This is a genomic window from Streptomyces sp. JNUCC 63 (assembly GCF_054366325.1).
In genome coordinates, this window is the sequence record NZ_CM135963.1 from 1,025,976 (window position 1) to 1,138,524 (window position 112,549).

General features: G+C 72.1%; 97 protein-coding genes, 5 pseudogenes and 1 riboswitch (1 of these 103 running past the window's edge). Of the genes and pseudogenes, 48 read left to right on the plus strand and 54 right to left on the minus strand.

Annotated features, from left to right (window positions below):
- The 8 genes from hpnC to ACX25U_RS04775 all read right to left on the minus strand — a co-directional run.
- A protein-coding gene (hpnC, locus tag ACX25U_RS04740; protein WP_454389277.1) for a squalene synthase HpnC crosses the window boundary here: on the minus strand, positions 1–637 show its 5' portion. It extends 260 nt beyond the left edge of the window; 637 of the gene's 897 nt are visible here — the first part of the coding sequence; the start codon lies at positions 635–637; its stop codon lies beyond the left edge, outside the window.
- Between the two features lie 360 nt (positions 638–997).
- Entirely contained in the window at positions 998–1,780 is a 783-nt protein-coding gene (locus tag ACX25U_RS04745; RefSeq protein ID WP_454394087.1) for an ABC transporter ATP-binding protein, read from the minus strand.
- 19 nt (positions 1,781–1,799) lie between these two features.
- Positions 1,800–2,729: an ABC transporter permease gene (locus ACX25U_RS04750; protein WP_454389278.1), complete on the minus strand. Its 930-nt coding sequence runs from the start codon at positions 2,727–2,729 to the stop codon at positions 1,800–1,802.
- A 101-nt stretch (positions 2,730–2,830) separates the two neighbouring features.
- Complete coding sequence (locus ACX25U_RS04755; RefSeq protein ID WP_454389279.1) at positions 2,831–3,715, minus strand: glycosyltransferase family 2 protein; 885 nt, start codon at positions 3,713–3,715, stop codon at positions 2,831–2,833.
- A 5-nt stretch (positions 3,716–3,720) separates the two neighbouring features.
- A complete protein-coding gene (locus tag ACX25U_RS04760; RefSeq protein ID WP_454389280.1) occupies positions 3,721–4,506 on the minus strand; it encodes a CDP-alcohol phosphatidyltransferase family protein in 786 nt (261 codons plus the stop codon).
- Positions 4,484–5,545 carry an iron-containing alcohol dehydrogenase family protein gene (locus tag ACX25U_RS04765; RefSeq protein WP_454389281.1) on the minus strand — a complete coding sequence of 354 codons (1,062 nt, stop codon included), beginning with the start codon at positions 5,543–5,545 and terminating at the stop codon, positions 4,484–4,486. Before ACX25U_RS04765 ends, ACX25U_RS04760 begins: the two co-directional genes overlap by 23 nt.
- The gene (locus tag ACX25U_RS04770) at positions 5,533–6,285 is read right to left on the minus strand and encodes a phosphocholine cytidylyltransferase family protein (RefSeq protein WP_454383118.1); all 753 of its coding nucleotides are present in this window, start codon (positions 6,283–6,285) and stop codon (positions 5,533–5,535) included. The genes ACX25U_RS04765 and ACX25U_RS04770 overlap by 13 nt, the downstream gene beginning before the upstream one ends.
- Positions 6,282–8,132 carry a DUF5941 domain-containing protein gene (locus tag ACX25U_RS04775; RefSeq protein WP_454389282.1) on the minus strand — a complete coding sequence of 617 codons (1,851 nt, stop codon included), beginning with the start codon at positions 8,130–8,132 and terminating at the stop codon, positions 6,282–6,284. Before ACX25U_RS04775 ends, ACX25U_RS04770 begins: the two co-directional genes overlap by 4 nt.
- Positions 8,133–8,408: 276 nt before the next feature.
- Between ACX25U_RS04775 and galE the strand changes: the two genes are divergently transcribed.
- The 3 genes from galE to idi all read left to right on the plus strand — a co-directional run bounded on the left by galE (position 8,409) and on the right by idi (position 11,237).
- Positions 8,409–9,380, plus strand: a complete 972-nt coding sequence (gene galE / locus ACX25U_RS04780; protein ID WP_454389283.1) for a UDP-glucose 4-epimerase GalE — start codon at positions 8,409–8,411, stop codon at positions 9,378–9,380.
- A 141-nt stretch (positions 9,381–9,521) separates the two neighbouring features.
- Positions 9,522–10,460, plus strand: coding sequence for a cation diffusion facilitator family transporter (locus tag ACX25U_RS04785; protein ID WP_454389284.1), 939 nt, complete (start codon positions 9,522–9,524; stop codon positions 10,458–10,460).
- 186 nt (positions 10,461–10,646) lie between these two features.
- The gene (gene idi / locus ACX25U_RS04790) at positions 10,647–11,237 is read left to right on the plus strand and encodes an isopentenyl-diphosphate Delta-isomerase (RefSeq protein WP_454389285.1); all 591 of its coding nucleotides are present in this window, start codon (positions 10,647–10,649) and stop codon (positions 11,235–11,237) included.
- A 215-nt stretch (positions 11,238–11,452) separates the two neighbouring features.
- Here idi and ACX25U_RS04795 read toward each other — a convergent pair whose 3' ends face one another.
- Together ACX25U_RS04795 and ACX25U_RS04800 are read right to left on the minus strand one after the other, a co-directional pair.
- Complete coding sequence (locus tag ACX25U_RS04795) at positions 11,453–11,956, minus strand: ATP-binding protein (RefSeq protein ID WP_454394089.1); 504 nt, start codon at positions 11,954–11,956, stop codon at positions 11,453–11,455.
- A 212-nt stretch (positions 11,957–12,168) separates the two neighbouring features.
- Positions 12,169–12,756, minus strand: a complete 588-nt coding sequence (locus ACX25U_RS04800; RefSeq protein ID WP_454389286.1) for an HdeD family acid-resistance protein — start codon at positions 12,754–12,756, stop codon at positions 12,169–12,171.
- Between the two features lie 94 nt (positions 12,757–12,850).
- On the opposite strand from ACX25U_RS04800, the gene ACX25U_RS04805 reads away from it, so the two are divergent.
- On the plus strand, positions 12,851–13,597 hold the full coding sequence (locus ACX25U_RS04805; RefSeq protein WP_454389287.1) for an enoyl-CoA hydratase/isomerase family protein: 747 nt from the start codon (positions 12,851–12,853) through the stop codon (positions 13,595–13,597).
- Between the two features lie 32 nt (positions 13,598–13,629).
- Here the strand turns inward: ACX25U_RS04805 and ACX25U_RS04810 are convergent, their stop codons facing one another.
- Together ACX25U_RS04810 and ACX25U_RS04815 are read right to left on the minus strand one after the other, a co-directional pair.
- Entirely contained in the window at positions 13,630–14,265 is a 636-nt protein-coding gene (locus ACX25U_RS04810) for a DJ-1/PfpI family protein (protein WP_454394091.1), read from the minus strand.
- Positions 14,266–14,314: 49 nt separating this feature from the next.
- Complete coding sequence (locus ACX25U_RS04815) at positions 14,315–15,274, minus strand: GlxA family transcriptional regulator (protein WP_454389288.1); 960 nt, start codon at positions 15,272–15,274, stop codon at positions 14,315–14,317.
- Positions 15,275–15,731: 457 nt separating this feature from the next.
- On the opposite strand from ACX25U_RS04815, the gene ACX25U_RS04820 reads away from it, so the two are divergent.
- Entirely contained in the window at positions 15,732–18,098 is a 2,367-nt protein-coding gene (locus ACX25U_RS04820) for a Tex family protein (protein ID WP_454389289.1), read from the plus strand.
- A gap of 437 nt (positions 18,099–18,535) precedes the next feature.
- Here the strand turns inward: ACX25U_RS04820 and ACX25U_RS04825 are convergent, their stop codons facing one another.
- Both ACX25U_RS04825 and ACX25U_RS04830 read right to left on the minus strand, forming a co-directional pair.
- Entirely contained in the window at positions 18,536–20,176 is a 1,641-nt protein-coding gene (locus tag ACX25U_RS04825; RefSeq protein ID WP_454389290.1) for an ABC-F family ATP-binding cassette domain-containing protein, read from the minus strand.
- 36 nt (positions 20,177–20,212) lie between these two features.
- A complete protein-coding gene (locus ACX25U_RS04830) occupies positions 20,213–21,244 on the minus strand; it encodes an oxidoreductase (RefSeq protein WP_454389291.1) in 1,032 nt (343 codons plus the stop codon).
- A 67-nt stretch (positions 21,245–21,311) separates the two neighbouring features.
- On the opposite strand from ACX25U_RS04830, the gene ACX25U_RS04835 reads away from it, so the two are divergent.
- Positions 21,312–22,268, plus strand: a complete 957-nt coding sequence (locus tag ACX25U_RS04835) for an FAD-dependent oxidoreductase (protein ID WP_454389292.1) — start codon at positions 21,312–21,314, stop codon at positions 22,266–22,268.
- A gap of 292 nt (positions 22,269–22,560) precedes the next feature.
- Positions 22,561–23,304, plus strand: a complete 744-nt coding sequence (locus tag ACX25U_RS04840) for a MerR family transcriptional regulator (protein ID WP_454389293.1) — start codon at positions 22,561–22,563, stop codon at positions 23,302–23,304.
- Positions 23,305–23,319: 15 nt separating this feature from the next.
- On the opposite strand, the gene ACX25U_RS04845 is transcribed toward ACX25U_RS04840, so the two are convergent.
- The 3 genes from ACX25U_RS04845 to ACX25U_RS04855 are packed head-to-tail and all read right to left on the minus strand — an operon-like array spanning position 23,320 to position 27,919.
- The gene (locus ACX25U_RS04845) at positions 23,320–25,497 is read right to left on the minus strand and encodes a 3-hydroxyacyl-CoA dehydrogenase NAD-binding domain-containing protein (protein WP_454389294.1); all 2,178 of its coding nucleotides are present in this window, start codon (positions 25,495–25,497) and stop codon (positions 23,320–23,322) included.
- Between the two features lie 50 nt (positions 25,498–25,547).
- Positions 25,548–26,762: an acetyl-CoA C-acetyltransferase gene (locus tag ACX25U_RS04850; RefSeq protein WP_454389295.1), complete on the minus strand. Its 1,215-nt coding sequence runs from the start codon at positions 26,760–26,762 to the stop codon at positions 25,548–25,550.
- A complete protein-coding gene (locus tag ACX25U_RS04855; RefSeq protein ID WP_454389296.1) occupies positions 26,759–27,919 on the minus strand; it encodes a CaiB/BaiF CoA transferase family protein in 1,161 nt (386 codons plus the stop codon). The genes ACX25U_RS04850 and ACX25U_RS04855 overlap by 4 nt, the downstream gene beginning before the upstream one ends.
- A 214-nt stretch (positions 27,920–28,133) precedes the next feature.
- Between ACX25U_RS04855 and ACX25U_RS04860 the strand changes: the two genes are divergently transcribed.
- The gene (locus tag ACX25U_RS04860) at positions 28,134–29,312 is read left to right on the plus strand and encodes a saccharopine dehydrogenase family protein (protein ID WP_454389297.1); all 1,179 of its coding nucleotides are present in this window, start codon (positions 28,134–28,136) and stop codon (positions 29,310–29,312) included.
- A gap of 12 nt (positions 29,313–29,324) precedes the next feature.
- Here the strand turns inward: ACX25U_RS04860 and mmpA are convergent, their stop codons facing one another.
- The 3 genes from mmpA to ACX25U_RS04875 form a co-directional block, all read right to left on the minus strand.
- The gene (gene mmpA, locus ACX25U_RS04865; RefSeq protein ID WP_454389298.1) at positions 29,325–29,471 is read right to left on the minus strand and encodes a morphogenic membrane protein MmpA; all 147 of its coding nucleotides are present in this window, start codon (positions 29,469–29,471) and stop codon (positions 29,325–29,327) included.
- Positions 29,472–29,551: 80 nt separating this feature from the next.
- Positions 29,552–30,250 (minus strand): endonuclease V, encoded by a 699-nt coding sequence (locus ACX25U_RS04870; RefSeq protein ID WP_454389299.1) that lies wholly within the window; start codon positions 30,248–30,250, stop codon positions 29,552–29,554.
- 98 nt (positions 30,251–30,348) lie between these two features.
- Positions 30,349–30,675, minus strand: coding sequence for a plasmid stabilization protein (locus ACX25U_RS04875; protein ID WP_454389300.1), 327 nt, complete (start codon positions 30,673–30,675; stop codon positions 30,349–30,351).
- Between the two features lie 277 nt (positions 30,676–30,952).
- On the opposite strand from ACX25U_RS04875, the gene ssgD reads away from it, so the two are divergent.
- Entirely contained in the window at positions 30,953–31,369 is a 417-nt protein-coding gene (gene ssgD, locus ACX25U_RS04880; RefSeq protein WP_454389301.1) for a spore wall synthesis regulator SsgD, read from the plus strand.
- A gap of 61 nt (positions 31,370–31,430) precedes the next feature.
- Here the strand turns inward: ssgD and ACX25U_RS04885 are convergent, their stop codons facing one another.
- Entirely contained in the window at positions 31,431–32,102 is a 672-nt protein-coding gene (locus tag ACX25U_RS04885) for a GOLPH3/VPS74 family protein (RefSeq protein WP_454389302.1), read from the minus strand.
- A gap of 311 nt (positions 32,103–32,413) precedes the next feature.
- Here ACX25U_RS04885 and ACX25U_RS04890 point away from each other — a divergent pair, with 311 nt between their 5' ends.
- The 3 genes from ACX25U_RS04890 to ACX25U_RS04900 all read left to right on the plus strand — a co-directional run bounded on the left by ACX25U_RS04890 (position 32,414) and on the right by ACX25U_RS04900 (position 36,115).
- Entirely contained in the window at positions 32,414–34,039 is a 1,626-nt protein-coding gene (locus ACX25U_RS04890) for an ABC-F family ATP-binding cassette domain-containing protein (protein WP_454389303.1), read from the plus strand.
- A gap of 67 nt (positions 34,040–34,106) precedes the next feature.
- Entirely contained in the window at positions 34,107–34,883 is a 777-nt protein-coding gene (gene ddaH, locus ACX25U_RS04895; RefSeq protein WP_454389304.1) for a dimethylargininase, read from the plus strand.
- A 257-nt stretch (positions 34,884–35,140) separates the two neighbouring features.
- Positions 35,141–36,115 carry an acyl-ACP desaturase gene (locus ACX25U_RS04900; RefSeq protein WP_454389305.1) on the plus strand — a complete coding sequence of 325 codons (975 nt, stop codon included), beginning with the start codon at positions 35,141–35,143 and terminating at the stop codon, positions 36,113–36,115.
- Here the strand turns inward: ACX25U_RS04900 and ACX25U_RS04905 are convergent, their stop codons facing one another.
- The gene (locus ACX25U_RS04905; RefSeq protein ID WP_454389306.1) at positions 36,116–36,361 is read right to left on the minus strand and encodes a WhiB family transcriptional regulator; all 246 of its coding nucleotides are present in this window, start codon (positions 36,359–36,361) and stop codon (positions 36,116–36,118) included. It abuts the gene before it with no gap.
- A gap of 214 nt (positions 36,362–36,575) precedes the next feature.
- Positions 36,576–36,947 (minus strand): hypothetical protein, encoded by a 372-nt coding sequence (locus ACX25U_RS04910; protein ID WP_454394874.1) that lies wholly within the window; start codon positions 36,945–36,947, stop codon positions 36,576–36,578.
- Here ACX25U_RS04910 and ACX25U_RS04915 point away from each other — a divergent pair.
- A pseudogene (locus tag ACX25U_RS04915) lies at positions 36,904–37,107 on the plus strand (response regulator transcription factor); the annotation flags it as partial. The gene ACX25U_RS04910 and the pseudogene ACX25U_RS04915 sit on opposite strands and share 44 nt — an antisense overlap.
- A 118-nt stretch (positions 37,108–37,225) precedes the next feature.
- Positions 37,226–38,017 carry a VOC family protein gene (locus tag ACX25U_RS04920; protein ID WP_454389307.1) on the plus strand — a complete coding sequence of 264 codons (792 nt, stop codon included), beginning with the start codon at positions 37,226–37,228 and terminating at the stop codon, positions 38,015–38,017.
- On the opposite strand, the gene ACX25U_RS04925 is transcribed toward ACX25U_RS04920, so the two are convergent.
- The gene (locus ACX25U_RS04925; RefSeq protein WP_454389308.1) at positions 37,992–39,266 is read right to left on the minus strand and encodes a PucR family transcriptional regulator; all 1,275 of its coding nucleotides are present in this window, start codon (positions 39,264–39,266) and stop codon (positions 37,992–37,994) included. The two genes, ACX25U_RS04920 and ACX25U_RS04925, sit on opposite strands and share 26 nt — an antisense overlap.
- Before the next feature lie 123 nt (positions 39,267–39,389).
- On the opposite strand from ACX25U_RS04925, the gene ACX25U_RS04930 reads away from it, so the two are divergent.
- Genes ACX25U_RS04930 through ACX25U_RS04945 form a run of 4 tightly spaced genes read left to right on the plus strand, consistent with a single transcriptional unit; the run spans position 39,390 to position 44,725 of the window.
- The gene (locus tag ACX25U_RS04930) at positions 39,390–39,968 is read left to right on the plus strand and encodes an urease subunit beta (RefSeq protein ID WP_454389309.1); all 579 of its coding nucleotides are present in this window, start codon (positions 39,390–39,392) and stop codon (positions 39,966–39,968) included.
- Complete coding sequence (locus ACX25U_RS04935; RefSeq protein WP_454389310.1) at positions 39,965–41,653, plus strand: urease subunit alpha; 1,689 nt, start codon at positions 39,965–39,967, stop codon at positions 41,651–41,653. Before ACX25U_RS04930 ends, ACX25U_RS04935 begins: the two co-directional genes overlap by 4 nt.
- Positions 41,654–41,696: 43 nt before the next feature.
- Positions 41,697–43,397, plus strand: a complete 1,701-nt coding sequence (locus ACX25U_RS04940) for an amidohydrolase (RefSeq protein WP_454389311.1) — start codon at positions 41,697–41,699, stop codon at positions 43,395–43,397.
- Positions 43,394–44,725 carry an MFS transporter gene (locus tag ACX25U_RS04945; RefSeq protein WP_454389312.1) on the plus strand — a complete coding sequence of 444 codons (1,332 nt, stop codon included), beginning with the start codon at positions 43,394–43,396 and terminating at the stop codon, positions 44,723–44,725. Before ACX25U_RS04940 ends, ACX25U_RS04945 begins: the two co-directional genes overlap by 4 nt.
- A 277-nt stretch (positions 44,726–45,002) precedes the next feature.
- Here the strand turns inward: ACX25U_RS04945 and ACX25U_RS04950 are convergent, their stop codons facing one another.
- Together ACX25U_RS04950 and ACX25U_RS04955 are read right to left on the minus strand one after the other, a co-directional pair.
- Positions 45,003–46,040: a LacI family DNA-binding transcriptional regulator gene (locus tag ACX25U_RS04950; RefSeq protein WP_454389313.1), complete on the minus strand. Its 1,038-nt coding sequence runs from the start codon at positions 46,038–46,040 to the stop codon at positions 45,003–45,005.
- A 68-nt stretch (positions 46,041–46,108) separates the two neighbouring features.
- Entirely contained in the window at positions 46,109–47,134 is a 1,026-nt protein-coding gene (locus tag ACX25U_RS04955) for a multicopper oxidase domain-containing protein (RefSeq protein WP_454389314.1), read from the minus strand.
- A gap of 187 nt (positions 47,135–47,321) precedes the next feature.
- Between ACX25U_RS04955 and ACX25U_RS04960 the strand changes: the two genes are divergently transcribed.
- Positions 47,322–49,838, plus strand: a complete 2,517-nt coding sequence (locus tag ACX25U_RS04960) for a ThuA domain-containing protein (RefSeq protein WP_454389315.1) — start codon at positions 47,322–47,324, stop codon at positions 49,836–49,838.
- A 23-nt stretch (positions 49,839–49,861) separates the two neighbouring features.
- Positions 49,862–52,048: an OmpL47-type beta-barrel domain-containing protein gene (locus ACX25U_RS04965; RefSeq protein WP_454394093.1), complete on the plus strand. Its 2,187-nt coding sequence runs from the start codon at positions 49,862–49,864 to the stop codon at positions 52,046–52,048.
- Between the two features lie 63 nt (positions 52,049–52,111).
- Here ACX25U_RS04965 and ligD read toward each other — a convergent pair whose 3' ends face one another.
- Positions 52,112–53,137 (minus strand): non-homologous end-joining DNA ligase, encoded by a 1,026-nt coding sequence (gene ligD, locus ACX25U_RS04970; protein ID WP_454389316.1) that lies wholly within the window; start codon positions 53,135–53,137, stop codon positions 52,112–52,114.
- Between the two features lie 83 nt (positions 53,138–53,220).
- On the opposite strand from ligD, the pseudogene ACX25U_RS04975 reads away from it, so the two are divergent.
- Positions 53,221–53,504, plus strand: a pseudogene (locus tag ACX25U_RS04975) (ATP-dependent DNA ligase); the annotation flags it as partial.
- 112 nt (positions 53,505–53,616) lie between these two features.
- Here ACX25U_RS04975 and ACX25U_RS04980 read toward each other — a convergent pair.
- Complete coding sequence (locus ACX25U_RS04980; RefSeq protein ID WP_454389317.1) at positions 53,617–54,807, minus strand: zinc-dependent alcohol dehydrogenase; 1,191 nt, start codon at positions 54,805–54,807, stop codon at positions 53,617–53,619.
- A gap of 198 nt (positions 54,808–55,005) precedes the next feature.
- Here ACX25U_RS04980 and ACX25U_RS04985 point away from each other — a divergent pair, with 198 nt between their 5' ends.
- Positions 55,006–55,992, plus strand: a complete 987-nt coding sequence (locus ACX25U_RS04985) for a DUF3048 domain-containing protein (RefSeq protein ID WP_454389318.1) — start codon at positions 55,006–55,008, stop codon at positions 55,990–55,992.
- 10 nt (positions 55,993–56,002) lie between these two features.
- Here the strand turns inward: ACX25U_RS04985 and ACX25U_RS04990 are convergent, their stop codons facing one another.
- On the minus strand, positions 56,003–56,467 hold the full coding sequence (locus tag ACX25U_RS04990) for a MarR family winged helix-turn-helix transcriptional regulator (protein WP_454389319.1): 465 nt from the start codon (positions 56,465–56,467) through the stop codon (positions 56,003–56,005).
- Between the two features lie 234 nt (positions 56,468–56,701).
- Between ACX25U_RS04990 and ACX25U_RS04995 the strand changes: the two genes are divergently transcribed.
- The 7 genes from ACX25U_RS04995 to pcaDC are packed head-to-tail and all read left to right on the plus strand — an operon-like array spanning position 56,702 to position 63,165.
- Positions 56,702–57,457, plus strand: coding sequence for a CoA transferase subunit A (locus ACX25U_RS04995; protein ID WP_454394095.1), 756 nt, complete (start codon positions 56,702–56,704; stop codon positions 57,455–57,457).
- Positions 57,457–58,101 (plus strand): CoA transferase subunit B, encoded by a 645-nt coding sequence (locus ACX25U_RS05000; protein WP_454389320.1) that lies wholly within the window; start codon positions 57,457–57,459, stop codon positions 58,099–58,101. The genes ACX25U_RS04995 and ACX25U_RS05000 overlap by 1 nt, the downstream gene beginning before the upstream one ends.
- Positions 58,098–59,300 (plus strand): thiolase family protein, encoded by a 1,203-nt coding sequence (locus tag ACX25U_RS05005; RefSeq protein ID WP_454389321.1) that lies wholly within the window; start codon positions 58,098–58,100, stop codon positions 59,298–59,300. Before ACX25U_RS05000 ends, ACX25U_RS05005 begins: the two co-directional genes overlap by 4 nt.
- An 18-nt stretch (positions 59,301–59,318) precedes the next feature.
- Positions 59,319–60,092, plus strand: coding sequence for a protocatechuate 3,4-dioxygenase subunit beta (pcaH, locus tag ACX25U_RS05010; RefSeq protein ID WP_454389322.1), 774 nt, complete (start codon positions 59,319–59,321; stop codon positions 60,090–60,092).
- A gap of 6 nt (positions 60,093–60,098) precedes the next feature.
- The gene (pcaG, locus tag ACX25U_RS05015; protein WP_454389323.1) at positions 60,099–60,704 is read left to right on the plus strand and encodes a protocatechuate 3,4-dioxygenase subunit alpha; all 606 of its coding nucleotides are present in this window, start codon (positions 60,099–60,101) and stop codon (positions 60,702–60,704) included.
- Complete coding sequence (pcaB, locus tag ACX25U_RS05020; protein WP_454389324.1) at positions 60,701–62,053, plus strand: 3-carboxy-cis,cis-muconate cycloisomerase; 1,353 nt, start codon at positions 60,701–60,703, stop codon at positions 62,051–62,053. The genes pcaG and pcaB overlap by 4 nt, the downstream gene beginning before the upstream one ends.
- Positions 62,050–63,165, plus strand: coding sequence for a bifunctional 3-oxoadipate enol-lactonase/4-carboxymuconolactone decarboxylase PcaDC (pcaDC, locus tag ACX25U_RS05025; RefSeq protein WP_454389325.1), 1,116 nt, complete (start codon positions 62,050–62,052; stop codon positions 63,163–63,165). The genes pcaB and pcaDC overlap by 4 nt, the downstream gene beginning before the upstream one ends.
- Before the next feature lie 361 nt (positions 63,166–63,526).
- Here the strand turns inward: pcaDC and ACX25U_RS05030 are convergent, their stop codons facing one another.
- Entirely contained in the window at positions 63,527–66,205 is a 2,679-nt protein-coding gene (locus ACX25U_RS05030) for an ATP-binding protein (RefSeq protein ID WP_454389326.1), read from the minus strand.
- A gap of 259 nt (positions 66,206–66,464) precedes the next feature.
- Between ACX25U_RS05030 and ACX25U_RS05035 the strand changes: the two genes are divergently transcribed.
- Entirely contained in the window at positions 66,465–67,520 is a 1,056-nt protein-coding gene (locus ACX25U_RS05035; RefSeq protein WP_454389327.1) for a DUF2510 domain-containing protein, read from the plus strand.
- Positions 67,521–67,643: 123 nt separating this feature from the next.
- On the opposite strand, the gene ACX25U_RS05040 is transcribed toward ACX25U_RS05035, so the two are convergent.
- On the minus strand, positions 67,644–68,285 hold the full coding sequence (locus ACX25U_RS05040) for a TetR/AcrR family transcriptional regulator C-terminal ligand-binding domain-containing protein (RefSeq protein WP_454389328.1): 642 nt from the start codon (positions 68,283–68,285) through the stop codon (positions 67,644–67,646).
- Positions 68,286–68,517: 232 nt separating this feature from the next.
- On the opposite strand from ACX25U_RS05040, the gene ACX25U_RS05045 reads away from it, so the two are divergent.
- Positions 68,518–69,609, plus strand: a complete 1,092-nt coding sequence (locus tag ACX25U_RS05045) for an LAETG motif-containing sortase-dependent surface protein (protein ID WP_454389329.1) — start codon at positions 68,518–68,520, stop codon at positions 69,607–69,609.
- A gap of 81 nt (positions 69,610–69,690) precedes the next feature.
- On the opposite strand, the gene ACX25U_RS05050 is transcribed toward ACX25U_RS05045, so the two are convergent.
- Both ACX25U_RS05050 and ACX25U_RS05055 read right to left on the minus strand, forming a co-directional pair.
- Positions 69,691–71,232 (minus strand): LCP family protein, encoded by a 1,542-nt coding sequence (locus tag ACX25U_RS05050; RefSeq protein ID WP_454389330.1) that lies wholly within the window; start codon positions 71,230–71,232, stop codon positions 69,691–69,693.
- A 165-nt stretch (positions 71,233–71,397) separates the two neighbouring features.
- Positions 71,398–71,631, minus strand: a complete 234-nt coding sequence (locus tag ACX25U_RS05055; RefSeq protein WP_454389331.1) for a hypothetical protein — start codon at positions 71,629–71,631, stop codon at positions 71,398–71,400.
- 473 nt (positions 71,632–72,104) lie between these two features.
- Here ACX25U_RS05055 and ACX25U_RS05060 point away from each other — a divergent pair, with 473 nt between their 5' ends.
- Together ACX25U_RS05060 and ftsW are read left to right on the plus strand one after the other, a co-directional pair.
- On the plus strand, positions 72,105–72,479 hold the full coding sequence (locus tag ACX25U_RS05060) for a hypothetical protein (protein ID WP_454389332.1): 375 nt from the start codon (positions 72,105–72,107) through the stop codon (positions 72,477–72,479).
- Between the two features lie 4 nt (positions 72,480–72,483).
- The gene (gene ftsW, locus ACX25U_RS05065) at positions 72,484–73,929 is read left to right on the plus strand and encodes a putative lipid II flippase FtsW (protein WP_454389333.1); all 1,446 of its coding nucleotides are present in this window, start codon (positions 72,484–72,486) and stop codon (positions 73,927–73,929) included.
- A 27-nt stretch (positions 73,930–73,956) separates the two neighbouring features.
- On the opposite strand, the gene rodA is transcribed toward ftsW, so the two are convergent.
- Positions 73,957–75,150: a rod shape-determining protein RodA gene (gene rodA / locus ACX25U_RS05070; RefSeq protein WP_454389334.1), complete on the minus strand. Its 1,194-nt coding sequence runs from the start codon at positions 75,148–75,150 to the stop codon at positions 73,957–73,959.
- Positions 75,151–75,322: 172 nt separating this feature from the next.
- Between rodA and ACX25U_RS05075 the strand changes: the two genes are divergently transcribed.
- Together ACX25U_RS05075 and ACX25U_RS05080 are read left to right on the plus strand one after the other, a co-directional pair.
- Positions 75,323–77,155: a phosphatidylglycerol lysyltransferase domain-containing protein gene (locus ACX25U_RS05075; RefSeq protein WP_454389335.1), complete on the plus strand. Its 1,833-nt coding sequence runs from the start codon at positions 75,323–75,325 to the stop codon at positions 77,153–77,155.
- Positions 77,156–77,251: 96 nt separating this feature from the next.
- Positions 77,252–77,427, plus strand: a riboswitch (M-box (ykoK) riboswitch).
- Positions 77,428–77,739: 312 nt separating this feature from the next.
- Positions 77,740–79,380: an NRAMP family divalent metal transporter gene (locus ACX25U_RS05080; RefSeq protein ID WP_454389336.1), complete on the plus strand. Its 1,641-nt coding sequence runs from the start codon at positions 77,740–77,742 to the stop codon at positions 79,378–79,380.
- Positions 79,381–79,556: 176 nt separating this feature from the next.
- Here the strand turns inward: ACX25U_RS05080 and ACX25U_RS05085 are convergent, their stop codons facing one another.
- The 4 genes from ACX25U_RS05085 to ACX25U_RS05100 form a co-directional block, all read right to left on the minus strand.
- Entirely contained in the window at positions 79,557–80,129 is a 573-nt protein-coding gene (locus ACX25U_RS05085; RefSeq protein ID WP_454389337.1) for a hypothetical protein, read from the minus strand.
- The gene (locus tag ACX25U_RS05090) at positions 80,126–80,554 is read right to left on the minus strand and encodes an ATP-binding protein (protein ID WP_454389338.1); all 429 of its coding nucleotides are present in this window, start codon (positions 80,552–80,554) and stop codon (positions 80,126–80,128) included. The genes ACX25U_RS05085 and ACX25U_RS05090 overlap by 4 nt, the downstream gene beginning before the upstream one ends.
- Positions 80,555–80,946: 392 nt before the next feature.
- The gene (locus tag ACX25U_RS05095; RefSeq protein ID WP_454389339.1) at positions 80,947–81,735 is read right to left on the minus strand and encodes an anti-sigma factor family protein; all 789 of its coding nucleotides are present in this window, start codon (positions 81,733–81,735) and stop codon (positions 80,947–80,949) included.
- Positions 81,736–81,760: 25 nt separating this feature from the next.
- A complete protein-coding gene (locus ACX25U_RS05100; RefSeq protein WP_454389340.1) occupies positions 81,761–82,363 on the minus strand; it encodes a sigma-70 family RNA polymerase sigma factor in 603 nt (200 codons plus the stop codon).
- Positions 82,364–82,985: 622 nt separating this feature from the next.
- Here ACX25U_RS05100 and ACX25U_RS05105 point away from each other — a divergent pair.
- Genes ACX25U_RS05105 through ACX25U_RS05115 form a run of 3 tightly spaced genes read left to right on the plus strand, consistent with a single transcriptional unit; the run spans position 82,986 to position 85,065 of the window.
- Positions 82,986–83,282, plus strand: a complete 297-nt coding sequence (locus ACX25U_RS05105; protein ID WP_454389341.1) for a plastocyanin/azurin family copper-binding protein — start codon at positions 82,986–82,988, stop codon at positions 83,280–83,282.
- Positions 83,279–84,277, plus strand: coding sequence for a metallophosphoesterase family protein (locus tag ACX25U_RS05110; RefSeq protein ID WP_454389342.1), 999 nt, complete (start codon positions 83,279–83,281; stop codon positions 84,275–84,277). Before ACX25U_RS05105 ends, ACX25U_RS05110 begins: the two co-directional genes overlap by 4 nt.
- Complete coding sequence (locus tag ACX25U_RS05115) at positions 84,274–85,065, plus strand: hypothetical protein (protein ID WP_454389343.1); 792 nt, start codon at positions 84,274–84,276, stop codon at positions 85,063–85,065. The genes ACX25U_RS05110 and ACX25U_RS05115 overlap by 4 nt, the downstream gene beginning before the upstream one ends.
- Positions 85,066–85,263: 198 nt before the next feature.
- Here ACX25U_RS05115 and ACX25U_RS05120 read toward each other — a convergent pair.
- A pseudogene (locus ACX25U_RS05120) lies at positions 85,264–85,692 on the minus strand (ATP-binding protein).
- 198 nt (positions 85,693–85,890) lie between these two features.
- On the opposite strand from ACX25U_RS05120, the pseudogene ACX25U_RS05125 reads away from it, so the two are divergent.
- The 3 genes and pseudogenes from ACX25U_RS05125 to ACX25U_RS05135 all read left to right on the plus strand — a co-directional run.
- Positions 85,891–86,513, plus strand: a pseudogene (locus ACX25U_RS05125) (helix-turn-helix domain-containing protein); the annotation flags it as partial.
- A gap of 256 nt (positions 86,514–86,769) precedes the next feature.
- Positions 86,770–87,300, plus strand: coding sequence for a transglycosylase SLT domain-containing protein (locus ACX25U_RS05130; protein WP_454389344.1), 531 nt, complete (start codon positions 86,770–86,772; stop codon positions 87,298–87,300).
- A 63-nt stretch (positions 87,301–87,363) separates the two neighbouring features.
- A pseudogene (locus tag ACX25U_RS05135) lies at positions 87,364–87,606 on the plus strand (ABC transporter ATP-binding protein); the annotation flags it as partial.
- Here ACX25U_RS05135 and ACX25U_RS05140 read toward each other — a convergent pair.
- The 10 genes from ACX25U_RS05140 to ACX25U_RS05185 all read right to left on the minus strand — a co-directional run bounded on the left by ACX25U_RS05140 (position 87,575) and on the right by ACX25U_RS05185 (position 99,879).
- On the minus strand, positions 87,575–89,758 hold the full coding sequence (locus ACX25U_RS05140; RefSeq protein ID WP_454389345.1) for a discoidin domain-containing protein: 2,184 nt from the start codon (positions 89,756–89,758) through the stop codon (positions 87,575–87,577). The pseudogene ACX25U_RS05135 and the gene ACX25U_RS05140 overlap by 32 nt on opposite strands.
- 67 nt (positions 89,759–89,825) lie before the next feature.
- A complete protein-coding gene (locus ACX25U_RS05145) occupies positions 89,826–91,424 on the minus strand; it encodes a glycoside hydrolase family 13 protein (protein WP_454389346.1) in 1,599 nt (532 codons plus the stop codon).
- 45 nt (positions 91,425–91,469) lie between these two features.
- Entirely contained in the window at positions 91,470–92,348 is an 879-nt protein-coding gene (locus tag ACX25U_RS05150; protein ID WP_454389347.1) for a carbohydrate ABC transporter permease, read from the minus strand.
- Positions 92,345–93,307, minus strand: coding sequence for a carbohydrate ABC transporter permease (locus tag ACX25U_RS05155; RefSeq protein ID WP_454389348.1), 963 nt, complete (start codon positions 93,305–93,307; stop codon positions 92,345–92,347). The genes ACX25U_RS05150 and ACX25U_RS05155 overlap by 4 nt, the downstream gene beginning before the upstream one ends.
- A gap of 6 nt (positions 93,308–93,313) precedes the next feature.
- The gene (locus ACX25U_RS05160; protein WP_454389349.1) at positions 93,314–94,663 is read right to left on the minus strand and encodes an ABC transporter substrate-binding protein; all 1,350 of its coding nucleotides are present in this window, start codon (positions 94,661–94,663) and stop codon (positions 93,314–93,316) included.
- Positions 94,664–94,790: 127 nt separating this feature from the next.
- Complete coding sequence (locus ACX25U_RS05165; protein WP_454389350.1) at positions 94,791–95,789, minus strand: LacI family DNA-binding transcriptional regulator; 999 nt, start codon at positions 95,787–95,789, stop codon at positions 94,791–94,793.
- Positions 95,790–95,852: 63 nt separating this feature from the next.
- Positions 95,853–96,668, minus strand: a complete 816-nt coding sequence (locus ACX25U_RS05170; RefSeq protein WP_454389351.1) for an ABC transporter permease — start codon at positions 96,666–96,668, stop codon at positions 95,853–95,855.
- Positions 96,669–96,706: 38 nt separating this feature from the next.
- Complete coding sequence (locus ACX25U_RS05175; protein ID WP_454389352.1) at positions 96,707–97,606, minus strand: ABC transporter permease; 900 nt, start codon at positions 97,604–97,606, stop codon at positions 96,707–96,709.
- 3 nt (positions 97,607–97,609) lie between these two features.
- The gene (locus ACX25U_RS05180; protein WP_454389353.1) at positions 97,610–98,809 is read right to left on the minus strand and encodes an ABC transporter substrate-binding protein; all 1,200 of its coding nucleotides are present in this window, start codon (positions 98,807–98,809) and stop codon (positions 97,610–97,612) included.
- 32 nt (positions 98,810–98,841) lie between these two features.
- The gene (locus ACX25U_RS05185; RefSeq protein WP_454389354.1) at positions 98,842–99,879 is read right to left on the minus strand and encodes an ABC transporter ATP-binding protein; all 1,038 of its coding nucleotides are present in this window, start codon (positions 99,877–99,879) and stop codon (positions 98,842–98,844) included.
- Between the two features lie 204 nt (positions 99,880–100,083).
- Here ACX25U_RS05185 and ACX25U_RS05190 point away from each other — a divergent pair, with 204 nt between their 5' ends.
- Complete coding sequence (locus tag ACX25U_RS05190) at positions 100,084–100,773, plus strand: FadR/GntR family transcriptional regulator (protein WP_454394097.1); 690 nt, start codon at positions 100,084–100,086, stop codon at positions 100,771–100,773.
- A 101-nt stretch (positions 100,774–100,874) separates the two neighbouring features.
- Entirely contained in the window at positions 100,875–101,651 is a 777-nt protein-coding gene (locus ACX25U_RS05195; RefSeq protein ID WP_454389355.1) for a cache domain-containing protein, read from the plus strand.
- 83 nt (positions 101,652–101,734) lie between these two features.
- On the opposite strand, the gene ACX25U_RS05200 is transcribed toward ACX25U_RS05195, so the two are convergent.
- Positions 101,735–102,406 carry an MmyB family transcriptional regulator gene (locus ACX25U_RS05200; protein ID WP_454389356.1) on the minus strand — a complete coding sequence of 224 codons (672 nt, stop codon included), beginning with the start codon at positions 102,404–102,406 and terminating at the stop codon, positions 101,735–101,737.
- Between the two features lie 236 nt (positions 102,407–102,642).
- Between ACX25U_RS05200 and ACX25U_RS05205 the strand changes: the two genes are divergently transcribed.
- The 3 genes from ACX25U_RS05205 (at position 102,643) to ACX25U_RS05215 (ending at position 104,583) form a co-directional block, all read left to right on the plus strand.
- Entirely contained in the window at positions 102,643–103,299 is a 657-nt protein-coding gene (locus tag ACX25U_RS05205; RefSeq protein ID WP_454389357.1) for a helix-turn-helix domain-containing protein, read from the plus strand.
- Between the two features lie 32 nt (positions 103,300–103,331).
- Positions 103,332–103,892, plus strand: coding sequence for a toxin-antitoxin system, toxin component (locus tag ACX25U_RS05210; RefSeq protein WP_454394099.1), 561 nt, complete (start codon positions 103,332–103,334; stop codon positions 103,890–103,892).
- Positions 103,893–104,355: 463 nt separating this feature from the next.
- Entirely contained in the window at positions 104,356–104,583 is a 228-nt protein-coding gene (locus ACX25U_RS05215; protein WP_454389358.1) for a hypothetical protein, read from the plus strand.
- Between the two features lie 5 nt (positions 104,584–104,588).
- Here the strand turns inward: ACX25U_RS05215 and ACX25U_RS05220 are convergent, their stop codons facing one another.
- Positions 104,589–105,269 (minus strand): 4'-phosphopantetheinyl transferase family protein, encoded by a 681-nt coding sequence (locus ACX25U_RS05220; protein ID WP_454389359.1) that lies wholly within the window; start codon positions 105,267–105,269, stop codon positions 104,589–104,591.
- Positions 105,266–106,126, minus strand: a complete 861-nt coding sequence (locus ACX25U_RS05225; protein WP_454389360.1) for a metallophosphoesterase family protein — start codon at positions 106,124–106,126, stop codon at positions 105,266–105,268. The genes ACX25U_RS05220 and ACX25U_RS05225 overlap by 4 nt, the downstream gene beginning before the upstream one ends.
- Positions 106,127–106,415: 289 nt before the next feature.
- Here ACX25U_RS05225 and ACX25U_RS05230 point away from each other — a divergent pair, with 289 nt between their 5' ends.
- On the plus strand, positions 106,416–107,501 hold the full coding sequence (locus ACX25U_RS05230; protein WP_454389361.1) for an ATP-grasp domain-containing protein: 1,086 nt from the start codon (positions 106,416–106,418) through the stop codon (positions 107,499–107,501).
- A gap of 246 nt (positions 107,502–107,747) precedes the next feature.
- Here ACX25U_RS05230 and ACX25U_RS05235 read toward each other — a convergent pair whose 3' ends face one another.
- Together ACX25U_RS05235 and ACX25U_RS05240 are read right to left on the minus strand one after the other, a co-directional pair.
- Positions 107,748–109,085 carry a 6-phospho-beta-glucosidase gene (locus ACX25U_RS05235; protein WP_454389362.1) on the minus strand — a complete coding sequence of 446 codons (1,338 nt, stop codon included), beginning with the start codon at positions 109,083–109,085 and terminating at the stop codon, positions 107,748–107,750.
- A gap of 163 nt (positions 109,086–109,248) precedes the next feature.
- Entirely contained in the window at positions 109,249–110,544 is a 1,296-nt protein-coding gene (locus tag ACX25U_RS05240) for a lipase family protein (RefSeq protein ID WP_454389363.1), read from the minus strand.
- Between the two features lie 361 nt (positions 110,545–110,905).
- Between ACX25U_RS05240 and ACX25U_RS05245 the strand changes: the two genes are divergently transcribed.
- Positions 110,906–112,321 carry a glycoside hydrolase family 16 protein gene (locus tag ACX25U_RS05245; RefSeq protein WP_454389364.1) on the plus strand — a complete coding sequence of 472 codons (1,416 nt, stop codon included), beginning with the start codon at positions 110,906–110,908 and terminating at the stop codon, positions 112,319–112,321.
- Positions 112,322–112,549 lie beyond the last annotated feature (228 nt).

The following is a 112,549-nucleotide window of genomic DNA, read 5'->3' on the forward strand; positions in this document are numbered from 1 at the left end:
TGGCGAGATCCGCCTCCTGGACGTGAAAGCGTTTCATGTCCGTGGCGGGCAGATAGATGCGGTCGCGGCCGAGGTCCTCCCTGACGTCCTGGAGGTGCTCGACGATCTGCAGGGCGGTGCAGACGGCGTCGGAACGGCGGATCCGCTCGGGGGTCGAGGTGCCGGTGACGGCGAGGACGAGGCGGCCGACGGGGTTGGCGGACAGTTCGCAGTAGGCGAGGAGGTCGTCGTAGGTCTCGTACCGCGTGACGAGCTGGTCCTGACGGTTGGCGGCGATCAGGCCGAGGAACGGCTCGGGGGTCAGCGAGCGGCGGCGGACGGTGGGCTGCAGCCGGCGCAGCAGCGGGTGGCGCGGGGTGTCGTCGAAGACCCGGCGCAGATCGGCCTCGAAGGCGTCGAGGAGGGCGAGGCGGTCCTCCGCCCGGTCGGCCGACACGCCGAGCAGCCGGGCGTCGGCGCCGCCGGGGGCCAGGTCGCCGTCGCCGATGTCGTCGACGAGGCGGGCGAAGCCGTAGACGGCCATGAGGTCGGTGCGCCAGGCTCTGGGCAGGAAGAACGGTGCCACGGGGAAGTTCTCGCCCGCGGCCTTGTCGAGGGTGGCGCGCTCGGGGTCGCGCGCCGTCGGTGTCGGGGTCATCGTCCGCTGCCTGGAACGGGGACGGCGCATGCTGCGTTGAGCTGGGGAGTTTCCGTAGCCATTGCCGTCACATCTCCCGTTCTACACTGCTGACACGACACACACTATTTCGGACACGCCGCCCGGCCCTCCGTGGGGCGGCCATGACGGAGGGTGTCGCGCATTATCTCCCCACTTGCCGCTTTCCGGGACCGGTACAGCTTACGTTGTACAACGCACCGTGTTCCGTGGGGGTGTCCTGCACATCACAACAACACACCGATTGGTGTCAAGATTCCGGGGCCGGGCGGGAGTTGACGCATCCTTTGCAGACGCCGGGCCCCGCCGAAACGGTTCCGGCGGGGCCCCGAGCAGGTACGGCTACTTGCCCGTGAACTTCTCGTACTCCTTGAGCACCTCTTCGGTGGGGCCGTCCATGCGGAGTTCCCCGCGCTCCAGCCACAGCACGCGCTCGCAGGTGTCGCGGATCGACTTGTTGTTGTGGCTGACCAGGAAGACCGTGCCGGCCTCCTTGCGCAGCTCCCGGATGCGCTCCTCGGAGCGCTTCTGGAACTTGCGGTCACCGGTGGCCAGCGCCTCGTCGATCATGAGGACGTCGTGGTCCTTGGCGGCGGCGATGGAGAAGCGCAGCCGGGCCGCCATGCCGGAGGAGTAGGTGCGCATCGGCAGCGTGATGAAGTCGCCCTTCTCGTTGATGCCGGAGAAGTCGACGATCTCCTGGTAGCGCGACTTGATCTCCTCGCGGGACATGCCCATGGCCAGGCCGCCCAGGATGACGTTGCGCTCGCCGGTCAGGTCGTTCATCAGCGCCGCGTTCACGCCGAGGAGGGAGGGCTGGCCGTCGGTGTAGACCCTGCCCTTCTCGGCGGGCAGCAGGCCGGCGATGGCGCGCAGCAGGGTGGACTTGCCGGAGCCGTTGGAGCCGATCAGGCCGATCGCCTCGCCGCGGTAGGCGATGAAGGAGACGCCCTTGACGGCGTGCACCTTGCGCACGCCCCGCGCCGCGTCGTCGGAACCGCGCCTGAGGATGCGGCTGAGCGCCGCGGTGGCGCTGCCCTTGCCGCTCTTCGCGCCGCTGACGCGGTAGACGATGTGCAGCTCGTCCGCGATGACGGTGGGCACCCGCTGCCCGCCGTCGCGCATGTCGTGGTCACGGTCCCGCTCAGCCACGGCCGTACCTCTCCTCCGCCTTCCAGAAGTACACGAAGCCACCGGCGAAGAAGACCACGGCCCAGCCCAGGGCGGCGGCCCAGACGTGCGGCGGCAGGTGCGAGGTGCCGTAGCCGTCGATCAGCGCGAAGCGCATCAGGTCCATGTAGACGGCGGCGGGGTTGTACTGCATCAGCCGGATGAACCACTCCGGCCGGCCGGCGAGCATGCCGTTGAGGGAGAACATCACGCCCGACGCGTACATCCAGGTCCGCGTGACGAACGGCATCAGCTGAGCGAGGTCGGGGGTCTTGGCGCCCATCCGGGCCATGACCAGCGCGAGACCGGTGTTGAAGAGGAACTGCAGCGCCAGCGCCGGCACGATCAGCAGCCAGGACAGGCCCGGATAGCTGCCGAAGGCGACGACCACGATGAAGAGCACGATCATCGAGTACAGCAGCTGCTGGAGCTGCTGCAGCGCGAAGGAGATCGGCAGGGAGGCGCGCGGGAAGTGCAGCGCGCGCACCAGCCCGAGGTTGCCGGAGATGGCGCGCACGCCGGCCATGACCGAGGTCTGGGTGAACGTGAACACGAACACGCCCGTCACCAGGAACGGGATGTACGTCTCCCGGTCCAGGCCCCGGGTGGCCTTGATGATGACGCCGAAGATGAAGTAGTACACGGCGGCGTTCAGCAGCGGGGTCGCCACCTGCCAGAGCTGGCCCAGCTTGGCCTGGCTGTACTGGGCGGTCAGCTTCGCCCGGGAGAAGGCCAGGATGAAGTGGCGCCGCCCCCAGAGCTGACGGACGTACGCCGGCAGCGGCGGCCGGGCCCCACTGACGGACAGCCCGTACTTGTCGGCGAGCCGGCCCGCCGTGAGGCCCTCGTCGGGTGACGGAGCCGTACCGAGGGCGACGCCGCCGTCATGCGTTGTCTCACTCACAAGTGGAAACTTTCGTCTTCGAGATGCGCACCCAGTGCGGATGTACGGGCGTGGCACGAGCACCGGCCGGGCGGGCCGGACGCTCCCAGGGAACGAGATTGTCAGATGACCGGTGGCCGGCCCAGTCGGGTGAGTCGCCACACCGTACGCCACCTCATGGGCCGGCGCGGCCCGCACGGTGTGGTCCAGCCCTCCTTGAAGCCTCCGAACCAGGCCTTCAGGGCCGGGCGCGAGGGGCGGCGGGCGAGGGTGAGCAGCAGCCACACCCCCAGGTAGACCGGGACGAGAAGGGCCGGGAGGTTGCGGCGGGCGAGCCAGACGCGGTTGCGGGCGACCATGCGGTGGTAGACCGCGTGCCGCGAAGGCGCGGTCGTCGGGTGGTACAGCACCAGGTCGGACCGGTAGTCGATCATCCAGCCCGCGTCGAGGGCCCGCCATGCCAGGTCGGTTTCCTCATGGGCGTAGAAGAATTCGTCCGGCAGCCCGCCGACTTCCGCGAAGACCCGCGTACGTACGGCGTTGGCGCCGCCGAGGAAGGTGGTCACCCGGGAGGAGCGCATCGGGTCCGAGGCGCGCAGCCGCGGCACGTGGCGGCGCTGGGTGACCCCGGTGTCCGGGTCGGCGATGCGGAAGCTGACGATGCCGAGCCTGTCGTCGGCCGTGAAGGCCCGGCGGCACAGCTCGGCGGTGTCGGTGCGGGCGAGCAGGCCGTCGTCGTCGAGGAACAGCAGGATGTCGACGTCGCCGCCGCCCGGCCCGAAGGCCTCGATGCCGACGTTGCGGCCGCCGGGGATGCCGAGGTTCTCGGGCAGCTCCACCGTCCGTACGCCCTCGGGGACGTCCGGGACGGGCGAGCCGTTGCCGACGACCACCACCTCGATCCGGTCGCCGTCCTGCTTGGCGACCGAGTCGAGCAGGGCCCGCAGTTCCTCGGGGCGGTTGCCCATGGTGATGACCACGGCGCCCACCTTGAGCGAAGAGGTCATGCCGCTCACCTCAACCTGCTGGAAACGAGGATGGACACCAGGTGCAGCAGAGTCTGCAGGATCGCGATGCCGGCCAGGACCGCGATGCCGAGCCGGGTCCAGAACAGACCGCCGCCGGCGATCAGGTCGAGCACCGCGGCCAGCAGGATGAACAGACTGGCCTCGACACCGCCGACCAGGCGGTGGAACTTCAGCGCGGCGGCCGCCTTCCGGGCCAGGGCCAGGCCGGAGGAGCGGGGCACGGCCGCCTCGTCCTTGACCGCGGGCAGTCCGCCGCGGGCGCGGGCCACGTCGACCAGGTCGGTCTCGGCCTTGATCAGGACGGCGCCGAGCGCGGCCAGGGTGCCGAGGAACGCCCACAGCCACTCGGGGCTCCCGCCGCCGCCCCACAGGTCGGCGCCGCGCAGTCCGAAGCCGACCAGCAGGGCCGCCTCGGACAGGTAGTGGCCGATGCGGTCCAGGTAGACGCCGGTGATGGAGGTCTGCCGGCGCCAGCGGGCGATCTCGCCGTCGACGCAGTCCAGCAGCAGGTAGACCTGGATCAGGACGGCGCCGAGCAGGGCGCCGGCCAGACCCGGCACGAGGAGTGCCGCGCCCGCCAGGACGCCCGCGACGACCATCAGGTACGTGAGCTGGTTGGGCGTGATCCTGGTGCCCACCAGGTAGCGGTCGACCCGCAGGGACACCTCCCGCATGTAGAGGCGGCCCGCCCAGTGCTCACCGCTGCGCCGGTCCTTCACCCCTTCGGGATGCACGACCGGCCGTAGTTCAGCTACCGATGGTCTTGACATAGTCGAGGTAGAGGCCCTTGATCTGGTCGGACTTGAGGTCGAGGTGTTCGAGGATCGTGTAGCGGCCGGGCCGGGTCTCCGGGGCGAACTCCACGACCCGGACGAACTCGTCCACCGTGAAGCCGATGTCCTCCGGCAGTACCGGCAGCCCGTGCCGGCGCAGTACCTCGGCCATGGCGGCCGACTCCTCGTGGGCCCCGCGCAGGTACATCGCGAAGGCCGCGCCCAGCCCGCACTGCTCGCCGTGGCTGGCGGCCCGCTTGGGGAACAGCAGGTCGAAGCCGTGGTTGATCTCGTGGCAGGCGCCGGAGGCGGGCCGCGAGTCGCCCGAGATCGACATGGCGATACCGGTGAGCACCAGGGCCTCGGCGAGCACCTGCAGGAAGTCGCTGTCGCCGATGCCGCCCGGGTGGCGCAGCACCGCCTCGCCCGCCTGCCGCGCCATCGCGGCGGCCAGGCCGTCGATCTTCTCACCGTTGACGCGGTGGGACAGCTCCCAGTCCGCGACCGCGGAGATGTTCGAGACGGCGTCGCCGATGCCCGAGCGCACGAAGCGCGCCGGAGCGTCCCGGATCACGTCCAGGTCGATGAGGACCGCGATCGGGTTCGGCACGCCGTACGAGCCGCGGCCCGCGTCGTTGTCCAGGGTGGCGACCGGGGAGCACAGGCCGTCGTGCGAGAGGTTCGTGGGCACCGCGACCAGGGGCAGGCCGATGCGTGCCGCGGCGAACTTGGCGCAGTCGATGATCTTGCCGCCGCCCAGGCCCACGACCGCGTCGTAGTGGCCGGCCTTCATCTCGCCGGCCAGCCGGATCGCGTCGTCGAGGGTGCCGCCGCCCACCTCGTACCAGGTGGCGCCGGGCAGCGAGGGGGCGATCCGCTCGCGCAGCCGGGCGCCGGAGCCGCCGCTGACGGCGACGGCGAGCCGCCCGGAGTGCGAGATGCGCTCGTCGGCGAGCACACTCGCCAGGTCGTCGAGGGCGCCAGGACGGATGTCCACCACGACCGGCGACGGGATGAGCCGGGTCAGTACTGGCACGCGATCTCACGTCCCCTGGCGAGATCGTCGTGGTTGTCGATCTCGACCCACTTGACGTCGCCGATCGGCGCCACGTCGATCCTGAAGCCGCGGTCGACGAGCTCCTGGTAGCCGTCCTCGTAGTACAGCTGCGGGTCCCGCTCGAAGGTGGCCCGCAGCGCGTCCGCCAGCTCCGGGGCGGCGTCGCCCTCGATCAGGGTGACCCCGATGTACTCGCCGGTGGCCTCGGCCGGGTCCATCAGCTTGGTGATCCTCCGAACCCCCCTGTCGGGATCGGCGACGACCTTCATCTCCTCGTCGGCCAGCGACTTCACCGTGTCCAGGGCGAGGATGATCCTCCTGCCCTCGCCGCGGGCGGCGAGCAGGGTCTTCTCGACGGAGACCGGGTGGACGGTGTCGCCGTTGGCGAGGATCACGCCGTCCTTGAGGGCGTCCCGGCCGCACCACAGGGAGTAGGCGTTGTTCCACTCCTCGGCCTTGTCGTTGTCGATCAGGGTGAGCCTCAGGCCGTACGTCCGCTCCAGGGCCTCCTTGCGCTCGTACACGGCCTCCTTGCGGTAGCCGACGATGATCCCCGCCTCGGTCAGGCCGATCTCGGCGAAGTTGCCGAGGGTGAGGTCCAGGACCGTGGGACCCTCGTCCGTACCCGCGGGCCCCACCGGCACCAGCGCCTTGGGCAGGGTGTCGGTGTAGGGGCGCAGACGCCGTCCGGCGCCGGCCGCCAGCACGAGGCCGATCATGCGGGTTCTCCTTCGTCGTGTACGGCGGGCGCGCCCCTCAAGTGAGAGGCCACCCAGAAGCGGATGCTCTCGGCGAGCACCACCAGGGCCACGGCCACGGCGAGCACCGTGAGCGCGACCGTGAACTGCGCGGGGGTGAGCAGAGCGGCCAGCACGGTGACGAGCAGCGTCCGCCCCTCCTGTCCCCCGAGGGCGCGCACCAGCCAGGCCGGCGGCGCTCCGGCGTTGCCGCGGATGCGGTACACCGTGTCGTAGTGATGGTAGGCGACGGCCGCCACCAGCCCGAAAGCCGCGGGAAGCGCTCCGGGCACATCGGCCCTGGCCGCCAGTACCAGGACGGTGCCGTACTCGGCGGCGCGGAAGAGCGGGGGGATCAGCCAGTCGAGGGGGCCCTTGAGGGGCTGGGAGAGGGCCAGGCCCGAGAAGAAGGCGTAGAAGACGGCGGCGACGGCGACGTACCAGAGCTCGCCCAGGTACAGGGCCCAGGACAGGAACGTCACGCCGACCAGGGCGCGCAGCAGCGGGAAGCCGGTGTACCAGCGCGCGTTGGGATCGCGCAGTCCGGCGGAGACGGACGCGAGCGGCCCGTTGTCCGCGAGGTCCGCCAGCGCCTGGGCCGCCCGGTCGGTGCGCCGTGCCTTGCGGGTCACCGACCGCAGGACCCGGCCCGCCGTGGTGTACGTCGCCGCGAAGGCGCAGCCGATGAGCAGCGCGTAGAAGGTGATCCTCGGGGTGGTGGCCGCGGTGAGGACGGCGATCATGGCCCAGCGTTCGCCGATGGGCAGGACGATCATCCGGCGTACCCAGACCGTCCAGCCGACGCTGTCCAGCTTGTCGGAGAGGGCGGCGGTGGGGCTGGTGTTGGCGGTGGCGGCCGTGTCTCCGGCGTTCGCCTCGTTGAAGGAGAAGTCGACCACGTGCCGGCAGGTCTGCAGGACCATGGCGCCCAGGGCCAGGGCCCACACGTCGTCGCCGCCGCGGGCGGCGCCGAGGGCGAGGCCGGCGTAGTAGGCGTACTCCTTGGCCCGGTCGAAGGTGGCGTCCAGCCAGGCGCCGAGGGTGGAGTACTGCAGCGAGTAGCGGGCCAGCTGGCCGTCGGTGCAGTCCAGGACGAACGAGGCCATGAGCAGCACGCCGGCGGCGATGAACCCGCCGCGGGTGCCGGTGGCGGCGCAGCCGGCCGCTATGAGCGCGGTGAGCAGGGACGCGGTGGTGACCTGGTTGGGGGTCAGGCCGCGGCGGGCGCACCAGCGGGCGATGTAGCGGGAGTACGGGCTGATGAAGAAGGTGGTGAAGAAGCCGTCGCGGGCCTTCACCGCCGACTTCAGGCGGACGGCCTCGTCGTCGACGGCGGCGACGGCCTGCCGTGCCTCGTTGCGGGCCTGCGGGTCGTCGGGTACGGCGGCGACGAGGCTGCCGAGCTCGGGGCGGTGCACGTCGGCGCCGTCGGCCTCCAGGGCGTCGGCGATCCGGTCGGCGAGGCTGTCGACCTCCCCCACGCTCGGCTTCGCTCGCGCGAGGAGACTCCCCTCCGTGGTGCCGCCGGCGGAGTTCTCGCGGACCATCGCGCGGGTCAGCTCCTGGCGGCCGGCCGGACGGGCGGTCACCGCGCCGGGGACGGCGGCGAGCGGGAAGCGGGGGTCGGTCAGACCCAGGCGCAGCGCGTGCGGATGGCCGACGAACCGGGCGTCGACGACGGCGACCCGCTGGTCGGCGGGCACCTGGGCGAGCAGGGTCTCGGCGGCGGAGCCGTCAGTGGCGACCCGCACGTCGAAGCCGAGGGACCGCAGATCGCTCTCGAGCGACGATCCGGGGACCGGCTGACCGGCGAGGATGGCGGTCGACAACCGAACTCACTCCCTGGGTGCCGACGCGTCCGCGCCGGTCATGTACATGATGGGGCGCCGCTTGCCTGTGGCACCCGGGCGGCATCGGCAGAGGCTATCGGATGCCGGGAAGCCCGCGTTCACCGCCCGTTAACGGGCCGCTCGCGTGGTCTGCCGCAGCCTTCGCCGCGCTCATCATCGGTGATCCGGGGGCCGGGTCACAAACTCCGCACCAGATCAGGCATTCCACGCATACGCACGCCACGAGCCCGTTGTCCCGTCATAAGCTGGACGACCGTGACATGGCTGATCACCGGCGGGGCCGGGTACATCGGGGCACATGTGGCGCGGGTCATGGCGGGGGCCGGGGAGCGGGTGGTCGCGCTCGACGACCTGTCGGTCGGCAACGCCGCGCGGCTGCCGGACGAGGTGCCGCTGGTCCGTGGATCCTCGCTGGACGGGGAGCTGCTCAAGCGGGTGCTCGCCGAGCACGCGGTGACCGGGGTGCTGCACCTGGCCGCGCGCAAGCAGGTCGCCGAGTCCGTCGCGCAGCCGGCCCGCTACTACCAGGAGAACGTGGGCGGTCTGGCGACCCTGCTGGACGCGGTGGCCGAGGCCGGGATCGGGCGGTTCGTCTTCTCCTCCTCGGCGGCCGTCTACGGCAACCCCGGTGTGGACCTCATCACGGAGGACACCCCGTGCGCCCCGGTGAACCCGTACGGCGAGACCAAGCTCGCCGGGGAGTGGCTGGTGCGGGCGGCGGGGCGGGCCCACGGGATCGCGACCGTCTGCCTGCGCTACTTCAACGTGGCCGGCGCGGCCGCCCCGGAACTCGCCGACACCGGCGTGTCCAACATCGTGCCCATGGTCTTCGACCGCCTCACCCGCGGCGAGGCACCGCGCGTCTTCGGCGACGACCACCCGACGCCGGACGGCACCTGCGTCCGCGACTACATCCACGTCGCCGACCTGGCGGAGGCCCACCTCGCCGCCGCCCGGCGCCTGACCGGCCCGGAGGCCGGCGGCGATCTGACCGTGAACATCAGCCGCGGCGAGGGCGTGTCGGTGCGTGAGCTGCTCACGGTCATCGGCGAGGTCACCGGCGACCGGCGGCCGCCCGTCGTCGAGGCGCGCCGTCCCGGGGACGCGCCCCGCGCCGTCGGCTCGGCGGAGCGGGCCGCGGCGGAACTGGGCTGGCGGGCCCGGCGCGGGGTACCCGAGATGGTCTCCTCGGCATGGCGGGGCTGGCTGCCGCACCACGGCGTCTGAACCGTGCGGTGCCCTGACCTGCGTATGTCTTTACGCAGGTCAGGGCACATGACAACGGTGTTCAGTGCCGCTTTGCCCCATACCCCCCACCCGTAGTTCACTGTGATCCCGGGCGGAACGACGGAAAGGGCGGTCAGTCACATGGGTGCCGGTCACCACCACGGACACGCGCACGGCGCCGGAGCCGCCGGCACGGCGGCTGCCGCACACCGCGGCACCCTGCGCATCGCGCTGTCGATCACGCTCACCGTGATGGTCGTGGAGATCGTCGGCGGCCTGCTCGCGGACTCCCTCGCGCTGGTCGCGGACGCCGCCCACATGGCCACCGACGCTCTCGGCCTCGGCATGGCGCTGCTGGCCATCCACTTCGCCAACCGTCCGCCGAGCCGGAACCGCACCTTCGGCTACGCCCGCGCGGAGATCCTCGCCGCGCTCGCCAACTGTCTGCTGCTGCTCGGCGTCGGCGGCTATGTGCTCTACGAGGCGGTGCAGCGGTTCCTCGCCCCGGCCGACACCCACGGCGGGCTGATGATCGTGTTCGGCGCGATCGGCCTGGTCGCGAACTCGGTCTCCCTGATGCTGCTGATGCGCGGCCAGAAGGAGAGCCTGAATGTGCGCGGCGCCTTCCTGGAGGTGGCCGCGGACGCGCTCGGCTCACTGGCGGTCATGGTCTCGGCGGCGGTGATCCTGCTCACCGGCTGGCAGGCCGCCGACCCGATCGCCTCGCTCGCCATCGGTCTGCTGATCGTGCCGCGCACCTTGAAGCTGCTGCGCGAGACCCTCGACGTGCTGCTGGAGGCGGCGCCGAAGAACGTCGACATGGACGAGGTACGGGCGCACATCCTGGCCCTGGACGGCGTGGAGGACGTGCACGACCTGCACGTCTGGACGATCACCTCGGGTCTGCCGGTGCTGTCCGCGCACGTGGTCGTCGGCTCCGACGCGCTCAGCGCCAACGGCCACGAGAAGCTGCTGCACGAGTTGCAGGGCTGCCTCGGCGACCACTTCGACGTGGAGCACTGCACCTTCCAGCTGGAGCCGAGCGGGCACGCGGAGCACGAGGCCCGGCTGTGCCACTGACGGCCTCCGCGGGCCGTCCCCGGCCCGCGGGGTGCCCGGACGGTTCCGGGTGGGTCCGGGCGGGCACGATCACCTACTGGACCCCACTCGCGGCGCCGCGCGGGACATGCGGGGGTGCCGGGAAGCGCCAGGAGTGCCGGTTTCGTACGGCAGACTTGAGTTCGAGGACCGAGGCGAAGGATGGGTATGCCGATCACACCTGCCACCGCGAAGCACAGCTCGTCGAACGGCACCGCGGACGCGATCATGCTGGAACTGGTCGACGAGGACGGCGTGACGATCGGCACCGCGGAGAAGCTCGCCGCCCATCAGCCACCGGGGCAGCTGCACCGCGCCTTCTCGGTGTTCCTCTTCGACGACCGCGGCCGGCTGCTGCTGCAGCAGCGGGCGCTGGGCAAGTACCACTCCCCCGGCGTGTGGTCCAACAGCTGCTGCGGCCACCCGTACCCCGGTGAGGCGCCCATGGCGGCGGCGGCCCGGCGGACGTACGAGGAGCTGGGGATCTCCCCGTCGCTGCTCGCCGAGGCGGGCACGGTGCGCTACAACCACCCGGACCCGGAGTCGGGGCTGGTGGAGCAGGAGTACAACCACCTCTTCGTCGGCCTGGTGCAGTCGCCGCTGCGGCCCGACCCGGAGGAGATCGGGGCCACGGCGTTCGTGACGCCCGCCGAGCTGGCGGAGCGGCAGGCCGGGGACACCTTCTCCGTCTGGTTCCCGACGGTGCTGGACGCGGCCCGGCCCGCGATCAGGGAGCTGACGGGTCCCGCCGGCTGGTAGTCCCGGCCGGCGGGGACCGGTGGGTCGACGGTGGTCGACGCGGGCTGAGCAGCCTTGGTGAAGTCCGGGGCGACACCGCGCCCCGTAAGGGGCGCGGGGCCGTATTGATGTGCGACTCCTCCCCCAAGCTCTTGACGAGCAGGGGGACCCCCATCGTGGGCGCGGCCCGGCCCCCACCGGCCCGCGGGTTCATCACCGTGCTTCCGGCGGAGCGCTCAGCGCGCGGGCTTGAGCGGCAGGGCGGCCCAGATCACCTTGCCGCCGCTCGCCGTGTGCTCGACGTCGTAGACCCCGCCGGCCTCCCGGGCGATCTCGGTGACCAGGAGCAGCCCGCGGCCGCCGGTCTGCGCGTGGTCGGCCTCCAGGGCGGTCGGGCGGTAGGGGTGGTTGTCCTCCACGGACACCCTCACCCACTCGGCGCCGACGGCGACCTCCACGGCGAGCATCGGCGACAGCAGCGCCGCGTGCCGTACGGCGTTCGTGACCAGCTCGGACACGATCAGCAGCAGCCCGTGGACCAGGTCGTCCGAGGCCGGGACGCCCTGGCGCAGCAGCAGGTCCCGGACCGCGTGCCGGGCCTGCGGGACCGAGGCGTCGACGGCGGGCGCGGTGAACCGCCAGACTCCCTCGTAGGGCAGTGGACCCAGCGGCCCGTTGTCCAGAGGTGCCCCCGCGCCGCCTTCTGGGCGTGGGCCGTACCCGCGCCCGTGGTTGTCCATCGTCCGGTCGCCACCCTCGCGCTCGATTGTCACCACACGTCGAGTGTTGGTAACGCACCGCTCCCCGCCCAAGGACTGAACACAAGTCAGCATGTTTCGAGCGCTTTCTGACCGTTGGCGTATGACTCGGTCACGTGTGGGACCGCTCCTGCCCCGTCCGCACCGACTTCGCGAACTATTCGGGTTGTACGGTCCGTGGTCCGCGCGTTGCCCTACGGCATCCGGTCGGAGACCATGCCGACGATGCGGCGGCCGCCGAAGCCGGTGGCGATCAGGCCGAGGCCGTCGAAGAGGAGGGCGAGGGAGATGAACGCGCCGATGACGTACTGGCTGCTGCTCGGCCAGTTGGCCAGAACCAGGATGCCCAGCAGCAGGTAGAAGACGCCCAGCAGGAGTGTCCAGCCGAACTGGGGGCCGCGCACGACGGCGCTGCCGACCACCCGGAACAGGCCGCCGGTGAGGAACAGCAGGGCGGCGAACATGGTGAGCGCGGCGGCGGCCGCGTGCGGGTGGCTGATGACCACGACCCCGGCGGCGATGTTCAGGGCGGCGACGATGGCGCCGAGCCAGAAGAAGCTGGAGCCGCGGGCCTGGATCGCGTGCATCAGTCCGACGAGCCCGCCGATCAGCAGCAGCCAGCCGAACAGGAGCATGGAGGTCAGGGTGACGGCAGCCGTGTAGACGAGTCCGACGAGTCCGGCGACCACCAGGAGCACCCCGAGTCCGGCGAGCCAGCCGAAACCGCGGCGCATCTTCGCCGTTTCGCTGCGGGGCTTGCGGGGCTTGGTGAACCTGGCCATCGGCGCCTCCTCACTGCCGCACCACACCCCCCGATCCCCTGGTCCCCCTCCCCTCCTTGATCAAACGCTCGGCGGGGCCGCTACGATCCGGCGCATGGAGCCGCAGCTGCTGCACGACGTCACCGACGGGGTCGCCACCGTCGTCGTCCACCATCCGGCCAAGCGCAACGCGATGACTGCCGCGATGTGGCGGTCGCTGCCGCCGCTCCTGGAGGGCCTGGCGGCGGATCCGGGCGTACGGGCCCTGGTGCTGACGGGCGCGGACGGGACGTTCTGCGCGGGCGCCGACATCTCCACCCTGCGCGGCTCCCCCGAGGAGGCGCAACGCCTGGCGGTGCTGGCCGAGGAGGCCCTCGCCGCGTTCCCCAAACCGACGCTGGCGGCGGTACGCGGGCACTGCGTGGGCGGCGGCGCCCAACTCGCCGCGGCCTGCGACCTGCGGTTCGCGGAGTCGGGCGCGCTGTTCGGCGTGACACCGGCCAAGCTGGGAATCGTCTACCCCGCGTCCTCGACCCGCCGTCTGGTCTCCCTGGTGGGCCCGGCCACCGCCAAGTACCTGCTGTTCTCCGGCGAGTTGATCGACACCGAGCGCGCGCTGCGCACCGGCCTGGTCGACGAGGTCCTGCCCGAGGGCCGACTCACCAAGCGTGTCACGGAGTTCACCCGCGTCCTCACCTCCCGCTCCCAGCTGACCCAGGCCGCGGCGAAGGAGTTCGCCGACGGCCGCACGGACCGTGACGCCCACTGGACGGAGCAGGCACGCGGCAGCGGCGAGACGGCGGAGGGGGTCACCGCCTTCCTGGAGCGCCGTGCGCCCCGGTTCTCCTGGAGCGTGCGGTAGACCGGGCCTCGCGTCACGCCCCGCCCCGGGCCCTACGTCAGGATGAAGCGGCTCTTGGCACGGAACTCCTCGACGAGGTGCGCGGGGGCCTTGTCCGGGGATCCGGCGTCGTAGGGCGGCTGAGGGTCGTACTCGGTCAGCAGTTGGACGGCCTGGGCGTGCTCGTCGCCCGCGATCCTGCCGAGCAGGGTCAGGCCCATGTCGATGCCGGAGGAGACGCCGGCGGCCGTGACGTACTTGCCGTCGACGACCACCCGCTCCCCCGTGGGCTCGGCGCCGAAGCGCTCGAGCCGGTCCAGCGCCAGCCAGTGCGAGGTCGCGCGGCGGCCGTCCAGGAGTCCGGCGGCGGCCAGCAGCAGCGAGCCGGTGCACACGGAGGTCGTCCAGGTGCTGGTGGCGTCGGCGGCGCGCAGCCAGTCCAGCAGGGCCCGGTTCTCCATCTGCGCCGCCTGGCCGGGGCCGCCCGGGACGACCACGATGTCGGGGCTCGGGACCTCGGCGAGGGCCTCGTCGGCCGTGAGCGCGAGGTGCCCGGTGTCGGTGCGGACGGGACCGGTCCGCTCGGCGACGAAGACGGTCTCGGCGCCGGGGAGGCGGCCCAGGGTCTCGTACGGGCCCACGGCGTCCAGGGCGGTGAAGCGGTCGAAGAGGACGATGGCGATCTGCACGGGATTCCCTTCGGTGGTGTCGGGTTCGGTGGGTGTCATTCGGTGGGTGTCAGGTGACGGGTGCGGGGCGGAACCGGCGCCGGTACTCGGCCGGGGCGGCCCCGAGCGCCTTGACGAACGCGCGCCGCATGGCCTCGGGCGTGCCGTAGCCGCTGGCGCGGGAGATCTCCTCGACGCCGTCGGCGGTGTCCTCCAGCAGCCGGCGGGCGTGTTCGAGGCGGACCCGGTCGACGTAGCGGCCGGGGGTGGTGCCGGTCTCGGCCCGGAAGGCGCGGGCGAAGTGGCGCGGCGAGAGCCGGGCGCGTGCGGCCAGTGCCTCGACCGACAGGTCGGCGGCCGGATGCTCGGTGATCCACTGCTGTACGTCCCGCAGCGGCGCGCGCGTCGCTGTCTGGACGGCGAGTTGGGCGCTGAACTGGGCCTGGTTCCCGGGCCGCCGCAGGAAGACCACCAGGTGGCGGGCGATGGTGAGCGCGGTGTCGCGGCCCAGGTCCTCCTCGACGAGCGCGAGGGCGAGGTCGATGCCGGAGGTCACGCCGGCCGAGGTGGCCACGTGGCCGTCGCGCACGTAGATCGGGTCGGCGTCGACCCTGACGGCGGGGTGGTCGCGGGCGAGCTTGTCGCAGTACGCCCAGTGGGTCGTGGCCCGCCGGCCGTCCAGCAGACCCGCCTCGGCCAGCAGGATCGCCCCGGTGCACACCGAGACCAGCCGAGCCGCCCGCGGCCCGTGCCCACGCACCCACTCGACCAGCCGCGCGTCCGGCCGGCGGGTGCCCTCGCCGCCGGGGACCAGCAGAGTGTGCGGCACGGGCGCCTCGGCGAGCGAGCCGTCTGGTACCAGCCCCAGCCCGCTGGAGGCGCGTACGGGTCCACCGTCCAGCGAGGCGGTACGGATGCGGTACGTCCCCGGTACGGCCTTCTCCGCACCGGCGAACACCTCCAAGGGGCCGGTCACATCAAGACTCTGCACGCCGTCGAAGAGAACGACGAGAACGGTTCGCTGCGCCATGCGCCCGATTCTTGACGCCCGGCGGAACGACCGCAACGACGGATTCCCCACCTTTCCTGCCATGCGCTCACCGTCCGCCACGGCAGGCTCGGACGCAGCAGTGCCCCGACCGGCGCGGGGCGGTGGGCCCCGTCGGCCCACCAAGACCGATCACCCGCCACTGCGCGGGACGTACGCGCCGCAAGGTCCCGCACCACCCGGGCCCGTCCGGCCGCCCCGGGCGACTCCGCCGTCCCGGTAAGGGGCACGGGCGCCGAACCGCCGGGCGCCGCTCGGACACGGCCGTGGCTCCGGCGTCCCGTACCCTGGCCCGGCTCTGCCGGAGGCTCGGCCAGTGCGGGTCGGCGGCACGGCGAGGCGGGGATTCGGTGCGACGCGGTGGTGCCCTGAGCGCCGGTTGTCGGTGGGGCCTGTCAGAATTGCGGCGCACAGTGGAGCGAGAAGGCGGTACGGGATCGTGACGACACCCCTCACAGGGTCCATCGAAGGCAGGATCGCCGAGGAGCTCGGCGTACGGGAGCGGCAGGTCAGGGCCGCCGTGGAGCTGCTGGACGGCGGCTCGACGGTGCCCTTCATCGCCCGCTACCGCAAGGAAGCGACCGAGATGCTCGACGACGCGCAGCTGCGCACGATCGAGGAGCGGCTGCGCTATCTGCGGGAGCTGGAGGAGCGGCGCACCGCGATCCTGGAGTCGGTGCGCGAGCAGGGCAAGCTCACCGAGGAACTGGAGGCGCGCATCCGCGGCGCCGAGACCAAGGCGCGGCTGGAGGACATCTACCTGCCGTACAAGCCGAAGCGGCGGACCAAGGCGCAGATCGCCCGGGAGGCGGGCCTGGAGCCGCTGGCCGAGGGGCTGCTCGGTGATCCGGGCGTCGAGCCGATGGCCGCGGCAGCGGCGTTCGTGGACCCGGAGAAGGGCGTGGCCGATCCCCAGGCCGCGCTCGACGGGGCCCGCGCCATCCTCACCGAGCGGTTCTCCGAGGACGCCGATCTGATCGGTGAGCTGCGCGAGCGCATGTGGGTGCGCGGGCGGCTGGCCGCGAAGGTGCGTGAGGGCAAGGAGGAGGCGGGCGCCAAGTTCGCCGACTACTTCGACTTCGCCGAGCCGTTCACCGAACTGCCCTCGCACCGGATCCTGGCCATGCTGCGCGGCGAGAAGGAGGAGGTCCTCGACCTCGTTCTGGAGCCGGAGGAGCCGACGGACGGCCCGTCGTCGTACGAGGGGATCGTCGCCCACCGCTTCGGCATCGCCGACCACGGGCGGCCCGCCGACAAGTGGCTGCGGGACACGGTCCGCTGGGCCTGGCGCACCCGCGTCCTCGTCCACCTCGGCATCGACCTGCGGCTTCGGCTGCGTACCGCCGCCGAGGACGAGGCCGTGAACGTGTTCGCGGCCAACCTGCGCGACCTGCTGCTGGCCGCCCCGGCCGGCACCCGCGCGACGCTCGGGCTCGACCCCGGGTTCCGTACGGGCGTGAAGGTGGCCGTGGTCGACGCGACCGGCAAGGTCGTCGCCACCGACGTCGTCCACCCGCACGTTCCGGCCAACCGCTGGGACGAGGCGATCGCCAGGCTGGCCCGGCTGGCCGAGGAGCACGCGGTCGAGCTGATCGCGATCGGCAACGGCACGGCCTCCCGCGAGACCGACAAGCTCGCCGGTGAACTCATCGCCAAGCACCCGGAGTTGAAGCTCACCAAGGTGATGGTCTCGGAGGCGGGCGCGTCGGTGTACTCGGCCTCCTCCTACGCCTCCCGGGAACTGCCCGACATGGACGTGTCGTTGCGCGGCGCGGTCTCCATCGCCCGCCGGCTGCAGGACCCGCTGGCCGAACTGGTCAAGATCGACCCCAAGTCGATCGGCGTCGGTCAGTACCAGCACGACCTGTCCGAGGTGAAGCTGTCCCGCTCGCTGGACGCGGTGGTCGAGGACTGTGTGAACGGCGTCGGCGTGGACGTCAACACCGCGTCCGTGCCCCTGCTCGCGCGCGTCTCCGGCATCACCTCGTCGCTCGCCGAGAACATCGTGGCGCACCGGGACACCAACGGGCCGTTCACGTCGCGGGCCCAGCTGAAGAACGTCTCGCGGCTCGGCCCGAAGGCGTACGAGCAGTGCGCGGGCTTCCTGCGGATCCGCGGCGACGATCCGCTGGACGCCTCCAGCGTGCACCCGGAGTCGTATCCGGTCGTCCGCCGGATGGTGAAGACCACGGGTCAGGAGGTGGCCTCCCTCATCGGCAACACGGGCGTGCTGCGCTCGCTGAGGCCGGCCGACTTCGTGGACGACACCTTCGGCCTGCCGACCGTCACCGACATCCTCAAGGAACTGGAGAAGCCGGGACGCGACCCGCGGCCGGCCTTCAAGACGGCGACCTTCAAGGAGGGCGTCGAGAAGATCTCCGACCTGTCGTCCGGGATGATCCTGGAGGGCGTGGTGACGAACGTGGCCGCGTTCGGCGCGTTCGTGGACGTCGGCGTCCACCAGGACGGTCTGGTGCACGTCTCGGCGATGTCCAGGACGTTCGTCAAGGACCCGCGGGACGTCGTCAAGCCCGGTGACATCGTCAAGGTGAAGGTGCTGGACGTCGACATCCCGCGCAAGCGGATCTCGCTGACCCTGCGCCTGGACGACGAGGCCGCACCGCAGGAGCGGCAGGGCGGCGGCGGTGAGCGGAGCCGGCGCGGCGGGCGCCCGCCGCAGCAGCGCCAGGGTCGCGGCGGTGGCGGTGGCGGTGGCTCGCGCCAGGCGCCCGCGCCCGCGAACAGCGCGATGGCCGACGCGCTGCGCCGCGCGGGCCTGCTCGATCCGAAGAACGGCCGGCGCTGACACGTACGGGCCCGGACTCGCCGCGCTGCCGTCGGCGGGTCCGGGCCCGTCAGGTCCGCGGCCGGTCTTCGGCCGGTTCCGCGGCCGGTCTTCGGCCGGTTCCGCGACCGGTCCGTACCGGCGGGCCGTCAGCGCGGTGGGTACTGTCCGGGTGGCAGCGCCGAGTGAGGCCCTGGGACCGCGCCCGGGGGTGGCGGGCCGGGCTCGAAGGCGGCCGACGGCCGCCCCGTGCGCATCACGTCCTCCAGCCGCCTGTGTATGTCCGTGGCCGCGTCGCGGACGCGTGCGGGTACGTCACCGCGCTCGGCGACGAGTTGGTGATAGATGGGGGCGTCTTGGAACATGGGCGACCATCCCTTCCGGTCTGCGGTTTCGCTCCGCTGGGCAACGGTGACCGAGTGTAGGCCCCGCGCCGGCGCCCCTCGCGGGCGGTATGCCTAGCGTTCCGTCACCTTGCCGGCCGCGACCTCCAGTCGGCGGGTCACGCGCACCGCGTCCAGCATGCGGCGGTCGTGGGTGACCAGAAGCAGAGTGCCCTGGTAGGAGTCCAGCGCCGACTCCAACTGCTCGATGGCCGGCAGGTCGAGGTGGTTGGTGGGCTCGTCCAGCACCAGGAGGTTGACGCCCCTGCCCTGGAGGAGGGCGAGGGCGGCCCTGGTGCGCTCGCCCGGGGAGAGCGTCGCGGCGGGGCGCAGGACGTGATCCGCCTTCAGGCCGAACTTGGCGAGCAGCGTGCGGACTTCGACGGGTTCGGTGTCCGGGACCGCCGTGCGGAAGGCGTCCAGCAGGGTTTCGGGGCCGTGGAACAGGCGGCGGGCCTGGTCGACCTCGCCGACCAGGACGCCCGATCCCAGGGCCGCGTGACCGGCGTCCAGGCCCACCCGGCCCAGCAGGGCGCCCAGCAGCGTCGACTTGCCGGCACCGTTCGCGCCGGTGACCGCCACCCGGTCCGCCCAGTCGATCTGCAGGGACACCGGGCCGAGCACGAAGTCCCCGCGCCGTACCTCCGCGTCCCGCAGCGTGGCGACGACCGCGCCCGAGCGCGGGGCCGCCGCGATCTCCATGCGCAGTTCCCACTCCTTGCGGGGCTCCTCGACGACCTCCAGCCGCTCGATCATGCGCTGGGTCTGGCGGGCCTTCGCGGCCTGCTTCTCACTGGCCTCGCTACGGAACTTGCGGCCGATCTTGTCGTTGTCGTTGCCCGCCTTGCGCCGGGCGTTCTTCACGCCCTTGTCCATCCAGGCACGCTGCATCTGCGCGCGGTCCTGGAGGGCGGCCCGCTTGTCGGCGTACTCCTCGTAGTCCTCGCGGGCGTGCCGGCGGGCCACCTCCCGCTCCTCCAGGTAGGCCGCGTATCCGCCGCCGTGGAGGTTGATCTGCCGCTGGGCGAGGTCGAGTTCGAGGACCTTGGTGACGGTGCGGGTGAGGAACTCGCGGTCGTGGCTGACGACGACCGTCCCGGCGCGCAGCCCGGTCACGAACCGCTCCAGCCGCTCCAGGCCGTCCAGGTCCAGGTCGTTGGTCGGCTCGTCGAGCAGGAAGACGTCGTAGCGGGACAGCAGCAGCGAGGCGAGGCCGGCGCGGGCCGCCTGGCCGCCGGAGAGGGACGTCATGGGCTGGTCGAGGCCGACGGCGAGGCCCAGGGAGTCGGCGACTTCCTCGGCGCGTCCGTCGAGGTCGGCGCCGCCGAGGCCGAGCCACCGCTCCAGGCTCGTCGCGTACGCGTCGTCCGCGCCCGGTGCGCCCTCGACCAGCGCCTGTGTGGCCTCGTCCATCGCCCGCTGGGCCGCGGCCACCCCGGTGCGGCGGGCCAGGAACTCCCGTACGGTCTCGCCCGGCCTCCGTTCCGGTTCCTGGGGCAGGTGCCCGACGGTCGCCGTCGGCGGGGAGAGGGCGAGCTCGCCCTGTTCGGGCGCGTCCAGCCCGGCGAGCATCCTGAGCAGCGTGGACTTGCCCGCGCCGTTGGCACCGACCAGCCCGATCACGTCCCCGGGCGCGACGACGAGGTCGAGTCCGGCGAACAGCGCGCGGTCGCCGTGCCCGGCGGCGAGATTCTTGGCGACGAGGGTGGCAGTCATCAGACGGCCGATCCTAACGGCCGCGCCCGGCCGTGCTCAGCGCGCCATGGCCGCGACCAGCACGCTCCCGGATGTGCGCGCCACCACGAAGGACTCCCCCTTCACCGCCCTGGCGTCCAGCGGAATACGGTGCCGGCCCGGCTCCAGGAGGCCGTCGAAGACCTCCTGGGTGTGGGTGCGGTAGAGCCGGTCGAGGCGGTACGCGGTGAGCCGGACGCGGCAGGAGGAGGTGACCTCGACCTCCGCCGCACCCTCCGAGGCGGTCAGCCGGGTCAGACGGCGCCGCTCCACGGGGCCTCGGTCCAGGGCGTGCTCGATCTGGGCGACCAGGAGCGGGATGACCGGGGCGAGGCCGCCGACGTAGGCCGCGTCGGCGCCCGCGCGCTCGAACGCGGCTCGTACGGCGGCGCGTTCCTCCGGGCCGATCGCCCGGCCGAAGGCGACGGCGCCGTACTGGCGCAGTTCGCCGGCGTGGACGTCGTGCACGTCGCGGGTGATGTCGGCGCCGATGCCGATGGTGCGCAGGGCGGCGGCGAGCCTGGCGAGCACGGCGACCCGGGCGTCGATGAGCAGCACCCGGCGGCGGGGCGCGGGGCCGCCGCCGTCCAGCAGCGCACCGAGCGCCGCGCGGTACTCGGCGCCGTCGAAGCGGAACGGGCCCATGCCGTGGTAGCCGTTGAGTTCCAGGTCGGCGTGCTGGTCCGTCTGCCAGGCGAAGTCCCGCCAGAGGTAGTCCGTACCGTCCTCGCCGGCCCGCTCGATGACGGCGGTGACCGCGCCGCAGGCCAGGTCCTCGCACTCGGGGCAGCCGTAGATGACGTACCGGCCGCCCGGCAGCGGCGCCTCGCTCTCCAGCAGCAGGCCGCGCACCTGGGCGGTGAAGATCGCGGGCGGGACGTCGGAGGCGAGCGGGGAGACCGCGTCCAGGTCGGAGAGCCGGAACAGCAGCGGCCGTCCGTCCACGAGGAAGTCCACGAAGTCCCGGTGGACCTGGTGGCCGCCGTCGGTGAGGATCTCCCCGGCACGCGTTGCCGGGGCCAGGCCGAAGGTCGCGTACTCGGCAGACATGCGGTGAGTATTCCCGGCGTGCGGGCGATGTGAGCACGGCGTGCCGCATTCCGTTACTGTGCGCCGTATGCGCAGTGGGCCGCGAACCGAGGTCGTGGTGGTCGGCGGCGGCGTCATCGGGCTGACGACGGCCGTCGTGCTGGCCGAGCGCGGCCGTCGGGTGCGGGTGTGGACGCGCGAGCCGGCCGAGCGGACGACCTCGGCGGTCGCGGGCGGGCTGTGGTGGCCGTACCGGATCGAGCCGGAGTCGCTGGTCGGCGACTGGGCGCTGGAATCCCTGGCGGTGTACGGGGAGTTGGCCGCGCGTCCGGGCGGGACGGGCGTACGCGTGGTGGAGGGCGTGCACGGCGAGACCCGGCTGGACGCGCTCGGGCCGTGGGCGGCGCGGGTGCCCGGGCTGCGTACGGCGCGCGCCGGGGAGTACGCGGGCACGGCACTGTGGGCGCGGCTGCCACTGATCGACATGTCGACTCATCTCCCCTGGCTGAGGGAGCGGCTGCTGAAGGCCGGCGGGGCGGTCGAGGAGCGGACGGTGACGGATCTGGCCGCCGTGGACGCCCCTGTCGTGGTGAACTGCACGGGCCTCGGCGCCCGCGAGCTCGTGCCGGACCCCGCGGTCCATCCTGTGCGCGGTCAGCTCGTCGTCGTGGAGAACCCGGGCATCACGACCTGGCTGACCTCCGTCGACCACGCCGCGGACACCTCCACCTACTTCTTTCCGCAGCCGGGCGGGCTCGTCCTCGGCGGTACGGCCGAGGAGGGCGCGTGGTCCCTGACGCCCGACCCGGCGGAGGCCGAGCGGATCGTCGCGCGGTGCGCGGCCTTCCGGCCGGAGATCGCCGGGGCGCGAGTGCTGGAGCACCGGGTGGGCCTGCGTCCGGCCCGGCACGCGGTGCGGCTGGAGCGCGAGGCGCTGCCGGGTGGCCGGGTGCTGGTGCACAACTACGGGCACGGCGGGGCCGGGGTCACCGTGGCCTGGGGGTGCGCGCGTGAGGCGGCGGGGTTGGCGTGTCCGGCCGCCTGAGATGGTGCGTGCCGGTCAGCAACCGGGGCCGCGGTGGGCGGTGTCCGGTGCGTCTGCGCTGCGTGCCCGGAAAGATCCTCCGGGCGTGTTTCACCCATGACGGCCGAATGGCGGTCGTGCGGCAGGGACGGTCGTGGACATGCCTTGAGGCGCAGACGCTGGGCGGACTTGCGGCGGCCGTCGGCGGCCCCTGCCACTGACAACGGGCCCTGAGCCCGCTGCTTCATGAGTTCGGAGGCGCACCGCAGGTCAGGGCTTTCACAGCGCCGGTGGGACAGTGATACTGCTGCACATGACGACCGACGCCGACGAGCCGACCCTCACGATCGACGAACTGGCCGCGCGGGCCGGGGTCACGGTGCGCACGGTCCGCTTCTACAGCGGCCGGGGCCTGCTGCCGCCCCCGGTGATCGGTCCGCGCCGGGTGGGGCACTACGGCCCGGAGCACCTGGCGCGCCTGGCGCTGATCGAGGAGATGCAGCTGCAGGGCATGACGCTGGCCGCGATCGAGCGCCATCTGCGGCAGCTGCCGCCGGACCTCAGCCCGCACGACCTGGCCGTCCACCGGGCGGTGGTCTCCTCCTGGGCCCCCGAGACGGTGGAGACGCTCACCCGGCCCGAGCTGGAGCGGCGGGCCGGGCGGGCGCTGAACGACGAGGACGTGGAGCGGCTGGCGGCGATGAACGTGGTCGCGGCCGACGGGGACTCCTTCCGTGTCGACTCCGGGCTGCTGCGGCTCGGCGTGCGGCTGCTGGACGTGCCGCTGTCCCAGGAGACGATCCTCGCGGCCCGCACGGCGCTGATCGAGCACGCGCGGGCGGCCGCCCACGAGCTGTCGGGACTGCTGCGCGACGCCGTGGCCGAACGTGACACGCAGGACGTGAAGTCGTTGTCCGCGTACATGCACCCGCTGGTGGTGCAGGCCCTCCTCACGACCTTCCAGCGGTCACTCAGGGAGGAGCTGCGCGAGTGGGTCGACGCCACCCGGCCGGAGGGGCCCCGGGGAGGAGACCCCCGGGACACGCCCTCCGCCTGAGGTCCGAGCCGCGCCTCAGCCCGCGTCGGTGAACGTCTCCCCCTTCTCCGCCTTCCCCACCAGCAGGGCCGGCGGGTTGAACCGCTCGCCGTAGCACTCGGCGAGTTCACGCGCGCGTGCCACGAAGCCGGGCAGCCCGCCCTCATAGCCGTTGATGTACTGCAGCACGCCGCCGGTCCAGCCCGGGAAGCCGATGCCGAGGATCGAGCCGATGTTGGCGTCGGCGACGGAGGTCAGCACGCCTTCCTCCAGGAGCCTGACCGTGTCCAGCGCCTCGGAGAAGAGCATGCGCTCCTGCATGTCCTTGAACGGGATCCGGTGACCCGGCTTCGTGAAGTGCTCACGCAGCCCCGGCCACAGTCCGGCCCGCTTGCCGTCCTCGCCGTACTCGTAGAAGCCGGCGCCGCCGCTGCGCCCCGTACGGCCGAACTCGTCGACCATGCGGTCGACGACCGCCTCCGCGGGGTGCGCGGACCAGGTGCCGCCCGCCTCCTCGACGGCCCGCTTCGACTCGTTGCGGATCCTGCGGGGCAGAGTGAGCGTCAGTTCGTCCATCAGGGACAGCACCTTGGCCGGGTAGCCGGCCTGGGCCGCCGCCTGCTCGACGGAGGCCGGCTCGATGCCCTCGCCGACCATCGCCACGCCCTCGTTGATGAAGTGGCCGATCACCCTGGAGGTGAAGAACCCTCGCGAGTCGTTGACGACGATCGGGGTCTTGTTGATCTGCCGGACCAGGTCGAAGGCGCGGGCCAGCGCCTCGTCGCCGGTGCGCTCGCCCTTGATGATCTCGACCAGCGGCATCTTGTCGACGGGCGAGAAGAAGTGCAGCCCGACGAAGTCGGCCTGGCGCTGAACGCCCTCGGCGAGCGCGGTGATGGGCAGGGTGGAGGTGTTGGAGCACAGCAGCGCGTCCGGGGCGACGATCTGCTCGATCTCCTGGAACACCTTGTGCTTCAGGGCCGGGTCCTCGAAGACGGCCTCGATCACCGCGTCGCAGCCGGCGAGGTCGGCGGCCTCGGCGGTGGGGGTGATCCGGGCGAGCAGCGCGTCCGCCTTCTCCTGGCTGGTACGGCCCTTGGCGACGGCCTTGGCGCACAGCTTCTCGGAGTAGCCCCTGCCCTTGACGGCGGCCTCCAGGGACACGTCCTTCAGGACGACCTCCAGCCCCGCGCGGGCGCACGAGTAGGCGATGCCCGCGCCCATCATGCCGGCGCCGAGGACGGCCACCTTGCGGACCCGGCGGGGCTCGATGCCCTGGGGGCGGTTGGCGCCGGAGTTGACGGCCTGGAGGTCGAAGAAGAACGCCTGGATCATGTTCTTCGAGGTCTGCCCGGCGGCCAGCTCCACGAAGTGGCGGGCCTCGATGACCTGGGCGGTCTCGAAGTCGACCTGGGCTCCCTCGACGGCGGCGGCGAGGATGCCCCGCGGAGCCGGGTAGGGGACGCCGTTCGTCTGCTTGCGCAGGTTGGCGGGGAAGGCGGGCAGGTTGGCGGCGAACTTGGGGTCGGCCGGGGTGCCGCCCGGGATGCGGTGGCCGGGCCTGTCCCAGGGCTGCTGGGACTCGGGGTTGGCGTCGATGAAGGCGCGGGCCTTGGCCAGCAGTTCGTCCTGGCTGGTGGCCACCTCGTGGACGAGGCCGTTCTCCTGGGCGCGGCGCGCGTTGTACTGCGTGCCCTGCAGCAGCACCTTCAGCAGGGCGTCGGTAACGCCCAGCAGCCGTACGGTACGGACGACCCCACCGCCTCCGGGGAGCAGGCCGAGGGTCACCTCCGGGCAGCCGATCTTGGTGCCGGGCGTGTCGAGCGCGATGCGGTGGTGGCAGGCCAGGGCGAGTTCGTAACCGCCGCCCAGGGCCGCGCCGTTGATCGCGGCGACGACCGGCTTGCCCAGGGTCTCCATGCGGCGCATGTTCCGCTTGATCGCGAGGCCGCCGTCGAAGAGGTCCTGGGCGGTCTCGGGGGTGACCCGGATCAGGTCGCGCAGGTCGCCGCCGGCGAAGAAGGTCTTCTTGGCGGAGGTGAGGATGACGCCGCGGACGGTGTCCTTCTCGGCCTCCAGCCGGTCGACGACGGCGGCGAAGGAGTCGCGGAACGCCTGGTTCATGGTGTTCGCGGACTGGTCGGGGTCGTCGAGGACGAGGGTGACGACGCCGGTGTCGTCCTGTTCCCAGCGGATGGTGGTGCTCTCGGTCATGTCGGGGGTCTCCGTTGAGGTCTGAGGTCTGGGGGTGTCGCTGGGACGAGTCAGACGCGCTCGACGACGGTGGCGATGCCCATGCCGCCGCCCACGCACAGCGTGGCGAGGCCGTAGCGCTTGTCCTGGCGCTCCAGTTCGTCGACGAGGGTGCCGAGGATCATCGCGCCGGTGGCGCCGAGCGGGTGGCCCAGCGCGATGGCGCCGCCGTTGACGTTGACCTTGTCCAGGGACAGGCCCATGTCCTTCACGAAGCGCAGCACGACCGCCGCGAAGGCCTCGTTGATCTCGACGAGGTCGATGTCGTCGATGGTCAGTCCGGCCTTGGCGAGCGCCTTGCGGGTGGCGGGCGCGGGACCGGTGAGCATGATGGTGGGCTCGGAGCCGGAGACGGCGGCGGAGACGATCCGCGCGCGCGGGGTGAGGCCGTAGCGCTCGCCGACCTCCTTGGAGCCGATGGCGACGAGCGAGGCGCCGTCCACGATGCCGGAGGAGTTGCCCGCGTGGTGGACGTGGTCGATCTTCTCCACCCAGTGGTACTTCTGCAGGGCCACGGCGTCGAAGCCGCCGAGTTCGCCGATGTCCGCGAAGGACGGCTTGAGCCCGGCGAGGGAGTCGGCGGTGGTGCCGGGGCGCAGGTGCTCGTCGCGGTCGAGGACGACCAGCCCGTTGCGGTCCTTCACCGGGACGACGGAGCGGTCGAAGCGGCCCTCCTTCCAGGCGGCGGTCGCGCGCTCCTGGGACAGGGCCGCGTACTCGTCGACGTCCCGCCGGGTGAAGCCCTCGATGGTGGCGATCAGGTCGGCGCCGATGCCCTGGGGCACGAAGTCGACGGCGAGGTTGGTCATCGGGTCGTTGAACCAGGCGCCGCCGTCGGAGGCCATCGGCACCCGGGACATCGACTCGACGCCGCCCGCGAGGAGCAGGTCCTCCCATCCGGAACGCACCTTGGCGGCGGCCAGGTTGACGGCCTCCAGACCCGAGGCACAGAAGCGGTTCTCCTGCACACCCGCCACCGTGTCGGGCAGTCCGGCGGCGATCGCGGCGATGCGGGCGATGTCGGAGCCCTGGTCGCCGACCGGTCCGACGACGCCGAGCACGATGTCGTCGACCGCGGCCGGGTCGAGGCCGGGGAAGCGGTCGCGGATCTCGTGGATGAGGCCGACGACCAGGTCGATGGGCTTCGTGCCGTGCAGGGCGCCGGTGGCCTTGCCGCGCCCGCGCGGGGTGCGGATCGCGTCGTACACGTACGCTTCGGTGCTCACTGGCAAGCCTTTCGATGAGGGTTTTCGTCCTGAAGGAGTGCGGGCAGGTCCCAGTCGCGGGCCACGGCGGCCGTGTCGGCGCCGGGCCGGGCGGGGCCGGTGCGGACGGCGGTGGGGGTGACGGAGAAGCGGGGCGCGGGGGCCGGCTGGGTGAGGCCGGCGTGGTCGGTGAAGGTGCCGCGGGCGGCCAGGTGCGGGTGGTGCGGGGCCTCGCGCAGCGACAGCACGGGGGCCACGCACGCGTCGGAGCTCTCGAAGACGGCCGTCCACTCGTCCCGGGTGCGGGACTTGAAGCGGGCGGCGACCGCCTCGCGCAGTTCACCCCACCGGGTGCGGTCCGTGCGGGCGTCGGCACGGTCCTCGAGGCCGAGCAGGGTCAGGAACTCGTCGTAGAACTGCGGCTCGAGCGCGCCGACCGCCATGTACCGGCCGTCGGCGGTCTCGTAGGTGCCGTAGTACGGGCAGCCGCCGTCCAGGAGGTTGGATCCGCGGCGGTCCTGCCAGCCGCCGGCGGCGAGCATGCCGTGGATCATCGCGGACAGGTGGGCGGTGCCGTCGACGATGGCGGCGTCGACGACCTGTCCGGTGCCGGTCGCGCGCGCGTGGTGCAGGGCGGCGAGGACGCCGGTGACGAGGTAGAGGGAGCCGCCGGCGTAGTCGCCGAGGAGGTTGGCGGGGACGGCCGGGGGCCCGTCCGGGTCGCCGATCATGCCGAGGGTGCCGGTGACGGCGATGTAGGCGATGTCGTGTCCCGCGCGCGGGGCGAGCGGGCCGTCCTGGCCCCAGCCGGTCATCCGGCCGTAGACGAGGCGGGGGTTGCGGGCGTGGCACGCCTCAGGGCCGACGCCGAGGCGCTCGGCGACGCCGGGCCGGTAGCCCTCGATGAGGATGTCGGCGCGCTCGGCGAGGCCGAGGACGCGGGCGGGGCCGTCCGGGGACTTCAGGTCGACGACCACGGAGCGCTTGTTGCGGTTGGTGAGGTCGCAGGCGGGGTCGATGCCGAGTGCGGCGCCGCCGGGGCGGTCCACCCGGACGACGTCGGCGCCCAGGTCGGCCAGCAGCATGGCGGCGAACGGGCCGGGGCCGATGCCGGCCAGCTCGACCACGCGCACGCCGGTGAGCGGTCCGTGCCGACCCGCCGCCCGAGTCGTTGCCATCCAGCCCCCTTGCTGTGACACAACCGATGTAACACCGATGATGCTAAGAACGCGTTCCAGCGGAGACAAGCCCTGGGCGAGCAAGCGCTTAGCCAAGTCCTGCCGAGTCCGTACCCGGTGGCCGCGCGCCGGTACCCCTCACCGTCGGGCTCCGCACTCCTCACGCTAGCCTCGGCCACCGACAGCGGCGCGGGCTGCGGGAGCGAGGGGTGTCATGAGCAGGCTGAAAAAGACGGAGCGTCCGTACGACATCGTGCTCTTCGGAGCCACCGGCTTCGTGGGGGAGCTCACCGCCGGATACCTTGCCGCGCACGCCCCCGAGGGACTGCGCTGGGCGATCGCCGGCCGCAGCGAGGAGCGGCTGCGGAAGCTGCGCGAGCGGCTGCCCGGCGGTGCGTCCGTCGGAGTGCTGCGCGCGGACGTGACCGACCCGGCCTCCCTGCGCGAACTCGCCCGGCACACGCGCGTGCTGGCCACCACCGTGGGCCCCTATGTGACGTACGGCGAGGAGCTGGTCGCCGCCTGCGCGGACAGCGGCACGGACTATCTGGACCTGACCGGCGAGCCCGAGTTCGTCGACCTGGTGTACGTCCGGCACGACGCACGCGCGCGTGAGACGGGCGCACGGCTGGTGCACGCCTGCGGCTTCGACTCGGTCCCGCACGACCTGGGCGTGTACTTCACCGTCCAGCGGCTGCCGGAGGGCGTGCCGCTGACCGTGGACGGGTTCGTCCGGGCGGACGGCGCCTTCTCGGGCGGGACGTTCGCGTCGGCCCTCAACCAGTTCGCACGCCCGTTGCGGATGCGGGCCGCCGCGCGGGACCGGGCGCGGCACGAGCCGCGGCTGCTGGGCAGGCGGGCGTCCGCGCCGACGCCCGCGCCGCGGTTCGCCGGGGAGATCGGCGCCTGGGTGCTGCCGCTGCCGACCATCGACCCGCAGATCGTGCGGCGCTCCGCGCGGGCGCTGGAACGTTACGGCCCCGACTTCCGCTACCGCCACTACGCGGCCGTCCGGCACCTGCCCGTCGCCGTGGGCGGCGTCGCGGCCGTCGGCGCGGTCATGGCCGCCGCCCAACTGCCGCCCGCCCGGCGCTGGTTGTCCGGCCGGCTGCAGCCCGGTCAGGGGCCGAGCACCGAGAAGCGGGCCAGGAGCTGGTTCTCCGTGCGGTTCGTGGGCGAGGGCGGCGGACGGCGGGTGCTGACCGAGGTCGCGGGCGGCGACCCCGGGTACGACGAGACGGCGAAGATGTTCGCCGAGTCCGCCCTGTCCCTCGCCTTCGACGACCTCCCGCCGACGGCCGGCCAGGTCACCACAGCCGTGGCCATGGGCGACGCCCTCATCGCCCGCCTGCGCCGGGCGGGGCTCACCTTCCGGACAGCTGCGAGTGCTTAGGACCTGTCCGGGCTACAGCGACCAGCCGGCCACCGTGTAGATCATTCCGCCTATCCAGCCGAGCCCCGCCAGCACGGCGAGGACCAGGGTGGCGTTCACGGCGCGCTCGACGGGCCGGTTCGGGTCGGCGAGGGGCTTGGGGGAACGGTACGTCGTCATGCGACACAGCCTGCCGAGGAGCCCCGGGGGCCACATCCGTACAAGTACTCAGACGGCGTACTCGGAAGGGAACGGGCGCCCTAGATGTCCGCCGTCGCCTCGCGCAGTGCGCGGCGGCACAGGGCGTCCGCCCTGCGGGTCGTCTCCGGGAGGCGGTGGGCCGGGGTGAGGGCGAGGGTGTGGGCGCAGGCGTTGTCCAGGGTCGTCCGGTGGCCGACGGAGACGAAGACCGGCTTGACGCCGTCCCGGGTGCGCAGGGCGCGGCCGACCTCGTCCGGGCCGGCCAGGAGCGGGGAGGAACTGCCGCGTGGGGCGTCCGGGTCGTCGTAGGTGAAGGTGAACGGGTTCTTGGCGACGCCGATCGTCGGCAGTCCGGTCAGCACGCCCAGGTGACTCGCCAGGCCGAACCGGCGCGGGTGGGCCAGGCCGTAGCCGTCGCAGACCACCGTGCCGGGTGGGCAGGGCAGGGCGCCCAGCGCGGCCAGCACGGTGGGGATCTCACGGAAGGCCAGCAGCCCCGGCACGTACGGGAAGGAGATCCGCCCGACGGCGGTGGCCTCGGCGACGACGCGCAGGGTGGCCGCGTCCAGGACGACGGCCGCTGCCGCCACGACGTCCCGATCGTCGTCGTAGGCGACATCGACACCCGTGACGTGTCCCGTCCCGGGCGGTGGTCCCGGCTCGTCCAGCACCACCTTCTCGCGCAACTCGTCCTGAACGGCGCGGGCCTGCTCCTCGGTGGCGGGCCAGCCGGCGGGAACGCCTACGGTCGTCGTCATGGTGAGGACGAGCGTACGGCCCGAGGTGCCGAGGGTGGCACGGCGGGACGGGTCGGCGGGCGCGGAAGGACGCGGGCCCGCCCCGCTCGGTGCCGGGGTCAGCCCTTGTCCAGCGCCTGCCGCAGCTGCTGCTTGTTCATGTCCGAGCGGCCGTGGATGTTGCGCCGCCTGGCCTCCTCGTAGAGCTGGTCGTAGGTGGGTCCCCCGGAGCCCCGGCCCGAGCGCTGTCCGCCCCGCTTGCCCGAGGACATGTCCTGGGTCGAGGAACGACTGGCGGTCTTCGACTCGCCGGAGCGGGCGCGCTCCTTGTTCACCGTGCGCGCGGCGATCTCCTTGGCGCGTTCGGTGCTCTCCCCCCGGTCCTGCGCGCTCTCCTTGATGTGCTCGTACTGACGCTCGCGCTTGGAACTGGAACCGCGTGGCATGCCGTTCACTTCCTCTCTGTGCAAGGAACGGATACCCGCATTCTGGGTCTGTTCGCCGTAACGGGCGATATCCGATCCGCCAGTCGAGCGACCCGATCGGCCACGTCACTTGTGCGAATGAACCGCGAATGAACGCGGTGACAGAGGTCACCCGCCTCACGTGTGCACGGATTGGCCGATTCCGTCGTCTCCTTCAGTGCCCGGCCATCCGCCCGGACGGTCCTTCGGCCGTCACAGTCCAGCCGTCACAATCCAGCCGTCACAAGGGAGCAAGGCGTTGTCCACCGTCATCGAGCAGACCGTACAGGCGCGCCTGGTCGCCGCCGCGCCGCGGATGCCCACCATCCCCGCCACGCTGCACTACGACCGGCGCGACCCGTTCGCCGTCCGCATGACCTTCCCGGCCCCCGCCACCCTCGAAGGGGTGGAGGTCTGCTGGACCTTCGCCCGTGACCTGCTCGCGGCCGGTCTGCGGGAGCGCGAGGGCCACGGCGACGTGCGCGTGCGGCCGTACGGCTACGACCGCACCGTCCTGGAGTTCCACGCTCCGGAGGGCACCGCCGTGGTGCACGTCCGCAGCGGCGAGATACAGCGCTTCCTCGAGGCCACGAGCGAACTGGTGCCCGTCGGTCTGGAGCACCTGCAGATCGACCTGGACCACGATCTGGCGGAGTTGATGCGCGACGCCCGCTGACGCGTTCCCATCCGTCTCCGGGTCGACGGCCCCGGGGACGCGGTGCGGCCGAAGGGGCGGTTCAGCCGCCCGCCGTCACGGAGGCCGCCGTGACCGCCACGACGACCGCCGTGCGCACTTCGCGCACGACCCGGCGCAGGGCGGGGGCAGCGGCGCCGCTGCGTTCGGTCAGCTCCTCGATGCGCTGCCGGTGGCGCCGACGGTCCGTGGCGGACACCAGGGTGCGCAGTCCGGCGGCGGCCGCGAGGGCGACGACGGCCGCGTCGCGTTCGGAAATCCGCGCGGCCGGCAGCGAGCCCTCCAGCACCCGGCGCGCCTCCTCGCGCAGCGCGTCCACGACGGCGACGCGCTCCAGGACGTGGTCCACCGACGGGAACACGCCGAGCACGCGCCGCCGCTCGGCGCGCAGATACCCCTCGGCGGCCAGCTGTTCGCGCACGGCCACGAGGGTGAGCCGGGCCCGCAGCGTCACCCAGGTCTTCCAGCGGCGGGGCCGGGACTCGCGGACGAGGTCGAGCAGTCCGTCGAGGACGGGGTCCCCCGTGCGCGCGTCCAGGTCGACGGGTGTGGTGATGCCGTCGTCGTCGACGAGCAGCCCGCGCTGGGCCAGCTCGGTGAGGGCGCCGGCCCGGACCAGGTGGTGCAGCTCGCCGGCGCCGGTGAGCTTCAGCCGCCCGGTGTCCCAGGCCAGCAGGTACAGCCGGGCCGGCAGCGAGAGCGCGCCGTCGGGCACGGGGCCTCCTTCGCTCGGTGGGCTCGGGGCCCACGCCAAAATCCGTTGACGGTGCGCCCCGGCCCTTCCTACGGTGTACAGCGGTCCTGTTGCCGTCGATAGGAGAGGGACGTTGCTCGTCTGAGGTCCTGAGACACCGCGTCACACCGGTCAGGTGTGTGCGTCGCGTGCGACCTCGGCGTCCGAGCCGTCCCGGGAATCCGGCCCAGGGCTTTTCCCATACCCCGCGGACTCCTGCCTCCGACACGGTCGCCCAGCGGTGTCTCCACATGCGTCTGCCCCTGACCGCACTCCGCATTCGCGAGGCGCCCATGTCTTCATCCATCACCTGTACCTCCCTCTCCTTCGCCTGGCCCGACGGCAGCCCCGTCTTCTCCGGCCTGGACGTCGCCTTCGGCCCCGGCCGGACCGGGCTCGTCGGGGTCAACGGCTCGGGGAAGTCCACCCTGTTGAAGCTGATCACGGGCGAGCTCACCCCGTCCGAGGGCGCGGTCCGCGTCGCCGGCGAGGTCGGGTGTCTCCCGCAGAACGTCACGCTCGACACCGCCCTGCGGGTCGACGAGGCGCTCGGCATCGCCGCCCGGCGGGCCGCGCTGCGCGCCATCGAGGCCGGCGAGGTGTCCGAGGAGCACTTCGAGACCCTCGGCGACGACTGGGACGTGGAGGAGCGCGCCCTGGCCACCCTCGGCGAACTCGGGCTCGGCCACATCGGCCTGGACCGCACCGTCGGCGAGGTCTCCGGCGGCGAGTCGGTGCTGCTGCGCCTGGCCGCGCTGCTGCTGCGCCGGCCGGACGTGCTGCTGCTGGACGAGCCGACCAACAACCTCGACCTGTACGCCCGCCGCCGCCTCTACGCGGCCGTCTCCGCCTGGCCGGGCGTGCTGGTCGTGGTCAGCCACGACCGCGAACTGCTGGACCTGGTCGACCGGATCGCCGACCTGCGCTCCGGTGGGATCACCTGGTACGGCGGCAACTTCTCGGCGTACGAGGAGGCCCTCGCCGTCGAGCAGGAGGCCGCCGAGCGGATGGTGCGCGTCGCCGGGGCCGACCTGCGCAAGCAGCAGCGCGAGCTGGCCGACGCCCAGGTCAAGCTGGCCCGCCGCAAGCGGTACGGCCAGAAGATGTGGGACAGCAAACGCGAACCGAAGATCGTCATGGGCGCCCGCAAACGCGCGGCGCAGGAGTCCGCGGGCAAGCACCGCATCATGCACGAGGAGAAGCTCGCCGAGGCCAGGGAACGGCTCGACGAGGCCGTGCAGGCGGTACGGGACGACGACGAGATCCGCGTCGACCTGTCGTCCACGGCCGTGCCGCCGGGCCGGGACGTGCTCACCCTGCGGGACCTCCGGTTGGCGTGCGGCGCGCGCGTGGAGGGCTCCTTCCACCTGCGCGGCCCGGAGCGCGTCGCGCTGATCGGGCGCAACGGCGCCGGCAAGACGACGCTGCTGCGCACGATCGCCGGGGAACTGCCGCCGGTGTCGGGCGAGGCGGTGGCGCACGTCCCGCTGCGGTTCCTGCCGCAGCGCCTCGACGTCCTCGACGGCGAGCTGACCGTCGCCGAGAACGCGGCCCGCCTCGCCCCGGGGGCCACGAACAACCGGATCCGGGCCGGGCTGGCCCGCTTCCTGTTCCGCGGCGCCCGCGCCGACCAGCGGGCGGCGACGCTGTCCGGCGGCGAACGCTTCCGGGCGGCGCTGGCCGCCCTGCTGCTGGCCGAGCCCGCGCCGCAGCTGCTGATGCTCGACGAGCCCACGAACAACCTGGACCTGGCGAGCGTGCGCCGGCTGACGACCGCCCTGGAGTCCTACGAGGGCGCGCTGATCGTGGCCGGCCACGACCTGCCGTTCCTCGAGTCCATCGGCATCACGCGCCGACTGCTGCTGGAGGAGGGAGAGCTACGGGAGACGACCGGGGGTTTTGTCCCGGCCGACGATTGACGCATGATGGCGGACCGGAGCGAGCACACCCGAGACCACGAGCCACCCGCGATCCGAAAGGCCCCTCGTGCCCAGCAAGAAGGCCCTCGTCCGCCGCCCCGGTCCGCGCCTCGCCGAGGGGCTGGTGACGCACATCGAGCGGGAGAAGGTGGACGTCGAGCTCGCGCTGCGGCAGTGGGAGGCGTACGTGGAGGCGCTGCGCACCCACGGCTGGGAGACGGTCGAGGTCGAGCCGGCCGACGACTGCCCCGACGCGGTGTTCGTCGAGGACACGGTCGTGATGTACAGGAACGTCGCTCTGATCACCCGGCCCGGCGCCGAGTCCCGGCGGGACGAGACCGTCGGGGTCGAGGAGGCCGTGGCGCGTCTGGGCTGCTCGGTGAACTGGGTCTGGGAGCCGGGCACGCTGGACGGCGGAGACGTGCTGAAGGTCGGCGACACGGTCTACGTCGGCCGCGGCGGGCGTACCGACGCGGCCGGTGTGCGGCAGCTGCGGGCCGTGTTCGAGCCGCTCGGGGCACGGATCGTGGCCGTACCGGTGAGCAAGGTGCTGCACCTGAAGTCGGCGGTGACGGCGCTGCCCGACGGCACGGTCATCGGGCACATCCCGAAGGTGGACACGCCGTCGCTGTATCCGCGCTTCCTGCCGGTGCCCGAGGAGTCCGGCGGGCATGTGGTGCTGCTCGGCGGCGAGAAGCTGCTGATGGCGGCGAGCGCGCCGAAGACGGCGGAGCTGCTGGCCGACCTCGGCTTCGAGCCGGTGGTGGTGGACATCAGCGAGTTCGAGAAGCTCGAAGGATGCGTGACGTGCCTCTCGGTGCGGCTGCGGGAGTTGTACGCCTGAGGGCGTGACCAGGCGTCTGTTCGGCCCCGGGACCCGCGGGTCCCGGGGCTGTTCTGTGCGCCCGTCAACTCCCGGGCCAGGACGGCCTGATCAGCGACCTTTACATCGAATTTAACCTACGGTTTCGTAACCTACGGATTCGTAGCCTACGATCCCGTAGCCTACGATCCCGTAGGTTCCTGGTTCCGGCACCGCTCGCCGGACCGTTCCGCCGCTGTGCCTGTTTTCCGCTTTCCCGCGCGCCCCCTGGAGTTCCCGTGACGATCACCTCCCCCCACCTCGGCAGCCCGTCCGTGTGGACCGACGCGCGGCTGTTGTACGCGCTGGAGGAAGTGGTCGAGAAGGAACTCAACCGGCATCTGAAGGTCGCCAAGGACTGGATGCCGCACGAGTACGTGCCCTGGAGCGACGGCCGCAACTTCCCGGGCCTGTTCGAGGACGGCGAGGCCTGGGACAAAGAGCAGTCCAAGGTCACGGAGATCGGCCGGATCGCCCTGATCGTCAATCTGCTGACCGAGGACAACCTGCCCAGCTACCACCACGAGATCGCCACCCTGTTCGGGCGCGACGGCGCCTGGGGCACCTGGGTGCACCGCTGGACGGCCGAGGAGGGCCGGCACGGCATCGTGATGCGCGACTACCTGCTCACCTCGCGCGCGGTCGACCCGGACAAGCTGGAGCAGTTCCGGATGGCGCACATGAGCGAGGGTTTCGAGTCCGACAACCGGCACTCGATGCTGCACTCGGTCGCCTACGTCGCCTTCCAGGAGCTCGCCACCCGCATCTCGCACCGCAACACCGGCCTGCAGTCCGGCGATCCGGTCTGCGACCGCATGCTGGCGCGCATCGCAAGCGACGAGAACCTGCACATGGTCTTCTACCGCAACCTGCTCAAGGCGGCCTTCGAGATCGCGCCCGACCTCACCATGCAGGCGGTGCGGGACGTGGTGGTGAACTTCCGCATGCCGGGCCACGGCATCCCGGGCTTCGAGCGGGCGGCGGCGCAGATGGCCATCGGCGAGGTCTACAACCTGCGCATCCACCACGACGACGTGCTCCAGCCGGTGCTGCGCTTCCTGAAGGTCATGCAGATCGACGGGCTCGGCCCCGAGGGCCGTCAGGCGCAGGAGGAGCTGGGCCTGTTCATGGGCGGCCTGGACGCGGAGGCGGCGAAGTTCGACGAGAAGCTGGCGGCGCGCAAGGCGCGGATGGCGGCGCGGACCGGAGCCTGATCAGCCGTTGGCACGCCTCAGGGCCTGACGCTCCTTCTCGGACAGGCCGCCCCAGACGCCGAAGCGTTCGTCGTTCTCCAGGGCGTACTCCAGGCAGGCCGAGCGCATCTCGCACATACCGCAGATGCGCTTGGCCTCCCGCACCGAGCTGCCCGGCTCGGGGAAGAAGAAGTCGGCCCCGGTCTGCGTGCACAGGGCCCGGTCCTGCCAGGCGCTGCCGGCCGGGCTGGTCGTCTCGAGGTGCATGCCCAGGATCGTGCCGGGCGGCGCGAAACGTTCGATCAACGCGGGATCAACGCGCGCCGCCCACGGGCCGCCGTCCGACCCGACGCTGCCCCCACGCCGGACACGAACACACGACGGCGCGCGGGCAGGCACGGAGACCCGGATGGGTGTCGGGCCCCGCGTCGGTGTACCGCTCGTCAGCCGGCCGGCAGCGCGGCTGCCGTCCACAGCGCCGTCACCGCGAGACCCGTCCAAGGGCCGATACCTCCCGCCGGGTCCTGGTGCAGGACTTGTTGTCCGGAGGGCCCGGCAGATGGACGGCGGCGTCCTCGGCCACTTGCGCTTCCTCGCCGTCAGCGACCGCATCCCGGCCCGCCGCGTGGACGAGGCCCTCCAGGACACCGGTTTCGCCACCGTCGCACACCGCCGCATCAGAACCTTTTCCCCCGGCATGCGCCAGAGCCTGGGCATCGTCACCGCATTCCTCGGGGACCTGCCCGTCCTCGTGCCGGGCAAGCCCGCCAACGGCCTCGACCCGGAAGGGGTGGTCCGGATCCGGCAGGCGTGCCGCGCTGACCGAGCGGGAGGGGGAGGTGCTGCGGCTCATGGCGCGCGGCCTGTCGAACGCGGAGATCGCCGCGCGCCTGGTGGTGGGTACCGAGACCGTCAAGTCCCATGTGAGTTCCGTACTGGCGAAGCTCGGCGCGCGGGACCGCACGCAGGCGGTCATCGCGGCGTACGAGTCCGGCTTCGTCTCCCCGGGCTGAGGATTCCGGGTGCGACGGTCGTCGCCGTCCGGCGCCCGGCGTTCCGGCGGCGGTTGTCAGTGGGCGGTGCCAGACTCTGCAGTGCGGACAACCGGGCTCCTTCGAAGGAGGGCAGGGGATGCTCACCACCCGCTTCGTCAACGGCGCTCCGAACTGGATCGACGTCGGCGCGCCCGACATCGACGGCGCCCGCTCCTTCTACGGCGGTCTGTTCGGCTGGCAGTTCCGGTCGGCGGGTCCCGAGGCCGGCGGCTACGGCTTCTTCCAGCTCGACGGCAGGACGGTGGCCGGCGGGACGCGGACCTCGCCGGAGCAGGGGCCGCCCTCCTGGACCGTGTACTTCCGGAGCGCCGACGCGGAGGCGACCGCCAAGGCCGCCGAACAGGCGCACGGCAGTGTGCTGGTCCAGCCCATGGACGTGATGGGCCAGGGCCGCATGGCGGTCCTCGCCGACAGGGCGGGCGCGGCGTTCGGCATCTGGCAGCCGGGGCGGACCAAGGGCGTGGACGTGACCGGCGACCCGGGCTCGCTGTGCTGGGCCGAGCTGTACACACCGGACATCCCCGCGGCGGCCGCGTTCTACCACAAGGTGCTGGGGCTGGAGACCTCCGCGGCGTCCTTCCCCGGCGGCACGTACACGTGCGTGAACCCCGCCCAGGGCGGTGAGGACGCCATGTTCGGCGGCATCGTGGCGCTCGCCGACGACCCGGCCGAGAGGAAGACGGGCGCGTACTGGCTGCCGTACTTCGAAGTCACGGACACGGACGCGACGGTGACCAGGGCGCAGGAGCTCGGCGGCACGGTCCGGGTGCCCGCCACCGACGTCACGGGAGTCGGCCGTATCGCCCGGCTCGCCGACCCCTACGGCGCCCGCTTCGCGGTGATCAGGAGCGCCCCGCCGCAGACGTGAGGCCCTGGGACCGGCCTGACCCGCCGGACAGGCCCTGGTCGGCCCGGCTTCGGGCGCAGCGCAGGGCGAACAGGACGGTGGCCGCCTCCGCCGGGCTGGTCGCCCGGTAGCCGGTGAGCTCCGTGAACCGGTTCAGCCGGTTGAGCACGGTGTTGCGGTGGCAGTACAGCACGCGGGCGGTCTCCGCGATCGACCCGGTTTCGCAGTACGCGGCCACGGCCGTCAGCAGCCGCTCCCGCTCGTGCGGGGGCAGTGGGTCCAGGCCGGAGAGCACCGAGTCGGCCAGCGCCTGAGCCATCGTGCCCAGGCGCGCCACGGCCACGGGCATCCACGCCTCGCTCAGGGTGACGGGACCCGTCACCTCGCCGTCCAGTGTCGCGGCGATCGCCTCGGTCATCCGGACCACGTCGGGAACGCGGGCCAGTCCGCGCGCCACCGGGCCGACCGCGCACGGTACACCGTCCAGCCAGGCGGGCGCCGGGGTGTGTGCCGCACGGGGCGACCGGGCCACGAGCACCAGCATGCCGTTGTGATGCTGCAGGTGGGTGATCCGGTCGGGCGGCAGGGCCGAGACGGCTCTGCGCAGCCCCTGCTGGAACTCCGGAGGCGCGACCGCCACGGTGAAGTCCGACCGCGCGCTCACCTGGAGCAGGGTCGCCACCTGGGTGACAAGCCGCTGATCACGGCCGTCCGACGACAGCAGCCTGCCCATGAGGGCGGTCCGCTCCCGCTCCCGCTCACGGGCCAGCACGGCGATCTGGTCCAGGTAGGCGGCGTGCACCTGAACGGTGTGGAACTCCACGGCTTCCCACACCCGCACCGCGCCGCGCGTCAGCTCCGGCAGGTCGGCCGGCTCGGTGCGCTCCATCATCGCGGTCCACAGCACCCGGAAGTCCATGCGCACCGCCCGCAGGAGCTGCTCCAGCGGCACACCCTGGTCGGCGCGGCGGTGACCCAGCCGTCCCGGGACCCCGCGCAGCTCCTCGGACACCGGGAGACCGCCGATCAGGCGCAGGAGCAGTTCGAAGCAGGCACGGGCCGTGTCGCGCAGGTCGTCGGGGGCGACCGTCGACTCGTACCCCTCGAAGGCGGAGACCTCCGCGACATAGCGCCCGACCAGGCTGTCCAGGTCGTCCAGACAGTCACGGACGAGGGTGCGCAGCTCTGCGGGGACCGGCGTGGCGGTGTCCGGTCCCGGCGGGGCCGGGGAAGCGGGCACGAGGGAGTCCGGGGTGGGCGGATTGTGCATATGCACATTATGGGCCCTCCACTCCGGGGGCCTTTCGCCATTGTTCGCACCTCGTTTCCCCGGCATTGTGCTGTACATCCCCCCGCGCCCCCGGGCGGCGCTTGATCTCCAGGGAAGTGACCTGTGCATCTGACCCCGCGTGAGCAGGAGAGGCTGACGCTGTTCTCGGCAGCCGAACTCGCACGTCGGCGGCTGGCGCGCGGAGCGCTGCTCGGTGCCACGGAAGCCATCGCTTTGGTGTGCGACGAAATCCTGGAGATGGCCTGGGACGGCACGCCGCTCGAGACCGTCGTGGAACGCGCCGGCGGCATCGTCCCGCGCGACCGGCTGCTGCCGGGCGTCGCGGAGGCCGTTCCCAGCATCCAGGTCGAGGCCCTCTTCCCGCACGGCTCCAGTCTGGTGCACGTTCCCGAGCCGTTCGGACCGGCCGGGGCCACCGGCCCCGGCGCGGTGCTGGTCGCCGGCGGCGAGGCCGAGCTCGCCCCCGGTCGCCCGCGCACCACTCTGGACATCACCAACCGGGGGCCCCGGGAGATCTGGGTCTCGTCCCACTTCCCGCTGGAGGAGACGAACGCCGCCCTGGACTTCGACCGGGAGGCCGCCCGCGGCCACCGGCTGGACATCCCGGCCGGAACGTCCGTCCGGTTCGAGCCCGGACGGACCCTGACCGTCACCGTGGTGGCACGAGGAGGAGACCGATGAGCCGGATGCCCCGGCACGCGTACGCGTCCTTGTACGGCCCGACCACCGGCGACCGGATCCGGCTGGCCGACACCGACCTGTGGGTCCAGGTCGAGGGCGACGACACCGAGCCCGGTGAGGAGCTGCTCGGGGGCTGCGGCAAGACGGCGCGCGACGGTCTGCTCGTGGCCGACCGGGCCCCGCGCGACAGCGCACTGGACATGGTGATCCTCGGTGTGGTCGTCATGGACCCGCTGATCGGCGTGCGCAAGACGAACATCGGCATCAAGGACGGCCGCGTCGTCGGCTTGGGACGGGCGGGAAACCCGGAGACCACCGACGGTGTGGAGCTCGTCGTCGACTCCCACACCGCGATGATCACGGGCGAGGGGCTCATCGCGACCCCCGGTGTGGTGGACTCCCACGTCCATCTCTCCAGCCCCGAAGTGGTCCCCGCGGCGCTCGCCGCAGGCGTCACCTCCCTGGTGGGCATGGGCATCGGCGGGGTGTGGGACGTGGGGGCCAACCCCGCCTACAACCTGCACAGCCTCATCGAGGGCTGGCGCGACGCGCCCGTCAACGTGGCGTTCCTGGCCCGGGGCTCCTCGTCCTCGCAGGAGCTGCTGGAGCGCGCCGTCCTCGCCGGAGCCGGCGGGTTCAAGATCCATGAGGACTGGGGGGCGACCCCCCGGATCGTCGACACCTGCCTGGGCGTCGCCGAGCAGGCCGACCTGCCGGTCGCCCTGCACACGGACACCCTCAACGAGTCCGGCTACCTGGCCGACACGCTGTCGGCCACCCGCGGGCGCACCGTGCACGCCTACCACGTCGAGGGGGGCGGCGGTCACCCCGACCTGCTGGAGATCGTCTCCCAGCCGCACGTGCTCACCTCCTCGACCACGCCGACCCTGCCGCTGACCCCGGCGACCGTCGCCGAGCTGCTGCCCATGACGATGACGGTGCACCGCGGCCACCACGGGGTCGACAGCGACCTGTCCATCGCGGCGAGCCGGGTGCGCGAGCACGCCATCGCCGCCGAGAACGCCCTGCACGACCTCGGCGCGATCAGCATCGTCAACTCCGACTCCATGGGCATGGGCCGCATCGCCGAGACCGCGCGCCGCACCTGGCAGCTCGCCCACGTCCAGGCCCACCTGGCAGGTGAGACGGGTCCGGAGACCGTCAACAACGAACGGGTGCTGCGGTACCTGGCCAAGATCACGCTGAATCCCGCGATCGCCCACGGCATGGCCGCCGACGTCGGCTCGCTGCGGCCCGGCCGCATCGCCGACATCGTGCTGTGGCGCCCGGTGACCTTCGGCGCACAGCCGGAACTGGTGCTCAAGTCCGGGTTCGTGGCCTGGGGGCTGTCGGGATCGGGCTCCGGCTCCACCCGGCTGACCCAGCCGCGGGTGATGAAACCCTACTTCGGCGGTCTGGGCGGGGCTCCGCGCCGGCTGTCGACGGTCTTCGTCTCCCGGGCGTGCCTGGACGACCGCGCCGCGTTCGAGGCGCTGCCGAAGGGGGTCCGGTACACGGCTCTGCGCGACAGCCGGGGTCTGACCCGGGGCGACATGGTCGCCAACACCGCCGTGCCCGACGTCAAGGTGCCCACGACTCCCGACGCGGTCCTGGTCGACGGACGCGCGATCGACGTCCACCACGCCGCCGACCTGCCGCTGACCCGGCTGCAGAACCTGGCCTGACCCGGACCGCCCGGTCCCCTCCCGTCCCTTCGAAAGCCCCTTCATGCTCGATCTCAAACTGCTCAACGCCCGCATCCGCACGGTGGACGACCGGAACCCCCGCGCCCACACCCTCGGTGTCCTCTCCGGACGCATCGTGGGCCTCGACGACGCGGTGCTGCACCTGCCCGCCCGCACCACACTCGACTGCCGCGGCGCGGTCGTCGTCCCCGGGTTCGGAGACGCCCACAACCACATGGCCTGGTTCGGCCAGTCCCTGGGCGAACTCGACCTGAGCGAGGCGACCACGACGGCCCAGGTCCACGACGCCGTCGCCCGCCATGCGGCAACCCTCCCGGCCGACGCCTGGATCGTGGGAGCCGGATACGACGACACCGTCATGGGCGCGCATCCGCACCGCACCGAGCTGGACCGGGCGGGCGGCGGGCGGCCGGTGTGGCTCAAGCACCGCTCCGGGCACATGTGCGTGGTCAGCAGCGAGGTGCTGCGGCGGGCCGGTGTCCTCGGCGGCACCGCGGACGCGCCCGACGGCGGGGTCGTCGTGCGCGACGGCGAGGGAACGCCGACCGGACTGCTCCAGGAGAGGGCCCAGACCCTGGTGACCGACCTGGTGATGCCGTATCCGGTGGCCGAGCTGGCCGACGCCCTCGGTAAGGCGAGCGCCGTCTACGCCGCCGAAGGGCTCACCCACGTGGTGGAGGCCGGGATCGGGCTCGGCCTCATCGGCCGCAGCCCCGTCGAGGCCGCCGCCTACCAGCTGGCCCGTGAGCGCGGCACGCTGCGCACCCGGGTCGAGCTGATGGTGGCCTCCGACAACCTGCACGCCCTGAGCGCGCACGCCGACGACGGCATCACCACCGGGATCGATCTGGGGCTGCGTTCCGGCTTCGGCGACGACCGGCTGCGGCTGGGCCCCATGAAGATCTGGCTGGACGGATCGCTGATCGGCCGGACGGCCGCAGTCTCGGAGCCGTTCTGCGGGCACGACCACTCCTCGAGCGTCTTCCAGGGCGGACCGGAGCAGATGCGCCGGCTCGTCGTCGACGCGCACCGGGCCGGCTGGCGGGTGGCCGCCCACGCCATCGGCGACAGCGCCGTCGACCTGGCCCTGGACGCCTTCGCCGAAGCGCAGCACGTCCTGCCCCGCCCCGACGCGCGGCACCGCATCGAGCACTCGGGGGTGGTCCGCCCCGACCAGCTGGACCGCTATGCCGAACTGGGCGTGGTCCCGGTGCCGCAGGCCCACTTCCTGTACGCCGTGGGGGACACCATGGCCGAGGCGCTCGGCCCCGCGCGCACCCCGTGGATGTACCGCCACCGCTCGTTCCTGGACCGGGGGATCCGGGTGCCCGGAAGCTCCGACCGACCGGTCGCGCCGGGCGCCCCCCTGCTCGGCATGCAGTCCATGGTGGAGCGGCTGAGCCGGGCGGGCGTCGTACTCGGCCCCGACGAGCGGGTGACCGCGGAGCAGGCCCTGCGGGCCTACACCCTCGACGCCGCGTGGGCCTCCCACGACGAGGACCGGCGCGGCAGCCTCACCCCCGGCAAATACGCAGACTTTGTCATACTTTCCGACGACCCTGTCGGTGTCGACAGTGATCGGATCGGCGCCATCGACGTCCTGGCCACCTTCGTGGCCGGCGAGTGCGTCCACGGCGCCGACACGCTCGAGGACCTCACAGCAGTGAACGGCCCTCTTCCCACGGCCGTATCCCCACGGCCGCATGCAAGGAGCAAGAAATGAGCAAGACGGAGCAGCACGCCCCAGGGGCACCTCCGGGCACGTCGGCCGTCGTCACCGGCCAGGACGCCGGCCGGGTCGCCTTCGCGGCCTTCGTCGGCACGGCGCTGGAGTGGTACGACTACTTCCTCTTCGGCACCGCCGCCGCCCTCGTCTTCAACCGGCTGTACTTCACCACGCTCAACCCCACCGCGGCCACCCTGGCGGCCTTCGCGACCTTCGGTGTCGGATTCGCGGCCCGGCCGATCGGCGCCCTCATCTTCGGATGGCTGGGCGACCGCATGGGACGAAAGCCGGCCCTGCTGATCACCGTGGTGATGATCGGTACGGCGACCGGCCTGATCGGTCTGCTGCCGAGTTACGCCGCCATCGGTGTCGCGGCGCCGCTGCTGCTCGTGTTCCTGCGGCTGCTGCAGGGAATAGCCGTCGGCGGGGAGTGGGGCGGCGCCGTCACGCTGGCCGTGGAACACGCGCCGCCGGACAAGCGCGGCCGCTATGCCGCGCTGCCGCAGGTCGGTTCGCCGGTGGGCACGCTGCTCTCCTCCGGAGCCTTCTCCCTGGTGCTCCTCCTCCCGGCCGGCTCCTTCGACTCCTGGGGCTGGCGCCTGCCGTTCCTGTTCGCCTTCCCGCTGCTGGGTGTCGCCGTCTACATCCGCCGCAAGGTGGAGGAGTCGCCGCTGTTCGACGAGATGATGAAGCAGGACGAGCGGGCCAAGGTGCCGGCGTTCGACGTCTTCCGCCAGGCGTGGGGACGACTGCTGGTGGCGATGGCCTCGGCGACCCTGGGCGTCGGCGGGTTCTACCTGCTGACCACATTCATGATCAGTTACGGTGCCGACACCCTGGGGATGTCCCGTTCCCTCATGGTCAGCGGAACGCTGGTGGCGGCGGTCGTCCAGATCGTGGTGATCCTCGTCATGGGGCGGGTGGCCGAGCGCATCGGCCCCGGCCGGGTCACGTTGTGGGGCGGTCTGCTCACCGCGCTGGTCGCCTTCCCCGTCTTCTGGATGGTCGAGACCAAGAACCCCCTGGTGGTCGTGGTGGCCATGGCGGGCGGCATCGGCGTGCTCTCCATCGCCTACGCGGTGTCCGGGGCGCTGCTCGCCGAGCTGTTCCCGGCGCGCCTGCGCTACAGCGGCGTGGCCCTGGCCTACAACCTCGCCGGCGCCCTCACCGGTTTCCTGCCGTTCCTGGCGGCCGCGATGCTGGGGGGCGTCGACGGGGCTTCCTGGCCGGTGGTCCTGCTGCTGATCGGGCTGTCCCTGCTCACCGCCCTGGGCGGGTTCCTGGGAGAGCGGATGCGCGTGACGGACAACGTGGTCGGCAACTGACGCCCCCGTCGGCCCGCGGGCCTGCCGTCCGCCCGTGAACCCCGCCTCTGTGTGTCCTGCCGCTCCTGAGCGGCAGGACACACGCCTTTTGCGGTCACCGCGCCAGGGCCTGTCCGGCGGATCAAGCCGCAGGAAACCGGCGGTCGGCCATCGGCCCAGGTGAACGGGGGCGATGGGGGTCCCCCTATTCATCAAGAGCTCGGGGTGGGGGTCCCCTGCTCGAAGAGCTCGGGGCGCGTGCCAGGCCCCGCCTCTGCGGCATGATCCGCCGGAGAGGCTAGGCGGAGGCGCGCCGCACCAAGGTCGTCGGCAGGACGATGCTGCGGGGGGTGCCGTCCGCGTCCTCCTCGGGGCCGTTGCGGTCCAGGCCGCGCAGCAGCAGGCGGGCCATCAAGCGGCCCATCTCCTCTATGTTCTGGCGGACGGTCGTCAGCGGCGGATCGGTCTGCTCGGCCACCGGCAGCATGTCGTCGAAGCCGACCACGGCGACGTCCTCCGGCACCCGCAGCCCGCGCTCGCGCAGCACGCGCAGGGCGCCGGAGGCGGTGAGGTCGTTGGCGGCGAACACGGCGTCGAGGCCGGGGCAGCGGTCGAGGAGTTCGCGCATGGCGCGCTCGCCGCCCGCGGGGGTGAAGTCGCTCTCCACGATCAGCCGGGGGTCGGCGTCGCCCATGACGTCCCGGTAGCCGTCGAGCCGGTCCGCCGCCGAGGTCTGGTCGAGGGCGCCGGTGATGTGCCCGATCCGGGTCCGGCCGAGGCCGACGAGGTGCCGTACGGCCTCCCGGGCGCCGCCCCGGTTGTCGCTGTCGACGTAGAGGATCCCGTGCGTGCCGTCGCTCCAGCCGGGGCGCCCGCCGAACACGGTCGGCACCCCGGCGCGCCGGATCAGCCCGGGCAGCGGGTCGTCGAGGTGCAGCGAGAAGACGAGCGCGCCGTCGACGTGGCCGCCGGCCAGGTAGCGCCCGACCCGGGCGTGGTCGTCGCGCCCCTCCGTCAGCAGCAGCACGAGCTGGGTGTCGTGAGCCGTCAGCTCCTTGCTGATGCCGCGCAGCTGCAGCCCGAAGAAGGGGTCGGCGAAGACCCGGGTCTCCGGTTCGGCGATGACCACGGCGACGGCGTCGTGCCGCTTGGTCACCAGGCTGCGGGCCGCCTGGTTCGGCACGTACCCGAGTTCCTCCACGGCCCGCCGCACCCGATCGACGAGCGTCTGTCTCACCCCGTCCCCGCCGTTGACCACCCGGGACACGGTGGCCCGCGACACCCCCGCCCGCGCGGCCACGGCCTCCAAGGTGGGGCGCGGCGCTGTCTCGGTCACTTCTGGGCTCCTCACCGGCGGTTGCGGATCAGGATAGCCCCGGACCGAAACCGGCTGTGAGAGCGCTCTCAGTGCTCGTGCGACTCGTGCGACTCGTGCGACTCGTGCGGCTCGTGCGGCTCATGGGGGTCGTACCCCGGGATCGTCCCGTCCGGCTTCCTCACCAGGAACAGGCCCACCATGCCCATGTCGGAGTGGCTCTGCACATGGCAGTGGTACATCCACGCGCCCGCTCCGACGCCCTCCCCCGCGAGTACCTGGAAGCCGAAGGAGTCCGCCGGACCGACGATCTTGTTGTCGATCACCCGGCTGGGGTCGTCGGGGCCGGTGAGCAGACCGGTGCGGTTGTCGGCCCAGCGGTGACCGTGCATGTGGAAGGTGTGGTAGTACTCGCCGTGCGTGATCATCACGAACTCGACGCGGTCGCCCACCGTGGCCTCGAAGTCCGGGCCGGTGTGCGGCGGGCGGTTGTTGATGGTCATGTCGTTGAAGACGATCGTGTGCGTGCGGTCCGGCAGGATGTCGCCCTTGCGGCGGACGATCACCGGCCCGTACAGGCCCCTGCGGATGCCGCCGGTGCCGTGTTCGGTGCCGACGACGTGGTCGTGGTAGTGCCAGTAGCCCGCACTGCCCGCCCGCCAGGTGCCGTCCTTGCGGCGGCCCGGGGCGTGGGTGCGCCAGGTGTAGGTGCGGGTGCCGCCGGGTTCCACGTCGCTCTTGTTCAGCTTGGTGCCGTCGCTGGAGATCTCGTAGTCCAGGCCGTGGACATGCAGGCTCGCGGCCACGTCCGTGGTGTTCTCGAACTCGATGTGCAGCGTGTCGCCCTCGTTGAGTTCGATGAGCGGACCGGGGACCGTCGCCCTGCCCTTCTCGAAGCCGTAGCCCATCTGCCCGTCGGGGAGCTTCTCGGCGTACAGCCTGATGTGTTTCACCTCGCCCCCGGCCGGCGCGGTGCGCGGCGGTGTGACGGTGCCGACGGCCGTGCCGACGGCCGTGCCGACGGCCGCGACCTCGGCCTCGGAAGCCAGGGACAACGATGTCGCTACGGCCGCGCCGCCCAGCAGCACCCGCCGGTTGAAGCCGCGTCTGTCCATGGCGGACCATCAACTCCCCACTACGGTACGGAAGTTATTCGGACCCCGCGAAAGGTACCGCCCCCTCGGCCGTTTATCCACAGTCAGGACAAAGTTCGTCGAACTACGGCCGTACCTATTGGCGGGTCATGCAAAGAGGTCTAGCTTCCTTGGCGTTCGCTGTGACCGAGGAGGAATGGGTGACCACATGCGGTCCACATCGCATCAACGGCCCACGCAGGTAAGAGCGTCGAGCAGGAAGTTACGGCCGGGACGGGGCTGGGCGGCCGCCGTCGCCGCGGGCGCCGTGGCGGCCGGGCTGCTCTCGGCCCCCGCCGCGAGCGCGCGCCCGGATCCGGGGACGCCTCTGACAACGATGTCGATCAAGTCGCCACCGGGCAGCTCGGACGCGAGGGTGCTGATCTTCTACGGTTCCGCCGCGGCCGGGGACGAGTCGCCGGTGGTGAACGCCGGGATCGAGGCGATCGAGAGGATCGGCCTGTCCGGACCGGCGCAGGAGCGTTTCAAGGTCGAGGCCACCGACGACGCCTCGGTCTTCACCAACGCCACCAGGCTCGGCCGCTACAACGCGATCGTGTTCCTGACCGGCGGCGGCGATGTCCTCGACCCCGGCCAGGAGGCCGGGCTGGAGGCCTACATGGAGGCCGGCGGCGGCTTCGTCGGCATCCATGACGCGGCTCGCGCCGAACCGTACTCCGACTGGTTCACCGGACTCATCGGCGCCCGCCCGGCCGCCTCCGGTCCGACGGCCGTCCAGCGGGCCACCGTCGAGGTCGGCGACCGGCAGAACCCCGCGACCAAGGACCTGCCACTGGAGTGGAAGCGCGCCGACCGGTGGCTCGACTGGGCCAAGAACCCGTCCGGCACGGTGCACACCGTGGCGCGGGTGCGCGAGTCGACGTACCGGCCGGGAGCTGGCGCGGGCGGCTGGGACCATCCGATCAGCTGGTGCCGCGACTACGACGGCGGCCGTTCCTTCTACACCGGCATGGGCGGCACCGTGTCGTCGTACGACGAGACGGACTTCCGCGATCATCTGCGCGGCGCCCTGCTGTGGACCACCCGGCTGGCGCAGGCCGACTGCAAGGCGACCATCACCGCGAACTACCGGGCCGAGCGCCTCACCCGGCCCAACCAACCCGGGCAGAACGACCAGATCGGCGAGCCGCACGGTCTGGTCACCGCCCCCGACGGCCGCGTCCTCTACATCGGCCGCGGCGGCGCCGACTCCTCCCGCCCGGTGATCACCAATTGGAACGACCCGGATGTCGGCAAGGGCAAGGGGCAGATCCACGTCTACGACCCGAGGACCGGGAAGGTCACCCTGGCGGGCGAGTTGACGGTCTTCGGCAACAAGGGCGGCGGCGACGAGCTCACCAAGGTCGAGGAGGGCCTCCTCGGGATCGAGCTCGACCCGCGCTTCGAGCAGAACGGCTGGGTCTACCTGCACTACACACCCCACTCGCGGATCGACCGCGACACGCGGATCGCCGAGCGGCGCGTCTCCCGCTTCACGCTCGATCCCGCCACCGACAAGCTGGACCTGGGCAGCGAGAAGGTGCTGCTCGAGTGGCCGGTGCAGGTGCACAGCTGCTGTCACGCGGGCGGCGGGATGACCTGGGACTCCCGGGGCAACCTGTACATCGCCACGGGCGACAACAACTCCAGCGGCTTCAGCGGCGGTTACTCCGGCAACAACCCGCAGCCCCACTACAAGGGCGTGTCCTTCGCCGACGCCCGCCGCACCGCCGGCAACACCAACAACCTCAACGGCAAGATCCTGCGCATCCACCCGGAGCCCGACGGCACCTACACGATCCCCGACGGCAACCTCTTCACCGGCAAGGAGACCGACGAGGGCGGCGGCAAGACGCGCGGCGAGATCTATGTGATGGGAGTCAGGAACCCCGCGCGCATCTTCGTCGACAAGAAGACCGACGTCCTGTACGCGGGCTGGGTCGGTCCGGACGCGGGCGAGCCGTCGCCGACCTGGGGTCCGGCCAAGTACGACACGTTCGCCGCCATCACCCGGGCGGGCAACCGCGGCTGGCCGTACTGCATGGGCGACAAGCAGCCCTACCGCGACCGCAACCTGCCCGACCCGTCGAAGCCGCTGGGCTGGTACGACTGCGACCACCCGAAGAACGAGTCCCCGAACAACGACGGCCTGGTCAACCTCCCGCCGGTCACCGGAAACAACATCTGGTACTCGCCCCAGGGCGGCGGCCCGGACTACCCGCGCGACGCGAACGGGGTCCCGTCGTACCGGCAGGAGGAGGCCACCTACCGGCTGCCGTGGCTCAAGGGCGGTGGGCAGGCCGCGATGAACGGCCCGGTCTACCGGTACGACGGGTCGAACGCGAGTGACGTCAAGTGGTCCTCTTACTGGGACGGAAAGTGGTTCGTCGGCGACTTCTACGACGCCGACCAGCCGCGCAACGCCGTCCTGATGGACCCGAAGACGCTGGGCGACGGCGGACTGCCGGTGCACTCGGAGTCGCTGAAGAAGATCGTGCCGGTCGGCAACGACGGCATCAAGAACCTCATGGACTGGAAGTTCGGTCCGGACGGCGCGCTGTACGTCCTCGACTACGGCCGCGGCTTCTTCACCTCGGACGCCAAGTCGGCGCTGTGGCGCGTCACCTACACGGGCGGCGGACCGACGCCGGCCGTCGACCAGCTGGCGAGGGGGACGGCACAGTGACACGTCGACCGCGTCAACGAAGAATGTGGACGGCCCTGTTGGCCGCCCTGCTGATGGTGCTGGGCCTGCAGACGACGTCCGCCGTCGGACGGACCGGCGCTCCGGCCCGGACGGCCGCCGCCCAGGTGCTCACCTGGACCGCCGGCGACGACATCACCCGGTACACCTCGGCGCCGGCGACGGCGGTGGCGGGACCGGCGACGATCGTCTTCGAGAACAGCGCGGCGACCGGCAACACCACGGGGATGCCGCACACCCTGACCTTCGGCACCTCCGACCCCGAGTACAACAACGACGTCCAGCTCAACATCCTCGCCAACCCGAACGACGACCGGGGCGGCCGCCACACCGCCGAGGTCGTCCTCACCCCGGGCCGCTACTTCTACCACTGCACCATTCCCGGCCACGGGCAGATGCAGGGCGTCCTGGTGGTGACCGGGGGCGGCGGCCCGGACACGACGGCGCCGGAGACGTCGGCGACCGTGCAGGGGACCCGGAACGCGCGGGGCGAGTACGTCGGCTCGGCGAGCGTGACCATCGACGCGACCGATGAGGGGACGGGAGTCGACCGCGTCCAGTACGCCTTCGGCACGGCGCCGGACGACTGGCTGCCGTACACCTCCCCCGTCGTCGTGGACCAGGTGGGCACCCACACGATCCACTACCGGGCCACGGACAGGGCCGGCAACGTCTCCGCGGACAAGAGCGTGGAGTTCACGGTCGTCGCCCCGCCGTCGGACGACACGACACCGCCGGAGACCTCGGCGACGGTCAGCGGCGAGCGGAACGCCGACGGCGCCTACGTCGGCATGGCGACGGTGACCGTCTCGGCCTCCGACACCGGTTCCGGGGTCAACACGATCGAGTACGCGGTCGGCTCCGGCGCCTGGCAGCCGTACACCGCCCCGGTGATGGTGCACCAACCGGGCACGCACACCGTGCGCTACCGGGCCACCGACAAGGCGGGCAACGTGTCGACGGAGAAGAGCGTGCGGTTCACCGTCGTCGCCCCGCCCGCGCGGGACACCACCCCGCCGGTGACCGGTGTGACCGTCGACGGCACACGGAATTCCGACGGGGCGTACGTCGGTTACGCCAAGGTGACCGTGAGCGCGGCCGACGAGGGCGGCTCCGGGGTCGCGGGCATCGAGTACTCGCTCGACGGCGGACCGTACGTCGCCTACACCGCGCCGGTGTTCGTCGACCGCGCAGGCCGCCACACCGTGGCGTACCGGGCGAGCGACAAGGCCGGCAACACGTCCCAGCCGCGGAGCGTGAGCTTCACGGTCGTGGCGGGCGGCGGGGTTCCCGCGCCCAACTGCCCCGAGTACGACGAGCGGTTGACGGTGATCGTCGGCACGGTCGACTCGGGAGTGCCGAACCGGATCACCAACAGCCGGTGCCGGATCGGCGAGTTGATCGAGGACGAGAAGGAGTGGACGTCCCAGGCGCTGTTCCTCAAGCACGTGAAGGCGGTCCTGGACCGGCTCCTCAAGGAAGGAGTCGTCGACCAGCGGGAGTACAAGGCCGTTCAGCGGGCCGCCCGCCAGTCCGGCATCGGCGAGCCCGGCCGGACCACCGGGTACCGCACGATCCTCGACGGCAGCGCGGCCTCCTTCGCCCAGTGGGAGCAGGTCGGCGGCGGTTCGTTCGTGCTGAACCCCGACGGCTCGATCACCAGCGGCACCACCAGGGACGGCCTGGGCATGCTGTGGTTCCCGCAGCGCAAGTACGGCGACTTCTCGCTCCGTCTCCAGTGGCGTGACGACGCTCCGGGCGACGGCAACGCCAACTCCGGTGTCCTCGTACGGTTCCCGCGGGTCCACGACCACCCGGAGGAGTCGCGGCCGGAGTGGGCCGCCATCAAGTACGGGCACGAGGTGCAGGTGCTCGACCGGCCCGACGGGGACATGTACAAGACCGGTTCGATCTACGGCTTCGACCGGGTGGGGCTCGCCGGGGCCGGCGTCACCCAGAAGGGCACGTGGAACGACTACGAGATCCGCGTGATCGGCCAGCACTACTCGGTCCACCGCAACGGCGTGCTGATCAACGAGTTCGACAACATCGGCGGCCAGGACTTCTCCCCGCCCCGCTCGGACGACCCGGGCACGGACGGGCGGCGGTTCGCCTCCGGCTACATCGGGCTCCAGGTGCACGGCACGACGGACGTGGTCTCCTACCGGGACGTACGGATCAAGGAGCTGTAGGAGCCGGGGAAGACCGAAAAGGACGGAGACCGGGAAAGACCGGGGGACCGGCCGCCAGGAGGCTCAGGAGGCGGCCGGTCCCTCCCTGCCCGCCCGGCTCGGCCGCACCCGCTTCGGCTCGCCCCGCACCTTCGGATACTCGGGCGGGTAGGGCAGGTCGCCGAGGCCGTGGTCGCGTTCGTCCCGGTCGGCCAGGTCCAGCAGGGCCTGCAGGGAGAAGGCGTGGTCGTCCATGTCGGCGTGCACGTCGCCGGCTTCGGCGAAGCGGGCGGGCATGGTCGCGAGGTCGAAGTCCCGGGGGTGGGCGACGCCCACCTCGTCCCAGCGCAAGGGTGCCGAGACGGGGGCGTGGGGGCGGGGGCGCACGGAGTAGGCGGAGGCGATGGTGCGGTCGCGGGCGGCCTGGTCGTAGTCCAGGAAGACGCGAGCACCGCGCTCCTCCGTCCACCAGTTGGTCGTCACCTGCTCCGGCATCCGGCGTTCCATCTCCCGGCCCACCGCGATGGCGGCGCGCCGTACCTGGGTGAAGGTCCAGCGGGGTTCGATGGGCACGAAGACGTGCAGGCCGCGCCCGCCCGAGGTCTTGGGCCAGCCGCGCAGGCCCCCGAACTCGTCCAGTACGGCGCGCAGTTCGTGGGCGGCGCGGACGGCGTCCGCGTAGTCGCTGCCGGGCTGCGGGTCCAGGTCGATGCGCAGCTCGTCGGGATGGTCGACGTCGTCGCGCCGTACCGGCCAGGGGTGGAAGGTGAGGGTGCCGTACTGGGCGGCCCACACCGCGGCGGCCTCCTCGGTCGGGCACATCTCGTCGGCGCTGCGGCCACTGGGGAAGGTGATGTGGACGGTGGGGATCCAGGAGGGCATGCCCTTGGGCGCCCGCTTCTGGAAGAACCACTCGCCGGTGATGCCGTCCGGGTAGCGCTCCAGGGTGGTGGGGCGGTCGCGCAGGGCGCGCAGGACGCCGGGGGCGACGGCCTGGTAGTAGCGGGCGACGTCCAGCTTGGTGAACCCGCGCTCGGGGAAGAAGACCTTGTCCGGGCTGGACAGCCGTACGGTCCGGCCGCCCACCTCCAGTTCCACCGCATCGCCCATGCGAGCCACGGTAGGCGCAGCGCGCACGCCTCGCACAACAGACATACCGGGCGGATACGGGTCTGCACGCGCGGAATCGGGTCATGGATCTGCCCGTGATGCCGCCCGTGAAGCCGAGGCCCGCCACACCGGTGGCGAGGACCCCGCCGGACATGCGGTACGAGGCGGAGTGGGACGGGTTCCGGTCGATCGTGTTCCGCGACGGCGCCGAGGTCGAGCTCGGCAGCCGTACGGGCAAGCCGCTGACCAGGTGCTTCCCCGAGCTGGTCGAGGCTCTGAAGGAGCGGGTGCCCGAGCGGTGCGTGCTGGACGGGGGATCGTGATCGCACGGGAGGGCCTGCCGGACTTCGACGCGCCGGCCGAACGGGCCGTGTTCAAGGCCAGGCACGAGCGCACAGTGGACGTGGTCGTCGCCTGCTGCGGCCCGGCGGAGATCCGCGGCTCTCCGCCCTGAGGGCCGAGCGCCTCGGGCTCGGCCCTCAGGGCTTCATCAGCACCTTGATGGCGCCCTCCTGCTTGCGCTGGAACATGTCGTACGCGTGCGGCGCGTCCGTCAGCGGCACGCGGTGCGTGGCGAAGTCGTCGACGCCGAGCGGGTCCTCCTCCGTCAGATAGGGCATGATCTCGTCGCTCCAGCGGCGGACGTTGGCCTGGCCCATCCGCATCTGGATCTGCTTGTCGAAGAGCGTGAGCATCGGCATCGGGTCGGCCGAGCCGCCGTACACGCCGGAGAGGGAGATCGTGCCGCCGCGGCGCACCAGTTCGATGGCGGTGTGGAGGGCGGCGAGCCGGTCCACGCTGAAGCGTTCGGCGAGCGGTCCGCTCAGGGCGCGCGGCATCGCCGCGGCGGTCTGCTGGACGAGCTTGGCGACCGCGCTGCCGTGCGCCTCGGTGCCGACCGCGTCGATCACGGCGTCGGGGCCGCGCCCCTCCGTCTCGTCGTGGATCGCGGCGACCAGGTCCTTCTCGTGGTGGAAGCCGCGCAGGTCGTACGTCTCCACGCCCCGCCGGCGCGCCCGGGCGAGCCGCTCCGGGACCAGATCCACGCCGAACACCCTTTCGGCGCCGCGTGCCTTGGCGATCCGGCACGCCATGTCGCCGATGGGTCCGAGGCCGAGCACGGCCACGGTGCCGCCGCGCGGCACGGCGGCGTACTCGACCGCCTGCCAGGCGGTGGGCAGCACGTCGGAGAGGTAGACGAACCGGTCGTCGGGCGCGCCCTCGGGGACCTTCATCGGGCCGTAGTGCGCCTGCGGCACGCGCAGGTACTCGGCCTGGGCGCCCGGGACCGCGCCGTACAGGCGGGTGTAGCCGAACAGGGCGGCACCCATGCCCTCGCTGGTGACCTGGGTGGTCTCGCATTGGGTCTGCAGGCCCGCGGAGCACATGAAGCAGTGACCGCAGGAGATCTGGAACGGTACGACCACCCGGTCGCCGGGCTTCAGGTTCGGCACCTCCGAGCCCACCTCCTCCACGATGCCCATGGGCTCGTGGCCGAGGATGTCGCCGGGTGTCATGAACGGGGTGAGCACCTCGTACAGGTGCAGGTCGGAGCCGCACAGACCGCTCGAGGTGACCCGGATGACGGCGTCCGTCGGCTCCTGGATCTTCGGGTCGGGGACCTCTTCCACTCGAACGTCGCGCTTGCCCTGCCAGACCACTGCCTTCATCGTGCCGCGTCCCTTCCCTGCCGCGCTTGTATCGCGCTCCTGTGCGTCTGCGCGCGTCCGGGTACCCGGGCCCGAACCGGCGAACCGCGAAGGGCCGAACGGCCCAGTCCGACGCGCGCGATCAAAAGCGATCGGGTATGGCCACTCTTGAACGGACAAGTACACAATCGGAGACAAAGAGAGAAGGACGGGGGCCATATGACGGGCTTGGGACGAAGATCGCGGGCGCGGCGCGCCATGACGGCGGTGCTGCTGCTGTCCGCCCTGGCGGCGGGGTGCACGGCGCGGAGCGGCAGCGCCTCCGAGGACGGGCGGGGCGCGGGGGAACGCACGAAGAGCCCGTCGTCGGCGCCGACGCGGAGCCCGGAGCACGTCGGCCCGGTGCTCGCCGTCAAGATCGACAACGTGGTGCCGGCCCGCCCCCAGACCGGCCTCGACGCCGCCGACATCGTGTACGCCGAGCAGGTCGAGGGCGGGCTGAGCCGGCTGATGGCCGTCTACGCCACGAAGCTGCCCCCGGTCGTCGGGCCGGTGCGCAGCGCGCGCGAGGCCGATCTGGAGCTGCTGCGCCAGTTCGACCGCCCCACGCTCGCCTTCTCCGGCGCGCAGCACAAACTGCTGCCGCTGATCGACGCGGCCCCGCTGTCCGCCGAGACGCCCGAGAAGACTCCGGACGCCTACTTCCGGGGCGCCGGCCGGGCGGCCCCGCACAACCTCTACCTGCGCCCGGACCGGCTCCTGGCCTCCGCACCGGGCGCGGACGCGCTGACCACCGGCTTCCGCTACGGCCCGGCCCCGGCCGGCGGCCGTACCGAGACCTCGCGCACGGTCCGCTACCCGGCGGCCCGGTTCACCTTCACCTGGTCCGCGCGGCGGCACGGCTGGCAGGTGGCGATGGACGGCAGGACGGCCGTCACCGCCGGCGGCAAGCCTGTGACGCCCGCGACGGTGGTGGTGCAGCACGTGAAAGTACGCAGGTCGAGCCTGCACGACGCGCTCGGCAACCACACCCCGTACACCGAGACCGTGGGGTCCGGGACGGCGGAGGTGCTGCGCGAAGGGCGGGTCCACGACGTCACCTGGAAGCGGGCGCGGGCGGCGGACGGCACCGAGTTCACGGCCGCCGACGGCACGCCCGTGAACTTCGCCCGGGGCCAGGTCTGGGTGGTCCTCACCGGCCGGTGAGGCGTGTGCGTCAGGGCTGTGCGGCGAGAGGTTCCGCCGGGTTGCGCAGCCCCTCGGCCGCGTCCGCGACACGCAGGATGAGGTCGCAGAAGAGGGCCTGCTCCTCGGCGTCGAGCGGTCCCAGGAAGACCTGGTTCATCCGGGCGATCCGCACGGTGAGCTTCCGGTGGGTGCGCTCCCCCTCCTGAGTCAGCCGCAACAGGAAGCGGCGGCCGTCCTGCGGGTCACGCACCTTGTCGAGCAGCCCGCGGCGGCCGAGCCGGCTGATCACCTCGGCGATGGTGGACCGGTCGAGGCCCACCCGCTCCCCCACCGTGCGCTGGTCGAGCCCCGGCTCGGCGACGAGCGTGTTCAGGACCGCGAACTGCGGCGAGGTGATCTCCTCGGAGACCATCGTGTTCCACAACAGGTAGTGCGCCTGCTGCAGCCGCCGGGCCAGGTGCCCGGGGTGGGTCGAGAGGTCCACCGCGGCCATGTGCGCTCCTCGCGTCGGTCCGTCGTTTCGTCCGTGGCATTTACGTAGGTGCACTGAACGATACCGCTCGCGAGCCGTCAGCCACCCCGATACCCATGAGTCACTGACCGGCGGTTTTGCTCGGGTCTTGACTGCTCACGCCGCGAATGGCAGCGTGAGGGAAACCTCGGCGAAATACTCAGTGCCCTGACTATCCGGGGTGCTGGACGCTCGGTAGAGATGAGGCTTCTTTCGATGGACAAGGTGGTCGCCACAGCCCTGGAGGCGGTGGCCGATGTGCCGGAGGGCGCGTCGCTGGCGGTGGGCGGTTTCGGGCTCAGCGGTGTGCCGAACGTGCTGATCGGTGCGCTGTACGAGCGCGGGATCGGCGGGCTGTCGGTGGTCTCCAACAACTGCGGTGCGATGGAGTCCGGCCTGGCGGTGCTGCTCGCGGCCGGACGGATCGCGCGGGTGACCGGCTCCTACATCGGCGCGAACAAGGAGTTCGCCCGGCAGTACCTGTCCGGCGAGCTGGAGGTGGAGATGATCCCCCAGGGCACGCTGGCCGAGCGGCTGCGCGCCGGCGGCGCCGGGATCCCCGCCTTCTACACCCCGGCCGGCGTGGGCACACAGGTCGCCGAGGGCGGCCTGCCCTGGCGCTACGACGGCTCCGGCGGCGTGGCGCTGGCCTCGCCGCCCAAGGAGGTCCGCGAGTTCGACGGCACCGAGTACGTGCTCGAGCACGGCATCCGCACCGACTTCGCCCTGGTGCGGGCGGTGAAGGGCGACCGGCACGGGAACCTGGTGTTCAACAAGTCCTCCCGGAACTTCAACCCGCTGGCCGCGATGGCGGGCAAGGTCACCGTCGCCGAGGTGGAGGAGCTGGTCGAGCCGGGCGAGATCGACCCGGACGCGGTGCACCTGCCGGGCATCTTCGTCCAGCGGGTCGTGGCCCTCACCCCCGAGCAGGCCGCGGACAAGAAGATCGAGAAGCGGACGGTGAGCAACTGATGGCCTGGACGCGCGAAGAGATGGCCGCCCGCGCCGCGCGGGAACTCGAGGACGGTCAGTACGTCAACCTCGGCATCGGCCTGCCCACCCTGATCCCCAACCACCTGCCCGACGACGTCGAGGTCGTCCTGGAGTCCGAGAACGGCATCCTGGGCACCGGCCCCTACCCCACCGAGGACGCCGTCGACCCGGACCTGATCAACGCCGGCAAGGAGACCGTCACCGTCCTGCCCGGCGCCTCCTTCTTCGACTCGGCACTGTCCTTCTCGATGATCCGCGGCGGCCACATCGACGTCGCCGTCCTGGGCGCCATGCAGGTCTCCGCGAAGGGAGACCTGGCGAACTGGGCCATCCCCGGCAAGATGATCACCGGCATCGGCGGGGCCATGGACCTCGTCCACGGCGCCCGCACGGTCATCGTCGTGATGACCCACACCGCCAAGGACGGCTCCCCGAAGATCCTCGAGGAGTGCGCGCTGCCGCTGACCGGCAAGGCGTGCGTGAACCGGATCATCACCGACCTCGGCGTCCTCGACGTCACCGAGGACGGACTCCTGCTCGTCGAGACCGCGCCCGGCGTCACCGTGGACGAGATCACCGCCAAGACCGACGCCAAGCTGACCGTAGCGGAGGGCCTGAAGTGAAGGACGTCTACCTCGTCGACGCCGTACGCACCCCGATCGGCCGCTACAACGGCTCCCTGGCATCGGTGCGCCCGGACGACCTCGCCGCCCACGCACTGCGCGAACTCCTCGCCCGCTCCCCCGAGCTGGACCCGGCCCGGATCGAGGACGTCTACTTCGGCAACGCCAACGGCGCCGGCGAGGAGAACCGCAACGTCGCCCGTATGGCCGCGCTGCTGGCCGGCCTGCCCACCACGGTGCCGGGCGTGACCGTCAACCGGCTGTGCGCCTCCGGTCTGGAGGCGGTGATCCAGGCCGCCCGCGCCATCGCCGTGGGCGACGCCTCCATCGCCGTGGCGGGCGGCGTGGAGTCCATGACCCGCGCCCCCTACGTCCTGCCCAAGTCGGACAGGCCGTTCCCGGCCGGGCACGCCGAGCTGTACTCCACCACCCTCGGCTGGCGCATGGTCAACCCGAGGATGGACCCGCAGTGGACCATCCCGCTGGGCGAGTCCGCCGAGCTCATCGCCGACAAGCACAAGATCAGCCGTGAGCAGCAGGACGAGTTCGCCCTCGCCTCCCACCAGAAGGCGGCCAAGGCGCAGGCCGAGGACCTGTTCGACGCCGAACTGGCTGCGGTGACGATCCCGCAGCGCAAGGGCGAGGCGGTCGTCTTCGCCGCCGACGAGTGCGTACGGCCCGACGCCTCCCTGGCCGCGATGGCCAGGCTCAAGCCGTCCTTCCGCACCGAGGGCGGCACGGTGACGGCGGGCAACGCCTCGCCGCTGAACGACGGAGCCGCCGCCCTGCTCCTGGTGGACGAGGAGGGTCTGAAGGCCACCGGCCGCGAACCCCTCGCCCGGATCTCGGCCACCGGCGTGTCCGCCACCGATCCGCACTACTTCGGGCTCGCCCCCGTCGAAGCGGTCAACCGCGCCCTCGCCAAGGCCGGCAGGACCTTCGCCGACCTCGACGTCCTCGAGCTCAACGAGGCCTTCGCCGCCCAGGTGCTGGGCTGCCTGGCCGAGTGGCCCGAGTTCGACCCCGCGATCCTCAACCCCCAGGGTGGCGCCATCGCCCTCGGCCACCCGCTCGGCGCCTCCGGCGCCCGCCTCGCCGGCACCGTCGCCCACCAGCTCGCCCGCAAGGGCACCGGCATCGGTGTCGCCACCCTCTGCATCGGCGTCGGTCAGGGCCTCGCCCTCGTCCTCGAACGCTAGGAAGTGTTGGGAAACCCCATGACTCTCACTCAGCAGGACATCGACCAGGAGATCGCGGCCGAACACGCGGCGTACGAGAAGCGCCTCGCCGACGGCGCCCCCGTGGAGCACCACCCGCGCCGCGACTACGCGCCGTACCGCTCCTCGGTGCTGCGCCACCCCCAGCAGCCGCTGGTCGCCATCGACGTGTCCAAGGACCCGGAGCTGGTCGAGCTGTCCTCGCCCGCGTTCGGCGAGCGGGACATCACCGGGATCGACAACGACCTCACCCGGCAGCACACCGGGGAGCCCGTCGGCGAGCGGATCACCGTCTCCGGCCGGCTGCTGGACCGCGACGGGCGGCCGGTGCGCGGCCAGCTCGTCGAGATCTGGCAGGCCAACTCCGCCGGCCGCTACGCCCACCAGCGCGAGCAGCACGACGCCCCGCTGGACCCCAACTTCACCGGTGTGGGCCGTACGCTGACGGACGCGGACGGCTTCTACCAGTTCACCACGATCCAGCCGGGCCCGTACCCGTGGCGCAACCACCTCAACGCCTGGCGTCCGGCGCACATCCACTTCTCGCTGTTCGGCTCGGCGTTCACGCAGCGGCTCGTGACGCAGATGTACTTCCCGAACGACCCGCTGTTCCCGTACGACCCGATCCTGCAGTCGGTGACGGACGACGCCGCCCGGCAGCGGCTGGTCGCCACCTACGACCACAGCCTGTCGGTGCCGGAGTTCTCGCTCGGCTACCACTGGGACATCGTGCTGGACGGCCCGAACGCCACCTGGATCGAAGAAGGACGCTGACCTGCCATGACGAAGATCGACACGAGCAGCCCCGAGAGCGTGCTGCCCACGCCGTCGCACACGGTGGGCCCCTTCTACGGCTATGCGCTCCCCTTCCGCGGCGGCGAGGACGTCGCGCCCCTGGGGCACCCGGACACGGTCACCGTGCACGGGTACGTGTACGACGGCGAGGGCCGGCCGCTGCCGGACGCCCTGGTGGAGGTGTGGGGGCCGGACCCGGACGGCAACCTGCCGGCCGTCGACGGCTCGATGCGGCGCGACCCGGCCTCCGGTGACTTCCTCGGCCGCAACGGCGTGGAGTTCACCGGCTTCGGCCGCATCCAGACCGACACCGACGGCCACTGGTACGTGCGGACGCTGCGGCCCGGCGCGCGCGGGCAGAACGCCCCCTACCTCAGTGTGTGCGTGTTCGCCCGCGGGCTGCTCGTGCACCTGTTCACCCGGATCTACCTGCCCGGCGACGAGGCCGCGCTGGCCGCCGACCCGCTGCTCGCCCGGCTGGACGAGGAGCGACGCCGCACGCTGGTCCCGGTGCGGGAGGCCAGTGGGGCATACCGTTTCGACATCCGCCTTCAGGGCGAGGGCGAGACGGTCTTCCTGGAGTTCCAGTGACACCACCCGCTGCTGATCCGGCGTCGGCCGGCCTGGACGTGGGCCTGCTCGGTCCCGGCTGGGCCGGCTCCCCCGCCGCGTCCGCGACCAGCGACTCCGCCTACCTGGCGGCGCTGCTGGACGCGGAGGCCGCCCTCACCCGGGCCCAGGCCGCGCTCGGCCTCGCCCCGGCGGGGGCGGCCGAGGCGGTGACCCGGGCGGCGGATCCGGCCCGCTTCGACGTGGGCGGGCTCGCACAGCGCGCCCGCGGCGGCGGGAACCCCGTCATCCCCCTGGTCGCGGACCTCACCAAGGCGGTGGGCGAGGAGTACGGCCCCTACGTCCACCGGGGCGCGACCAGCCAGGACATCATGGACACGGCGACGATGCTGGTCGCCGTGCGCACCCTGGACCTGGTCCTCGCCGACCTGGTCCGCACCGGGGAGACGCTGGCCCGGCTCGCCGCCGAGCACCGCGACACCGCGATGCCGGGGCGGACGCTGACCCAGCACGCGGTGCCGACGACGTTCGGCCTGAAGGCGGCCGGATGGCGGTCGCTGGTGCTGGACGCCCGGGACCGGCTCGCCCGGGTACGGGACACGCTGCCCGTCCAACTCGGCGGCGCGGCGGGCACGTTGGCTGCCTTCTCGGCGTACGGCGCCGATGACCCGACCGCGCTGGTCGCGGCGTACGCCCGTGAACTGGGCCTGTGCGAGCCGCCGTTGCCCTGGCACACGCTGCGCACACCGGTCGCCGACCTCGCCGGATGCCTGGCCTTCGCCGCCGGGGCGCTGGGCAAGGCCGCGGTGGACGTGCTGGTGCTGTCCCGCACGGAGATCGCCGAACTCGCCGAGGGCAGTGGCGGCGGTTCGTCGGCCATGCCGCACAAGGCGAACCCCGTACGGTCCACCCTGATCGCCGCCGCGGCCCGGCGCGCGCCGCAGCTCGCGGCGACGCTGTACGCCTCGCTGGCAGCGGAGGACGAGCGGCCGCCCGGTGCCTGGCACGCCGAGTGGGAGCCGCTGCGGGAGCTGCTGCGGCTGGTCGGCGGCGCGGCCCGGGACGCCGCGGAGCTGACCGAGGGGCTGCGGGTGAACGCGGACGCGATGCGCGCACACCTCCACCTCACCCACGGGCTGATCGTCTCCGAGCGGCTGTCGGCGGAGCTGGCACCCGTGCTCGGCCGCGCCCGCGCGAAGGAGCTGCTCACCGAGCTCGCCCGGCGCTCCTACACCGAGGACCGCAGTCTCGGCGAACTCCTCGCCGAGCAGTCCGAGTTGAAGGACATCGAGCTGGACGAGCTCACCGACCCCGCCCGCTACACGGGCGCCGCCGCAACCCTCACCGACCGTGCTCTGGAGCGACGTTGACTCTGAACCACCTTGCCGAAGGCCCCGCTTCCGCCGCTCCGCTGCTGCTCGGGCCGTCGCTGGGCACCTCGTACGCGCTGTGGGACAAGGTCGCCCCCGAGCTGTCGATCTCCCACCGGGTGGTCCGCTGGGACCTGCCCGGGCACGGCGGTTCGCCGGCCGGGCTGATCGGGCCCGGTGCGACCGTCGGTGACCTCGCCGATCTGGTGCTGGCGCTCGCCGACTACCTCGGCATCCAGCGGTTCGCGTACGCCGGGGTGTCGCTGGGCGGTGCGGTGGGTCTGCACCTGGCCGTGCACCACCCCGAGCGCGTCGACTCGCTCGCCGTGATCTGTTCCTCGGCCCACTTCAACGGCGCCAAGGCGTGGCAGGAGCGGGCCGAGCGGGTCCGGCGGGAGGGACTGGACCGGCTGGCCGAGAGCGCGAACGCGCGCTGGTTCGCCGGTGACTTCACCGTGCCGGAGCTGGTCCGCGACCACCGGGAGGCCGACCCGGAGGCGTACGCCGCCTGCTGCGACGCGCTGGCCGCCTTCGACCTGACCGACCGGCTGCCGGAGATCGGCGCGCGCACGCTGCTCGTCGCGGGCCGTGAGGACCCGGCGACCCCGCCCGCGCATCTGCGGCAGATCGCGGACGCGGTGCCGGGCTCGGCGCTGGTCGAACTCCCGGGTGCCTCGCACCTGGCGCCCGCACAGTGCCCGGAGGCCGTCCTGGCGGCGCTGCGCACCCACCTCGACGGTGCTCCCCGGCGGGGTATGGAGGTGCGGCGCGAGGTGCTCGGCGACGCGCACGTGGACCGGGCGCAGGCCCGGCAGACCCCGTTCACGGCCCGCTTCCAGGACTTCATCTCCCGCTATGCCTGGGGCGAGATCTGGACCGACCCGACGCTGACCCGACGCGAGCGCAGCATGGTCACCATGACGGCGCTCGTCGCCCACGGCCACTACGACGAACTGGCCATGCACGTAAGGGCGGCCCGCCGCAACGGGCTCACCCCGGAGGAGATCGGCGCGGTGCTGCTGCAGAGCGCCGTGTACTGCGGGGTCCCGGCGGCCAACTCGGCGTTCGCGGTGGCCCAGCGGGTGCTGGCGGAGGAATCCGGCGAAGGCTGACCCCGGCAGCCCGGCGAGGGCTGGCGGAGGAATCCGGCGAAGGCTGACCCCGGCAGCCCGGCGAGGGCTGCGCGATGGGCGGTGCGGCTCCCGGCTCCGGGGCGGAGCCGCCGGGCACGAACCGCGGCCGCGGTCGGCGGCCTCCTGCCGACACGCCCGCCCGCGCCCGCGGGGTCGACTCGGCCGCGGCCGCCCGGCTTCGCCGGTCCGCGGCCGGTGCCCCGAGGCGCGTGGCCGGAGCCGACGGGCCCGAACCCCGGCTCGCGGTCGGCGGCCTGGCGCCGACGCGCCGACCCGAGCCGCGACCGGTGCTCCGAGAACCGCGGCGCGGCGGGCGGTGGCCGGTTGCTCGGTGTGCGGGCTACCGCAGACCGCGCTCCGAGTCCAGAACGTGCCGGGCCTGCGCCACCAGGCCGTCCGCGCCGCAGGAGCGGGCCAGTGCCAGGCCCCGCCGGAGTTCGGCGGCCGAGCGGGCGGCGATGCCGAACTCGACGCGGGCGGCGGCGTGTTCGTACTGGCAGGGGGAGGCTTCCAGGTAGGTGACGGCCTGGGCGGCCAGGCGGACCGCGCGCCGGCCGGTCTCCAGGGCGGCGGCGCAGCGCAGGGCCTCTCCTACGGCGGTGTCGGTGCCGAACCGCTCGGCCTGGCGACGGAGGTCGGCGGCGAGCCGGCCTGCCCGGGCGGGGTCGTCGGTGGCGAGCGCGCGGGCCAGGTCGGCCGCCCATGGCACCGTCACCGGGTTGTGGTGGCCGCGGGCGGCCGCCGCCTTCTCGGCCGCCTCCAGTTCGTTGACGCCCTCCTTGGTGCGGCCGAGGGCGAGCAGCAGTCTGCCGCGTACGCTGCGCGGGTCGGGGATGATGATGGTGGACGGGTAGGGCGGGGCGAACCCGTACCGCTCGGCGGCCTCCCATGCCTCCTCGACGTGGCCGCGGGCGAGCAGTGTGTCGACCAGGTTGCAGGTCGCGGTCCAGTACAGGGGCAGTCCGCGGCCGACCCGTTCGGCGAGCCGCACCGACTCGCGCAGTGCCGTCTCGGCCTCCCGCAGCCGGCCGCGCCTGCGGTGGCAGAGGCCGACGTAGGCGTGCGCGAGGGCGAGGTGGCCGCCGCTCCAGCCCGCGGTCTCGTAGGCGCGCACGGCCTCGGTGCAGAGGGCCTCGGCCCGGTCGAGGCGGTCGCTGAAGACGTAGGCGGCGGCGAGCATCAGCAGCAGCTCGATACCCCATTCGGCGTCGGTCCAGCCGAGCCCGGGTGCGAGGCGGCCGTTGACGAGGGCGCGGTCGCACAGTTCGACGGCCTCCTCGGCGCTCTCGCCGCGGGTCATGACGTCGAAGCCGCGCAGGATCAGCAGGGCGCGCTCGGCGTTGTCGCGTCCGGTGCGGCCCGCGGCGAGTTCGGCGAGCCGCTCGGAACGGTCCGGCGAGCCCGTCTCCCCGGCGTGCAGGCCCTCCCACATGTACTGCACGGCCTGCAGCCGCAGCCGGGTGGGCCCGGGTTCGTGACGGGCGGCCTCCGCCTCCACCGTGCGGACGGCCTCCTCCAGCTGGTTGTTGTGGAGCAGGGCCTGGGACAGCCGCCATACGGCGTCCACACGGGTGCCGCTGTCCAGGCCGGGCATGCTCAGCGCCCGCTGGAGGTGCTCGATGGTGGTGGCGGGCGCGGTCAGCAGCGTGGCGCAGCCCAGCTCGTAGAGCACGCGCGCGTGCACCTCGGGGGCCGGCGGTTCCAGCAGGGCTCGCTCCAGGCAGCGGCGGGCCGCGTCGGACGCGCCGACGGCGAGGTGTTCGCGGGCCGCCTGGCGCAGCTGCTCGACGAGTTCCTCGTCGTCGTCCGGGTGGACCTGGACGAGGTGCCGGGAGGCCGCGGCGGCGCCGAGTCCGGAGTCGGTGACGACCTGGGCGGCGATGCCGTGCATGGCGGTGCGCAGGGCGTCCGGTATGGAGTTGTAGACGGCGGTGGCGATCAGCGGGTGCACGAACTCCAGCTCGCCGTCGCCGCCTCGCGCGGTCGCCGGGTCGGGTTCGGTGAGGATGCGGGCGTCGCGCAGCAGTTGGGCGCAGCGTGCGGCGTCGTCGTGGCCCATGGTGGCGAGCCGGGCGACCAGGTCCACGGAGATGTCGGTGCCCAGGATGGCGGCGGCCCAGGCGAACCGGGTGGCGTCGATGCCGAGTTCCTCGAGGCGGGCGACGAGGCCGCCGCCGCGGGCGGAGCGGTTCAGGGCGCGCAGTTCGCCGGCCCGTGCCTCGACCGGTTCGAGTTCGCTGTCGCGCACCTTGGCGAGGAGTTCGACGGTCTCGTAGGGGTTGCCGCCGGTGACGGCCCACACCTCGCGGCAGAACGGGGCCTCGGCGTGCGGGCCGAGGGCGGTGCGGGTGAGTCCGGTGGTGGCCTCCGGGGTGAGGGCGCTCAGATCGCTGACGCCCGCGGCGGCGACGGCCGCGTCCAGGCTCCGGGCGCCGTCCCCGCCCGCCTCCGAGGGCCGGCGGGTGATGACGACCAGTACGGAGAGGTCGTCGAGGCGTTCGGTGAACGCGGCGAGCCAGCGCAGGGTCTCCTCGTCGGCCCAGTGGGCGTCGTCGATCAGCAGCACCAGCGGCCACTCGCGCTTGGCCAGCCGCCGGACCGCGGCGACCAGGCCGTCGCACACGCCCTGCGGGTCGGCCTGCCGCTCTCCGGGCTCCGCGATGCCGAGGGCGGGACCGGCGATGTCGTACCAGTCGCCGAGGTACTCGCGGGCCTCCCCGGGCATCAGCGCCATGAGCGCCGGCTGCAACAACTGCCGTACCACGTTGAAGGGGACGGACCGGAGGGTCTCGCCGCCGCGCGCCGACCACACGGTGCAGCCGCGCTGCTCGGCGATGCGCCGGGTCTCGGCCAGCAGGGCGGTCTTGCCCAGTCCGGCCTCGCCCTGGAAGACCAGCAGCCCTCCCGAGGACGAACGGTCGGCGCACAGGACGTCGACCGCGCGCTGGACGGTGGTGACTTCCTCGTCCCGCTCCCACAGGGAAGCCGAGGCGGCCGCGCCCGGCCGTACCTCCGTCATCCCGCTACCTCCCAAGTCGCCCGGTGGCGTGCAGACTTCGAGCGTAGCCGCCCAGTGGCCGCGGTGAAGAGGGTCTTCGTACCTGTTGCCATGACGGGTGACCTGCGATACAGGAGGGCGACGGGGCGGGCCTGTGACCAGTGCGGGCGGGCGCGGGAAGTCAACGGGCGTATGGCGTGGACGGGCGGCGGGGGGCGGGAGCGGGACCGGATCCGGGTCCTCTCATCGGGCTTTCACCGACGCCTCATACGGTGGGGGTATGACGCAGGTGACTCCTCCCGGGTGGTACCCCGACCCGGGGCAGACAAGTGACGGCCCCGCCACCGAGCGCTGGTGGGACGGTAAGGCGTGGACGGACCGGACCCGCCCGGCAGGGCCGGCCGCCGTATGGGGTCCCCCGGCGCAGCCGTCGGCCGCCGGACCGTCCCCGGCGTATCCGGGACACCCGGGGTACCCGGGGTATCCCGGCTTTCCGGGCCGGCCGCCGGCCTCCTCGCGCCGCGGTCTGCGCACCGGCGTCGCGGTCACCCTGGCCGCGGCGGTGCTGGCGAGCATCGGCGTCGGCGTGTACGCGCTGGGCAAGGACGGCGGCAGCGGCAGCCGGGCCGGGTCGCAGCAGGGGCCGGGCGGCCGGGGCGGCGGTCCGGGCGAGAAGGGCGACCCCTTCGGCGGATCGGGCGGGTCGGGTGACTCGGGCGGGTCGGGTGACTCGGGCGGGTCGGGTGACTCGGGTGGCTCGGGCGGGTCCGGCGGGTCCGGTGGCGGTCGGTCGGAGGCGCCGAAGATCAGGAGCGGTTCGGTGACCGACGCGCTCAGCGGTATCAGCCTGCCCATACCCGACGGCTGGTACGGCCGGCAGTTCGCGGTGGGCGCCCAGGTCACCTCCAGCGACTCCTACAAGTGCCCCGGCGATGCCGGCAAGAGCTGCACCAAGGGCGGCGCCTACTCCGCGCCCGCGATCGCGCTGGGCATCCGGGGCAGTACGGCGGAGGAGGTCGCCAAGGCCGACATCGCGGCGAACGCCGAGGGGTCCTACGGCGGCACGGCCTACGGCGGGATCACCTCGCACCAGGTCCTGGCCTCCGAGGCGGTGACGGTGGCCGGGCAGAAGGGCTACCTGGTCCGCTGGAAGGCCGTCACCCACGAGGGTGCCGACGGTTATGTGGAGTCGCTGGCCTTCCCCTCGCCGGCGAACGCGCGGCAGCTGGTCGTCGTCCGCTTCGGCGTGGACGCGGGTCAGGAGCAGTCCGTGATCGACGAGATCACCCGGGGCATCAAGGCGAGTCCGGGCGGCGGCAACGGCCGGAACGTCTGAGCCACCCCGGACAGACCCCGCGTCGGCCGGGTGGGGCGCCCCTCCGCTCCAGAGGTACCCCACCCGGCCGGGGTGCGCGCCGCCCCCGTCCCCACGGTGCGGCGCGAGCAGGTCACCGTCCGGTCATCCCGTGGACGGCGGCCTGAGCCGTGAACCGAGGCCGAGCGCGGGCAGCACCGCGGCCTCCATGAACCGGACCAGATAGTCCGGGTCGGCGTACTCCCCCTCCAGCACGGGCCGGATGCGCAGGGCGCCGAACATCTGCGCGGGCACGAACTCCAGCGCCGGGTTGTCGGCGTCGACCTCGCCGCGCTCCACCCCGCGCCGCAGGATCTCCCGCAGCGCGGCGACCTCCGGCTCCACGAGCGTCTCGCGCAGTGCCCGCTTCAGCTCGGAGTCCGCCGTGATCGCGTGCCCGAGCGCCTGGAGGAGGCGGGTGTCCTCGCCCGACCACTCCCCCGCGGCCCGCGCGACCCGCCGCAGGTCCTCGGCGAGCGAGCCGGTGTCGATGCCGGCGAAGCGCGAGCGGCCGGTGGAGCGCAGGGCGGCCGCCACGAACCGCGGCTTGGTCCGCCACTGCCGGTAGAGCGTGGACTTGCTGCACCGGGTGGTGGCGGCGATGCCCTCCATGGTGACGGCGTCGTAGCCGCACTCGCGGATCTGCTCGAGCACGGCGTCGAAGAACTCCTGCTCACGCTCGGGCGTGAGCTTGGAGCGGCGCGAGGCGACAACCGTCTCCGGTCGGTCCACGGCCTGCGACGTCATCGCTCTGCTCCTCACTCGTGTCCAGAGGGCTTGGTGCCCGCTTTCCTGCGGCGTACACCCATCGATGCGCGAGTGTACCGGTACGGGAACGTATCGGTACGCCACCGTATCGATGCCCGACGGAAGAAGGTGGCGCACATCACACATTGAAGCGCGGGATTGTGGGCAACCCTTCGCGATCGTCGGCGATCTTCATTGCGAAAACACTGACCACTCTCGTTCTGAGGTTCGCATGAAGATTCGCCGTTCCCTGGCACTCGCCGCAGCCACGGCAGCCATCGCACCTGCCGTTCTTCTTGCGGCCCCGGCCGCCTACGCGCACGAAAAGCCGTCCTCCCCGACCACCGAGTCGACCGCCACCGAGGACAAGCCGAACACCACCGAGGACGGGTCGAAGACCACCGAGGACGAGCCGAACTCGTCCGAAAGCGCGTCCTCCCCGGCGTCCGAGGACACGAAGACCGACGAGGGCGAAAAGACCGACGAGGGCGAAAAGGCCGGCGAAGGCAACAAGGCCGGCGAGGGCGAGAGCGGTTCCTCGGACGCCTCCGCGCCGACGACCCCGAGCCCCTCTGCCCCGGTCTCGCCCTCCGCCTCGCCGTCGACGGGCCCGCAGGAGTGCAAGGAGGCCGAGGAGCCCGAGGACTCGAAGCTCGACAAGAACCTGCGCACCAGCCTGTCCGGCCTGCCTTCGAAGATCGTCGCGGGCAGCGGCTTCCACAACTTCAAGCTGAACGTGAAGAACTCCGGCAGCAACGCCTACCAGCGTGTCGACATGGGCGTGTTCGCCTTCCAGATCGACGAGCAGGACTTCTCCTTCAGCACCAACTACCTCACCCTGCAGTTCAAGGACCCGTCCACGGGCAAGTGGGAGAACATCTCCCTGGACGAGGACAACGAGGCCGCCGGCTACCTCGGTTACACCGATGTCAGGGCCAAGGAGTCCTTCTCCATCGACCTGCGGCTGAGCGTGGACAAGAAGGCCCCGGCCGGCCTCGGGGTCGCCATCAGCATCGGCATGTACGCCGACGACCAGGGCAACTGCGTCTACGCCAACGACGACGACTTCTACGAGTTCGACATCCTCAAGGCCGGCTCCAACGCGAGCACCCCGGGCGACGCCAAGCCGCAGGGCGGCAAGAAGCCGCTGCCGGCGAAGCCCGCCGGCAACACCAAGATCGTGCCGCAGGGCCGCCTCGCCGAGACCGGCTCCAGCTCGGCGCTGCCGACGATCGCGATGGCGGGCGGCGCGGCGGTCGCCGTCGGCGTGGGCGCCATGTTCGTGGTGCGCCGCCGCAAGGCGGGCAACGGCGCGACGGCCTGACCGCGCCCCTGACGCACTGATCCACGAGGGCCGCACCCGCACACGGGCGGGTGCGGCCCTTCGCCGTGCCGGAGCGTCCCCCTATCCGTAGGACAGGTCGGAGCACGGGTCGTCGTCGGCCGAGCGGGCGTCCGCCGCCACCGACGTGGGGACGGAGGTCGGCGTGGGAGAGGCTTCGTTCGCCGCGCTCGTGAAGTCCTCCCCCAGGATCACGTTGATGCCCGCGCCGGTCAGGGGCTGGAGTTCGGCGCCGGGGAAGAGCCGGGCGACCGTCTCTGCCTGGGCCTGCCGGCCGGGACCGTACTGGATCAGCGTGGTGGCGTGGTTCTGGCTGCCCGCGTTCCCGGTGCCGGTGATGGTGAAGCCGTGGCCGGTGAGGGTGGCGGTGCCGCGGAGGGCGAGGCCGGGGGTGGTGGTGCCGTTGTAGACGGCCACGTCGATGCCCTTGCCGGACGCACTCGGACCGGCGCCCGGGGGCGGGGAGGCATTCGCCTTGGCCTTCTTGCCGCCGGCGTCCGCGCCGTCGATGGTGCGGTCGGCCTTGAGCGCGGCCCACAGTTCGGAGGCGTCCGGCTCCACGATCGCGACCCGTGCGCCCTGGTAGCGCCAGGGCACGGTGACGAACTTGGTGTTGTGCAGGTCGATGTCCTTCAGGGACATCGCGAACGACAGCAGCTTCTCGGCCGACCCCAGCCCCGGGTCGACGGTGAGCGACTTGGTGGCGGCGTCGGCCAGCGGAAACAGCTTGGTGGGGGTGAACCCGTCGGCTTTGACCTTCTTGATGAGGCTTGCCACGAACGCCTGCTGGCGTTTGATGCGGCCTATGTCGGAGCCGTCGCCGATGCCGTGCCGGATCCGGACGTAGTCCAGCGCCCGCTGCCCGGAGACGGTCTGCTCGCCCTTGCCGAACAGCAGCGAGCCGCGGGTGGCCCGGTTGGGGTTGAGGTCTTTCTGGTACACGTCCTGCGGCACGCACACCGGCACCCCGCCCACCACGTCGGTGAGCGACGCGAACCCCTTGAAGTCGACGACGACGGTGTGGTCCACGCGCAGTCCGGTGAGCTGCTCGACCGTGTTCTGGGTGCAGGCCGGGTTGCCCTTGGGAGTGTTGCCGACGGAGTAGGCAGCGTTGAACATCGTGCTCGGCTGCGGTTCGGTCCAGCTGCCGTCGGGGAGCTTGCACGGCGGGATGGTGACCAGGGTGTCCCGGGGGATGGACACGGCCAGGGCGTGCCGGTGGTCGGCGTAGACGTGCAGCAGGAAGGCGGTGTCGGAGCGGCCTATGTCGTCCTTGCTGCCGCCGCCGAGGGCGGCGTTGCCCTCGGTGCGCGCGTCGGAGCCGATGACCAGGACGTTCTCGCCCTTGGACGAGCCGGTCCCGGGTCGGTTCCTGGACAGGCCGTCGGCGCCGAAGGTGTCGATGTTGCCGTTCAGCTTCAGATAGAACCAGCCCAGCCCCGCCGTGCCGAGCACCAGCAGGGACAGGGTCATGGCCAGGGCGATCCGGACGGGGGTGCGCTTGCGGCGGTCGCCGGTCGCGCGGCGGCGGGATCCGCCCCGGCGCGGGGGCGGCACGCCCTTGCTGCGTCGGCGTGGAGGAGCGGTCCTGTGGCTGGTCGTCATGCGCGCACCCTCATCCGTCGTACTCATGCAGAGGGGACGCCTGGCCCCACCCAACAGTTCCAGAGTTGCGCAATCTAGCAACAGTTGATGAGAGTGCGCCGTGACGGAGTGCACAATCGGCGCGCACCACCGCTCGGCGCCGCGGCACCCCGGCCGGCGACCCGGTCAGGGGCTGGCCACGTCGAAGCCGTACCGCAGGGGCTCGCTCTTCACGCGGACGTCGCGGCGGTAGACGTACACCGCGTCCACACGCACATCGGCCGACGGCGCCTCCACCTGGCAGAGGATGGACACCTGAAGCACCCAGGGCCGGCCGGCGACCTCGATCCGCATCCCGTCCGCGGGCCCGCCCTCGAGCACCGCCGCCTCCCGTACCGTCGCGCCAACAGCAGCATCCATGGTGAACAGTTTAGAGCTTGCGCAATTGTTTACCCGACGTACGGAGGATCCCGCCAGGGCGGGCCCTTGGCAGTTCCACGCCGCCGGACAGCGAGACGGCGGCCGGGAAGAAGGTCTCGATCCGGGGGGCCGCCGGGGACGTCCATGCACTCGGTACCCCTCGGCGGGGCGAGTACGGCCCGACAGGCGGGCCGGGTGCTCGGCAGCACGCCGGGCCGGCCGAGCACCGGGCCCCGGGTGCGCCGGCTCAGGCGCGGCCGACACACCACTGCGTCCACGGCGAACGTCACCGCCGCACGGCGGTGGGCATGCCGGCAGCCCGGCACCGCGACCGGGTCCGCCGGCCGTACGGTGGACCGGCGGTGAAGGCGCTGCTCCATCGGACGGGACACCCTGTCCGACTCGCGATCATCTCCGGTCACCGAGCTTGCCCGGTTGGCGAGTTGGGGTCATCACCAGGGAGGATGGGCGACGTGAGTCATACTGCCGACACCGTCATGGTCTTCGACCGGGACGGGGAACTCGTGGTCCTCCCCTCGCTCCGCGCCGCGGAGGAGCAGCTGGAGGCGATGGACGTGGCGGACGGGGAGTACGCCGCCTTCACCACCGAGGGGCGCGTCGTCGAACTGCGCGCGCCGGAGGGCGCGGAAGGTCCTGTCCTGGCCGCGCGCACCGGGGAGGACGGCCGGGAAGACCTGGAGCGCCACCTCGCCCGCTTTTGGCACCGCCGCCCCGGCCACGCCCCGCCGGGCCCCGAGGACACCGCCCGCCTCCTGCCGGACGGCGGGCCACGGCCCATGCGCCGGCTGAAGAACCCCTTCCGGCGCCGGCGCGGACCGCGCCGCTGACGGGATGGGGATTTCACCGGCGCCGGAGCGCCGTGCGCCCGATGACCGGGCGCGCCGGTCTACGGTTGCGCATGTGCGCAATTCACAGAGTGTCCGGGCGGGGAAGCGAGCGCCGGGTGCGGGGCGTGCCACGGCGACGCGTGGACGCGGGCGGGCCGAACGGGCCAGGCGTGTCGAGGCAACGGCGATCCGGCCGCGCGCCGGACTTCCCGGCCGGGTGGCCGTGCCCGCGAGGGGTCGCCCGCACCGTACCGTGGCGCGGCTGCGGCGGGCCTGGGACCGGCCACTGACCGCCTACTACCTGGTGACGGGCAGCGCGGTGCTGATCGCGGGCCTGGGGCTGGTGATGGTGTTCTCCTCCTCGCAGATCCAGGCCCTGCGCCAGGGGCTGCCGCCGACGTTCTACCTGCGCCGGCAGGTCATGGCCGCGGCGGCCGGCGCCGCGCTGGCGCTGCCGGCCGCCCGGATGCCGGTGAAGTGCCACCGGTGGCTGGCCTATCCACTGCTGGGCGGGTCCATACTGCTGCTGGCGCTGGTACAGGTGCCGGGGCTGGGGCGGACCGTCAACGGCAACACCAACTGGCTCGTCCTGGGCGGCCCGTTCGTGCTGCAGCCCAGTGAGTTCGCGAAGGTCGCGTTCATCGTGTGGGGCGCGGACCTGCTGGCCCGCAAGCAGCAGCACGGGCTGCTGGGCCAGTGGAAGCATCTGCTCGTACCGCTGGTGCCCGGCGCGCTGCTGCTGTTGGGGCTGATGATGCTCGGCGGGGACATGGGGACCGCGGTCATCCTGTGCGCGGTGCTGTTCGGTCTGCTGTGGCTGGCCGGTGCGCCTCTGCGACTGTTCGCGGCCGCCCTGACGGGGGCGGGGCTGCTCGCCACCGTACTGATCACGACCGCCCCGCACCGCGTGTCCCGGTTCGCCTGCCTCGGCGCGAGCGACCCCGGTCCGGACGACCAGTGCTGGCAGGTGGTGCACGGCCTGTACGCGCTGTCCACGGGCGGCCCGTTCGGCAACGGAATCGGCGCCGGCATCGAGAAGTGGGGCCAACTGCCCGAGCCGCACACCGACTTCATCTTCGCCGTCACCGGAGAGGAACTGGGCCTGGTCGGCACCCTCTCCGTGCTGGGCCTGTTCGCGGCGCTGTTCGCGGGCGGTCTGCGGATCGCCGCCCGCAGTACCGACCCGTTCGTCCGCCTGGCGGCCGGCGGCATCGTCACCTGGCTCGCGGTCCAGTCCTTCATCAACCTCGGCGGGGTCCTCGGGCTGGTGCCGGTCGCGGGCGTGCCCCTGCCGCTGTTCTCCTACGGCGGCAGCGCGCTGATCGCCGCCCTGTACGCCGTAGGACTCCTGCTCGCCGCGGCCCGCGGCGAACCCGCGGTCCGTACGGCGCTGGCCGGCCGCCGTCGGCGGGTGCGCTCGGCCCTGTCGCGCCGCCGGGGGCGCCGCTGAGGCCGGCCGGGCGGCGCGCCGCCGGGATCAGGCGGACAGCGGGCGTTGCAGCCGGATGCCCTGCAGGATGCCCACGGCGATCCAGGCGGCGAACATCGACGAGCCGCCGTAGCTGACGAACGGCAGCGGCAGCCCGGTGACCGGCATGATGCCGAGGTTCATGCCGATGTTCTCGAACGCCTGGAAGGCCAGCCAGGACGCGATCCCGGCCGCGACCACCGTCCCGTACAGGTCGGGGCAGTCGCGGGCGATGCGCAGCGTGCGCCACAGCACCACGCCGAGCAGGGCGATCAGTGCCCCGGCGCCCACGAAGCCCAGCTCCTCCCCCGCCACGCTGAAGACGAAGTCGGTCTGCTGCTCGGGCACGAACTGCCCGGTGGTCTGCGCGCCGTGGAACAGCCCCTGTCCGGTGAGGCCGCCGGCCCCGATCGCGATCCGGGCCTGGCCGGTGTTGTAGCCCACCCCGGCGGGGTCCAGGGCCGGGTCGGCGAACGCGGCGAACCGGTTGATCTGGTACTGGTCCAGCAGACGCAGCTGCCACACGGCCACGGCCCCGAGGGCGCCGGCCGTCAGCAGTCCGGTGACCCAGCGGGCGGAGGCGCCGGAGGCGAGCAGCACCCCGAGTACGATCACACCGATGCCCATGAACTGGCCGAGGTCCGGGGTGAGCAGGACGAGCAGGGCGGGGACGCCTGCCACCGCCAGGGACTCCAGGACGCTGCGGCTGTCCGGGCGCGGCCGGTCGCCGGCGTCCACTTCGGTGGCCAGCAGCAGGGCCATGGCCAGCACGATGGTGACCTTGACGAACTCCGCGGGCTGGATGGACATTCCGGCGATCACGAGCCAGCGCCGTGCCCCGTTGATCGTGGCGCCCACCGGGGTCAGCACCAGCAGGACCAGCGACAGGGTGACGCCGTAGAGGACGGGGACGAGGTCGCGCAGCCGGCGCGGGCCCAGCCGTACGACGCCGACGGCCAGGGCGATCCCGATCACGGTGTTGATCACTTGGCGGGTCAGGAAGGCGTACGGGTCGCCGTCCGTCAGCTGGGTGCGCCCCCGGGTCGCGGAGTACACCAGCAGCGCGCCGAGGACCGACAGCGCGAGCGCGGCGCCCAGCAGCGGCCAGTCCAGCCGCCGCAGGACCGAGCCGGGAGGCGGCCAGAGGCGCCGGCCCTCCGTCCGGGCTCCCCAGGTTCCCGTGAGCCCGCTCCCGACGTCCATCGCCGCCTCCTTCCCTCCGGGTGTGCCCGGCGGGCCGCACCGAGTCCCGTACGACGCGGAACCTATCATCAACCAGTTGCGCAACTTCTTAAGCGAAACATGTCGCCGTGTGGCGCGTTCACGGCACCCCGCCCGTGGTCAGGCCGCTCACCAGGCCGTACGCTGACCCCTCGTGAAGGATTCCGTGGCCACGGGTGAACGCTCCTCGCGGACCCGTCTTCGCTCTGTTTCGTACAACCGGGTGCCGGCCGTGGCCGGCTACCTGTGCCTGCTCGTGGGTGTACTGGACGTACTGGGGGCGATCTTCCCCCGTATGCGCCATGGGCGGGTGCACACCCTCGCGGTGGCCCTGCCCGGGGCGGTGTCCACCCTGGCGACCGCCGCCTCGCTGATCGTGGGCGTGTCGATGGTGATGCTCGCGCACGCCCTGCGCCGCCGTAAGCGGCGTGCCTGGCGGGCGGTGATGCTGCTGCTGCCCGCGGGCGCGGTACTGCAACTGCTGCGCTGGCACCAGCACGTGCCGGGCGTGGTGACCGTGCTGCTGTTCGTCCTGCTGCTGGTCGCGCGCCGGGAGTTCTACGCGCTGTCCGATCCGCGCACCCGGTGGCGGGCCCTGTGGAACTTCCTCGTCCTGGGCGCCTTCAGCTTCGGCGCGGGCCTGCTGATCGTCAGCGCGCACCCCAAGGCCGAGACCGGCGCGCCCGACCTGACCGACCGGCTCCAGCACGTCGCCTACGGCCTGACAGGCATCGAGGGGCCGGTCCACTACGCCGTCGATCGCACCGGCGACCTCGTGTACTACTCGCTCGCCGGGCTGGGCCTGCTGACCGCGGCGACCACCATCTACCTCGCGCTGCGCCCCTCCACGCCCGTGCCCTTCCTCGGCGAGGAGGAGGAACGGCGGCTGCGCGCGCTGCTCGACCGGCACGGGGAGCGGGACTCGCTCGGCTACTTCGCGCTGCGCCGCGACAAGAACGTCCTGTTCTCCCCCTCCGGCAAGGCGGCGATCGCCTACCGGGTGGTGTCCGGGGTGATGCTCGCGGGCGGTGACCCGATCGGCGACGTGGAGGCCTGGCCCGGCGCCATCAAGGAGTTCATGGACACCGCCGCCCGGCACGCCTGGGTGCCCGCGGTGATGGGATGCAGCGAGACCGGCGGCGAGGTCTGGACCCGCGAGGCCGGGCTGAACGCGCTGGAGATCGGCGACGAGGCCGTCGTCGACACCGGCGCCTTCACCCTGTCCGGGCGACCGATGCGCAATGTCCGGCAGATGGTCAACCGCATCGAACGCGGCGGCTACACCTGCCGTATCCGCCGTGTGCGGGACCTGTCCGGGCAGGAGAAGGAGCAGATCCGCGCGGCGGCCGCCGCCTGGCGCGGCACCGAGGTGGAGCGCGGCTTCTCCATGGCGCTGGGCCGCTTCGGCGAGCGGGACGACGGAGACTGCGTGGTCGTCACCGCGCACAAGGAACCGGAGGACGGCGCCCCCGCGCCGGGCGGGGACATCCGCGCGGTCCTGCACTTCGTGCCCTGGGGCAGGGACGGGATCTCCCTGGAGCTGATGCGCCGCGACCGCACCGCCGACCCCGGCCTGAACGAACTCCTCATCGTCAAGGCCCTCCAGCAGGCGCCCGGCCTCGGCGTCCGCCGGGTCTCGCTGAACTTCGCCATGTTCCGCGCCGCCCTCGCCCGCGGCGAGCGCCTGGGCGCCGGGCCGGCCCTGCGCGCCTGGCGCGGCCTGCTGCTGTTCCTCTCCCGCTGGTTCCAGATCGAGTCGCTGTACAAGTTCAACGCCAAGTTCCAGCCCGCCTGGGAGCCGCGCTTCCTGGTCTATCCCACGGCCCGCGACCTGCTCCGCATCAGCCTGGCCGCGCTCCAGGCCGAGGCGTTCCTCAACCTGTCGTGGCCCGTGCCGTGGCGGCGGAAGCCCGAACAGGTCCCCGCGGAGGTGCGGGCCGCCGCCGAGCGTCCCGGAGGACCACCGGCACCCCGGTCACCTGGATGATCGACCGGCCGTCCTCCACGTCAAAGCCTCGTCAAGACTGGGCAACGGAGCGCCGCCGCGCCCCGGCCGGACGTACACTTGCACAGGTTCTTGAATGAGGCACCTCGTTCGGTGAGGCGTCTTCACGGACACAGGCCACTGACCCCACGACGTCGAGAGACGCCCAGGGTCAGGACACCTCTCCCCGGCCTAAGGGGTGAGGCCAAGTGGCTTCCCGCGGGTGGCGGGAGTACGCCGTGGAGTGCCAAAGCTCTGACGAGTTGGGGTGGGCCGGGCCGCGTCGTGGCGGACGGCTGCTCCTTGCCGTGTCGTTGACGACGCTCCCGTGTGCGGGCGTTGCCGGCCGGGAGGAGGCGAGAGACATGGACTGCAGTAGTCCGGGCCGAAGTCGGCCCCTGACCAGCCTGTCCTCGCATTCCTCCGGCATGCGGTGACCACCTCCCCCGCCCGGACGCCGCGCGCTCCCACCGCTCGAGCGGCGAGCGGCTCTGCGCTGCTCTCGCGTGCCTCGCGGCGCACAGGAGGGATGGCTGCCGTGTGCTCCCCGACCCTCCCCGGCACCCGGGGGGACTGGGAGGCAACACATGGCCACCGAGACCACGCCTGTCACCGCCGCGGCGCCCCGCCCGGCGGTACTGGACGAGGCGCACCTCGGCGACATCCACGGCGCCCTGGGCACCATCCGGCTGGACGACCACGGCGCACGCCGGGGTCTGTCCGCCAAGGTCAAGACGCTGCTGGCCATCGTCGGACCGGGCCTGATCGTGATGGTCGGCGACAACGACGCCGGCGCGTTCGCCACCTACGGCCAGGCCGGGCAGAACTACGGCACCCACCTGCTGTGGACCCTGCTCCTGCTGGTGCCGGTCCTCTACGTCAACCAGGAGATGGTGCTGCGGCTCGGCGCCGTCACCGGAGTGGGACACGCCCGGCTGATCCTGGAGCGGTTCGGGAGGTTCTGGGGCGCCTTCAGCGTGATCGACCTGTTCCTGCTGAACGCGCTCACGCTGGTGACCGAGTTCATCGGCATCACCCTCGCGGCCGGCTACCTGGGGCTGCCCAGGGCCGCCGCCGTGATCCTGGCGGCCGCCGTCATCGTCGCGTCGGCGTTCACCGGGTCCTTCCGCCGCTTCGAACGGGTGGCGATGACCTTGTGCGCGGCCTCGCTGCTGCTGGTCCCGGTCTACTTCATGATCCACCCGCGCACCTCGCAGATGGCCCGGGACTTCCTCGTGCCGAACCTGCCGGGCGGCAGCGGGCAGCTGTCCACCGTGATGCTGCTGGTCATCGCCGTCGTCGGCACCACCGTGGCCCCCTGGCAGCTGTTCTTCCAGCAGTCCTACGTCATCGACAAGCGGATCACGCCCCGCTTCATGCGCTACGAGAAGGCCGACCTGTGGATCGGCATCGTGATCGTGGTGATCGGGGCCGCCGCGATGATGGGCTTCACCGCCGCGGCGTTCGCCGGCACCGACGGCTTCGGCCGCTTCACCGACACCGCGGGCATCGCCGGCGGACTGGAGCACCAGGCCGGCCGGGTGGCGGGCGTCCTGTTCGCGATCGCCCTGCTGGACGCCTCGGTCATCGGCGCCTTCGCGGTCTCCCTGTCCACGGCGTACGCCATCGGCGACGTCCTCGGACTGAAGCACTCCCTGCACCGGAGGGTCGGCGGCGCCAAGGGCTTCTACGCCGTCTACGCCGGGCTGGTGGCCGCCGCCGCGGCAATCGTCCTGATCCCCGGCTCCCCGCTGGGCCTGCTCACCGAGGGCGTGCAGACCCTCGCCGGGGTGCTGCTGCCCTCCGCCTCGGTCTTCCTGCTCCTGCTGTGCAACGACCGCCAGGTGCTCGGCCCGTGGGTGAACGGCCCGAAGACCAACGCCTTCACGGCCGTGGTGGTCGGCGTCCTGGTGGTCCTGTCGGTGATCCTCACCGCGGCGGTCCTGTTCCCGGACCTCTCCTCGGCCGCGATCCTGTGGACCCTGGCCGCCTGCGCGGTGACGGGCCTCGCCGTCGCCGGCTACTCCTTCGCCAGGCGCCGCACCACCCCGACGCCGCCGCTCGACCGCACCGACGCCCGGTCCTGGCGGATGCCCCCGCTACGCACTCTCCCCAGGCCGGCCATGTCCACCAGCCGCAAGATCGGCATGACCGCCCTGCGCGGCTATCTCCTGATCGCCACGGTCCTGGTCGTCATGAAGATCGCCGAGGTGGCACTCGGCCACTGACCGCGCCAACGGCTCCCGTGCGGGGGCGACTTCGCGGGGCGCTTCCGTGTGAGGCGAAAGCCGTACCGCGGCTCTCCACGGCCCGTCCCGACGTCGCCACCACGAGGGACAGGGGCCGACCCCTGTGCCTCACCTGACCGCCCGGTGCCCTTGTCCCTGGCGGGTCGGGGGTCGGTTCAGGTGCCGTGCCGCCCTGCGGACGCCCAGGCGGCGTATTCCTGGCGGACGTAGAGGCGGTGGCTGGAGCCGAGCGTGATCGCGTCGGGTCGGTGCGGCCCGGCCACCATCTCGGGATGGCGGCGGTCGTACAGCAGGAGTTGTTCGGCGGTCTGCGCGGCGGCGCCGACCGGGCCGGGGGCGGGGTTTTCCAGGGCCATACGGTCCATGAGGGCGGCCCGACGCAGCAGCCAGGCGCGTTCGGCGACCGCGGCGTCGACCGGCGGGCCGGCGACGTTCCTGGCCCGGCGGCCGTCGCGCTCGGCCCCGAGGGCGAGCACCTGGTGCATCTCGCGGCGCAGCCTGGGCGCGTTCGCGTACGCCTCGTGCGGGGACGGGGCGTCGATGTCCTCGCCGGTGTCCGGGGTGACGTCCTCCCCCGGTACGCCGGGGCCGGCGCCACAGCTTGTGCACAGCACCGTGTCGTGGTCGGGGTCGGGGTCGCCGTGGTCGTGGACCGGTAGCCGCCGCACTGCTGTGGTGCCGGGCCTGGCAAGTGGCCGCAGCTCGCACGGAAATTCGGGGCCGGTCATGCCGAGCACCTCAGGCAGGCACGGACTTCGCGGCCACTGTGCGTCTGGTGGACCTCGGTCGACTGTGCGAGGTACTGGACGATGCCGGTGCCGCGGCCGTGCTCGTCCGGGGCGATGTCGGGGCGAGGGCGCTCCACGGCCGTTCCGGAGTCACTGACCACGATGTGCAGAGTGCCGTTGTCGAGGACGAGCAGCAGGGTCATGCGCTCGCGGCCGTACTGGGCGGCGTTGGCGGCGAGTTCGTCGACGATGAGAACGGCGGAGTCCCGCTCGCTCTCGGGAACACTCCAGGTCTCCAGCAGATCGGCCGCGAAGTGACGAGCGGCGGAGACGTGCGCCTCCTGCGCGGGCAGGGTGAGCAGCGCCTCGTGGCGGCAGCGCTGGGGGGGCAGTGAGCTCGGGCGGGGGGAATCGGTTGCAAACATGGTCTTCTGGCTCTTCTGTGGATGTGCGGAGACCGGAACGTGGGGGACCGCCAACGGCTTCGAAGGGCAGTCGGTATGCCGGGTCCTGCAGGGGAGCGCTCAGTCAGTTCCACGCACGGCGCATGCCGAACAGTTCGAGCCGTTCGCACCTTTTGCTCGACTTCTTGCGAGTCGGTTCGATGTCGGCGGAGGGCCGAGCTCGCCGCGTCGCCTCCGCGGGGGCGACGGCGTCCTGGCCTCTTCGCCGCTCTGCGGTCACGCCTGGAAAGTTGCCGTCCTGACGCGCCGGGGCAGGGGGCGCACCGGGAGGAGTCGGTGCGATGCGCCAGGAGGAGTCGGTGCGATGCGCCAGGAGCCCGCCCGACGCGGGGTCGGGCGGGCTCCCGGCGACCTCACGCCCGGATCGTGACCAGCTTCTGACCGTTTCCGGCGACGATCTCGAAGTGCTCGATGGCACCCGGCGACATGGGGACCGCCCCTGGGATCGCGGTGCCGGGAGGGTACTCGCCCGCCCGCCAGCTGGCGCCGTCCGCCCTCACCCCGCCGGGCCCGACCGCCTGCAGCCGGCAGGTGATTCCGGCGGGCGCCCCCTTGGCGGAGACCTGCAGGACACTGCCCCAGGCAGAGGGCGAGACCTTCACCGAGGCGGAGACGCCGGTGGTGGGATCGTTTCCGGAGAAGGTGCGCGAAGGAGCCGGCGCGGTCGGTCCGGGCTGCTTCGCCTCACTGCTCACGGACCCGATGGTCGCCAGCCATGTGCCGCCGGCCGCCCCCGCGATGAGCATCAGGGAGGCGGCGGCGCCCGCCAGTTGCAGCCGCCACGTCCTGCGGCGCCGGGCCGCGGCCTGCCGCAGCAGCCTCTCCAGCACACCCGCCTCGCGCGCCTGGGGCACCGCGGCCACGGCGGGCCGCGCGGGCGGAGAGCCCTGCGCACTCTCGGCCGCCCGCGCCACCAGCCGGTCGGCCAGGTCCCCGTCGGCCGCCGGCACCGTCTGGCCTGCGGCTTCGGCCGCGGTCACCGTCGCCAGCAGCGCGGGCAGTCCCGCCAGCTGCGCATGTTCTGCCCGGCACTCGGCGCATCCCGCGAGGTGGTCGCGCACCTGTTCCATCTCCGCCGGGGGCAGCGTGCCCAGGACGTATCCTCCCAGCGCCAGCCGGAGGTCGTCGTGCTCCGTGCTCATGGCCGCCACCTCCTCCATGCCACGGTCATGGCTCGATGCCCCGCTCCCGAAGCGCCAGCCGCAGGGCGTGCAGGGCGTAGTACGTCCGCGACTTCACGGTGCCCAGCGGGACGCCCAGCACCCGTGCGGCCTCCGCCATGGTCCGGCCCCGGTAGTAGGTCTCCAGCAGGACCGCGCGGTGGTCCGGGGACAGCGTCCGGACGGCGTCGGCCACCGCCCAGCTCTGCAGTGCCTGCTCGATCTCGTCCTCGCCCGGCGCCTGCTCGGCGGCCCGCTCCAGCGCCTCGCCGCCGGCCTCGGCCGGCCTGGCCCGCCGGGCCCGGTGGGCGTCGATGACCAGGTGCCGGGCGACCGTGCACAGCCATGCCCGGGCCGGGCCCCGTGCGGGGTCGAACGCGGCGGGATGCTGCCACGCCCGCAGCAACGTCTCCTGCACGACATCCTCCGCCCATTGCCGGTCTCCTGAGGTCAGCCGAAGCACGTAGTGGAACAGGGGTCCTGCGTGCTCGGCATACAGGGTGCGCAGCAGTTCCTCGTCTGTGACCGAAAGGGTCCCTTTCCCAGAGACACGGTGCGCGGAGCGATCCGGATCGGTCCTTGGACCACGTTTTCGGGAGCTCCAGGACATAAGAGGATCATCGCTCACATTTGCCGCTTTGTCTCGTGACGCTCTGCGCGGACACAGTGACGTCCTGCAGGCAATACGGGCGTCACCCGCCCGCAAGGCGTCACGACGCCACGGGACCGTGCACGCGGAGCACCGGAGAGCCTGCCGATCCGCGGCACCCCAAAGACCCCAAAGAAATGTCACAAAAAGTGCGCATCGACCGAACCGCGCGACCCTCGCCATCCGTGGAGTCGGGCAAGAGCTGATATGTACGGCATTCCTCTTTCATTTCCCCAAACAGGCATCACCAGCCCACGGCGCATCACTCCTGGGCCGCTGCCGGGGAACTGCCGTATGTCGCCTGCACCTTCGAGGAACGAACACCATGCACCTGAACCTTCGTACACCAGGCCGGCGATCACGCGCTGCTGCCGGACTTGCCGTCGCCACCGTCGCCACCGCCGGCGCGTTGGGGCTCCTGAGCGCATGCGGCCAGTCGTCGCATTCCTCGGCCGCCGGCGCCGGCGCCATCACACCTGGACGGGGTCAGCATCAGACGGCCGGAATGCCCGGTGCCTCCGGACCGGGAAGCGCGGCGGGCTCCGCTCCCGGCGCCTCGCCCATGCCCAGCATGAGCATGCCCATGAGCCCCCCGAGCAGGGGTGCGTCGACCGCTCCGGTGGCCGGGGACGCGGTGGCGATCAAGAACTTCGCGTTCTCCCCGACCACGCTGAAGGTCAAAGTGGGCACGACGGTGACCTGGACCAATCAGGACACCGACGCCCACACCGTCACCAGCGCCGGAGCGGGCGGTCCGTTGCACTCGGCCGCCCTGACCACCCATGCCACCTACAGCCACAAGTTCACCAAGCCCGGCACCTACGCCTACCTCTGCACCATCCACCCGTTCATGACCGCCACCGTGGAGGTGACCCGATGACCGAGTACCACGACAGCGGCGCCCCGCAGCCGGCGGGCGACGCCGAACAGCCCGCCGGGCCGAACGGCATGACCCGACGCCAACTCCTGCGGCACGCAGGGTGGTTCGGCGGGGCCGTGGTGCTGACCATGGCCAGTGGAGAGGTGATCAGCCACATCGCCGACTCCCGGAGCACCGCTGCCGCCGCGTCGGCAGGCGGCACGACGGCAAGCGGCGCACTGCGCTTCGTGCAGGTCTCCGACAGCCACATCGGCTTCCAGGGCCCGGCGAACACGGACGTGGCCGGCTCCTTCACCGAAGCGATCCACCAGGTCAACTCGCTCGGGTTCCGGCCCGACTTCGTCATGCACAGCGGCGACCTCACCCACCTGTCCACGGCGTCACAGTTCGACCAGGTCAGGCAGATGATGACCGGTATGCAGACCGATCGCGTCTTCACCGTGCCCGGCGAGCACGACTCCATCGGCGACGCCGGCCGTGCCTACCGACAGACCTTCGGCAAGGGCACGCTCGGCGACGGCTGGTACAGCTTCGACACCCACGGCGTGCACTTCGTCGCCCTGGTCAACACCCTGAGCCTGGAGAAGCTCGGCCACCTCGGCAACGAACAGATCGACTTCGTCCGCAGGGACCTCGCGGGACTGTCGTCGGACACCCCGGTCGTGGTCTTCAGCCACATCCCGCTGTTCGCCATGTACCCGAAGTGGGGCTGGAGCACCGACGACGCCCTCAAGGTCATCGCGCTCCTGCGCCGCTTCTCCTCGGTCACCTGTCTCAACGGGCACGTCCACCAGCTGTTCACGAAGACGGAGGGCAACATCACCTTCCACTCCGCCACCACCACGGCCTACCCGCTGCCGAAGCCGGGCCGGGCCCCCGCCCCCACCCCCCAGGTCGTCCCCGCCCGGCAGCTCAAGGACGCCCTCGGCATTCGCACCGTCGGCTACCGGCAGGGCGACCGGGAGCTGGCGATCAAGGATGAGAGGCTGGCATGAGCACCGGAAGGCTCCTCTCCCCGGCCCTGCGCTGGGCGATCGCCGCCACGCTCGCCGCGAGCGGATACATCCACGCCCAGCTCTACGTCGACGAGTACCGCTTCATCCACATCGTCGGCCCCCTGTTCCTGCTCCAGGCGAGCGTCTCCTTCGCGGTCGCCGCCCTGCTGCTGGTCGGGATGCCGCCGCCGTTGAGGATCGCTGCCGCCGGTGTGGCCCTGGGCGCCCTCGGCGGCTTCGCGGCCTCACGCACCGTAGGCGTCTTCGGATTCACCGAACACGGTCTGCAGCCCGCCCCACAGGCCCTGCTCAGTCTCCTGGCCGAAACCGGCACGCTGCTGCTCCTCGCCACCTGGCAGGCAACCGTGCCCGGACGACACCGCGCTGCCCGACCTCCCGTCAAGGGCGCCCGTCCGGGACCGCCCCACCACCCGCACACCACCCGCGTGAACCACCGCGAAGCCGCCCGGGACGCCGGCGTCATGGTCGTCCCCGGTACCAAGGAGTATCCCCCCGTGCCACCGCAACCGCGCCCGGCAACCACCGGGCCGAGCCCGCACCTACGTGAACTGAGGGACACCGTGCGTGCCCTGCTCGGTCTGGACGACGACACCGCTGTCATCATCCGCCAGTTCACGTACACCGAACCCGGCCGTCCATCGCTGGAAACCGTCGTCGCCGTGCTGTCCATGGACGGCGAGGCCCACCGCTGGACACTCCACCGCCCCGCCGACCAGATCACCGAACACGACCTACGGGCCGCCCTGCTCCACGACCGGCCGAACTGACCGGAACCGCGCTGCCGCCCGGCGGTGTGCGGCCGGTCGGCGTGGGTGGCAGCACGGGAAGCTCCAGCAGCGGCCGACAGGCCCCAACGCCGTGCCCGGCTTCGCGGACCCCGCGCAGATGAACCACTTCACGTGGTACGAGACGCACGAGTGGACGAAGCCGTACCCCGGCATCACCGCCGGCCAGGGGCCACGCCGTCACCCGGACGGCAGGTCCGGCTCGGCCCGGACCGTCTTCCCGGGCAGAGCCACGCCCGGGGACACGCGGTCCAGCACCTCCCACCGGTCGGCGAGCGCGTCGACGAGGAACAGGCCCCGGCCCGCCTCGCCGAGGGGGGACGGTGCCGGTGCCAGGTCGGCGGTCCCGGCGGCCGGCGTTCGCCGCGGGTGTCGGACACCTCCATGCGCAGCAGGACGTCCGGGGTGTGCGTCAGGCGCAGTTCGAAGTCGCGGCCCGGTACGCGGCCGTGGGTCACGGCGTTGGCCGCCGGCTCGCCGACGATCGTGGCGGCGGCGTCGGAGAGTGGGGTGCCGTGCGGGATGCCCCAGGTGTGCAGCTGGACGAGGGCGAGGTGCCGGGCGAGGCGGGCGCCGAGCGGAGGTGGAACTGAAACGCTGGGAGAACATACTTACGGTAACCGGCCGTTGGGGCGCGGAAGGTGCGGTCGTGGGCTCAACCTGGCGGCCTGAAGCTCCTTTTGACCAGGCAGGCACCGCGTACGCCGCAACAGCGTACGCGGTCACGAACTGGACGGCACATGTGACGATCCGTAACCGTGGTCGTGCTCGATGTGTGCGGCGGGGCATGCGCGCGGCAGGTTGCCGATGGTGGCGGACGGCACGGTGGGGACGGGTACGGGCGGCGAGCCCGAGTGCTCGGACAGTCTGCGGACGTTCGGGGCGGTCGTCCAGGCGTTGCGGGAGCACTCCGGACTGAGCCGGGCGGATCTGGGCGAGCGGGTCCGCTCCTCCCAACACACTTTGGCATCCGTGGAGTTGGGGCGCCGTATGCCGGACCCGGCCTTCGTGGAGCGGCGGAGGTGGCCCTGGGCAACACGGGTGCACCGCGGAAGGCCGCGGGCCATTTGGCTCGGCAGCCGGGGCCGGCGGCGTGGTTCCGGCAGTGGGCGCGACTGGAGAAATCCGCCGTCACCTACTGGACGTACGAGTGCCGCGTCATCCCTGGGTTCCTGCAGACGGAGGCCTACGCCCGAGCGATCACCGCGAGTGTCCCGCCGGTCGGGGAGGCGGAGCAGGTGGATCACCAAGTGGCCGCGCGCCCGGAGCGGCAGCTGTTCCTGGATCGCAGGCCGCCCATCGCGTTCGGCTTCGTCATCGAGCAGGCGCTCACCGAGCGTGCTACGGGTGGCGACGACGTCACGCGCGAGCTGATCGACCACCTGATCGTTCAGCCGAACCGTTTCAATGTCGAGTTGCAGATGCGGCCCCGGCGGGGCCGGTTCCTGTGATGCCACCCATAGGAGCCAGATCACGTCCTATCGCAGGCCGTAGAAGCCAGGCCGCCCTGAACAGCACAGAAAAGCCCCATAGCGCCACATTCCGGACATCTCTCCGTAGTCGGATAGTACGTCACACCTTTGCGCACCGCCCCGCCCGCCGCTAACCATGGATGTCGTTGCCCCCCGCCACCGCGACCGACAGCGGCCGGCCCCCGACGACACCCCACCGGAGAGTTCCTTCCGCATGACCGCGACCACCCGCACCAGCCGCTTCGCCCGCCTGCGCACCCTCACCCTGACCGGCATCGCCACCACCGGCGCCGCAGCCGCCGCGCTCACCCTGATGCCCACCCCCGCACAGGCCGCCGAAGCGACCCAGGTGACCACCGCCTCCTCCGCGGTCACGGCCTCCCCCCACGACAGCCGCACCGCCTACCAGGGCAAGACCAGCCACGCCAACAACCTCGACGGCTGGATCAAGCAGTCCCTGAAGGTCATGAAGGCCAAGGGCATCCCCGGCAGCTACGAGGGCCTGCACCGCAACATCATGCGCGAGTCCGGCGGCAACCCCCACGCCCAGAACAACTGGGACGTCAACGCCAAGAAGGGCACCCCCTCCAAGGGCCTCCTCCAGGTCATCGACCCCACCTTCAAGGCCTACCACGTCTCCGGCACCGCCCACAGCGCCACCGACCCGGTGGCCAACATCACCGCAGCGGCCAACTACGCCGCCCACCGCTACGGCTCCATCGACAACGTCAACTCCGCCTACTGACCCGGCACACCCCCCGCACGACAGGGCCGGTGCCGGCAGCAACAACCGCTGCCGACACCGGCCCTCTCCGTCACCCACGACATCGACGAGGCCGTCCACCTCGGCCGGCGGGTGATCGTCCTGTCCGCCTCCCCCACCGTCGTGCAGGAGCAGCTCGAGGTCGACCTGCCGGACGAACGGGACCAGGTGCACACGCGGGTGGCCCCGCGCTTCGCCGAGCTGCGGACCCATGTGTACGAGCAGATCCAGGCGGCGAAGCGCGGGGCACCGGCGGTCACGGAGTCCGATACGCCTCCACTTCGCTGAACTGGCCGGCGGGCCAGCCGGTGTTGGAACTCACCGTCAGCCGCAGCCAGCGCAGGCTGGTGCCGCCGGGCAGGGACACGGTGGCCGTGTTGCCGGTCGCCGGGTCGAAGCGGTAGCCCTGGGAGCCGGCCACGGCCGAGTACGTCGAACCGTCGGTGCTGCCCAGCACGGTGATGGTCTGGGTGCGCGCGCCCCAGGCCGGCGACGGCGGCAGCTTCAGCACCAGCCGGCGCACGTCCTGCTTGGAGCCCAGGTCGACCGTCCAGGACTGCGGGAAGGCGTTGTTCGTGGACTCCCAATAGGTGTTCGCGTCGCCGTCGACCGCCTTGCCGGGTGTGTAGACGTCCTGGGAGCCGGTGGCGGTGGCCGGGCGGCCCCCCGCGAGGTTGCGGTTCGGGTCGGGGTCGGGGTTGCCCTGGCCGGGCTGCGGCCAGGCCGAGCAGTCCGGCCAGGTGCTGTTCCAGCCGGAGTTGCCGCCGCCGTCGGTGAGTGTGAAGCTGCCGGAGCCGGAGGGGTAGGGGCAGTTGTAGACGCCCGCCGCGCCCACGCCGGTGGCGGTGACGCCGCGGAAGGCGGCCGCGCCCTGCGCCTCGGCCTGGACGACGACCGTACCGGTGTTCTTCACGGTCGCGCCGTCCACGGTGACGCCCTTGACCGGGTACCCATGACCGCCGCCCGACACGAACTCGAAGGCGCTGTACGGGCTGTCGGCGATCGTGGTGTTGGTGATGTCGACGGTGGCGTTGACGGCGCTGTCGTAGGAGTCCACGCGCAGCGCGCCCATCGGGTGGTTCCAGTTGGGGTTCATCGCGCCGGTGCGCACCAGGGTGTTGCCGTCCACCGTGATCGTGCCGGCCAGCGGGAAGAACGGGTCCAGGAACTTCTGGTTGGAGATCGCGATGCCGCTGCCGAGGGCGTTGGTGTCGGAGATCAGGTTGTTCCTCACCGTGATGTCCGTGCCGCCGTAGATCGCGATGCCGTTGGCCAGGTTGGGCTGCGAGACGGTGTTGTTCTCGAAGCCGCTGTTCGTGTCCGGGCTGTACAGCGACCACATGGCGAGCGAGTCGTCGCCCTGGTTGCGCAGGAAGTTGTTGCGGACCTTCACGCCCTTGGCGTTGCCGTTGAGGTTGAGGCCGTCGGCGGTGGTGTCGAGGATGCGGTTGTCCTCGACGACGAGGTTGTCGTTGTTGCCGGTCAGCCACAGGCCGACCTTCAGGTGCTGGATCCACATGCCGGAGACGGAGGAGTTCGGCCCCAGCGAGCCGTTGACGAAGTTGTCGGGACTGGAGTCGACGCGCTCGGTGACCTCGCCGACGACCGCGAAGTCCTTGATGCGGACGCCCCCGGAGGAGTTCGTCTGGTCGATGAAGCGGGAGGTGTGCACGACCGAGTACCAGCTTCCGGCGCCCTGGAGGGTGACGTTCTGGACGCCGCTCAGCGAGGACGTCAGCTTGTAGTCGCCCGGCGGGATCCACACCACTCCGCCCCGCGCGGCGGCGACGGCGTCCCGGAAGGCCTGGGTGGAGTCGCCCTGTCCGCCGGGGTCGGCGCCCTTGGAGGTGACGGAGACCGATCCGGCGGGCTGGGTGGCGGCCTGCGGTACCTGTTCGAAGTCGGCCACGTCGACGGTGACCTGGACGTTCGCGGCCTCGACGGCGACCTTGTCGCCCGGCTGGAGGTTCTGGCCGAGCAACAGCCTGGTGTTGTCGTAGAAGTGGTGGGTCTTGGCGCCCGCGATCCAGTTGGTGTCGACGTAGGAGTACTTGGAGGTGACCGGGAGCGTCTTCGACAGCCTGGTGCCGTTGACGTACACGTTCAGCGTGCCGGACTGGCCGTCGGGGACGCTGTAGGAGACGTTCACGGCGTTGGCGGCGCGCGGCACGGTGAACTCCACGCGCCGGCCCGGGTCCAGCCGGACGGCCTGGCGTCCGGAGGCCTCGGAGGCGAGGGTGCCCTGGGCGTGGTCGGGCCCGATCCTGGTGCCGTCGGTGGCGGCGGACTCGGCTTCGACCGAGGTGAAGGGGAGGGTGGCGCCCGCCGCCGCGTGGGCGGCGGGCGCGCCGAGGGTGACGAGCGTGCCGGCCGCGAGGGCGACGGCCGCGCCGACGGCCGGCAGGCGGCGTACTGATCTGGCCTTGCTGTTGCCGTGCATGTGCTGATCCCTTCGTGTGGGGGTGTGGGATAGCGCGGTGCGGTTCGGCGGTCCCGGCTGCGCGGGCTCAGGCGTGCAGCCAGGCCGCCGTGTCCTGCGGGAGGCGGCCCCGTTCGTCCAACGGGCTGCTGCTCAGCAGGAGTCGGGTGTGCTCGGGCAGTTCGGCGGGGGTCGTGGCGAGATTGACGACGCAGGTCGCGCCTTCGGCGCGGGTGAAGGCGAGGACGCCGTCGGGGGCGGGCAGCCAGGTCAGGGGGGCGTCGCCGAAGGCCGGCCGCAGGCGGATCGCCTCGCGGTAGAGGGAGAGCATGGAGGCCGGGTCGGACAGTTGCCGGTCGACGGCGTACGTGGGCCAGTCGGCGGGCTGCGGCAGCCAGGGTTCCTCGCGGGAGCCGAAGCCGGCGTACGGCTCCTCGGCCGCCCAGGGCAGCGGGACCCGGCAGCCGTCGCGGCCGGGATCGGTGCCGCCGGAGCGGAAGTGCATCGGGTCGTCGATGCGGTCGAGGGGGATGTCGGCCTCGGGCAGGCCGAGTTCCTCGCCCTGGTAGACGTAGACCGCGCCGGGCAGGGCGAGGGACAGCAGGGCGGCGGCGCGGGCCCGACGGGCGCCGAGGGCCAGGTCGGTGGGGGTGTCGAAGGCCTTGGTGGCGAAGTCGAATCCGGTGTCGGTGCGGCCGTAGCGGGTGACGGTGCGGGTGACGTCGTGGTTGCACAGCACCCAGGTGGCGGGCGCGCCCACGGGGGCGTGCTCGGCGAGGGTGTCGTCGATGGACGTACGGAGCCGGCCGGCGTCCCACGGGCACGACAGGAAGGCGAAGTTGAAGGCGGTGTGCAGCTCGTCGGGGCGCAGGTAGCGGGCGAGGCGCTCGCTGTCGGGGAGCCAGACTTCGCCGACGAAGACGCCGCCGTACTCGTCGGCGACGCGGCGCCAGGAGCGGTAGACGTCGTGGAGTTCGTCGCGGTCGACGTACGGGTGCGGGTCGCTGCCCTCCACGAAGTCGGGCAGGCGGGGGTCCTTGGCCGGCAGGGCGGCCGAGTCGACACGGACGCCCGCGACACCCCGCTCGAACCAGAACCGCAGGATGTCCTCGTGCTCCTGGCGGACGACCGGGTGGGCCCAGTTGAGGTCGGGCTGCTCGGGGGCGAACAGGTGCAGGTACCAGGTGCCGTCGGGCAGCCGGGTCCAGGCCGGGCCACCGAACTGGGATGTCCAGTCGTTGGGCGGGAGTTCACCGTGTGTGCCGCGTCCGGGGCGGAAGTGGAACAGCTCGCGTTCGGGGCCGCCGGCGAGCGCGGCGCGGAACCAGGGGTGCTGGTCGGAGACGTGGTTGGGCACGATGTCGACGATCGTGCGGATGCCCAGCTCCCGGGCCTCGGCGATGAGTTTCTCCGCCTCGGCCAGGGTGCCGTAGGCGGGGTGGATGGCGCGGTAGTCGGTGACGTCGTAGCCGCCGTCCTTCATCGGGGAGAGGTACCAGGGGTTGAACCACAGGGCGTCCGCGCCGAGTTCGGCGAGGTACGGCAGCCGGGAGCGGACGCCCGCGAGGTCGCCGGTGCCGTCCCCGTCGCCGTCGGCGAAGCTGCGGACGTACACCTGGTAGATGACGGCGGTGCGCCACCAGTCGCTGCCGTCCCGGCCGTTTCGGGCATGGGTGGGCTGTCCCACAGTGCCTGCCTTTCTGTCTCGGTGAAAAGGGTGGGGCGGGCGGTGTCAGCCCTTGGTGCTGCCCGCGCTGATCCCGGCGATGATGTGCCGCTGGAAGACGAGGAAGAGCGCGACCATCGGGATGCTGGCGATCACCATGGCGGCGATGAGCACGGTCAGTTGGATGTTCTGCGACAGCTGGACCAGGGCCACGCTGATCGGCTGCTTGTCGGTGTCGGAGAAGACCATCAGTGGCCACAGGAAGTCCTGCCAGACGGCGACCAGCGCGAAGATCGACACCACGCCGAGCACGGGCCGCGACATGGGCAGCACGATCGACGTGAGGATGCGCAGCTTCCCGGCGCCGTCGATCTCGGCGGCCTCCAGCACGTCCCGCGGTATCCGGTCGAAGAACCGCTTGAGCAGGTAGAGGTTGAAGGCGTTGGCGACGGCCGGCAGCCAGATGGCGAGGGGGTCGTTGAGCAGGCTGGTGTGGATCAGCGGCAGGTCGGCGACGGTCAGGTACTTCGGTACGACCAGAGCCTGTGCCGGGACCATCAGGGTGGCGAGGATGCCGCCGAGGACCACCTTGCCGAAGGCGGGCCCCAGTTTGGACAGGGCGTAGGCGGCTGCCGTGCAGAACACCAGCTGGCAGGCCCAGGCGCCGGCGGCCTGGACGACCGTGTTCCACAGGTGCTGCGGGAGTTGCATGAGGTCCCAGGCGTCGGTGTAGGCGCTGAGGTGCCAGTTCTCCGGGACGAGCGTGGGCGGGGTCCGGGCCACCTCGTCGGGTGACTTCGTCGCGCCGGTCACCATCCAGTAGACGGGGAAGAGGAAGGCGAGCGTGAAGAGGAGGACGACCACGGTGAAGACGGTCCAGTAGACGGCCTTTCCACGCGGGCGGGCCAGGGCGGCCGGGGAGACGAGGGTACGGGTGCCGGTCATGCGTCCTCCTCGCCGGAGCCGGAGCGGGTCAGCCGCAGATAGCCGGCGGAGAAGAGCCCGAGCAGTACGAGCAGCATGACGCTGAGCGCGCAGGCGCCGCCGAAGTCGTTGTAGAGGAAGGCGTACTTGTAGATGAGGTAGAGCACGGTGACCGTGGCGTTCTCCGGGCCGCCTCCGGTGATGACGAAGGGCTCGGTGAACACCTGCATGGTGGCGATGATCTGGAGGAGCATCAGCATCAGGATCACGAACCGGGTCTGCGGAACGGTCACGTGCCGGACGCGCTGCAGGAGGCCCGCGCCGTCGAGTTCGGCGGCCTCGTACAGCTCGCCGGGGATGGACTGCAGGGCGGCCAGGTAGATCAGGACGGTGCCGCCCATGTTGGCCCAGGTGGCGACGAGGACGAGGGAGACGAGGGCGGTGTCGGCGCCGTTGGTCCAGTTCGACGTGGGCAGGTGCAGGGCGCGCAGGGCCTCGTTGGCGAGGCCGGCTCCGGGGTCGTAGAACCACTTCCACAGCAGGGCGCTGACCACGGGCGGGATCATCACGGGCAGGTAGACGGCCACTCGGAAGAAGGCTTTGGCGTGGCGGAGTTCGTTGAGGACGAGGGCCAGGACGAACGGGACGGCGAAGCCGATGAGCAGGGCGAGCAGGGTGAAGGTGAGCGTGTTGCGCCAGGCGGCGCCGAACTCGGGGTCGTGCAGGACGCGGGTGAAGTTGGCGGTGCCGACCCATTCGGGCGCCTGGCCGGGTGTGTACTTCTGGAAGGCGATCACGACGGCGCGGATCGCCGGGTACCAGGAGAACAGGGCGAAGCAGACCAGGCCGCCCAGGAGGAAGCCGTAGGCGCGGGCCTGTTCGGCGAGGCGGCGCCGCCCCCGGCCCCCTGACGGGGGCGGCGCCTGCACCGGGTGGGTGGCGATCGCCTGGGCGGGTCGCCGCTCGGCCGTCTTCGTCATCGCCGGTCAGCCCCTGGCCAGGATGCCGTCGATCTTTCCGGAGGCGTCCTTGAGGAGCTGGTCGATGTCGGCGTCCTTCTTGGTGAGGACGGCGGAGACGACTCCGTCGAGGACGGAGTAGATCTGCTGGGCGTGGGGCGGCTCGATCTTCATTCGCAGGGTCTGGTTGCCGTCGAGGAAGGACTGGTAGTTCTCCACAGGGACGTTGGCGTTGGCCTTCTTGACCTGCTGGTCCTTGGCGTCGGCGGCGCCGGTGAACAACCGGGGCTCGGGCAGGCCGACGGGGGCGTCGTTCGTCTTGGCGCGGGCGTAGTCGCCGAGGAAGCCCTTGCCGGGGGTGAGGAACATGTGGTCGAGCCATGCGAGGCCGGCGCGGATCTGGGCGGGGGTGTCCTTCTCGTTGAACATGTAGCCGTCGCCGCCGACGAGGGTGCCCTTGCCGCCGGGCATGGGAGCGAGAGCGAGATCCTTGAAGTCGCCGCCCTTCTCCTTGACCAGGATCGGGATGTTGTCGGGGGCGGCGAGGTACATGCCGAGCTTGCCCGAACCCATCATCTGCTGCACGTCGTTGATGACCAGGAGCTGTTTGCTGCCCATGGAGCCGTCGGTCCAGCGCATGTCGTGCAGGTTCTGCAGGACGGCACGCCCCTCGGGGGTGTCGACGGTGGCCTTCCTGCCGTCGGCGCCGACGACGTCGCCGCCCTGGGAGTAGAGCTCGGCGGTGAAGTGCCAACCGCCCTGGTTCTGGGCGCTGTAGTCGGCGTAGCCGACGGTGCCGTTGCCCAGCGCGGAGATCTTCTTGGCGGCGGTGCGGACCTCCGCCCAGGTCGTGGGCGGCTTGTCGGGGTCGAGTCCTGCCTTCCGGAAGAGCTTCTTGTTGTAGATCAGGCCCATCGAGTAGCCGGTGCGCGGGATGCCGTAGATCCTGCCGTCGACGGTGTAGATGTCGCGCAGTTGCTTCTGGATGGTGTCGTAGCTCTTCAACTCCTTGACGTAGGAGGTGATGTCGGCCGCCTGGCCGGTGTCGACGACGTGCCCCGCGTCGGTGAAGTAGGTGTAGAAGACATCCTCCATCTGGCCGCCGGCGAGCTTGGCGTCGAACGTCTTGGGGTCCTGGCAGGGGAACGCGTCGTGCGCGACGACGTCGATGTCCGGGTTCCGCTTCTCGAAGGCGGCGACGTCCTCCTCGAAGAACTTCCGGTCGACCTTGGCGCTCTTGGGCGGCTGGCAGTTGACCGTGATACGGGTCCTGCCGCTCGCGGAGTTGTCGTCGTTCGACCCGCAGGACGTCAGGACGAAGGAGAGTGAGCAGACGCCGATCGCGGCGACGGCATGGCGGAACCCGGTGCTTCTCATCGGCGGACCCCTCTGGACAGGGACAGGAGCGGTGGGCGCCGCACACTCAAGCACCGACAACGACACTACGCAAGATGCCGCGTAGAAAGTGAAATTATTTGACAGTGAACTGGATCTTCAGGACACCTCACGGACGGGGGGCTTGAGCGGTCGATCCCCGCACCACCAGCTCCGGCTCGAACAGCAGCTCGTCGGCCGGTACGGAGCTCCCGCCGATCCGGGCGCTGAGCAGCTCCACCGCGGCCTTGCCCATCGACTCGATGGGCTGCCGCACGGTGGTCAGCGGCGGTTCGGTGCAGTTCATCAGCGCGGAGTCGTCGTAGCCCACGACCGAGATCTGTGACGGAACGCCGAGTCCTCGGCGGCGGGCGGCCCGTACGACCCCGAGCGCGAGCGGGTCGCTGGCGCAGATGAACCCGGTGACTCCCCGGTCGATGAGTTTGGCGCCGGCCGCGTGGCCGCCCTCGATGGAGAAGATGGCGCGCGCGACGGACTCCTCCGGCAGCCGGCCGGCGATCGCATGCGCCGCGGCCAGCTTGCGCGCGGAGGGCACGTGGTCGCCCGGTCCGAGGACCAGCCCGATCCGCTCGTGCCCCAGGGAGGCCAGGTGCCGCCAGGCCTGCTCCACCGCGACGGCGTCGTCGCAGGACACGCTCGGGAAACCGAGCTGCTCTATGCCCGCGTTGACCAGCACCACCGGGATGTTGCGGTCGGCGAGCAGCCGGTAGTGGTCGTGCGGGGCGTCCGCCTGCGCGTACAGCCCGCCGGCGAAGACGACCCCGGAGACCTGCTGCTGCAGCAGGAGCTCCACGTAGTCCGCCTCCGACACCCCGCCCTTGGTCTGCGTGCACAGCACGGGCGTGAGGCCGAGCTGGGCCAGGGCCCCGCCGATGACCTCCGCGAAGGCCGGGAAGATCGGGTTCTGCAGCTCGGGCAGCACCAGACCGACCAGCCGGGCGCGTTCGCCGCGCAGCTGCGTGGGCCGCTCGTAGCCGAGGACGTCCAGCGCGGACAGCACCGCCTGCCGAGTGGTCTCGGAGACGCCGGGCTTGCCGTTGAGCACCCGACTGACCGTGGCCTCGCTGACCCCGACCTTCTTCGCCACTTCCGCAAGTCGTCGCGTCATACGTGCAAGAATAGCGCAACTTATGCAAGTGACTTGCGTAAGGGTGCCCGGGGTCGGGAGCGGCTACACCCTGCTTCCGGTCGCCGTGTCGGACGACAGCCGCTGGGCGACGTAGATCGGGACGATGGAGAGCAGCACCAGCACGGCCGCCACGACGTTGACCACCGGGGCCTGCTGCGGCCGGGTCATGTTGTTGAAGATCCAGATGGGCAGGGTCTCGACGCCGGGCCCGGCGGTGAAGGTGGTGACCACGATCTCGTCGAAGGACAGGGCGAAGGCGAGCAGCCCGCCCGCGAACAGCGCCGAGCGCACCAGCGGGAAGGTGACGTCGGCGAAGGCGCGGAAGGTGTTCGCGCCCAGGTCCATCGCCGCTTCCTCGTAGGAGCCGGAGGTGCGGCGCAGCCTGGCCACGACGTTGTTGAAGACGACGACGATGCAGAAGGTGGCGTGCCCGACGACCACGGTGAACAGGCCGAGGCCGACACCGAGCGGCTGGAGCACCGTGGAGAAGGCGGAGTTCAGGGCGATGCCGGTGACGATGCCGGGCAGCGCGATCGGCAGGACGACCACGAAGGAGAGGGTGTCGCGGCCGAAGAAGCGGTGCCGGGCCACCGCGAAGGCGATGAGCGTGCCGAGGACCAGGGCGATCGCGGTGGCGCCGAGGCCCGCCTTGACCGAGACCCAGACGGCGCTGCGCGCCCCCGAGTTGCCCCACGCCACCGACCACCAGTGCAGGGTCAGGCCGGGCGGCGGCCAGCTCGCGCTGCGGTCCGGGTTGAGGGAGTTGACGAGGACCAGCAGGAGCGGGACGTAGATCACCGCGAAGCCGAAGCCGGCGGCGACGCGCAGCGCGATACGCGCGCCACGGGAGAGCTGCATGACGTGGGACACCCCCCTGGGAAGACGGTCGAAGGCGGTCAGATGCTGCTGAGGGCGCCGGTGCGGCGCATCGCCAGCAGGTAGAGCACGATGACGACGACGGGGACCGTGCCGAGCGCGGCGGCCATGGGCAGGTTGAGTTCGATGTTGGAGTAGACGAGGTTGCCGATCAGCTGGGTCTTGCCGCCGACGATCTGCACGGTGATGTAGTCGCCGAGACTGAGCGAGAAGGTGAAGATCGACCCGGCGGCGACCGACGGCAGCACCATGGGCAGCACGACCGACCGGAAGGTGCGACCGGGACGCGCGCCCAGGTCGGCGGACGCGTCGAGCAGGTTGGCGGGCAACTGCTCCAGCGCGGTGTGGATGGGCAGGATCATGTACGGCAGCCAGAGGTAGGTCAGGGTGAGGAGGACGGCCGGCAGCCCGAACCCGGGGCCGCTCAGCCCGAACGGCTTCAGCATCCAGTCGGCGAGCCCGCCCTGGGACAGGATCAGCCGCCAGGCGTACACCTTGACCAGGTAACTCGCCCACAGCGGGGTGAGGATGGCGACCACGAGCAGCGGTCGCCACCGGGGCCGGGCCACGCGCGCGGTGAAGAAGGCGAGCGGGAAGGCGATCACCGCGCACAGGACGGTGACCGCCAGGGCCACGCCGATGCTGCGGAGGATCACCTGGCGGAAGACGGGGGTCGTCAGCAGGGCGTGGAAGTTGTCGGCCGACCAGACCTTGACGACCTCGGACGTGAAGGAGTTCGTCGTCCAGAAGGCGGAGAGGAACAGCACGGTCAGCGAGCCGAGGTAGAGCACGGCCAGCCACAGCAGCGGTGCGGTCAGCAGCAGGGAGAGCCGCAGCCGGGGGCGGCGGTGCAGCATCCCGGCCAGCCGCCGGACGGTGCCCCTGGAGCTCCGCCCGGCGGCCTGCGCGGTGACGGTCATGGTTCAGCCCTTGATCTCGGTCCAGGCCTGCACCCACTTGGCGTACGGCACGCACTTGACGTCGGTGCGGCCGTCCAGGCACTGCTCGATCGGCGTGTTCCAGAAGGCGACCCGCTTCCAGTAGGCGGTGTCGGCCGCGTGGTAGGTGGTGCAGAAGTTCTTGTCACTGGTCTGCTCGCAGGCCTCGGCGTTGGCGGGGGCCTCGCCGAAGTACTCGGCGACCTGGGCGTTGGCCTTCGGGGAGACGATCCAGTCCAGCCACTTGTAGGCGCAGTTGGGGTGCTTGGCCTTGGCGGAGATCATCCAGGTGTCGGACCAGCCGGTCGCCCCCTCCTTCGGCACGAACGCCTTGACCTTGGCGCCCTCGGAGGCGGCGAGGTTCGCGATCACCTGCCAGGTGGTGCCGACCACGGAGTCACCGCTCTTGAAGGCGGAGACCTCCTTGAGGTAGTCGCCCCAGTATTCGCCCACGTATCCGTTCTGCTTCTTCAGCAGGGCCACGGCGGCGTCGAACTGCTTCTGGTCGAGGGCGTACGGGTCCTTGATCTTCAAGTCGGGCTTGGTGGCCTTGAGATACAGGGCGGCGTCGGCGATGTAGATGGGCGAGTCGTAGGCCGTGACGTGGCCCTTGTGCTTCGCCGCGTCGTCGAAGACGGCGGACCAGGAGTCGGGCGCGGGCTTGACCTTCTCGGTGTTGTACATCAGCAGGTTGGCGCCGCGGCCGTGCGGAATGCCGTAGGCCTTGCCCTTGACGGAGTTCCAGGCCTGCATCTTCAGGTCGCCGAAGATGTCCTTGTAATTCGGCACGAGGGCGGTGTTGACCGGGGCCGCGTCGCCGGAGGCGATCAGGCGCAGGGAGGCGTCGCCGGAGGCGGACACGGTGTCGTACTGCCCCGTCTTCATCAGCTTGACCATCTCGTCGGAGCTGGCCGCGACTTTGGAGTGCACCTGACAGCCAGTTTGCTTCTCGAAGTCGCTGACCCAGTCGACCTCGGGGTCGTTGGAGCCGTTTTCGACGTAGCCGGCCCAGGCGATGACGTTGACCTGGCCCTCGGTCTTGCCGAGCTTGGACTGCGCCTTGAGATCGGGAGGGTTGAGGCCGGTCGCGGAGGAGTTGCTCCCGGAGCCGGAGGAGCCGCAGGCGGTGGCGGCGAGCAGCAGTGTGGCGGCGGCGGCCGTCTTCAGGGTTCGGGTGAGGCGCACGACGTACTCCATGGGGAAGGGGGGCGTGGGGCTCAGCGGGGGTCGGGGACCTGGACGGCGTGGCGGCGGTGCCACGTCAGGCGTACCCGGGTGCCGCGGTAGGCGGCGACGTCCTCGGCGGAGGTCTCCAGGTTCTGCTGGAGCGCGACGATGCGGCCGCCGGCGTCGAGGTCGACCAGGAAGCGGGTGGAGTCGCCCAGGTAGGCGACTTCGGCGACGGTGCCCGCGGCGGTGGCGTGCTCGGGCTCGTCGGCGTCGGCGGACTCCTTCAGGACGCGGATCTTCTCCGGCCGGATGCTGTGGATGCCGGGGACGCCGAGGATCCGCCGGGCCGACTCCCCCTGGAGGAGGTTGGAGGTGCCGACGAAGGACGCGACGAACGGGGTCGCGGGCCGTTCGTAGATCTCGGCGGGGGTGCCCACCTGTTCGATGCGGCCCTGGTGGAAGACGGCGACGCGGTCGCTCATCGTCAGGGCCTCCTCCTGGTCGTGGGTGACGAACACGAAGGTGATGCCGACCTCGCGCTGGAGCGCCTTGAGTTCGACCTGCATCTGCTCGCGCAGCTTGAGGTCGAGGGCGCCGAGCGGTTCGTCGAGCAGCAGGAGGCGGGGACGGCCGACCAGGGCGCGGGCGAGGGCGACGCGCTGGCGCTGGCCGCCGGAGAGCTCGGCCGGGCGCCGTCTGCCGTATCCGTCCAGGCGCACCTGGGCGAGGGCCTCGCGGGCGCGGACGAGCCGGTCGGCCTTGGGCACCTTGCGGATCTTCAGGGAGTAGGCGACGTTCTGCTCGACGGTCATGTGCGGGAAGAGGGCGTAGTCCTGGAAGACGGTGTGGACGTCCCGTTCGAAGGGCGCGAGGCCGGTGACCTCCTGCCCGGCGAGTTCGACGCGGCCCTCGGTGGGGGCCTCGAAACCGGCGATCAGGCGCAGGACCGTGGTCTTGCCCGAACCGGACGGGCCGAGCATCGAGAAGAACTCCCCGTCCCGGATCTCCAGGTCGACCCCGGCCACCGCGGCCGTCTCCCCGAACGTCTTGCGCAGGCCCTGCAGCCGGACCGCGACTCCCTCCATGCGGGAACCTTTCTGGCACTCGTGAGCGTTGAGTGGAAACATATGAAGTCATAGTTCAGAGCTCAAGACCGCCTATGGGTAAAACTTGGGTCAACTGGCAAGGTGGTGGCCGTGAAGCAGCGACACGTCGAGGACGGGGCCAGGAGCCCGCGCGGGACGGTTGACGCGGGCGAGGCCGGCACCCGGAGAGCCGTCTTCGCGCCGGTGGAGAGCCGGGCTCGGGTGGAAGCGGTGGTGCGCAGGATCGGCGACGCCATCGAACTCGGCCTGCTCGCCGACGGGGAGCAGTTGCCCGGCGAGAGCGAACTGGCCGGGCAGCTCGGCGTGTCCACGGTGACCCTGCGGGAGGCGCTGATGGCGCTGCGGCAGCAGGGTCTGGTCACCACCCGGCGCGGGCGCGGCGGGGGCAGTTTCGTCTCGCTGCCCGAACTCCCCTGCGAGGAGCGGCTGAAGACCCGGCTGCGCGGCTGGAGCACCGAGGAGCTGCGCGACCTCGGCGACCACTGGGCCGCGCTGTCGGGCGCGGCGGCCGGGCTCGCGGCGGAGCGCACCGAACCCGACGATCTGGGCCAACTTCTCCGTACGGTCCAGGAGTTCGCGAGCGCCGAGGAGGCGGCGGCACGCAGCCGGATCTACGGCCGGTTCCACGTGGAGCTGGCGGCGGCCGCGCAGTCCGCCCGGCTCACCCGGGAGCAGATCGCACTCCAGACGGAGGTCGGGGCGCTGCTGTGCCTGGTGCTCGCGGACGACGAATATCGTGAAGAAGTCGCAGATCGTCATCGCGCCGTCATCTCCGCCGTGCAGGATGGGGCCCGTGATTCGGCCCGTACGCCGGCCGAGCGGTGCGTCCAGGAGTCGGCGGCGCGGCTCATCGCCGTGCGGCTGGACCTCTGAGAACCTGCCGTCCAACTCCCGCCGTCCGCTTGAAGGGCGGGCGGGGGTTCGACGGCAGGCTCTGTCGATGCGGCGTCCGGCCCCGCCCGCTGGAGGACGCCATGAGCACGAGCCCCGTACTCGTCGGGGCGGCGACGCGCGACGCCTCCGCCGAGGAGCGCGTCGCCGCGCGGGTGGGCCGCGTGCTGGAAGCGGTGTTCGACGCGGTCGCCGAGACCCGCGCCGGGACGGCCGATCTGCTGGCGCGGGTGATCGCCGAGGGCCGCGTGCCGGTCAGCGCCGACCTCGCCGCGCTGCGGCCGGGGCTGCATCTGCGGCTGACCCGCGGGGAACTGGTGTCCGGGGTCGGCTTCGTCGCCGCGCCGGGACTGCTGGCCGACGTACCGGCGTGGCTGGAGTGGTGGCAGAGCACCGCACAGGGGGACGTACGGCCGTTGCTGCTCGACCTGGATCCGCGGCAGTCGGCGTACTCGGACTACACGCACTGGGACTGGTACACCCTGCCCCGTGACACCGGACTGCGGGCCGTGGCCGGGCCCTACGTGGACTACCTGTGCTCCGACGAGTACAGCCTGACCCTGTCCGCTCCGGTCGAGGTGGCGGGCCGGTTCACGGGGGTGGCCGCGGCCGACGTGTACCTACGGCACTTCGAGGCAGCCGTACTGCCACTGCTGCGCGAACTGCCCGGCCCCGCCCACCTGGTGAACGCCCGCGGCCGGGTGGCGGCCTCCGCCGATCCTGCGCATCTGGCCGGATCCCTCACCAGGGGCCCGGACTTCGCGGCGGTGCTGGAGCGCGCGCACACCGCGGCCGTCGGCAGGACACGCCTGGTGCCGTGCCGGGGCGTACCGCTCGTCCTCGTGGTGGGCGGGCGGTGACGTACGCGGGAAGCGCCGTGGACACAGTGGACGGCCGGAGTGAGCCCGGCGCCGTCGGCGACCTGAACGCCGACGGTGCCGGGTCAGGCCTCCGGGGTGGGGACCACGGTGAGGTGGCCGGAGGTGCGCCGGGCGCGGCGGGGTCTGCGCGGGGCCGGGGCGGGGCGGCGGGTCTCGCGCAGGACCAGGGTGAGGCGGGTGTAGCCGAGGTCGCGCAGGGTGGCCGGGGTCTCCTCGATGATGCGGCACTCGGTGGCGCCCCAGCGCGGGTCGGGGTGCAGCAGGGGGCGGACCGCGCCGTCGGACTCCACGGCGGTCTCGCCGACCGCGCGGATCCAGTGCGGCAGACCCTGCCGGTAGGCGGCCTCCATGATGGGGTCCTCGGCGATGTCCCGGCGGATGGCCTGCAGTTCGTGGTCGTGGCCGCAGCGCTCCACGGTCGCGGCGAAGTGGGCCAGCATCGGCAGGCACCAGCGCGACTCGTGCTCGCCGAGGACCGTGCCCGCGTCCGGGTGGAAGAGGACGAAGCGGAGGAAGTTGTCGCCCGGCATGGCCGTCGGGTGCGGGCCGACGCCGCGGAAGAGCGACGTGAACGCGCTGTTGGTCAGGACCACGTCCCAGCGGTGGTCGACGACGAGGGAGGGAAAGGAGACGGCCTCCAGAAACCTGGCGTAGTCCCGCAGGTAGGCCTGCGCCTCGGGACGGACGGGGACGGACCGCGGCGCCGGCCGCTGCCCTCCTGCCTGATATGCCATCGGGAGGTCACCCCTTACGCCTCTGCGGCCTTCACGCGGCGCCTTGATCCTGCTGCTCACCGACGAGCCGTGTCAACTATCGTGGCATTTCATGCCGCTTGACGGCTGAAATTGGCCACAGTTGTGGCGAGACCTGGATGTGAGTTCGAACCACCCGCTACTCTCCGGGAAGTTCACGGCACACCGCCTTGTGAGAAGTCCGTGAGAAGTCCGTGAGAGACGTAGGAGATCTGTCGGTGACGGATGGCATCGAGGATCCGGGCGCCACGGCGTCGGCCGTGCTGCCGGCCGTCGTCGCACGCGTCACCGCGCTCGCCGACCGGCTCGGCGTGCCCCAGGCGGAGGTCTTCGACGTCGGCCGCCTGTCCGTGGCCTGCGGCGTGCCGGAGCCTGTGGTCAGGGCCCTGCTGAGCGGCCGGCCCGCGGGCGAGCCGGATGTGCAGGCCCGGTTCCTGCAGCGGCTGGACCTGCTGCGCCGCACCCGGCTCAAGCCCAACGGGCGCCGCTACACCCAGCAGGAGATCGCCGACGGCGCGGGCATGTCGCGGCAGCAGGCGGGCGCCCTGATCAACGGCGACCGGCGCCCGACGATGGAGCACTGCGACGCCATTCAGCGCTTCTTCCGGGTGCACGCCGGGTTCCTCACCGCCGAGGACCCCGAGGCGCTGGCGGGCGCTCTGCAGCGCACCGAGCAGGAACTGCTCCAACGGCTCGCCGACCGCGAGCGGGAGGCGGCCGCGGAGGCCGACGACCCGCTGGAGCGGCTGCTGCAGGACCACGGGGTGCGCGGGATCGCGTGGCGGGCCGCGCAGCTGCCCACCGACCAGCACCGGGACAAGGTCGCCGAGTGGCTGGACATGCTTCTGGAGAGCGTCAAGCGGCCCGAGTCGTGATGCTGGGGAGAGGCATGGGCATCGGCAGGGACATGCGTCGGCTGTGCGCCGAGCTGGTCGACGAGCTGACGCTGCCGGCGCCGGCCCGGCCCGCCGACCTGTACGCCGCGCTGTGCGACGCGATGAGCAGGCGCCGCGGGCGGCCCGTCCGCTTCCGTACGGCCGCCTTCCCGCCCGGGACCGCCAGCGGGCTGTGGCTCGACATGACCGACCAGGATCTGGTCCTGGTCGAGGAACGCACCGCACCCGACCACCAGTTGGTCATCCTGGGCCATGAGTTGTGGCACATGAAGGCCGGCCACCGCAGCCACCACGTCGACGGTGTCGGCGTCGCCGCCCGTCTGCTCGACGACGGCGCGGACCTCCGGACGGCCGTGCACAGGGCCGCCGCGCGCAGCCGCTTCGACCTGGCCGAGGAGGAGGAAGCCGAAAGCTTCGGCCTCCTGCTCGCCAGCAAGTGCCGTACCTGGCTGGCGGGTTCGTCCCTGCGCGGCCCGGTACAGCGCGACCACCTGGCCGGCCGGATCGAGGCGTCGCTGGGCTATCTGGGGCGGCGGGTGGAGGGGGAGGGCTCGGGCAGGGGGCGCCCGTAGGCGGGGCTTCCCGCGGACGCGGAGCCTTCGGGGACGCGGAGCCTTCGGGGACGCGGAGCCTTCGGGGACGCGGAGCCTTCGGGGACGCGGAGCCTTCGGGGACGCGCGTTGCCCGAAGACTCGGGGTGTCCGAAGACACGGCCCGCCCGTAGACGCGGCCCGTTCCGAGGCGGGGCATTCGCAGCCGCGGCCCACCGGAACAGACGCACCGCCCGACGACACGCGGCCTTCGGAGGCGTGGGCCACCCCGAAGACACCGCCCCGCCCGAGGGCGCGGGCGTTCGGGGACCGGGGAACCTCCTGGGTTCGGCTGCGCTGAGCGGGGGATCCGGTGCCGGGTGTGGGGGGATTGTCAGTGGGGGGCGGCAAGCTGGGAGGTGCGCCGCCGTTGTGTGGGGGTGCGTGCGCCGTCCGGGTGACCGGGGGCGTGACCGTGTGACGCCGAAACCGGGGAGAGCGACCCATGCCCACCGCCGTACTGACCAGCCACGAACGCGCCGCCGTCCAGGCGTATCTGAGGCTCCTGCACACCGTGCGCGCCGCCTTCGACGGCCCCCCGGACGGTGTACGGCCCAGGGCGGTGCCGCCCGCCGTGCTCGCCGAAGCGGAGCAGGCCCTGGCCGGAGCGGGCCTGTCGGGCAACGAGGACGCCTTCTTCCGGCTGCTGCGCAGCTGGTGCCCGCAATCGTGAACCGGTCAGGGGGGCGGGACCGTCACCGCCGTGGCCACCAGGCCCCGCCCGACGGTCCAGCGCCCCTCGAAGTGGCCGAGGCGCCGGCCGCCGACCAGCGGGCCCGGGACGAGGAGCCGGGCCCGGAAGCCGCCGTGCCGCGCGGTTCCCGGGGCGGTGTGGACCTCGATGTCCGCCTCCGCGAAGTCCAGCCACTCGCCGGTGAGCGGGAACCAGGTCTTGTAGACGGACTCCTTCGCGCTGAAGAGCAGCCGGTCCCAGTGCACGCCCGGGTGCCGCGCGGCCAGATCGGCCAGGCGCCGTTCCTCGGTGGCGAGGGCGACCGTGGACAGCACGCCCTCCGGCAGCGGGGCGTGGGGTTCGGCGTCGATGCCGAGGGAGGCCAGGTCGGTGGTGCGGACCAGGGCGGCGGCGCGGTAGCCGTCGCAGTGGGTCATGCTGCCGGCCAGGCCGTCCGGCCAGCGCGGGGCTCCCCGCTCACCGGGCAGGACGGGCTGCGGCGGCACGCCGAGCTTCTCCATGGCGCGGCGGGCACAGGCGCGCACGCCGGCGAACTCGCGCCGGCGCTTGTCGACCGCCCGCGCCACCACCGCCCGCTCCTCGGGGTACAGCGGGACCGGGTCGGTCCCGTCGTCGCCGTACGCCTCCACGGCCACCACCGAGTCCGGGAGCAGTTCCTCGATCACCGGGTTCCGACCTCCGGAGGGAGTATGCGGCGCAGCCTGCCCGGCGGTTCCGGGCGCCTCCGCCACTCGCGGGGGTAGCCCACGGACACCTCCTCGAAGCGGACGCCCTCGTGCCAGGTGGTGCGCGGGATGTGCAGATGGCCGTAGACCATGGCGGCCACGCGGAAGCGCCGGTGCCAGTCGGCGGTGCGCCGGGTCCCGCACCACATGGCGAACTCGGGGTACCGCAGGACGTCCGTCGGGTGCCGGTCCAGCGGGTAGTGGTTGACGAGCACGGTCGGCAGGTCGCCGGGGAGTTCGGCGAGCCGGCGCTCGGTCCCGGCGACCCGGGCCGCGCACCAGGCCTCGCGGCTCGGGTACGGGTCGGGGTGCAGCAGGTACTCGTCGTTGCAGACGATGCCGGTGCCGTGCGCGTAGGCCAGTCCCTCGTCCTTGGTCGCGCAGCCGGGCGGCAGGAAGGAGTAGTCGTACAGCAGGAACAGCGGCGCCACGGCCACCGGTCCGCCCGGCCCGTCCCAGACCGGGTAGGGATCCTCGGGCGTCGTCACGCCCAGTTCGCGGCACAGCTCGACCAGGTGCTCGTAGCGGGCGACGCCGCGCAGGGTGACGGCGTCACGCGGGTGGGTCCACAGCTCGTGGTTGCCGGGGGTCCAGATCACCTTGCGGAAGCGGCTCGCCAGGGTCTTCAGGGCCCAGCGGACGTCGGCGACGGTCTCGGCGACGTCCCCGGCCACGAGCAGCCAGTCCTCGTCCGTCGCGGGTGCCATCCGCTCGACCAGGGCGCGGTTCTCGCTGTAGCCGATGTGCAGGTCACTGACGGCCAGCAGCTGTCCGGCACCGTCGGCCTTCCCCGTCACCTCTCGCCCCCTCGCCCCCGGTCGCCCACACGATGGGCACCACAAGAGCACATCGGGCGGCGACGAAACAAGGGCGACCCGCGCCGTCCGCGGTCCGGGCACGGGCACGGGCACAGGACGGGCCGATCCATGCCATCCGCGTGGCGGTCCATGGCCGAAGAAGGTCGTATGATCGCCCCAACACCGCCGCCGGAACTCCTTTTCGCGCAGCGCGGCTCGGTGTTCCTCCTTCCCTCTTGGCCGGGCTCGGCCGGCTTCGCCCTGCCCGCGAACCCGAAAGGCGGCCTGCATGGCCTCTCGCGTACGCGTCTGGCTCAACCGCACGTACGCGGAGAACGTGTTCTTCATGGATCAGCTGCGGAGGAATCCCAGCGACCGGGCCGTCGAGATCCATGCCACGCACGGCGATCCCGACTCCCCCGTACTGGCCGCCGCCGACACCGCCGAACCGGAACCCGGGGGCCTGTCCCCGGACGCGTACGTCGAGTACGCGCTCGACCAGTGCGCGCGGCGCGGCATCGACGTGTTCGTGCCGCGGTTGCACCAGGCCGCGATCGTGGCGCACCGCGCCGACTTCGCGGCGCTCGGCACCGCGCTGCTCGCGCCGACGCCCGAGGCGGTGGCCGTCTTCGCGGACAAGGCGACGGCGTACGAGGCGGTCCGGTCGATCGGCGTGCCGGTGCCGCCGTGGTGGCGGGTGCGCACGTCCGGTGAACTCCTCGCCGCAGTCGAGGAGTTGGAGGCGGCCGGGCACCTGGCCTGTTTCAAGCCGGCGTCCGGCGCGGGCGGGGCGGGTTTCCGCGTCATCACGCGCGCGCCTTTCTCGCTCACGCATCTGAGTGGCTTCCCGGGCCCCCAGGTCCCGCTGGATCTGGTCCTGCGGGCGCTGGAGCAGGCGGACGGGCCGGTCGACTGGCTGGTGATGCCGCGCCTGGAGCGGCCGGAGGTGTCGGTCGACTGTCTGACCGGGCCGGACAACCGGATCAGGCTGGCCGTGGGCCGTACGAAGAACGGCCGCCGCCGCGGTTTCACGCTGCACGAGCAGTGGCTGGAGCCGGCCCGGCGGATCGCGGAGGGGTTCGGGCTGCACTACCTGTCCAACATCCAGTTCCGGATGTACGGCGACCGTCCGGTGCTGCTGGACGTCAACACGCGCCCGGCGGGCGGCCTGCACCAGCTGTCGCTGTGCGGGATCAACGCGCCCTGGGCGGCGGTGCGGTTGGCGCTCGGCGAGGATGCGGGCGAGGTGACGCCGCCCTTCCTCGGGCAGGACTACACCGTGGTGTCCGCGCCGCGTGCGCTGCGGCCGGTGTCGCTTCCCCGGCAGCGGACCGAGTCCCTGTCCCACGCGAAGGCGGGGATGACGCCGCTTTGAAAGTCCCGTCTTTTTCCCGAAGGTTTTTTCCGCCCGGGGTGTATCAGGGCCCGGAACAGCGACTCTCAAGTGTGGGGGCCACGGGGGAACACGGGGGAACACGGGGGAACACGGGGGAACACGGGGGAACACGGGGGAACACGGGGGAACACGGGGGAACACGGGGGAAAGGGAACGGGGGAGCACGGGGGACCGGGGCGGTCGGTCGCCGAACGGGGGAGCGACCGACCGGCCCCGCGAACACCCCTACGTCAGGTACGCGAGGCCGGGATGGACCGCGATGTAGCCGTCGACGAGGCGGCGGGCGACGTTCACCGAGTCGACGAGCGGGTGCAGCGCGAAGGCCTTCACGGCCGTCGCACGGGAGCCCGACTCGGCCGCGGCGAGCACCTCGCGCTCGACCGCCTTCACCGCGCAGACCAGCCCGGTGGCGTGACCGGGCAGCGGGTCCGCCGAGACCGGATGCGCGCCGCTCGCGTCGACGAGGCAGGGCACCTCGACGACGGCCTCGGAGTCCAGCACGGAGAGGGTGCCGCGGTTGCGGACGTTGAGGATCAGCGTGGTGCGTTCGTCGCGGGCGATGGCCCGCATCAGGGCGAGGGCCACCTTCTCGTAGCCGCCCGAGAGGTCGTCGGTCTCCCGCTCCCCCGCGCCGGCCGTCTCGCGGTTCTCGGCCATGTAGGTGGCCTCGCGCTCGGCGCGGGTGCGGTCCCAGGCCGCCAGCGCCGAGGTGTCCGGGTTCTGGGCCTCCTCGTAGAACCGGGCCTGCTGGTCGAGGAGGAAGGCGCCGCGGGTCTGAGCGGCGCACTTGTAGGCGCGTACGGCCTCGCGGTCGAAGTAGTAGTAGTGCAGGTACTCGTTGGGGATCGCGCCGAGCGAGCGCAGCCACTCGGCGCCGAAGAGCCTGCCCTCCTCGAAGGAGCCGAGCAGGCCGGGGTCGGCGAGCAGGCGCGGGAGTTCGTCGCGTCCGGCCACGCGCAGGCCGCGCACCCAGCCGAGGTGGTTGAGGCCGGCGTAGTCGATCCACGCCTGGCGCGGGTCCACGCCCAGCACGCGGGCGATACGGCGGCCGAGGCCGACCGGCGAGTCGCAGATGCCGATGACCCGGTCGCCGAGGTGGCGGGACATGGCCTCGGTGACCAGGCCGGCCGGGTTGGTGAAGTTGATGACCCAGGCGTCGGGCGCGAGGCGGGCCACCCGCCGGGCGATGTCGACGGCCACGGGCACCGTACGCAGCCCGTAGGCGATGCCGCCCGCACCGACCGTCTCCTGACCGAGCACGCCCTCGGCGAGCGCCACCCGCTCGTCGTGCGCCCGCCCCTCCAGGCCGCCGACCCGGATCGCGGAGAACACGAAGTCGGCTCCGCGCAGCGCCTCGTCCAGATCGGTGGTGGCCCGTACCGCGGGCGCGTCCGGCACCCCGGCGGCCTGCTCGGCCAGCACCCGCGTGACGGCGTCGAGGCGGCCCGCGTCCAGGTCGTGCAGGACGACGTGCGTCACCCGCCCTTCGGCGTGGTCGGTGAGGAGTGCGCCGTAGACGAGCGGTACGCGGAATCCGCCGCCGCCGAGGATGGTGAGCCTCACATCTGTACCTTTCGCGCCGTGCCTGGGTCGCTTCCAGGGCGGAGGGGTCCCGCCCACCCCCTACCCTTCCATCTCCCGAGGCTGCGCCCCGGGGCCCGCAAGGGCCCGGGTGCGTGGGGAACCGTGCGACCGGCCCCACGCACCCGCACCCGACGGCACACGGTCAGCAGTTGCCCACGACGGGCTCGCCGCTGAAGCGGGCCGTCAGCCAGGCGACCGTGCCGTTGATCGCCTGGGCGTCGCCCAGGAGGTGGTCACCGACGTAGGACGTCCACCGGGTGGTGACGCCCGCGGAGCAGTAGGCGCGGCGGGTGGCGTCGGCGACCTCGGCGGGGATCACCTCGTCGAGGACGCCGCGGTACTGCAGGACCGGGAAGCCGATCTCGTAGCGGGCGCCTGAGCCGGGGCGCCCGACGCCGACACCGAGTTTGTTGGCGGCTACCGCCTGTTCCCAGGTCGTGCCGTCCGGGCCCTCGAGCGCGAAGATCTGCTCCAGGGTGAGCCGGTCCTTGGTGTACGACTCGATCCGGGCGCCGGTGAAGCGCGCGACGGTGCCGAACGCGCACAGCGACTCGGCGTCCTTGAAGGCCTTCCTCCCCTGGTCGTCGAGGAGTTCGGTGAGCGGCATGTCCGGGTGGGTGATCGCCATGCCGATCACGGCGTCGACCAGGAACCCGGCGAACAGCCCGCCCTCCAGGTGCAGCGCCTCGGCCCGCAGGTCGGAGGGGATCCCGCCGGAGGCCGAGCCGACCACGTTCAGTTCGGGGGCGTAGGACCGGGCGAGCTGGGCGGCCCACAGGCTTCCGGCGCCGCCCTCGGAGTAGCCCCAGATGCCGACCGGCGCGTCGGGGCTCACCCCGCTGCCGGGGACCCGGGACGCGGCACGCGCCATGTCGAGGACGGCGTGACCGGCGTCGGGCCCGGCGACGTACGGGTGCACCTGGCCGTCGAGGTAGCCGGCGCCGTCCGTGGCGGCGATGGCGTAACCGGCCCTGAGCAGCGCCTGGATGTTCGGGCCCTCGTAGGCGTCCTGGTACTGGCCGGCGAGCTGTTTGGAGAAGGCGCACTGCGGCCCGATGCCCAGGGTGCCGGGGACGAACGCGACCAGTGGCCGCCGGCCGGGCCCCGTCCACGGGGTGCCGGGCACGATCACGGTGCCGGCCACGGAGACCGGGCTGCCCTGTCCGTCGGTCGACCCGTACTGCACCTTCCATGCGGTCAGCCGGGTGCTGTTGCCGACCATCGGCAAGGAGTCGATCCCGCGGCAGGAGACGATCTCGCCCGGTGCGGCCGTCGGGCGCGCCGGCGGCCGGTAGATGGCGGCGTCCGCCGCGGAACATGCCTGCGGCTCGACGGCCGACGCGGTGGCGACCGGCACCGCGGTCAGGCCACAGAGCAGGGCACCGGTGCCGAGCAGTGCGGCTCTCCTCGGCAGCGGTTTTCTCGACGCGAGTGGCATCACCTCGGACGTCCCTTCTGTGCGGTGAAGCGATGTGGGGTGAACTTACGGATGCGTAGGTTACGAACGAGTAGGGATCCGTGAATAGTCAACTGCGCACGAAGTACGGGGCGTTCATGCCGCACGCTCGTGACAATGCGGGACGCGGACCGGCGGGCCCCCGGGACAACACGGAAATCTCCGCCTTCATCAACCGAACTCCCGCGCCCCGCGAGGACTTTCCTTGTTTTAACTCTTGACGGCTGCCGGGCCCGAGAGCACATTGGCGGCGCACCCTCGCGTGAGAGCGCTCTCAAGACCTCCCCGGGCGCCCTCCCGCGAGGCTCTCGCGCACCCACTCCCCACCCGAGAGGCACCCCCCATGAGTGAACCCTCCGGCGCACCCGCCGGCACGCGTCGCAGACGGCGTTCCGCGCGGCGCGCGCTCGTCGCCGTCCTCGGCACGCTAGGTCTGGCGGCGGCCGTCGCCACCGCCGCGACCCTGCCCGCGAACGCCTCCGCCCCCACACCCCCGTCCGGCTGGACACAGGTCTTCCTCGACGAGTTCGACGGCCCCGCCGGGTCCGGCGTCAACACCGCCAACTGGCAATACGACATCGGGACTTCGTACCCGGGGGGCGCTCCCAACTGGGGTACCGGCGAGGTCGAGACGATGACCTCGAGCACCGACAACGTCTCCCTGGACGGCAACGGCAACCTGCGCATCACCCCGCGCCGGGACGCCTCCGGCAACTGGACCTCGGGCCGTATCGAGACCAAGCGCGCCGACTTCCAGCCCCCGGCCGGCGGCAAGCTGCGCGTGCAGGCCCGTATCCAGATGCCCGACGTCACCGGCGCCGCCGCCAAGGGCTACTGGCCCGCCTTCTGGATGCTGGGCGCGCCCTACCGGGGCAACTACTGGAACTGGCCGGGCGTCGGTGAGATCGACGTCCTGGAGAACGTCCAGGGCCTCAACACGAACTGGGCGACCCTGCACTGCGGCACCAGCCCGGGCGGACCGTGCAACGAGACCTCGGGCATAGGCGGTTCGACGTCGTGCACCGGCGCCACCTGCCAGGCGGGCTTCCACACCTACGCGGTGGAGTGGGACAAGTCGACCGGCCCCGAGGAGATCCGCTTCTACCTCGACGGGGTCAACTTCCACACCGTCAGGGCCAACCAGGTGGACGCGGCGACCTGGACCAACGCCACCAACCACGGCTACTTCATCATCCTGAACGTGGCGATGGGCGGCGGCTTCCCCGACGCATTCGGCGGCGGCCCCGACGGCGGCACCGAGCCCGGCCACCCGATGGTCGTGGACTATGTGCAGGTGCTCCAGTCCTCCGGCGGTGGGAGCGGTACCACACCTCCGCCGTCCGGCAACCGCGACGCCTACGCCCCCATCCAGGCCGAGTCCTACGACAGCCAGAGCGGCGTGACCACCGAGTCGACCACCGACACCGGCGGCGGCCGGAACATCGGCTCGCTCGCGAACGGCGACTGGGCGCTCTACAAGGGCGTCGACTTCAGGTCCACCCCGGCCAGGCAGTTCTACGCCCGCGTCGCCAGCGGTGCGCCGGGCGGGGTCAGCGGGCTGGTCGAGGTGCGCCTGGACAGCCGCGGCAACTCCCCCGTCGGCAGCTTCGCCGTGGGCAACACGGGCGGCTGGCAGTCCTGGCGGACGGTCCCCGCGAACATCAGCCCGGTGACCGGCACCCACGACGTCTACCTCACCTTCACCAGCGGCCAGCCGGCGGACTTCGTGAACGTCAACTGGTTCGACTTCGGCCACTGACCGGACATACGTTCGATCGGCTGGGGCTCCACGCACGCGCGTGGAGCCCCGTTGCCGTGTCGTCTGCATGATCAAGACCGTTCCGCGGTACTCGCTGGTTCGGCTCCGTCCAGACCCGCGCCGACCCGACGGCGGCGGCCGAGCGGCCGGCGGTCTCCTGCGGCGGGGTCGTACGGCGGCTCGAGGACGAGGTGAACAAGGGAGTTGACACGGAATGACCGACAAGCC

Bases quoted from the DNA above. Each gene is read 5' to 3' on its own strand.
- ACX25U_RS05115 (WP_454389343.1), top strand. From the start codon at position 84,274: ATGAGCACCGGAAGGCTCCTCTCCCCGGCCCTGCGCTGGGCGATCGCC.
- ACX25U_RS04940 (WP_454389311.1), top strand. From the start codon at position 41,697: ATGCTCGATCTCAAACTGCTCAACGCCCGCATCCGCACGGTGGACGAC.
- ACX25U_RS05155 (WP_454389348.1), bottom strand. From the start codon at position 93,307: ATGACGAAGACGGCCGAGCGGCGACCCGCCCAGGCGATCGCCACCCAC.
- ACX25U_RS04840 (WP_454389293.1), top strand. From the start codon at position 22,561: ATGACGACCGACGCCGACGAGCCGACCCTCACGATCGACGAACTGGCC.
- idi (WP_454389285.1), top strand. From the start codon at position 10,647: ATGCCGATCACACCTGCCACCGCGAAGCACAGCTCGTCGAACGGCACC.
- ACX25U_RS05080 (WP_454389336.1), top strand. From the start codon at position 77,740: ATGGCCACCGAGACCACGCCTGTCACCGCCGCGGCGCCCCGCCCGGCG.
- ACX25U_RS04770 (WP_454383118.1), bottom strand. From the start codon at position 6,285: ATGATCGGCCTCGTGCTGGCGGCCGGCGCCGGACGGCGTCTGCGCCCC.
- ACX25U_RS05130 (WP_454389344.1), top strand. From the start codon at position 86,770: ATGACCGCGACCACCCGCACCAGCCGCTTCGCCCGCCTGCGCACCCTC.
- ACX25U_RS04980 (WP_454389317.1), bottom strand. From the start codon at position 54,807: ATGAAGGCAGTGGTCTGGCAGGGCAAGCGCGACGTTCGAGTGGAAGAG.
- ACX25U_RS04855 (WP_454389296.1), bottom strand. From the start codon at position 27,919: ATGGCAACGACTCGGGCGGCGGGTCGGCACGGACCGCTCACCGGCGTG.
- ACX25U_RS05095 (WP_454389339.1), bottom strand. From the start codon at position 81,735: ATGAGCACGGAGCACGACGACCTCCGGCTGGCGCTGGGAGGATACGTC.
- ACX25U_RS04925 (WP_454389308.1), bottom strand. From the start codon at position 39,266: ATGCACAATCCGCCCACCCCGGACTCCCTCGTGCCCGCTTCCCCGGCC.
- ACX25U_RS05055 (WP_454389331.1), bottom strand. From the start codon at position 71,631: ATGGATGCTGCTGTTGGCGCGACGGTACGGGAGGCGGCGGTGCTCGAG.
- ACX25U_RS05215 (WP_454389358.1), top strand. From the start codon at position 104,356: ATGCCCACCGCCGTACTGACCAGCCACGAACGCGCCGCCGTCCAGGCG.
- ACX25U_RS04800 (WP_454389286.1), bottom strand. From the start codon at position 12,756: ATGGCCAGGTTCACCAAGCCCCGCAAGCCCCGCAGCGAAACGGCGAAG.
- ACX25U_RS05110 (WP_454389342.1), top strand. From the start codon at position 83,279: ATGACCGAGTACCACGACAGCGGCGCCCCGCAGCCGGCGGGCGACGCC.
- ACX25U_RS04960 (WP_454389315.1), top strand. From the start codon at position 47,322: ATGCGGTCCACATCGCATCAACGGCCCACGCAGGTAAGAGCGTCGAGC.
- ACX25U_RS04935 (WP_454389310.1), top strand. From the start codon at position 39,965: ATGAGCCGGATGCCCCGGCACGCGTACGCGTCCTTGTACGGCCCGACC.
- ACX25U_RS05100 (WP_454389340.1), bottom strand. From the start codon at position 82,363: ATGTCCTGGAGCTCCCGAAAACGTGGTCCAAGGACCGATCCGGATCGC.
- ACX25U_RS04920 (WP_454389307.1), top strand. From the start codon at position 37,226: ATGCTCACCACCCGCTTCGTCAACGGCGCTCCGAACTGGATCGACGTC.
- pcaH (WP_454389322.1), top strand. From the start codon at position 59,319: ATGACTCTCACTCAGCAGGACATCGACCAGGAGATCGCGGCCGAACAC.
- ACX25U_RS05240 (WP_454389363.1), bottom strand. From the start codon at position 110,544: ATGCCACTCGCGTCGAGAAAACCGCTGCCGAGGAGAGCCGCACTGCTC.
- ACX25U_RS05140 (WP_454389345.1), bottom strand. From the start codon at position 89,758: ATGCACGGCAACAGCAAGGCCAGATCAGTACGCCGCCTGCCGGCCGTC.
- ACX25U_RS04990 (WP_454389319.1), bottom strand. From the start codon at position 56,467: ATGGCCGCGGTGGACCTCTCGACCCACCCCGGGCACCTGGCCCGGCGG.
- ACX25U_RS05030 (WP_454389326.1), bottom strand. From the start codon at position 66,205: ATGACGGAGGTACGGCCGGGCGCGGCCGCCTCGGCTTCCCTGTGGGAG.
- ACX25U_RS04860 (WP_454389297.1), top strand. From the start codon at position 28,134: ATGAGCAGGCTGAAAAAGACGGAGCGTCCGTACGACATCGTGCTCTTC.
- ACX25U_RS04830 (WP_454389291.1), bottom strand. From the start codon at position 21,244: ATGTCTGCCGAGTACGCGACCTTCGGCCTGGCCCCGGCAACGCGTGCC.
- ACX25U_RS04995 (WP_454394095.1), top strand. From the start codon at position 56,702: ATGGACAAGGTGGTCGCCACAGCCCTGGAGGCGGTGGCCGATGTGCCG.
- ACX25U_RS04760 (WP_454389280.1), bottom strand. From the start codon at position 4,506: ATGTCAAGACCATCGGTAGCTGAACTACGGCCGGTCGTGCATCCCGAA.
- ACX25U_RS05045 (WP_454389329.1), top strand. From the start codon at position 68,518: ATGAAGATTCGCCGTTCCCTGGCACTCGCCGCAGCCACGGCAGCCATC.
- ACX25U_RS05160 (WP_454389349.1), bottom strand. From the start codon at position 94,663: ATGAGAAGCACCGGGTTCCGCCATGCCGTCGCCGCGATCGGCGTCTGC.
- ACX25U_RS05150 (WP_454389347.1), bottom strand. From the start codon at position 92,348: ATGACCGGCACCCGTACCCTCGTCTCCCCGGCCGCCCTGGCCCGCCCG.
- ACX25U_RS05050 (WP_454389330.1), bottom strand. From the start codon at position 71,232: ATGACGACCAGCCACAGGACCGCTCCTCCACGCCGACGCAGCAAGGGC.
- ACX25U_RS04965 (WP_454394093.1), top strand. From the start codon at position 49,862: ATGTGGACGGCCCTGTTGGCCGCCCTGCTGATGGTGCTGGGCCTGCAG.
- ACX25U_RS05195 (WP_454389355.1), top strand. From the start codon at position 100,875: ATGAGCACGAGCCCCGTACTCGTCGGGGCGGCGACGCGCGACGCCTCC.
- ACX25U_RS05000 (WP_454389320.1), top strand. From the start codon at position 57,457: ATGGCCTGGACGCGCGAAGAGATGGCCGCCCGCGCCGCGCGGGAACTC.
- ACX25U_RS04795 (WP_454394089.1), bottom strand. From the start codon at position 11,956: ATGGACAACCACGGGCGCGGGTACGGCCCACGCCCAGAAGGCGGCGCG.
- ACX25U_RS04755 (WP_454389279.1), bottom strand. From the start codon at position 3,715: ATGACCTCTTCGCTCAAGGTGGGCGCCGTGGTCATCACCATGGGCAAC.
- ligD (WP_454389316.1), bottom strand. From the start codon at position 53,137: ATGGGCGATGCGGTGGAACTGGAGGTGGGCGGCCGGACCGTACGGCTG.
- ACX25U_RS04985 (WP_454389318.1), top strand. From the start codon at position 55,006: ATGACGGGCTTGGGACGAAGATCGCGGGCGCGGCGCGCCATGACGGCG.
- ACX25U_RS04805 (WP_454389287.1), top strand. From the start codon at position 12,851: ATGGAGCCGCAGCTGCTGCACGACGTCACCGACGGGGTCGCCACCGTC.
- ACX25U_RS05040 (WP_454389328.1), bottom strand. From the start codon at position 68,285: ATGACGTCGCAGGCCGTGGACCGACCGGAGACGGTTGTCGCCTCGCGC.
- ACX25U_RS04870 (WP_454389299.1), bottom strand. From the start codon at position 30,250: ATGACGACGACCGTAGGCGTTCCCGCCGGCTGGCCCGCCACCGAGGAG.
- ACX25U_RS04825 (WP_454389290.1), bottom strand. From the start codon at position 20,176: ATGACTGCCACCCTCGTCGCCAAGAATCTCGCCGCCGGGCACGGCGAC.
- ACX25U_RS04875 (WP_454389300.1), bottom strand. From the start codon at position 30,675: ATGCCACGCGGTTCCAGTTCCAAGCGCGAGCGTCAGTACGAGCACATC.
- ACX25U_RS04890 (WP_454389303.1), top strand. From the start codon at position 32,414: ATGTCTTCATCCATCACCTGTACCTCCCTCTCCTTCGCCTGGCCCGAC.
- ACX25U_RS05245 (WP_454389364.1), top strand. From the start codon at position 110,906: ATGAGTGAACCCTCCGGCGCACCCGCCGGCACGCGTCGCAGACGGCGT.
- ACX25U_RS05105 (WP_454389341.1), top strand. From the start codon at position 82,986: ATGAGCCCCCCGAGCAGGGGTGCGTCGACCGCTCCGGTGGCCGGGGAC.
- pcaG (WP_454389323.1), top strand. From the start codon at position 60,099: ATGACGAAGATCGACACGAGCAGCCCCGAGAGCGTGCTGCCCACGCCG.
- ACX25U_RS05165 (WP_454389350.1), bottom strand. From the start codon at position 95,789: ATGACGCGACGACTTGCGGAAGTGGCGAAGAAGGTCGGGGTCAGCGAG.
- ACX25U_RS05170 (WP_454389351.1), bottom strand. From the start codon at position 96,668: ATGCAGCTCTCCCGTGGCGCGCGTATCGCGCTGCGCGTCGCCGCCGGC.
- ACX25U_RS05200 (WP_454389356.1), bottom strand. From the start codon at position 102,406: ATGGCATATCAGGCAGGAGGGCAGCGGCCGGCGCCGCGGTCCGTCCCC.
- ACX25U_RS04815 (WP_454389288.1), bottom strand. From the start codon at position 15,274: ATGGCGCAGCGAACCGTTCTCGTCGTTCTCTTCGACGGCGTGCAGAGT.
- ACX25U_RS04910 (WP_454394874.1), bottom strand. From the start codon at position 36,947: ATGAGCCGCAGCACCTCCCCCTCCCGCTCGGTCAGCGCGGCACGCCTG.
- ACX25U_RS04835 (WP_454389292.1), top strand. From the start codon at position 21,312: ATGCGCAGTGGGCCGCGAACCGAGGTCGTGGTGGTCGGCGGCGGCGTC.
- ACX25U_RS04845 (WP_454389294.1), bottom strand. From the start codon at position 25,497: ATGACCGAGAGCACCACCATCCGCTGGGAACAGGACGACACCGGCGTC.
- rodA (WP_454389334.1), bottom strand. From the start codon at position 75,150: ATGGACGTCGGGAGCGGGCTCACGGGAACCTGGGGAGCCCGGACGGAG.
- ACX25U_RS05185 (WP_454389354.1), bottom strand. From the start codon at position 99,879: ATGGAGGGAGTCGCGGTCCGGCTGCAGGGCCTGCGCAAGACGTTCGGG.
- mmpA (WP_454389298.1), bottom strand. From the start codon at position 29,471: ATGACGACGTACCGTTCCCCCAAGCCCCTCGCCGACCCGAACCGGCCC.
- ACX25U_RS04905 (WP_454389306.1), bottom strand. From the start codon at position 36,361: ATGCACCTCGAGACGACCAGCCCGGCCGGCAGCGCCTGGCAGGACCGG.
- ACX25U_RS05090 (WP_454389338.1), bottom strand. From the start codon at position 80,554: ATGTTTGCAACCGATTCCCCCCGCCCGAGCTCACTGCCCCCCCAGCGC.
- ACX25U_RS05175 (WP_454389352.1), bottom strand. From the start codon at position 97,606: ATGACCGTCACCGCGCAGGCCGCCGGGCGGAGCTCCAGGGGCACCGTC.
- ACX25U_RS04785 (WP_454389284.1), top strand. From the start codon at position 9,522: ATGGGTGCCGGTCACCACCACGGACACGCGCACGGCGCCGGAGCCGCC.
- ACX25U_RS04955 (WP_454389314.1), bottom strand. From the start codon at position 47,134: ATGGACAGACGCGGCTTCAACCGGCGGGTGCTGCTGGGCGGCGCGGCC.
- ACX25U_RS04745 (WP_454394087.1), bottom strand. From the start codon at position 1,780: ATGCGCGACGGCGGGCAGCGGGTGCCCACCGTCATCGCGGACGAGCTG.
- ACX25U_RS04945 (WP_454389312.1), top strand. From the start codon at position 43,394: ATGAGCAAGACGGAGCAGCACGCCCCAGGGGCACCTCCGGGCACGTCG.
- ACX25U_RS05035 (WP_454389327.1), top strand. From the start codon at position 66,465: ATGACGCAGGTGACTCCTCCCGGGTGGTACCCCGACCCGGGGCAGACA.
- ACX25U_RS05210 (WP_454394099.1), top strand. From the start codon at position 103,332: ATGCGTCGGCTGTGCGCCGAGCTGGTCGACGAGCTGACGCTGCCGGCG.
- ACX25U_RS05230 (WP_454389361.1), top strand. From the start codon at position 106,416: ATGGCCTCTCGCGTACGCGTCTGGCTCAACCGCACGTACGCGGAGAAC.
- ftsW (WP_454389333.1), top strand. From the start codon at position 72,484: ATGGGGATTTCACCGGCGCCGGAGCGCCGTGCGCCCGATGACCGGGCG.
- ACX25U_RS05085 (WP_454389337.1), bottom strand. From the start codon at position 80,129: ATGACCGGCCCCGAATTTCCGTGCGAGCTGCGGCCACTTGCCAGGCCC.